This window comes from Pseudomonas sp. TH34 (genome assembly GCF_016650865.1).
Classification (GTDB): domain Bacteria; phylum Pseudomonadota; class Gammaproteobacteria; order Pseudomonadales; family Pseudomonadaceae; genus Aquipseudomonas; species Aquipseudomonas yamanorum.
On record NZ_JAEKFB010000005.1, the window covers coordinates 112,270 to 221,092 of the forward strand.

102 protein-coding genes and 5 pseudogenes (1 of these 107 cut by a window edge) are annotated in these 108,823 nt (G+C 61.9%); 54 read left to right on the forward strand and 53 right to left on the reverse strand.

The genetic code is table 11. The features are described 5' to 3' along the window. From nuoF to JFU58_RS03665, 11 genes and pseudogenes are all read left to right on the forward strand, one after another. Window positions 1-721 carry the 3' portion of an NADH-quinone oxidoreductase subunit NuoF gene (gene nuoF / locus JFU58_RS03620; RefSeq protein WP_063031425.1) on the forward strand. It extends 635 nt beyond the left edge of the window, so 721 of the gene's 1,356 nt are visible here — the last part of the coding sequence; the start codon falls outside the window, past its left edge; the stop codon is at window positions 719-721. A gap of 135 nt (window positions 722-856) precedes the next feature. Then, window positions 857-3,571, forward strand: a complete 2,715-nt coding sequence (gene nuoG / locus JFU58_RS03625; RefSeq protein ID WP_201139860.1) for an NADH-quinone oxidoreductase subunit NuoG — start codon at window positions 857-859, stop codon at window positions 3,569-3,571. Continuing rightward, window positions 3,568-4,575: an NADH-quinone oxidoreductase subunit NuoH gene (gene nuoH, locus JFU58_RS03630; RefSeq protein WP_003219563.1), complete on the forward strand. Its 1,008-nt coding sequence runs from the start codon at window positions 3,568-3,570 to the stop codon at window positions 4,573-4,575. The genes nuoG and nuoH overlap by 4 nt, the downstream gene beginning before the upstream one ends. A gap of 11 nt (window positions 4,576-4,586) precedes the next feature. After that, complete coding sequence (gene nuoI / locus JFU58_RS03635) at window positions 4,587-5,135, forward strand: NADH-quinone oxidoreductase subunit NuoI (protein ID WP_003174725.1); 549 nt, start codon at window positions 4,587-4,589, stop codon at window positions 5,133-5,135. Between the two features lie 9 nt (window positions 5,136-5,144). After that, on the forward strand, window positions 5,145-5,648 hold the full coding sequence (nuoJ, locus tag JFU58_RS03640) for an NADH-quinone oxidoreductase subunit J (protein WP_017476146.1): 504 nt from the start codon (window positions 5,145-5,147) through the stop codon (window positions 5,646-5,648). A gap of 2 nt (window positions 5,649-5,650) precedes the next feature. After that, the gene (nuoK, locus tag JFU58_RS03645; RefSeq protein WP_003219560.1) at window positions 5,651-5,959 is read left to right on the forward strand and encodes an NADH-quinone oxidoreductase subunit NuoK; all 309 of its coding nucleotides are present in this window, start codon (window positions 5,651-5,653) and stop codon (window positions 5,957-5,959) included. After that, window positions 5,956-7,809, forward strand: a complete 1,854-nt coding sequence (gene nuoL, locus JFU58_RS03650; RefSeq protein ID WP_177027527.1) for an NADH-quinone oxidoreductase subunit L — start codon at window positions 5,956-5,958, stop codon at window positions 7,807-7,809. The genes nuoK and nuoL overlap by 4 nt, the downstream gene beginning before the upstream one ends. Window positions 7,810-7,858: 49 nt before the next feature. After that, on the forward strand, window positions 7,859-9,391 hold the full coding sequence (nuoM, locus tag JFU58_RS03655; protein ID WP_017476147.1) for an NADH-quinone oxidoreductase subunit M: 1,533 nt from the start codon (window positions 7,859-7,861) through the stop codon (window positions 9,389-9,391). A 7-nt stretch (window positions 9,392-9,398) separates the two neighbouring features. Continuing rightward, a complete protein-coding gene (gene nuoN / locus JFU58_RS03660; protein ID WP_017476148.1) occupies window positions 9,399-10,862 on the forward strand; it encodes an NADH-quinone oxidoreductase subunit NuoN in 1,464 nt (487 codons plus the stop codon). An 80-nt stretch (window positions 10,863-10,942) separates the two neighbouring features. Then, window positions 10,943-11,035 (forward strand): annotated as a pseudogene (locus tag JFU58_RS32165) (outer membrane lipoprotein carrier protein LolA); the annotation flags it as partial. A gap of 90 nt (window positions 11,036-11,125) precedes the next feature. Next, window positions 11,126-11,440, forward strand: a complete 315-nt coding sequence (locus JFU58_RS03665) for a helix-turn-helix domain-containing protein (protein WP_017476150.1) — start codon at window positions 11,126-11,128, stop codon at window positions 11,438-11,440. Window positions 11,441-11,499: 59 nt separating this feature from the next. Here the strand turns inward: JFU58_RS03665 and JFU58_RS32515 are convergent, their stop codons facing one another. The 3 genes and pseudogenes from JFU58_RS32515 to JFU58_RS03675 all read right to left on the reverse strand — a co-directional run bounded on the left by JFU58_RS32515 (window position 11,500) and on the right by JFU58_RS03675 (window position 14,569). Continuing rightward, the gene (locus JFU58_RS32515; protein ID WP_373568912.1) at window positions 11,500-12,321 is read right to left on the reverse strand and encodes a methyl-accepting chemotaxis protein; all 822 of its coding nucleotides are present in this window, start codon (window positions 12,319-12,321) and stop codon (window positions 11,500-11,502) included. Window positions 12,322-12,357: 36 nt separating this feature from the next. Continuing rightward, window positions 12,358-13,179: pseudogene (locus tag JFU58_RS32520) on the reverse strand (cache domain-containing protein); the annotation flags it as partial. Window positions 13,180-13,249: 70 nt separating this feature from the next. Next, window positions 13,250-14,569 carry a Na+/H+ antiporter family protein gene (locus JFU58_RS03675; RefSeq protein ID WP_167410187.1) on the reverse strand — a complete coding sequence of 440 codons (1,320 nt, stop codon included), beginning with the start codon at window positions 14,567-14,569 and terminating at the stop codon, window positions 13,250-13,252. A 246-nt stretch (window positions 14,570-14,815) separates the two neighbouring features. On the opposite strand from JFU58_RS03675, the gene JFU58_RS03680 reads away from it, so the two are divergent. Then, entirely contained in the window at window positions 14,816-16,963 is a 2,148-nt protein-coding gene (locus JFU58_RS03680) for a methyl-accepting chemotaxis protein (RefSeq protein ID WP_201139862.1), read from the forward strand. A 135-nt stretch (window positions 16,964-17,098) separates the two neighbouring features. Here the strand turns inward: JFU58_RS03680 and JFU58_RS03685 are convergent, their stop codons facing one another. Genes JFU58_RS03685 through JFU58_RS03700 form a run of 4 tightly spaced genes read right to left on the reverse strand, consistent with a single transcriptional unit; the run spans window position 17,099 to window position 19,711 of the window. Next, on the reverse strand, window positions 17,099-18,415 hold the full coding sequence (locus JFU58_RS03685; RefSeq protein ID WP_063031435.1) for a sensor histidine kinase: 1,317 nt from the start codon (window positions 18,413-18,415) through the stop codon (window positions 17,099-17,101). Then, complete coding sequence (locus JFU58_RS03690) at window positions 18,412-19,080, reverse strand: response regulator transcription factor (protein WP_017476155.1); 669 nt, start codon at window positions 19,078-19,080, stop codon at window positions 18,412-18,414. Before JFU58_RS03690 ends, JFU58_RS03685 begins: the two co-directional genes overlap by 4 nt. Beyond that, complete coding sequence (locus JFU58_RS03695; protein WP_063031437.1) at window positions 19,080-19,403, reverse strand: PepSY domain-containing protein; 324 nt, start codon at window positions 19,401-19,403, stop codon at window positions 19,080-19,082. The genes JFU58_RS03690 and JFU58_RS03695 overlap by 1 nt, the downstream gene beginning before the upstream one ends. Further along, on the reverse strand, window positions 19,403-19,711 hold the full coding sequence (locus JFU58_RS03700) for a PepSY domain-containing protein (RefSeq protein WP_201139863.1): 309 nt from the start codon (window positions 19,709-19,711) through the stop codon (window positions 19,403-19,405). The genes JFU58_RS03695 and JFU58_RS03700 overlap by 1 nt, the downstream gene beginning before the upstream one ends. Window positions 19,712-19,870: 159 nt before the next feature. Here JFU58_RS03700 and JFU58_RS03705 point away from each other — a divergent pair, with 159 nt between their 5' ends. The 7 genes from JFU58_RS03705 to codA all read left to right on the forward strand — a co-directional run bounded on the left by JFU58_RS03705 (window position 19,871) and on the right by codA (window position 26,615). Next, window positions 19,871-20,950, forward strand: a complete 1,080-nt coding sequence (locus JFU58_RS03705) for a hypothetical protein (RefSeq protein WP_063031441.1) — start codon at window positions 19,871-19,873, stop codon at window positions 20,948-20,950. Between the two features lie 180 nt (window positions 20,951-21,130). Then, window positions 21,131-21,487: a 6-carboxytetrahydropterin synthase QueD gene (gene queD / locus JFU58_RS03710; RefSeq protein ID WP_003190259.1), complete on the forward strand. Its 357-nt coding sequence runs from the start codon at window positions 21,131-21,133 to the stop codon at window positions 21,485-21,487. Window positions 21,488-21,580: 93 nt separating this feature from the next. Continuing rightward, window positions 21,581-22,033: a GNAT family N-acetyltransferase gene (locus JFU58_RS03715; RefSeq protein WP_063031443.1), complete on the forward strand. Its 453-nt coding sequence runs from the start codon at window positions 21,581-21,583 to the stop codon at window positions 22,031-22,033. A 10-nt stretch (window positions 22,034-22,043) separates the two neighbouring features. Beyond that, window positions 22,044-22,667, forward strand: a complete 624-nt coding sequence (locus tag JFU58_RS03720; protein WP_093198753.1) for an NUDIX hydrolase — start codon at window positions 22,044-22,046, stop codon at window positions 22,665-22,667. Window positions 22,668-22,869: 202 nt separating this feature from the next. Next, window positions 22,870-24,138, forward strand: coding sequence for a cytosine permease (codB, locus tag JFU58_RS03725; protein ID WP_063031447.1), 1,269 nt, complete (start codon window positions 22,870-22,872; stop codon window positions 24,136-24,138). Next, window positions 24,135-25,352 carry a PucR family transcriptional regulator gene (locus tag JFU58_RS03730; protein WP_177070328.1) on the forward strand — a complete coding sequence of 406 codons (1,218 nt, stop codon included), beginning with the start codon at window positions 24,135-24,137 and terminating at the stop codon, window positions 25,350-25,352. Before codB ends, JFU58_RS03730 begins: the two co-directional genes overlap by 4 nt. Window positions 25,353-25,379: 27 nt before the next feature. Continuing rightward, window positions 25,380-26,615 (forward strand): cytosine deaminase, encoded by a 1,236-nt coding sequence (gene codA, locus JFU58_RS03735; RefSeq protein ID WP_093198764.1) that lies wholly within the window; start codon window positions 25,380-25,382, stop codon window positions 26,613-26,615. Window positions 26,616-26,617: 2 nt separating this feature from the next. Here codA and JFU58_RS03740 read toward each other — a convergent pair whose 3' ends face one another. From JFU58_RS03740 to JFU58_RS03765, 6 genes are all read right to left on the reverse strand, one after another. Then, a complete protein-coding gene (locus JFU58_RS03740) occupies window positions 26,618-28,768 on the reverse strand; it encodes a lipase family protein (protein WP_201139864.1) in 2,151 nt (716 codons plus the stop codon). 12 nt (window positions 28,769-28,780) lie between these two features. Continuing rightward, complete coding sequence (locus JFU58_RS03745) at window positions 28,781-29,575, reverse strand: hypothetical protein (RefSeq protein ID WP_201139865.1); 795 nt, start codon at window positions 29,573-29,575, stop codon at window positions 28,781-28,783. Further along, complete coding sequence (locus tag JFU58_RS03750; RefSeq protein ID WP_201139901.1) at window positions 29,568-30,410, reverse strand: DUF4123 domain-containing protein; 843 nt, start codon at window positions 30,408-30,410, stop codon at window positions 29,568-29,570. Before JFU58_RS03750 ends, JFU58_RS03745 begins: the two co-directional genes overlap by 8 nt. Next, window positions 30,410-32,452 (reverse strand): type VI secretion system tip protein TssI/VgrG, encoded by a 2,043-nt coding sequence (gene tssI / locus JFU58_RS03755; RefSeq protein WP_201139866.1) that lies wholly within the window; start codon window positions 32,450-32,452, stop codon window positions 30,410-30,412. The genes JFU58_RS03750 and tssI overlap by 1 nt, the downstream gene beginning before the upstream one ends. A 311-nt stretch (window positions 32,453-32,763) precedes the next feature. Beyond that, entirely contained in the window at window positions 32,764-33,753 is a 990-nt protein-coding gene (locus JFU58_RS03760) for a diaminopimelate epimerase (RefSeq protein ID WP_201139867.1), read from the reverse strand. After that, a complete protein-coding gene (locus JFU58_RS03765) occupies window positions 33,750-34,511 on the reverse strand; it encodes a FadR/GntR family transcriptional regulator (protein ID WP_017476170.1) in 762 nt (253 codons plus the stop codon). Before JFU58_RS03765 ends, JFU58_RS03760 begins: the two co-directional genes overlap by 4 nt. A gap of 234 nt (window positions 34,512-34,745) precedes the next feature. On the opposite strand from JFU58_RS03765, the gene JFU58_RS03770 reads away from it, so the two are divergent. The 7 genes from JFU58_RS03770 to JFU58_RS03800 are packed head-to-tail and all read left to right on the forward strand — an operon-like array spanning window position 34,746 to window position 40,943. Further along, window positions 34,746-35,486 (forward strand): SDR family oxidoreductase, encoded by a 741-nt coding sequence (locus tag JFU58_RS03770; RefSeq protein WP_063031463.1) that lies wholly within the window; start codon window positions 34,746-34,748, stop codon window positions 35,484-35,486. 28 nt (window positions 35,487-35,514) lie between these two features. Beyond that, on the forward strand, window positions 35,515-36,360 hold the full coding sequence (locus JFU58_RS03775; RefSeq protein WP_093198807.1) for an ureidoglycolate lyase: 846 nt from the start codon (window positions 35,515-35,517) through the stop codon (window positions 36,358-36,360). 20 nt (window positions 36,361-36,380) lie between these two features. Beyond that, window positions 36,381-37,658: an L-fuconate dehydratase gene (locus JFU58_RS03780; protein ID WP_201139868.1), complete on the forward strand. Its 1,278-nt coding sequence runs from the start codon at window positions 36,381-36,383 to the stop codon at window positions 37,656-37,658. 38 nt (window positions 37,659-37,696) lie between these two features. Next, window positions 37,697-38,542 (forward strand): amidohydrolase family protein, encoded by an 846-nt coding sequence (locus tag JFU58_RS03785; protein ID WP_093198816.1) that lies wholly within the window; start codon window positions 37,697-37,699, stop codon window positions 38,540-38,542. 11 nt (window positions 38,543-38,553) lie between these two features. Further along, window positions 38,554-39,327, forward strand: a complete 774-nt coding sequence (locus tag JFU58_RS03790) for an SDR family oxidoreductase (RefSeq protein WP_063031471.1) — start codon at window positions 38,554-38,556, stop codon at window positions 39,325-39,327. After that, window positions 39,324-39,671, forward strand: a complete 348-nt coding sequence (locus JFU58_RS03795) for an L-rhamnose mutarotase (RefSeq protein WP_063031473.1) — start codon at window positions 39,324-39,326, stop codon at window positions 39,669-39,671. Before JFU58_RS03790 ends, JFU58_RS03795 begins: the two co-directional genes overlap by 4 nt. 51 nt (window positions 39,672-39,722) lie before the next feature. Then, window positions 39,723-40,943 (forward strand): sugar MFS transporter, encoded by a 1,221-nt coding sequence (locus JFU58_RS03800; RefSeq protein WP_093198820.1) that lies wholly within the window; start codon window positions 39,723-39,725, stop codon window positions 40,941-40,943. Here the strand turns inward: JFU58_RS03800 and JFU58_RS03805 are convergent. Next, window positions 40,885-41,706 carry an AraC family transcriptional regulator gene (locus tag JFU58_RS03805; protein WP_093198823.1) on the reverse strand — a complete coding sequence of 274 codons (822 nt, stop codon included), beginning with the start codon at window positions 41,704-41,706 and terminating at the stop codon, window positions 40,885-40,887. The two genes, JFU58_RS03800 and JFU58_RS03805, sit on opposite strands and share 59 nt — an antisense overlap. A 92-nt stretch (window positions 41,707-41,798) precedes the next feature. Here JFU58_RS03805 and JFU58_RS03810 point away from each other — a divergent pair, with 92 nt between their 5' ends. Next, window positions 41,799-42,044 (forward strand): hypothetical protein, encoded by a 246-nt coding sequence (locus tag JFU58_RS03810; RefSeq protein WP_201139869.1) that lies wholly within the window; start codon window positions 41,799-41,801, stop codon window positions 42,042-42,044. A gap of 277 nt (window positions 42,045-42,321) precedes the next feature. Further along, a complete protein-coding gene (locus JFU58_RS03815) occupies window positions 42,322-43,473 on the forward strand; it encodes an MFS transporter (RefSeq protein WP_201139870.1) in 1,152 nt (383 codons plus the stop codon). Between the two features lie 44 nt (window positions 43,474-43,517). On the opposite strand, the gene JFU58_RS03820 is transcribed toward JFU58_RS03815, so the two are convergent. The 7 genes from JFU58_RS03820 to JFU58_RS03850 all read right to left on the reverse strand — a co-directional run bounded on the left by JFU58_RS03820 (window position 43,518) and on the right by JFU58_RS03850 (window position 50,221). Further along, complete coding sequence (locus JFU58_RS03820) at window positions 43,518-44,132, reverse strand: type III secretion effector protein (RefSeq protein WP_201139871.1); 615 nt, start codon at window positions 44,130-44,132, stop codon at window positions 43,518-43,520. Then, window positions 44,122-44,463: a hypothetical protein gene (locus JFU58_RS03825; RefSeq protein WP_201139872.1), complete on the reverse strand. Its 342-nt coding sequence runs from the start codon at window positions 44,461-44,463 to the stop codon at window positions 44,122-44,124. Before JFU58_RS03825 ends, JFU58_RS03820 begins: the two co-directional genes overlap by 11 nt. Before the next feature lie 160 nt (window positions 44,464-44,623). Further along, window positions 44,624-44,830, reverse strand: a complete 207-nt coding sequence (locus JFU58_RS03830; protein WP_063034008.1) for a hypothetical protein — start codon at window positions 44,828-44,830, stop codon at window positions 44,624-44,626. A 217-nt stretch (window positions 44,831-45,047) separates the two neighbouring features. After that, a complete protein-coding gene (locus JFU58_RS03835) occupies window positions 45,048-45,578 on the reverse strand; it encodes a hypothetical protein (protein ID WP_235616436.1) in 531 nt (176 codons plus the stop codon). A gap of 633 nt (window positions 45,579-46,211) precedes the next feature. Next, window positions 46,212-48,617: a TonB-dependent siderophore receptor gene (locus JFU58_RS03840; RefSeq protein WP_201139873.1), complete on the reverse strand. Its 2,406-nt coding sequence runs from the start codon at window positions 48,615-48,617 to the stop codon at window positions 46,212-46,214. A gap of 96 nt (window positions 48,618-48,713) precedes the next feature. Then, entirely contained in the window at window positions 48,714-49,688 is a 975-nt protein-coding gene (locus JFU58_RS03845) for a FecR family protein (RefSeq protein ID WP_201139902.1), read from the reverse strand. Between the two features lie 32 nt (window positions 49,689-49,720). Further along, on the reverse strand, window positions 49,721-50,221 hold the full coding sequence (locus tag JFU58_RS03850) for a sigma-70 family RNA polymerase sigma factor (protein ID WP_063031487.1): 501 nt from the start codon (window positions 50,219-50,221) through the stop codon (window positions 49,721-49,723). Window positions 50,222-50,367: 146 nt separating this feature from the next. Between JFU58_RS03850 and JFU58_RS03855 the strand changes: the two genes are divergently transcribed. Further along, window positions 50,368-50,925 carry a GNAT family N-acetyltransferase gene (locus tag JFU58_RS03855; protein ID WP_081253180.1) on the forward strand — a complete coding sequence of 186 codons (558 nt, stop codon included), beginning with the start codon at window positions 50,368-50,370 and terminating at the stop codon, window positions 50,923-50,925. Here JFU58_RS03855 and JFU58_RS03860 read toward each other — a convergent pair. Continuing rightward, window positions 50,903-51,787, reverse strand: coding sequence for an EamA family transporter (locus JFU58_RS03860; protein WP_201139874.1), 885 nt, complete (start codon window positions 51,785-51,787; stop codon window positions 50,903-50,905). The genes JFU58_RS03855 and JFU58_RS03860 overlap by 23 nt on opposite strands. Before the next feature lie 116 nt (window positions 51,788-51,903). Between JFU58_RS03860 and JFU58_RS03865 the strand changes: the two are divergent. After that, window positions 51,904-52,668 (forward strand): annotated as a pseudogene (locus tag JFU58_RS03865) (AraC family transcriptional regulator); the annotation flags it as partial. A gap of 888 nt (window positions 52,669-53,556) precedes the next feature. Here JFU58_RS03865 and JFU58_RS03870 read toward each other — a convergent pair. The 15 genes from JFU58_RS03870 to JFU58_RS03940 form a co-directional block, all read right to left on the reverse strand. Further along, a complete protein-coding gene (locus JFU58_RS03870; protein ID WP_063031493.1) occupies window positions 53,557-54,912 on the reverse strand; it encodes an MATE family efflux transporter in 1,356 nt (451 codons plus the stop codon). 22 nt (window positions 54,913-54,934) lie between these two features. After that, a complete protein-coding gene (locus tag JFU58_RS03875; RefSeq protein ID WP_063031495.1) occupies window positions 54,935-55,498 on the reverse strand; it encodes a DUF2239 family protein in 564 nt (187 codons plus the stop codon). Window positions 55,499-55,548: 50 nt separating this feature from the next. Continuing rightward, window positions 55,549-56,505: an AAA family ATPase gene (locus JFU58_RS03880; protein WP_201139875.1), complete on the reverse strand. Its 957-nt coding sequence runs from the start codon at window positions 56,503-56,505 to the stop codon at window positions 55,549-55,551. A gap of 3 nt (window positions 56,506-56,508) precedes the next feature. After that, a complete protein-coding gene (locus JFU58_RS03885; protein ID WP_093198844.1) occupies window positions 56,509-57,552 on the reverse strand; it encodes an aliphatic amidase in 1,044 nt (347 codons plus the stop codon). 15 nt (window positions 57,553-57,567) lie between these two features. Next, window positions 57,568-57,915 carry an FmdB family zinc ribbon protein gene (locus tag JFU58_RS03890; RefSeq protein ID WP_063031501.1) on the reverse strand — a complete coding sequence of 116 codons (348 nt, stop codon included), beginning with the start codon at window positions 57,913-57,915 and terminating at the stop codon, window positions 57,568-57,570. 2 nt (window positions 57,916-57,917) lie between these two features. Then, window positions 57,918-59,147 carry a formamidase gene (fmdA, locus tag JFU58_RS03895; protein ID WP_063031503.1) on the reverse strand — a complete coding sequence of 410 codons (1,230 nt, stop codon included), beginning with the start codon at window positions 59,145-59,147 and terminating at the stop codon, window positions 57,918-57,920. A gap of 933 nt (window positions 59,148-60,080) precedes the next feature. Further along, on the reverse strand, window positions 60,081-61,211 hold the full coding sequence (locus JFU58_RS03900) for an MFS transporter (protein ID WP_177072186.1): 1,131 nt from the start codon (window positions 61,209-61,211) through the stop codon (window positions 60,081-60,083). Window positions 61,212-61,286: 75 nt separating this feature from the next. Beyond that, a complete protein-coding gene (locus JFU58_RS03905) occupies window positions 61,287-62,651 on the reverse strand; it encodes an MFS transporter (RefSeq protein ID WP_177072187.1) in 1,365 nt (454 codons plus the stop codon). Between the two features lie 92 nt (window positions 62,652-62,743). After that, window positions 62,744-63,280 carry an alpha/beta fold hydrolase gene (locus JFU58_RS03910; RefSeq protein WP_201139876.1) on the reverse strand — a complete coding sequence of 179 codons (537 nt, stop codon included), beginning with the start codon at window positions 63,278-63,280 and terminating at the stop codon, window positions 62,744-62,746. Between the two features lie 3 nt (window positions 63,281-63,283). Next, window positions 63,284-64,060, reverse strand: a complete 777-nt coding sequence (locus tag JFU58_RS03915) for an HvfC/BufC N-terminal domain-containing protein (protein ID WP_177072189.1) — start codon at window positions 64,058-64,060, stop codon at window positions 63,284-63,286. Then, a complete protein-coding gene (gene bufB, locus JFU58_RS03920; protein ID WP_177027618.1) occupies window positions 64,057-64,908 on the reverse strand; it encodes an MNIO family bufferin maturase in 852 nt (283 codons plus the stop codon). The genes JFU58_RS03915 and bufB overlap by 4 nt, the downstream gene beginning before the upstream one ends. A 98-nt stretch (window positions 64,909-65,006) precedes the next feature. Beyond that, complete coding sequence (bufA2, locus tag JFU58_RS03925) at window positions 65,007-65,279, reverse strand: BufA2 family periplasmic bufferin-type metallophore (RefSeq protein ID WP_003211275.1); 273 nt, start codon at window positions 65,277-65,279, stop codon at window positions 65,007-65,009. 24 nt (window positions 65,280-65,303) lie between these two features. Then, a complete protein-coding gene (locus JFU58_RS03930) occupies window positions 65,304-66,071 on the reverse strand; it encodes an alpha/beta fold hydrolase (protein WP_201139877.1) in 768 nt (255 codons plus the stop codon). A 45-nt stretch (window positions 66,072-66,116) separates the two neighbouring features. Continuing rightward, a complete protein-coding gene (locus tag JFU58_RS03935) occupies window positions 66,117-66,545 on the reverse strand; it encodes a DoxX family protein (RefSeq protein WP_010175348.1) in 429 nt (142 codons plus the stop codon). Next, window positions 66,542-66,814: a BufA1 family periplasmic bufferin-type metallophore gene (locus JFU58_RS03940; protein WP_177072191.1), complete on the reverse strand. Its 273-nt coding sequence runs from the start codon at window positions 66,812-66,814 to the stop codon at window positions 66,542-66,544. Before JFU58_RS03940 ends, JFU58_RS03935 begins: the two co-directional genes overlap by 4 nt. 576 nt (window positions 66,815-67,390) lie before the next feature. On the opposite strand from JFU58_RS03940, the gene JFU58_RS03945 reads away from it, so the two are divergent. Together JFU58_RS03945 and JFU58_RS03950 are read left to right on the forward strand one after the other, a co-directional pair. After that, the gene (locus JFU58_RS03945) at window positions 67,391-70,216 is read left to right on the forward strand and encodes an ATP-binding protein (protein WP_093198866.1); all 2,826 of its coding nucleotides are present in this window, start codon (window positions 67,391-67,393) and stop codon (window positions 70,214-70,216) included. Between the two features lie 244 nt (window positions 70,217-70,460). Continuing rightward, window positions 70,461-71,768 carry an IS4 family transposase gene (locus JFU58_RS03950; RefSeq protein ID WP_201139778.1) on the forward strand — a complete coding sequence of 436 codons (1,308 nt, stop codon included), beginning with the start codon at window positions 70,461-70,463 and terminating at the stop codon, window positions 71,766-71,768. Window positions 71,769-72,583: 815 nt separating this feature from the next. On the opposite strand, the gene JFU58_RS03955 is transcribed toward JFU58_RS03950, so the two are convergent. Continuing rightward, the gene (locus JFU58_RS03955) at window positions 72,584-73,468 is read right to left on the reverse strand and encodes a LysR family transcriptional regulator (protein WP_201139878.1); all 885 of its coding nucleotides are present in this window, start codon (window positions 73,466-73,468) and stop codon (window positions 72,584-72,586) included. A 104-nt stretch (window positions 73,469-73,572) separates the two neighbouring features. Between JFU58_RS03955 and JFU58_RS03960 the strand changes: the two genes are divergently transcribed. From JFU58_RS03960 to JFU58_RS03985, 6 genes are all read left to right on the forward strand, one after another. Beyond that, the gene (locus JFU58_RS03960; protein WP_063031521.1) at window positions 73,573-74,229 is read left to right on the forward strand and encodes an RraA family protein; all 657 of its coding nucleotides are present in this window, start codon (window positions 73,573-73,575) and stop codon (window positions 74,227-74,229) included. Further along, on the forward strand, window positions 74,226-75,455 hold the full coding sequence (locus JFU58_RS03965) for a pyridoxal phosphate-dependent aminotransferase (protein ID WP_063031523.1): 1,230 nt from the start codon (window positions 74,226-74,228) through the stop codon (window positions 75,453-75,455). The genes JFU58_RS03960 and JFU58_RS03965 overlap by 4 nt, the downstream gene beginning before the upstream one ends. A 97-nt stretch (window positions 75,456-75,552) precedes the next feature. Next, window positions 75,553-76,890, forward strand: coding sequence for an MFS transporter (locus JFU58_RS03970; protein ID WP_242488206.1), 1,338 nt, complete (start codon window positions 75,553-75,555; stop codon window positions 76,888-76,890). 25 nt (window positions 76,891-76,915) lie between these two features. After that, window positions 76,916-77,578: an RraA family protein gene (locus tag JFU58_RS03975; RefSeq protein ID WP_093198880.1), complete on the forward strand. Its 663-nt coding sequence runs from the start codon at window positions 76,916-76,918 to the stop codon at window positions 77,576-77,578. A 97-nt stretch (window positions 77,579-77,675) separates the two neighbouring features. Beyond that, window positions 77,676-78,233, forward strand: coding sequence for a helix-turn-helix domain-containing protein (locus JFU58_RS03980; RefSeq protein WP_201139879.1), 558 nt, complete (start codon window positions 77,676-77,678; stop codon window positions 78,231-78,233). A gap of 87 nt (window positions 78,234-78,320) precedes the next feature. Then, window positions 78,321-78,896, forward strand: coding sequence for an HD domain-containing protein (locus JFU58_RS03985; RefSeq protein WP_201139880.1), 576 nt, complete (start codon window positions 78,321-78,323; stop codon window positions 78,894-78,896). Between the two features lie 6 nt (window positions 78,897-78,902). Here the strand turns inward: JFU58_RS03985 and gspD are convergent, their stop codons facing one another. The 13 genes and pseudogenes from gspD to hpaR (JFU58_RS04050) all read right to left on the reverse strand — a co-directional run bounded on the left by gspD (window position 78,903) and on the right by hpaR (JFU58_RS04050) (window position 91,993). Further along, a complete protein-coding gene (gspD, locus tag JFU58_RS03990) occupies window positions 78,903-81,116 on the reverse strand; it encodes a type II secretion system secretin GspD (protein WP_201139881.1) in 2,214 nt (737 codons plus the stop codon). Then, window positions 81,113-81,636 (reverse strand): annotated as a pseudogene (locus JFU58_RS03995) (hypothetical protein). The gene gspD and the pseudogene JFU58_RS03995 overlap by 4 nt, the downstream one beginning before the upstream one ends. Beyond that, a complete protein-coding gene (gene gspM, locus JFU58_RS04000; protein ID WP_201139882.1) occupies window positions 81,633-82,244 on the reverse strand; it encodes a type II secretion system protein GspM in 612 nt (203 codons plus the stop codon). The pseudogene JFU58_RS03995 and the gene gspM overlap by 4 nt, the downstream one beginning before the upstream one ends. Next, window positions 82,219-83,259 carry a PilN domain-containing protein gene (locus JFU58_RS04005; protein ID WP_201139883.1) on the reverse strand — a complete coding sequence of 347 codons (1,041 nt, stop codon included), beginning with the start codon at window positions 83,257-83,259 and terminating at the stop codon, window positions 82,219-82,221. The genes gspM and JFU58_RS04005 overlap by 26 nt, the downstream gene beginning before the upstream one ends. Further along, window positions 83,256-83,978, reverse strand: coding sequence for a general secretion pathway protein GspK (locus JFU58_RS04010; RefSeq protein WP_201139884.1), 723 nt, complete (start codon window positions 83,976-83,978; stop codon window positions 83,256-83,258). The genes JFU58_RS04005 and JFU58_RS04010 overlap by 4 nt, the downstream gene beginning before the upstream one ends. Next, the gene (locus JFU58_RS04015; RefSeq protein ID WP_201139885.1) at window positions 83,975-84,592 is read right to left on the reverse strand and encodes a prepilin-type N-terminal cleavage/methylation domain-containing protein; all 618 of its coding nucleotides are present in this window, start codon (window positions 84,590-84,592) and stop codon (window positions 83,975-83,977) included. The genes JFU58_RS04010 and JFU58_RS04015 overlap by 4 nt, the downstream gene beginning before the upstream one ends. Next, a complete protein-coding gene (locus tag JFU58_RS04020) occupies window positions 84,589-84,957 on the reverse strand; it encodes a prepilin-type N-terminal cleavage/methylation domain-containing protein (RefSeq protein WP_063031541.1) in 369 nt (122 codons plus the stop codon). The genes JFU58_RS04015 and JFU58_RS04020 overlap by 4 nt, the downstream gene beginning before the upstream one ends. After that, window positions 84,954-85,385, reverse strand: a complete 432-nt coding sequence (locus JFU58_RS04025) for a GspH/FimT family pseudopilin (RefSeq protein ID WP_063031542.1) — start codon at window positions 85,383-85,385, stop codon at window positions 84,954-84,956. Before JFU58_RS04025 ends, JFU58_RS04020 begins: the two co-directional genes overlap by 4 nt. Beyond that, complete coding sequence (gspG, locus tag JFU58_RS04030) at window positions 85,385-85,810, reverse strand: type II secretion system major pseudopilin GspG (protein ID WP_003209911.1); 426 nt, start codon at window positions 85,808-85,810, stop codon at window positions 85,385-85,387. The genes JFU58_RS04025 and gspG overlap by 1 nt, the downstream gene beginning before the upstream one ends. 20 nt (window positions 85,811-85,830) lie before the next feature. Continuing rightward, a complete protein-coding gene (gene gspF, locus JFU58_RS04035) occupies window positions 85,831-87,033 on the reverse strand; it encodes a type II secretion system inner membrane protein GspF (protein WP_201139886.1) in 1,203 nt (400 codons plus the stop codon). Then, window positions 87,030-88,766 (reverse strand): type II secretion system ATPase GspE, encoded by a 1,737-nt coding sequence (gene gspE, locus JFU58_RS04040; RefSeq protein ID WP_446739975.1) that lies wholly within the window; start codon window positions 88,764-88,766, stop codon window positions 87,030-87,032. Before gspE ends, gspF begins: the two co-directional genes overlap by 4 nt. 328 nt (window positions 88,767-89,094) lie before the next feature. Beyond that, window positions 89,095-91,485: a TonB-dependent receptor gene (locus tag JFU58_RS04045; protein WP_201139888.1), complete on the reverse strand. Its 2,391-nt coding sequence runs from the start codon at window positions 91,483-91,485 to the stop codon at window positions 89,095-89,097. Window positions 91,486-91,570: 85 nt separating this feature from the next. Beyond that, window positions 91,571-91,993: a homoprotocatechuate degradation operon regulator HpaR gene (gene hpaR / locus JFU58_RS04050; protein WP_010175430.1), complete on the reverse strand. Its 423-nt coding sequence runs from the start codon at window positions 91,991-91,993 to the stop codon at window positions 91,571-91,573. A 212-nt stretch (window positions 91,994-92,205) separates the two neighbouring features. On the opposite strand from hpaR (JFU58_RS04050), the gene JFU58_RS04055 reads away from it, so the two are divergent. Further along, window positions 92,206-93,462: an OprD family porin gene (locus tag JFU58_RS04055; protein ID WP_201139889.1), complete on the forward strand. Its 1,257-nt coding sequence runs from the start codon at window positions 92,206-92,208 to the stop codon at window positions 93,460-93,462. An 11-nt stretch (window positions 93,463-93,473) separates the two neighbouring features. Here JFU58_RS04055 and hpaA read toward each other — a convergent pair whose 3' ends face one another. Further along, a complete protein-coding gene (gene hpaA, locus JFU58_RS04060; protein WP_177070574.1) occupies window positions 93,474-94,376 on the reverse strand; it encodes a 4-hydroxyphenylacetate catabolism regulatory protein HpaA in 903 nt (300 codons plus the stop codon). Between the two features lie 143 nt (window positions 94,377-94,519). Here hpaA and JFU58_RS04065 point away from each other — a divergent pair, with 143 nt between their 5' ends. From JFU58_RS04065 to hpaI, 8 genes are all read left to right on the forward strand, one after another. After that, entirely contained in the window at window positions 94,520-95,185 is a 666-nt protein-coding gene (locus JFU58_RS04065) for a fumarylacetoacetate hydrolase family protein (RefSeq protein ID WP_063031552.1), read from the forward strand. After that, complete coding sequence (locus tag JFU58_RS04070; protein WP_201139890.1) at window positions 95,182-95,952, forward strand: fumarylacetoacetate hydrolase family protein; 771 nt, start codon at window positions 95,182-95,184, stop codon at window positions 95,950-95,952. Before JFU58_RS04065 ends, JFU58_RS04070 begins: the two co-directional genes overlap by 4 nt. Before the next feature lie 5 nt (window positions 95,953-95,957). Continuing rightward, window positions 95,958-97,418 (forward strand): 5-carboxymethyl-2-hydroxymuconate semialdehyde dehydrogenase, encoded by a 1,461-nt coding sequence (gene hpaE / locus JFU58_RS04075; RefSeq protein WP_201139891.1) that lies wholly within the window; start codon window positions 95,958-95,960, stop codon window positions 97,416-97,418. 170 nt (window positions 97,419-97,588) lie between these two features. Next, window positions 97,589-98,446 carry a 3,4-dihydroxyphenylacetate 2,3-dioxygenase gene (gene hpaD, locus JFU58_RS04080; RefSeq protein WP_201139892.1) on the forward strand — a complete coding sequence of 286 codons (858 nt, stop codon included), beginning with the start codon at window positions 97,589-97,591 and terminating at the stop codon, window positions 98,444-98,446. A 142-nt stretch (window positions 98,447-98,588) separates the two neighbouring features. After that, on the forward strand, window positions 98,589-98,981 hold the full coding sequence (locus JFU58_RS04085) for a 5-carboxymethyl-2-hydroxymuconate Delta-isomerase (RefSeq protein ID WP_201139893.1): 393 nt from the start codon (window positions 98,589-98,591) through the stop codon (window positions 98,979-98,981). A 51-nt stretch (window positions 98,982-99,032) separates the two neighbouring features. After that, on the forward strand, window positions 99,033-100,337 hold the full coding sequence (locus JFU58_RS04090) for an MFS transporter (RefSeq protein ID WP_063031555.1): 1,305 nt from the start codon (window positions 99,033-99,035) through the stop codon (window positions 100,335-100,337). Window positions 100,338-100,347: 10 nt separating this feature from the next. Next, on the forward strand, window positions 100,348-101,151 hold the full coding sequence (gene hpaH, locus JFU58_RS04095; RefSeq protein WP_063031557.1) for a 2-oxo-hept-4-ene-1,7-dioate hydratase: 804 nt from the start codon (window positions 100,348-100,350) through the stop codon (window positions 101,149-101,151). A gap of 18 nt (window positions 101,152-101,169) precedes the next feature. Further along, on the forward strand, window positions 101,170-101,970 hold the full coding sequence (gene hpaI, locus JFU58_RS04100; RefSeq protein WP_201139894.1) for a 4-hydroxy-2-oxoheptanedioate aldolase: 801 nt from the start codon (window positions 101,170-101,172) through the stop codon (window positions 101,968-101,970). 142 nt (window positions 101,971-102,112) lie between these two features. Here hpaI and hpaR (JFU58_RS04105) read toward each other — a convergent pair whose 3' ends face one another. Continuing rightward, a complete protein-coding gene (hpaR, locus tag JFU58_RS04105) occupies window positions 102,113-102,535 on the reverse strand; it encodes a homoprotocatechuate degradation operon regulator HpaR (RefSeq protein WP_003209875.1) in 423 nt (140 codons plus the stop codon). Window positions 102,536-102,730: 195 nt separating this feature from the next. Here hpaR (JFU58_RS04105) and JFU58_RS04110 point away from each other — a divergent pair, with 195 nt between their 5' ends. From JFU58_RS04110 to JFU58_RS04140, 7 genes and pseudogenes are all read left to right on the forward strand, one after another. Further along, window positions 102,731-104,029, forward strand: a complete 1,299-nt coding sequence (locus JFU58_RS04110) for an NAD(P)/FAD-dependent oxidoreductase (protein WP_063031561.1) — start codon at window positions 102,731-102,733, stop codon at window positions 104,027-104,029. Window positions 104,030-104,150: 121 nt separating this feature from the next. Next, the gene (locus tag JFU58_RS04115; RefSeq protein WP_003209872.1) at window positions 104,151-104,516 is read left to right on the forward strand and encodes a cupin domain-containing protein; all 366 of its coding nucleotides are present in this window, start codon (window positions 104,151-104,153) and stop codon (window positions 104,514-104,516) included. 51 nt (window positions 104,517-104,567) lie between these two features. Continuing rightward, window positions 104,568-105,227, forward strand: a complete 660-nt coding sequence (locus JFU58_RS04120) for a helix-turn-helix transcriptional regulator (RefSeq protein WP_201139895.1) — start codon at window positions 104,568-104,570, stop codon at window positions 105,225-105,227. An 86-nt stretch (window positions 105,228-105,313) separates the two neighbouring features. Next, entirely contained in the window at window positions 105,314-106,135 is an 822-nt protein-coding gene (locus tag JFU58_RS04125) for a molybdenum cofactor biosynthesis F family protein (protein ID WP_201139896.1), read from the forward strand. Next, complete coding sequence (locus JFU58_RS04130; RefSeq protein WP_201139897.1) at window positions 106,128-106,928, forward strand: SDR family NAD(P)-dependent oxidoreductase; 801 nt, start codon at window positions 106,128-106,130, stop codon at window positions 106,926-106,928. The genes JFU58_RS04125 and JFU58_RS04130 overlap by 8 nt, the downstream gene beginning before the upstream one ends. Then, on the forward strand, window positions 106,921-107,682 hold the full coding sequence (locus JFU58_RS04135) for an SDR family oxidoreductase (protein WP_201139898.1): 762 nt from the start codon (window positions 106,921-106,923) through the stop codon (window positions 107,680-107,682). The genes JFU58_RS04130 and JFU58_RS04135 overlap by 8 nt, the downstream gene beginning before the upstream one ends. A gap of 174 nt (window positions 107,683-107,856) precedes the next feature. Next, a pseudogene (locus tag JFU58_RS04140) lies at window positions 107,857-108,823 on the forward strand (type IV secretion protein Rhs); the annotation flags it as partial.

Here is a 108,823-nt window from a genome sequence, read left to right on the forward strand (position 1 = left end):
TGCCGCCGTGGGCGTGTGGGGCAAGCCGACTTGCGTGAACAACGTTGAAACCCTGTGCAACGTGCCGGCAATCATCGGCGACGGCGTGGAGTGGTACAAGTCGTTGGCCCGCGAAGGCAGCGAAGACATGGGCACCAAGCTCATGGGCTTCTCCGGCAAGGTCAAGAACCCGGGCCTGTGGGAACTGCCTTTCGGCGTGACCGCACGGGAGCTGTTCGAGGACTACGCCGGCGGCATGCGCGACGGCTACACCCTCAAGGCCTGGCAGCCAGGCGGCGCCGGTACCGGCTTCCTGCTGCCTGAGCACCTCGACGCACAAATGTACGCCGGCGGCATCGGCAAGGTGGGCACCCGTATGGGTACTGGCCTGGCCATGGCCGTGGACAACACCGTGAACATGGTGTCGTTGCTGCGCAACATGGAGCAGTTCTTCTCCCGTGAATCCTGTGGCTTCTGCACCCCGTGCCGCGACGGTTTGCCATGGAGCGTCAAGCTGTTGATGGCCCTGGAAAACGGCGAAGGCCGCGAGGGTGATATCGAGACCCTGCTGGGTCTGGTCGGTTTCCTCGGCCCAGGCAAGACCTTCTGTGCTCACGCACCGGGCGCCGTGGAGCCATTGGGCAGCGCGATCAAATACTTCCGCTCGGAGTTCGAAGCCGGCATCGCGCCTACCAGCGCCGCCGTCCCGCCTCTGGCAAGGCCGATTGTTGTCGGCGCGTAACGCTTAAAAAGGCGAAGGGTCCGTGCCCTTCGCCTTCTCATGTGCTGACGCCTTCAAGGCTGTGTTGATGCACATGAATAACAAGATTCCATTAGCCACGCCCGCTGACACCGGGCCAACGAAGAACTTTGAACCATGGCCACTATCCACGTAGACGGCAAAGAGCTCGAAGTCGATGGGGCAGACAACCTGTTACAGGCGTGTCTGTCGCTAGGCCTCGACATTCCATATTTCTGCTGGCACCCCGCCCTTGGCAGCGTTGGCGCTTGCCGCCAGTGCGCGGTCAAGCAGTACACCGACGAGAACGACACCCGTGGTCGTATCGTGATGTCCTGCATGACCCCTGCCACCGACGGCAGCTGGATCTCCATCGAAGACGAAGAAGCGAAAGTGTTTCGCGCCAGCGTCGTCGAATGGCTGATGACCAACCACCCGCACGACTGCCCTGTGTGTGAGGAAGGCGGCCACTGCCACCTGCAAGACATGACCGTGATGACCGGCCACAACGAGCGCCGGTATCGCTTCACCAAGCGTACCCACCAGAACCAGCAACTGGGCCCGTTCATTTCCCACGAGATGAACCGCTGCATCGCTTGCTACCGCTGCGTGCGCTTCTATAAGGACTACGCCGGCGGTACCGACCTCGGTGTGTTCGGCGCCCACGACAACGTGTACTTCGGTCGCGTTGAAGACGGCACCCTGGAAAGCGAGTTCTCCGGCAACCTCACCGAGGTCTGCCCGACCGGTGTGTTCACCGACAAGACTCACTCCGAGCGCTACAACCGTAAGTGGGACATGCAGTTCTCGCCGAGCATCTGCCATGGCTGCTCCAGCGGTTGCAACATCTCCCCGGGTGAGCGCTACGGCGAACTGCGTCGGATCGAAAACCGCTTCAACGGTTCGGTCAACCAGTACTTCCTGTGCGACCGTGGCCGTTTCGGCTATGGCTACGTCAACCGCGAAGACCGCCCACGTCAGCCACTGCTGGCCGGTGGCGCCAAGCTGAGCCTCGACGAAGCACTGGATAAAGCCGCTGACCTGCTGCGCGGTCGCAACATCGTCGGTATCGGTTCGCCCCGCGCCAGCCTCGAAAGCAACTACGCGTTGCGCGAGCTGGTAGGTGCCGAGCACTTCTACTCCGGTATCGAAGCCGGTGAGCTGGAGCGTATCCGCCTGGTACTGCAAGTCCTGAACGACAGCCCGCTGCCGGTTCCGAACATGCGCGACATCGAAGACCACGATGCGATCTTCGTCCTCGGTGAAGACCTGACCCAAACCGCTGCACGCGTGGCCCTGTCCCTGCGCCAGTCGGTAAAAGGCAAGGCCGAAGACATGGCCGACGCCATGCGCGTCCAGCCTTGGCTCGACGCTGCGGTGAAAAACATCGGCCAGCACGCGCTGAACCCGCTGTTTATCGCCAGCCTGGCTGAGACCAAGCTCGACGACATCGCTGAAGAATGCGTACACGCCGCGCCTGACGACCTGGCCCGCATCGGTTTCGCCGTGGCCCACGCCCTCGACGCCAGCGCGCCGGCCGTTGAAGGCCTGGACGCTGAAGCCGTTGAACTGGCCAAGCGTATTGCTGACGCCCTGCTGGCCGCCAAGCGTCCATTGATCATTGCCGGTACCTCGCTGGGTTCCAAGGCGCTGATCGAAGCCGCTGCCAACATTGCCAAAGCCTTGAAGCTGCGCGAGAAGAACGGTTCCATCAGCCTGATCGTGCCAGAGGCTAACAGCCTTGGCCTGGCCATGCTCGGTGGCGAGTCCCTGGACGCCGCCCTGCAAGCCGTGACCGACGGCAGCGCCGATGCGATCGTGGTACTGGAAAACGACCTGTACACCCGTACTGATTCGGCCAAGATCGACGCAGCGCTGAACGCGGCCAAAGTGGTGATCGTTGCCGACCACCAGAAAACCGCCACCAGCGACCGCGCCCACCTGGTACTGCCCGCCGCCAGCTTTGCTGAAGGCGACGGTACCCTGGTCAGCCAGGAAGGCCGCGCCCAGCGCTTCTTCCAGGTGTTCGATCCGAAGTACATGGACGCCAGCATCCTGGTTCACGAAGGCTGGCGCTGGCTGCATGCCCTGCGCGCTACCCTGCTGAACCAGCCGATCGACTGGACCCAGCTCGACCACGTGACTGCTGCCGCAGCCGCAGCAGCACCGCAACTGGCACGCATCGTCGACGCGGCACCGTCTGCCTCGTTCCGCATCAAGGGCATGAAGCTGGCCCGTGAACCGCTGCGTTACTCCGGCCGTACCGCCATGCGTGCTGACATCAGCGTGCATGAGCCACGTACGCCACAAGACAACGACACCGCGTTCGCCTTCTCCATGGAAGGTTACTCGGGTTCGGTCGAGCCACGTCAGCAGGTGCCTTTTGCCTGGTCGCCGGGCTGGAACTCGCCGCAAGCCTGGAACAAGTTCCAGGACGAAGTCGGTGGTCACATCCGTGCTGGCGACCCGGGCACCCGCCTGATCGAAAGCACCGGTGACTCGCTGAACTGGTTCGCCAGCGTTCCGCGTCCGTTCAATCCGGCCCAGGGCACCTGGCAGGTTGTGCCGTTCTTCCACCTGTTCGGCAGCGAAGAAACCTCTTCCAAAGCCGCGCCGGTACAAGAGCGCATCCCACAAGCCTACGTGTCTGTTGCCAAGTCCGAAGCCGACCGCCTGGGCGTCAACGACGGTGCCATGCTCAGCTTGAACGTCGCCGGCAAGACCCTGCGTCTGCCACTGCGCATCAACGAAGAGTTGGGTGCTGGCCTGGTTGCATTGCCAAAAGGCCTCGCGGGGATTCCTCCGGCGATCTTCGGCCTCACCGTTGACGGTCTGCAGGAGGCAGCTCAATGACCTGGTTCACCCCTGAAGTGATCGACGTGATCATCGCGGTGGTCAAGGCCATCGTGATCCTGTTGGCCGTGGTCGTGGCGGGCGCCTTGCTCAGCTTCGTCGAACGTCGCCTGCTGGGCTGGTGGCAGGACCGTTACGGTCCGAACCGCGTTGGCCCGTTTGGTATGTTCCAGATCGCCGCCGACATGCTGAAAATGTTCTTCAAGGAAGACTGGACCCCGCCGTTTGCCGACAAGGTGATCTTCACCCTGGCACCGGTCGTGGCCATGAGCGCCTTGCTGATTGCCTTCGCAATCATCCCGATCACCCCGACCTGGGGCGTGGCGGACCTGAACATCGGCTTGCTGTTCTTCTTCGCCATGGCCGGCCTGTCGGTCTACGCGGTGCTGTTCGCCGGTTGGTCGAGCAACAACAAGTTCGCCCTCCTGGGCAGCTTGCGGGCCTCGGCCCAGACCGTCTCCTACGAAGTGTTCATGGGCCTCGCGCTGATGGGCATCGTGGTGCAGGTGGGCTCGTTCAACATGCGCGACATCGTCGAGTACCAGGCGCAGAACCTGTGGTTCATCATTCCGCAGTTCTTTGGCTTCTGTACCTTCTTCATCGCTGGCGTCGCCGTGACTCACCGTCACCCGTTCGACCAGCCGGAAGCGGAACAGGAACTGGCCGACGGTTACCACATTGAATACGCCGGCATGAAATGGGGCATGTTCTTCGTAGGTGAATACATCGGCATCATCTTGATCTCGGCCCTGCTGGTCACGCTGTTCTTCGGCGGCTGGCACGGTCCGTTCGGCATCCTGCCGCAGCTGGCGTTCTTCTGGTTCTTCCTGAAGACCGCGTTCTTCATCATGTTGTTCATCCTGCTGCGCGCTTCCATCCCGCGTCCACGGTATGACCAGGTGATGGATTTCAGCTGGCGATTCTGCCTGCCGCTGACCCTGATCAATTTGCTGGTGACTGCTGCCGTTGTGTTGTTGAACACGCCAGCGGGCGCGGTTCAGTGAGGATTTGACCCATGTTCAAATATATTGGCGACATCGTTAAGGGTACCGGTACCCAGCTGCGAAGCCTGGTGATGGTGTTCGGTCACGGCTTTCGCAAACGCGACACCCTGCAATACCCGGAAGAGGCGGTGTACCTGCCGCCGCGTTATCGCGGCCGCATTGTCCTGACCCGCGACCCCGACGGCGAAGAGCGCTGCGTGGCCTGCAACCTGTGCGCCGTGGCGTGCCCGGTAGGTTGCATCTCGCTGCAGAAAGCTGAAACCGAAGACGGTCGCTGGTACCCGGACTTCTTCCGCATCAACTTCTCGCGCTGCATTTTCTGCGGCCTCTGCGAGGAAGCTTGCCCGACCACCGCAATCCAGCTGACACCGGATTTCGAGATGGCCGAGTTCAAACGTCAGGACCTGGTGTACGAGAAAGAAGATCTGCTGATCTCTGGTCCCGGTAAAAACCCTGATTACAACTTCTATCGTGTTGCAGGTATGGCCGTTGCCGGTAAGCCGAAAGGCGCCGCACAAAACGAAGCCGAGCCGATCAACGTGAAGAGCTTGCTGCCTTAAGGAAGAAAGATGGAATTCGCTTTCTATTTCGCATCGGGTATTGCAGTGGTGTCCACGCTTCGCGTGATCACCAACACTAACCCCGTGCACGCCCTGCTCTACCTGATCATTTCGCTGATCGCCGTGGCCATGACCTTCTTCAGCCTCGGCGCACCGTTCGCCGGTGTGCTGGAAGTGATCGCCTACGCCGGCGCCATCATGGTGCTGTTCGTGTTTGTGGTGATGATGCTCAACCTGGGGCCGGCCTCGGTCGCCCAGGAACGCGTCTGGCTCAAGCCCGGCATCTGGCTCGGCCCGGTGATCCTGGCAGCCCTGCTGCTGGCTGAACTGCTGTATGTGCTGTTCGCTCACCAGAGCGGCCAGGCCATCGGCCACACCACCGTAGACGCGAAAGCCGTGGGCATCAGCCTGTTCGGCCCGTACCTGCTGGTGGTCGAACTGGCTTCGATGCTGCTGCTCGCTGCGGCCATCACCGCCTTCCACTTGGGCCGCAACGAAGCCAAGGAGCAATGACGATGCCTGCTATCCCTTTGGAGCATGGTCTGGCGGTCGCCGGCATCCTGTTCTGCCTTGGCCTGGTCGGCCTGATGGTCCGCCGCAACATTCTGTTCGTGTTGATGAGCCTGGAAATCATGATGAACGCCGCGGCACTCGCGTTCATCGTGGCCGGTAGCCGTTGGGGCCAGCCGGATGGACAAGTGATGTTCATCCTGGTGATCAGCCTGGCAGCCGCCGAGGCCAGTATTGGCCTGGCGATCCTGCTGCAACTGTATCGTCGCTTCCACACGCTTGATATCGACGCTGCCAGTGAGATGCGCGGATGAACATGATCTTTCTGACTTTCGTATTTCCCCTGATTGGTTTCCTGCTGCTGTCGTTCTCCCGTGGACGCTGGTCGGAAAACCTCTCGGCCCTGGTGGGCGTGGGTTCCATCGGCCTGTCGGCGATTGTCGCCGCCTACGTCATCTGGCAATTCAACGTTGCGCCGCCTGAAGGCGGTCACTACACCCTGGTGCTGTGGCAGTGGATGTCGGTGGAGGGCTTCAAGCCCAACTTCGCCCTCTACGTCGACGGCCTGTCGATCACCATGCTCGGCGTGGTGGTGGGTGTGGGCTTCCTGATCCACATGTTCGCGTCCTGGTACATGCGTGGTGAAGCCGGTTACTCGCGCTTCTTCGCCTACACCAACCTGTTTATCGCCAGCATGCTGTTCCTGGTGCTGGGCGATAACCTGTTGTTCCTGTACTTCGGCTGGGAAGGCGTGGGCCTGTGCTCGTACCTGTTGATCGGTTTCTACTACAGCAACCGCAACAACGGTAACGCCGCACTCAAAGCCTTTATCGTGACCCGGATCGGCGACGTGTTCATGGCCATCGGCCTGTTCATCCTGTTCCAACAGGTGGGCACGCTGAACATCCAGGAACTGCTGGTGCTGGCACCGCAGAAATTCCAGGTTGGCGACTTCTGGATCACCCTGGCAACCCTGATGCTGCTGGGCGGCGCTGTCGGTAAATCCGCGCAACTGCCGTTGCAAACCTGGTTGGCGGATGCGATGGCCGGTCCTACCCCGGTTTCGGCACTGATCCACGCCGCAACCATGGTGACCGCCGGTGTCTACCTGATTGCCCGTACCCACGGCCTGTTCACCCTGGCGCCAGAGATTCTGCATCTGGTGGGCCTGGTGGGTGGCGTGACCCTGGTACTGGCAGGTTTTGCTGCCCTGGTCCAGACCGACATCAAGCGCATCCTCGCCTACTCGACCATGAGCCAGATCGGCTACATGTTCCTGGCCCTGGGCGTTGGTGCCTGGGACGGCGCGATCTTCCACCTGATGACCCACGCCTTCTTCAAGGCCCTGCTGTTCCTTGCTTCCGGTGCGGTGATAGTTGCCTGCCACCACGAGCAGAACATCTTCAAGATGGGCGGCCTGTGGAAGAAACTGCCGTTGGCCTACGCCAGCTTCATCGTCGGCGGTGCGGCCTTGTCGGCCCTGCCACTGGTGACCGCAGGTTTCTACTCGAAAGACGAAATCCTCTGGGAAGCCTTTGCCAGCGGTAACCACGGCCTGCTGTATGCCGGCCTGGTGGGTGCGTTCATGACCTCGCTGTACACCTTCCGCCTGATCTTCATCACCTTCCACGGTGAAGCCAAGACTGAAGCCCATGCAGGCCACGGCATTTCCCACTGGTTGCCACTGTCGGTGCTGATCATCCTGTCGACCTTCGTCGGCGCCATGATCACCCCGCCTCTGGCCGGTGTTCTGCCGGAAAGTGCCGGTCATGCCGGTGGTGCAGCCAAGCACAGCCTGGAAATCGCCTCGGGTGCCATCGCCATCGCCGGTATCCTGTTGGCCGCCCTGCTGTTCCTCGGCAAGCGCCGCTTCGTCACCGCCATCGCCAACAGTGGCATTGGCCGCTTCCTTTCGGCCTGGTGGTTCGCTGCCTGGGGCTTCGACTGGATCTACGACAAACTGTTCGTCAAGCCTTACCTTGCGATCAGCCACGTTCTGCGCAAAGACCCGCTCGACCAGACCATCGGTTTGATCCCGCGCGCCGCCAAGGCCGGTCACACCGCCCTGAGCCGCAGCGAGACTGGCCAATTGCGCTGGTATGCAGCTTCCATGGCGGCCGGTGCCGTCCTGGTGATCGGCGCCATCATCGTGGTCGCGGTCTGACTATGCACATTGCGAACTTTGCGAACTTGCGAAAGGAAACGAGCCCGTCATGATTCTGCCCTGGCTAATCCTGATCCCTTTTATCGGCGGCCTGCTCTGCTGGATGGGTGAACGCTTCGGCGCCACCCTCCCCCGCTGGATTGCGTTGCTGACCATGTCCCTGGAACTTGCTCTCGGCCTCTGGCTGTGGGCCCATGGTGACTATTCATTTGCTCCGGCACCGGGTGTCGATCCAACCTTCGCGCTTGAATTCAAGCACGTGTGGATCCAGCGCTTCGGCATCAACGTGCACCTGGCCCTCGACGGCCTGTCACTGTTGATGATCCTGCTGACCGGCCTGCTGGGTATCCTTTCGGTACTCTGCTCCTGGAAAGAGATCCAGCGTCACGTGGGCTTCTTCCACCTGAACCTGATGTGGATCCTGGGCGGTGTTGTCGGCGTGTTCCTCGCCCTCGACCTGTTCATGTTCTTCTTCTTCTGGGAAATGATGCTGGTGCCGATGTACTTCCTCATCGCGCTCTGGGGTCACAGTTCTTCGGACGGCAAGAAAACCCGGATCTACGCGGCGACCAAGTTCTTCATCTTCACCCAGGCTTCCGGCCTGATCATGTTGGTGGCGATCCTGGGTCTGGTACTGGTCAACTTCAACAGCACGGGCGTGATCACGTTCAACTACGCCGACCTGTTGAAAACCAAGATGTCCCTGACCACCGAGTACATCCTGATGCTGGGCTTCTTCATCGCGTTCGCGGTGAAGCTGCCGGTGGTGCCGTTCCACTCCTGGTTGCCTGATGCTCACGCCCAGGCGCCGACCGCAGGTTCTGTGGACCTGGCCGGTATCCTGTTGAAGACGGCGGCCTACGGCCTGCTGCGTTTCGCCCTGCCGCTGTTCCCGAATGCCTCGGCCGAGTTTGCGCCGATCGCCATGACCCTCGGTCTGATCGGGATCTTCTACGGTGCGTTCCTGGCCTTCGCCCAAACCGACATCAAGCGTCTGATTGCCTTCTCGTCCGTTTCCCACATGGGTTTCGTACTGATCGGCATCTACTCCGGCAGCCAACTGGCGCTGCAAGGTGCGGTGATCCAGATGCTGGCGCACGGTGTGTCGGCAGCGGCACTGTTTATCCTCAGTGGTCAGCTGTACGAGCGCCTGCACACCCGGGACATGCGTGAGATGGGTGGCGTGTGGTCGCGTATCGCCTACCTGCCGGCCATCAGCCTGTTCTTCGCCGCAGCGTCCCTGGGCTTGCCGGGTACCGGTAACTTCATCGGCGAGTTCCTGATCCTGATGGGTGCCTTCGTGCATACACCGTGGATCAGCGCAATCGCTACCTCCGGCCTGGTGTTCGGTTCGGTCTACTCGCTGATCATGATCCACCGCGCGTACTTCGGTCCGGCCAAGTCCGACACCGTGCTGCACGGCATGGACGGTCGCGAACTGATCATGGTGCTCGGCCTTGCGGTACTGCTGGTGTTCATCGGCGTGTACCCGCAACCGTTCCTGGATACCTCTGCCGCAACGATGCATGGCGTGCAGCAATGGTTCAGCACCGCCTTCACTCAACTCGCTTCGGCCCGGTAAGAGCGCTATGGAATTCACGATCCAACACTTTATCGCGCTTGCGCCGCTGCTGATTTCCAGCCTCACCGTTGTGGTGGTGATGCTGGCGATCGCATGGCGCCGCAACCACTCACAGACCTTCCTGATTTCCGTGGCAGGTTTGAACCTGGCCTTGCTGTCGATTATCCCGGCACTCAAGGTCGCACCGCTGGCGGTCACGCCGCTGTTGATGGTCGATGACTTCGCGCTGCTGTATATCGCGTTGATCCTCGTGGCCACCCTGGCCTGCGTCACCCTCGCCCACGCCTACCTCGGCGAAGGCGGCACGGGTTACCCGGGCAACCGCGAAGAGCTGTACCTGCTGATCCTGCTGGCTGCGACCGGCGGTATCGTGCTGGTCAGCGCGCAGCACCTGGCCGGCTTGTTCATCGGCCTGGAACTGCTGTCGATCCCGGTCTACGGCCTGGTGGCGTATGCCTTCTTCAACAAGCGTTCCCTGGAAGCCGGCATCAAGTACATGGTGCTGTCGGCCGCCGGTTCCGCGTTCCTGTTGTTCGGTATGGCCCTGCTCTACGCAGAAGCCGGCAGCCTGAGCTTCAGCGGTATCGGTCACGCCCTGGCAGCCTCCGGCAGCCCTGCGCCCATCGCCCAACTGGGCCTGGCCATGATGCTGATCGGCCTGGCGTTCAAACTGTCGCTGGTGCCATTCCACCTGTGGACCCCGGACGTGTACGAAGGCGCCCCGGCGCCGGTGGCTGCGTTCCTGGCTACTGCGTCGAAAGTCGCCGTGTTTGCGGTGATGGTGCGTCTGTTCCAGATCTCCCCTGCGGCCAACACCGGTGTACTCAGCAACGTGCTGACCATCATCGCCATCGCCTCGATCCTGTTCGGTAACCTGCTGGCGCTGACCCAGAACAACCTCAAGCGTCTGCTGGGTTATTCGTCCATCGCGCACTTCGGTTACCTGCTGATCGCCCTGGTGGCGAGCAAGGGCCTGGCGATGGAAGCCATCGGCGTGTACCTGGTCACCTACGTGATCACCAGCCTCGGTGCCTTCGGTGTGATCACCCTGATGTCCTCGCCTTACAAAGGCCGTGACGCAGACGCCCTGTACGAATACCGCGGCCTGTTCTGGCGCCGTCCGTACCTGACTGCCGTACTGACCGTGATGATGCTGTCCCTGGCCGGTATCCCGCTGACCGCTGGCTTCATCGGCAAGTTCTACATCGTGGCGACCGGTGTTGAAGCCCACGAATGGTGGTTGGTGGCCTCCCTGGTACTGGGCAGTGCCATCGGCGTTTTCTACTACCTGCGTGTGATGGTGACCTTGTACCTGATCGAGCCAAACCTGCGCCGTGTGGACGCCGAGTTGCACTGGGAACAGAAAGCAGGCGGCGTGATGCTGCTGGCAATCGCCCTGCTGGCGTTCTTCCTGGGTGTGTACCCACAACCGTTGCTCACCCTGGTGCAGCATGCGGTGATGGCGGGTTGATCGCTTAGTTAGATGCAGTAAACAAAACGGCGCCTTCGGGCGCCGTTTTGCTTTCCACTGTAGGAGCAAGCTTGCTCGCGATGGTCGTTAACGATGACGCGGGGTATCTGAAACAACGCAGCGCTTTTCAGTTTTTCGCGAGCAAGCTCGCTCCTACAGAAACGGCGGTGTTGTCTGACCCCACACACAATCTCTACTGATATCGCCCTCTCAAGTGCCACCGTAGAGTTGCCGGCCTATACGCAATCTACGTAGGCACACCCATGAAACGTGACATCTTTTCCGAACTGGTCGAAGGCCTCGACGCGCTGGCAGATGAACGAGAAGGCAAGGTAACGCTGCGCAGCCACAAGGTGCAGTTGAGCAAGCTGGCACCACTCACTGCCGACGAAGTAGTCGCTGTGCGTCAACAACTCAATCTGTCGCGCTCGGTGTTTGCGATGTACCTGCGCACCAACACCCGGACCCTGGAAAATTGGGAGCAAGGCCGGGCCACACCCAATGCTCAAGCGGCGACCTTAATTCGGCTGGTGGCGAAGTTTCCGGAGACGGTGGAACGTTTGGCGCTGTTGACCTGATCGATCAATCTAGCCGGCCCCATCGGCAACAGGACGTTGCCGATGGCTCAAGCCTGCAATCAAATCCTGAACTGCCCCACCAACTGCCCCAACCGCTGCCCCAGGTCCGCCAGGCTGCGGGAGGTCTGGGCACCCTGTTGGGTTTCATCGGCCACGCTGTCCACCGCCACCGCGATCTGATGCACGCTGCGGTTGATCTCTTCGGCCACGGCGGTTTGTTCTTCCGCCGCGCTGGCGATCTGCGCGTTCATTGAGTTGATGGTGCCAATCAGTTGCGACATGGTGTCCAGGGACGCACCGGCTTCGTTAGCCTTGGCCGAAGTCCCGTCGCCGGCGTCGCTGGAGCGGCGCATGGATTCCACGGCGGCTTCGGTGCCTTTTTGCAGGCGGTCGATCATGCCCTGGATTTCCTGGGTGCTCTGCTGGGTGCGGCTGGCCAGCGCCCGAACTTCGTCGGCGACCACGGCAAACCCACGGCCGGCCTCCCCTGCCCGCGCGGCTTCAATCGCGGCGTTGAGGGCGAGCAAGTTGGTCTGCTCGGCAATCGAGCGGATCACCCCCAGCACACTGACAATCGAGGAAACGTCCTGCTGCAAGCTGTCCAGAGATACGCCGCTGGTGCGGATGTCGTTCACCAGCGCGTGAATCTGCGCGATGCTGCCATCCACGACTTTTTTCGCGGCCTGGCCTTCGGCGTCAGTCTGCTGCGCCGCAACCGCCGCGCCTTGGGCACTGCGGGCTACTTCATGGGCCGCGGAGGACATTTCGTTGATCGCAGTCGCCACCTGGTCCGTCTCGTGACGCTGACGTTCCATGGCTTTTTCCGAGCGATTGGCTTGGTCGGCGACCTGGCTCACCAGGCCGGTAAGCTGGGAGGTCATTTCAGTGATCTGGCGCACCAAGCCGTGGATCTTGTCGACAAAGCGGTTGAACGAACCGGCCAGTTCCCCCAGTTCGTCCTGGCTGGTGATGGCCAGGCGGCGGGTCAGGTCACCCTCACCGGCCGCGATGTCGTCGAGGTTGATCTTCATCAAGTGCAGCGGTCGCAGGATGGTATTGGCCACCAGCATGCCCACGGCGGCGATCACCAACAGCACTACCACGGCAATCCCGATAATACTCAGCACCACGCCTTCCATGCGCTTCTCGACCTTGGCCTGAACCTCGGCGACCTGGGCGTCAATACCGTCCAGGTTCACCGACGTACCAATCACCATGTCCCACTTGGGCAGGTATTCGGTGTAGCCGAGCTTGGGCACCAGCTCGGTCTGGCCGGGCTGTGTCGAGCTGTATTGCAGGTAGTGGGTGCCGTCCTTGCCGACTTTCACCAGGTCACGGTTGACGTAGACGCCATTCGGGTCGCGGTTGTCCTTGAAGCTTTTGCCGACGCCGTCCGGGCTGTTGCCCTTGAACAGGCGAATGGTCTCGGAGTCGTAGCCGAAGAAGTAACCGTCCTTGCCGTAGCTGGTGTTGGACAGCAGCTTGACCACCTGTGCCCGCGCCGCCGTGTCGCCCTGGGCGGCAGCGTCGTACAGCGGCTTGATGGTGGTCATGGCCACCTCGACGTAACCGCGCAAGGTGGTCTTGGCGTCGTTGAGGAAGTTCTGACGGGTTTCTTCAACCTCGTTACGAGCCTGCTCCCGGAGGATCCAGACCGTGGTCAGGCTGATGATCACGGCAAACAACAACACGGGCAGGACAGCAAGGGACAGTACTTTGGCCTTTAGACTCAGACGCATGGCTCTTCTCTCTTAAGGGACAACTTAAGAGGTTAACGGCTAGTTACAATAAATCTGTAGGACAATCCCGTCAGAGCGTCATCGCGGCAAACCAGCCAAACGCCAGCAGCGGAATGTTGTAGTGCAGGAAGGTCGGCACCACGGTGTCCCAGATATGGTGATGCTGGCCGTCGATGTTCAAACCCGAAGTCGGGCCCAGGGTGGAGTCCGACGCCGGTGAGCCGGCATCACCCAATGCCCCGGCCGTGCCGACGATGCACACGATGGCCAGCGGGCTGAAGCCCAACTGCACGCACAACGGCACAAAGATCGCCGCGAGGATCGGCACCGTGGAAAACGACGAGCCGATACCCATGGTCACCAGCAACCCCACCAGCAGCATCAGCAGCGCGCCCACACCGCGGCTATGGCCGATAAACGCCGCCGAGGCTTGCACCAGTGTCTGCACTTCGCCGGTGGCCTTCAGCACTTCGGCAAAGCCGGACGAGGCGATCATGATGAAGCCGATCATCGCCATCATCTTCATGCCTTCGGTGAACAGGTCATCCGTGTCGCGCCAGCGCACGATGCCCGACACCGAAAAGATCAGGAACCCGGCCAGGGCGCCGATGATCATCGAGTCCAGCCACAGTTGGATAATGAACGCCGCCGCAATCGCCAGGCCGGCCACCAGCAGGGTCAGCGGGTTGTACTGCACCGCCACCTGCTCGACCCGCTCGATTTTCTCCAGGTCGTACACACGCTTTTTGCGGTAGCTGATAAACACCGCCACCAGCAGGCCGACCACCATGCCCAGCGCCGGGAGGCCCATGGCGTGGGTAACGTTGACGTGGCTGATGTCGACGCCGCTCTTGGCCACGTTGGCCAGCAGGATCTGATTCAGGAAGATATTGCCGAAGCCCACCGGCAGGAACATGTAGGGCGTGATCAGGCCGAAGGTCATGACACAGGCGATGAGGCGCCGATCCAGTTGCAACTTGGTCAGCACATATAAAAGCGGCGGTACCAGCAGCGGGATAAACGCGATGTGGATCGGCAGGATGTTCTGTGAGGCGATGGCCACCACCCAGAGCAGGCCGATCAACAACCATTTGACGTGACTGCCGCCCGTGGCTTCCTGGCGATCCACCAGCAGCAGGGCTTTGTCCGCCAGCGCATGGGCCAGGCCGGATTTGGCAATCGCCACGGCGAACGCGCCGAGCAGCGCGTAAGACAACGCCACCGTCGCACCGCCACCCAGCCCGCTGTTGAACGCCTTGAGCGTTGCATCGATACCCAGGCCGCCGGTCAGGCCACCCACCAGGGCGCCGACAATGATCGCGATCACCACATGCACGCGGGACAGGCTGAGCACCAGCATCGTGCCGACCGCGGCGATTACTGCATTAATCATCGTTACCTCAAGACAGAAAAACTAAAAAAGCACGCACCTGCCCGGGCTGCTGTCGGGAACGGCTGCCGCAAACCAGGTTTTAAAGGAGTTTTATTAGAGGGCGCGCACTTTGCAGCAGGTGGGCGGGCATGTCAAAGAACGGCGTCGCAAACGAGTTTAAATTGATCGTTTGAATAAAGAAAAATCCTGTGCGGCCGATACAGGCAGATCGTCTCTGTCGTATCGAAAGTTAAGGAAGGCTCCATGTCGCTCAGACAGCTGTCCATTCAATGGAAAATTACCCTGCTGGCCGGTCTTTGCCTGCTGGGCATCGTGACCTTGCTGGTAGGTCTCTCGCTGTACCGCATGGCGCAGAGCTCCGAACTGGTCAAGGCTTCCAGCATGGAAATGCTCGACGAAGCCGCCCAGGCCCGCATTGAAGCCCAGGGTGAAGTCCAGGCATTGGGCATTCGCCAGCAGTTCATGGACGCCTATCAATACGGCCACGGTTTTTCCCGGCAGGTGCTGTTCCTGCGCGAACAGGCCGAGAAACGCTTCCTGGATGCCTTCGACCTGCGCGAAGACCTCACCCGCCAGGTCAAAGCCGCACTGCAGGCCAATCCGGAACTGCTAGGCCTTTCCTTGGTGTTCGAGGACAACGCACTGGATGGCAAGGACGAGTTGTTCGCCAACCAGCAAGAGCTGGGCAGCAACGACAAAGGCCGTTTTGCGCTGTACTGGTCCCAGCCGACTGCGGGCAAACTGACTTCAATGTCGCTGCCCGAAAGCGACATGTCCGACACCAGCGTCGGACCCAGCGGCGAAAAAGCCAACGCCTGGTTCACGTGCCCGCGTACCACCCTCAAGCCGTGCGTGATCGAACCCTACTTCTACGTGATCGACGGACAAAAGGTGCTGATGACCAGCATCGTCTTCCCGCTGATGGTCAACGGCAAAGTCATCGCCTCGCTGTCGGTGGACATCAACCTCAACAGCCTGCAAGCCGTCAGCCAGGGCGCCAGCCAGAAACTCTATGACGGCCAGACCAGCGTCAGCATCATCAGCCCGGTGGGCCTGCTGGCCGGCTACAGCCCGGACGCCGGCAAACTCGCCCAGCGCCTGGACGCCGTCGACACGGCCAACGGCGCGCAGCTGATCAGTTCGCTTTCCACCAGCACCCAGACCCGCAGCGTGCGCACCGACCATCAACTCAAGGTGCTCGCGCCGTTCCAGCCGATCCCCGATGGCAAACCGTGGGGCGTTCTGCTGGATGTACCGGAAAAAGTCCTGGTCGCCCCGGCTGAGGCCCTCAAGTCCAAACTGGATGCCGACAACGCCAAAGGCACCCTGCTGGAACTGAGCCTGGGCCTGCTGGCAGCAATCGTCGGCCTGTTGCTGGTGTGGCTGATGGCCCGCAGCGTAACCCGGCCGATCCTCGGCGTGGCGCGCATGCTGGAAGACATTGCCAGTGGCGAAGGCGATCTGACCCGGCGCCTGGCCTACGACAAGCACGATGAACTCGGCGAGTTGGCTGGCTGGTTCAACCGCTTCCTCGACAAGCTGCAGCCGATCATTGCCCAGGTCAAACGCTCGGTGCAGGACGCCCGTGGCACCGCCGACCAGTCGGCGGCGATTGCCACTGAAACCAGTGCCGGCATGGAGCAGCAATACCGTCAGGTCGACCAGGTGGCCACCGCCTCCCACGAAATGAGCGCCACCGCCCAGGACGTTGCCCGCAGCGCAGCGCAAGCCGCCCAGGCCGCCCGCGATGCCGACCAGGCCACCCGTGAAGGCTTGACCGTGATCGACCGCACCACCACCAGCATCGGCCACTTGGCGGCGGACATGAGCACCGCGATGACCCAGGTTGAAGGGCTGGCCGCCAACAGCGAGAAGATCGGCTCGGTATTGGAAGTGATTCGTGCAATCGCCGAGCAAACCAACCTGCTGGCACTGAACGCCGCCATCGAAGCAGCCCGTGCGGGTGAAGCCGGTCGCGGTTTTGCGGTGGTCGCCGATGAAGTGCGCAACCTGGCGCGACGTACCCAGGAGTCGGTTGAAGAAACCCGCCTGGTGATCGAGCAACTGCAAAGCGGTACCCAGGAAGTGGTCGGTTCCATGAGCAACAGCCATCGGCAGGCCCAGGGCAGCGTCGAACAGGTGGGCCAGGCCGTGACCGCCTTGCGCCAGATCGGCGATGCGGTGACGGTGATCAGCGACATGAACCTGCAGATCGCCAGCGCCGCCGAAGAGCAAAGCGCGGTGGCCGAGGAGATCAACAACAACGTAGCGACGATTCGCGATGTGACGGAGTCGTTGTCCGAGCAAGCGAATGAGTCGGCGCGGGTCAGCCAGGCGTTGAACAGCTTGGCGAATCAGCAGCAGAGCCTGATGGACCAGTTCAGGGTTTGATGAGCTGCGGGATACTCCGGCAATCAGCCCGAGTATCCGTAGCAGCTGTCGAGCCTTGGCGAGGCTGCGTTGGCGGTATACCTGACACACCGCCAACGCAGCCTCGCTGGGGCTCGACAGCTGCTACGTTTGTTTTCAATGGCGCCGTGGCAGGTCGATAACGACCTTTAACCCGCCCAGCTCGCTCTCCTGCAACAGAAGCACCCCGCCCCACACCTCAACAATATCCCGCACGATCCCAAGCCCCAGACCATGCCCGTCAGTCTGCTCATCCAACCGAGTGCCTCGGCTGAACACCTGGTCGCGCTGATTCTCAGGGATCCCCGGCCCATCATCTTCCACCACCAGCAGAAAGCCTTCCGGGGTTTCACTGATGCTCAACACAATTTCCGCGTCCGCCCATTTGCAGGCGTTGTCCAGCAGGTTACCCAACAGTTCCAGCAAATCCTCGCGGTCCCACGGCAACTGTAAACCTGGCGGTACGCGGTAACTCAAATCCAGGTGTTCGCCATGGATCATGTTCAGAGTCGCCAGCAACCCCGGCAATTCACCATCGCAATCAAACAAGGCACCCGGCAGCGTCTCGCCGGCCAGGCGCGCACGATTGAGTTCGCGATTAAGCCGTTGTTGCACCTGCTCCAACTGTTCGCGCAGCAGCTTGCTCAGTTGTGGTTGGTCCTTGAGCTGCTCACTGGATGCCACACTCAGCAACACTGCCAATGGGGTCTTCAAGGCATGGCCGAGATTGCCCAGGGCATTGCGCGAGCGCTTGAGGCTGTCTTCGGTGTGGGCCAGCAAATGGTTGATCTGCGCCACCAGCGGCTCCAGTTCCACCGGCACCTGGGTGTCCAGTTGCGAGCGCTGGCCTTGTTGCAGTTGCGCGATCTGGTTGCGCGCGGTCTCCAGCGGGCGCAAGGCCCGGCGCACGGTGACCCGTTGCAGAATCAGGATCAGCAACAGCGCCGCCAGCCCCAGCACCAGTCCGATCTGGCGCATCAGGCGAAAGCTTTCCCTGACCGGGGTGTAGTCCTGGGCCACGCTGATGGAAATCGATTGGCCAAAGCGCTTGTAGTCCGAACGCAGTACCAGCAACTGCTGGCCTTCCGGCCCCAATTGCAGGTTGCCCTTGAGCCCGGCGTGAGGCAGTTGCGGCAATTCCTGGTCCCATAGCGAGCGGGAACGCCAATGGGTGTCGGCAAAATCAATACGGAAATAGTGCCCGGAAAACGGACGCTGGTACGCAGGAGACAACCGCTGTTCATCCAGTTGCACCCCAGCCGGCCCGCGCACCAATGCGACCAGAAGGTTTTCACTGTCGTTGCGCAAGCCCGATTCCAGGTAGCGTTGCAGGCCCATTTCGAACAGCCACAGGCTGGTTTGCGCCAGCACCAGGCCGACGATCACCATGACGCTGATCAGCCCCAGGCTCAGGCGCCGCTGGATCGACTTCATGCAGGGCTGGCGCCGAAACGGTAACCCTGTCCGCGCCGGGTCTCGATCACGCTGCGGCCCAATTTGCGGCGCAGGTGATTGACGTGGACCTCCAGCACATTGGAATCACGTTCGGTCTCGCCATCGTACAAGTGTTCAGCCAAGTGGCTTTTTGAAAGGATTTGCTCGGGGTGCAGCATGAAGTAACGCAACAGCCGAAATTCGGCGGCGGTCAGTTGGATCTCCTCGCCGTCACGCATCACGCACTGGCGGCCCTCATCCAGATGCAAGCCGGCGGCCTGCAAGGTCGGCTGATTGGCCTGGCCATGGGAACGGCGCAGCAAAGCCTGGATACGCAGGTGCAGTTCTTCGGGATGGAACGGTTTGCTCAGGTAATCGTCGGCGCCCGCCTTGAGCCCTTCGATGCGCTCGGCCCAGGAGTCGCGGGCAGTGAGGATCAGCACCGGCGTGGCCAGGCCGGCGGCACGCCACTGCGTCAACACTTCAAGCCCGGGCAAACCCGGCAGGCCGAGGTCAAGGATGATCAGGTCGTAGGGCTCGCTGCGCCCCTGATACACCGCATCACGCCCATCCGCCAGCCAGTCCACGGCATAGCCCTGACGGTTTAGCCCAGCCATCAGCTCATCGGCCAGGGGGACGTGGTCTTCCACCAGGAGCAGGCGCATCAGTCGTCTTCCTTGTCTTTGAGCAGTTCACCGGTGTTGGCATCAAGTTCGATCTCGCGCACCACGCCTTCCACCGTCAACAGTTCGATTTCATAGATGTAGCGCACAGGTCGATCCTTGTGCTCTTCAAGCTCGGCGTCCAGCAACTTGGCGCCCGGGTAGCGCTCGAAAGCCGGGCCCAGCAGATGCTCAAGCGGCGCAATGACGCCCTTCTGGCGCAGGCGCAGCGCTTCGTCCTGGCCCAGGTCCCGAGCGGCCAGGCCTGAGCAAAATGCCAGGAGCACCAGCGCCACCTGGACGCTGGTGCGTAGATTTACCTTCATTACGTATCCTGATGATCCTTGAGGACGGCGCCGGTGACAGCGTCCAATTCCAGGTCCCACTCAACGCCCTGGGCGTCGCGCAGTTCCACCTGATAAAGGTACTTGCCGTATTCCTCTTCAAGCTCGGTTTCATGCACGGTGGCGCCGGGATGTTTGGCCAGTGCGACGGCATTGAGCTTCTCGAAAGACACAATGGTACCAGCGTCGCGCAACTTCAGTGCTTCGTCCGGCCCCAGGTCGCGAGCCTGGGCGACGCCTGCGGTGAGGACGATGATACTGCTGGCGATCAAGGCTGTGAGGGATTTCATGGTGAGTCTCCGTTTCAGGATATTTTGCCTACGGGGCTCACGGTACTGGATCCAACTTAACTGAAACTGAATTGCCACCATGGCAATTCTGCGTAATACCTTTGCCTGCAACCGCGCAAGATTTCCTATACTGCCCCGCTCGCTGTCGATGAGACCGGTATGACTGCTATCCACATGAAGTTCCCCGCCCTGACCCTCAAGGCCGGTAAACGCGCCTTCACACGCATTCGTGAGCAGGGGCTTGCGCCTGCGGACGTCGGCATCCTTCCCGGCGCCGCCGGCGGCCCCAAGGCCCTCGGCATCCAGGGTCTGGACCTGGCGCTGTTCGGCGACTGGCTGCCCCGCGCGCCACGTGAACGTGCACTGATCGGCGCCTCGATTGGTTCCTGGCGGTTTGCCAGTGCGTGCCTGCCCGACCCGGTGCAAGGCCTGCTCGACCTGGGCCGGCTGTACAACGAACAGAGTTTTGCCAAAGGCGTGACCATGGCTGAAGTCAGCCAGAGTTGCGTGCGCATGCTCGATGACCTGCTGGCCGGCCGCGATGCCCGCGTGCTCGACAACCCGAACTACCGGCTGAACATCATGGTGGTCAAAAGCCATGGCCTGCTCGCCGACGATCATCGCGGTCGCCTCGGTTTGGGGCTGTCCTCGGTAATCGCCGACAACCTGCGGGGCCGCGCACGGTTGTCCCGGCACTTCGAACGGCTGATCGTCCACGACCCACGCCAGGCGCCACCACTGCATGCGCTGGAGGATTTCCCCTCGAGGTTCCTGAATCTGGAACTGGGCAACCTGCGCCAGGCGTTGCTGGCGTCAGGCTCGATCCCCATGGTGATGCAAGGCGTGCGCGACCTGCCGGGCGCCGGTGCTGGCACCTATCGCGATGGCGGCCTGCTGGACTATCACCTCGACCTGCCCTACCACGGCGATGACATTGTGCTGTACCCGCACTTCACCGACCGGGTCATTCCCGGCTGGTTCGACAAGGGCCTGCCGTGGCGCCGCGCCAATCAACAGGGACTGCAGGATGTATTACTGCTGGCACCGTCGAAGGAATACCTGGCCCGCCTGCCCCACGGCAAACTGCCGGACCGCAGTGACTTCAAGCGCTTCATGGGCGATGACCCGGGCCGCAACAAATATTGGCAAACCGCGATGAGCGAAAGCCAGCGGCTGGGGGACGAGTTTCTGCAACTGGCCGACAACGGGCAATTGGGCGAACGCCTGCTGGCCCTCTAGCGCCCTCTCCGTAGCAGCTGTCGAGCCCAAGCGAGGCTGCGTCGACAGCACCTCGGTTTGCAAGACAAACCGTCAACGCAGCCTCGCCAAGGCTCGACAGCTGCTACGCGGTATGCGCGCGGCTGCGACAAACTGTTAAACTCGCCGCCTGCCAGACACCTCACCGAGCTGAAAAACCCTGTGGAAATCTTCAAAGAGTTTACCTTCGAGTCCGCCCACCGCCTGCCCCACGTTCCGGAAGGCCACAAATGCGGGCGCCTGCATGGCCATTCGTTCAAGGTGGCGATCCACCTCAGCGGCGACCTCGACCCGCATACCGGCTGGATCCGTGACTTCTCGGAGATCAAGGCGATTTTCAAGCCGCTCTACGAACGCCTCGATCACAACTACCTCAATGACATTCCGGGCCTTGAAAACCCCACCAGCGAAGTGCTGGCCAAGTGGATCTGGAATGAGTTGAAACCGTTGTTGCCGGAACTCAGCGCGATTCGCATCCATGAGACCTGCACCAGCGGCTGCATCTATCGCGGCGAGTAAGCCGGCGATGTAAAAAACCACCCTTGCGGTGGTTTTTTTATGCCGGTAAGTCCCTTACAGTCAGGGCCTCTTGCACAGAAGGCGCACGCTGCGATGCCACCCCTTATCCGCCCCGCTACCGTTGACGATATCGCCGCCATCGAGGCCATCGTCTACGCCGCCTACTCCCCTTACATCGAACGAATCGGGCGCAAGCCAGGGCCGATGCTGGATGACTATGGCCACCAAGTTGCAGCCGGAGGGGTGCACGTGCTTGAGCGCGCGGGCCGGGTGCATGGCTTTGTCGTACTGATCCATCACGACGAGTACCTGCTGCTGGATAACCTGGCCGTCGACCCCGGCGCCCAGGGTTTAGGTTACGGGCGCCTGCTGCTGGAGTTCACCGAACGCCAGGCCAGGCAGGGTTCCATCCGCCTCTATACCAATGAAGCGATGACCGAAAATATCGCGTTGTACGCCCGCAAAGGGTATGTGGAAACCCATCGCGCCGAAGAAAACGGCCTGCGTCGGGTTTACATGCAAAAAGAGCTCACCGCCTCGCACTGAAGGAGTTCCCATGGAAAACACCTGGCTGGCCCAGGCCAAGCGCTTGCAAGCGTTGGCCTCCACGGGGCTGCACTTCTGTACCGATGACTTCGAGCGCGAGCGCCTCGAGGAAATCGCCCAGATTGCCCACAGCATGCTGGCGCAGTTGGGCGAGGTGCCGCTGGAGCGCATCACCGGGCTGGTGCCGGATTTTGCCAAGCGCTATTCAACGCCCATGATTGATGTGCGGGGCGCGGTGATTGAGGGCGACCGGATCCTGTTGGTGCGCGAGCTGACGGATGGCTGCTGGGCGTTGCCTGGTGGTTATGCGGATATTGGTTTGTCGGCTGCTGAAAACATCATCAAGGAGATCCGCGAAGAAGCCGGGCTGACGGTCACCGCCCGGGCGTTGTACAGCGTCACCCACAAGGCCAAAGGCTTGTACCGGCCGGATATCCGCGACTTCTACAAACTCTATTTTCTGTGCGAACGGGTTGATCAACTGGCACCAACAGCGGGGTTCGAAACCACGGAAGTCGGGTTCTTCAGCCTCGACGACCTGCCGCCGTTGTCCCGTGGCCGCACGATTGAAAGCGACCTTGAAGCGGCCTTTGCATTTCATCGCGGCGAGACCACTCACACCCTGTTCGATTGAATAACCGGTGATCCAATTTGTATCACCGCTGCACCGCTTTCGCGCCTGACTGGGCAGAAAGACCAATCCCTCCTGCCCGCTGCCCCTGTTTGGCTATAAATACTGTGCAACCTGCACAGTACTGACCGTGCGCCCGTCACTGCCTTGCACTTGGCACGACGGGTGCAATAGGCCTGCGTCACTCATTCAGGGAGAACGGCATATGACGCAGAACGAACCGGGCAATGACTACCCTCTCAGCGAGGTGCCCATGCATGCCCGCAAAGGCCTGGCCTCCACCGCCATGGTATTGCTGGGCTTTACCTTTTTTACCGCGACCATGTTCGCCGGCGGCAAGCTGGGGGTGGCCTTCAGCTTTACCCAGATGCTCGGCGTCGTGGCCCTGGGTAACCTGCTGTTGGGTATCTACGCCGCAGGCTTGGGTTACATCGCGTTCAAGAGCGGTTTGAACTCGGTGCTGATGGGGCGCTTCTGCTTCGGTGAAGTGGGCAGCAAGTTGAGCGACTTGATCCTCGGTTTCACCCAGATCGGCTGGTACGCCTGGGGCACCGCCACTGCTGCCGTGGTACTGGGCAAGTATTTCGAGTTGAGCCAGGGCAGCGTACTGGGGTTGATGGTGCTGTTTGGCATGGTGTTCTGCGCGACGGCCTATGTGGGCTATCGCGGGTTGGAGATTCTGTCCTACATCGCCGTGCCGGCCATGGGCATTTTGCTGTTTCTGTCGATGTGGGTCGCCACGGTAAAAGTCGGCGGATTGGACGGGCTGCTGGCCGTGGTACCTACCGGTGAACTGGATATGTCCACCGCCATCACGCTGGTGTTCGGCACCTTCGTCAGCGGCGCGACCCAGGCCACCAACTGGACGCGGTTCTCGCGCTCGGCCAAAGTCGCGGTGCTGGCCAGCCTGATCGGCTTCTTTATCGGCAATGGCTTGATGGTGTTGATCGGTGCCTACGGCGCCATCGTCTACCAGCAGCCCGACGTGGTCGAGGTGTTGCTGCTGCAAGGCTTTGCCATGGCGGCCATGGCAATGTTGTTGCTGAATATCTGGAGCACCCAGGACAACACCATCTACAACTTCGCCGTCGCCGGCTGCAACCTGCTGCGCACCAAGCGCCGCAAAACGGTGACCCTGGCCGGCGCGGTGATCGGCACCCTGCTGGCACTGCTGGGCATGTACGACATGCTGGTGCCCTACTTGATCCTGCTGGGCACGGTGATTCCACCGATTGGCGGCGTGATCATGGCGGACTTTTTCTATCGCTACCGTGGCCACTATCCACGCCTGGCCGATACGCGCCTGCCGGCTTTCAACTGGCCAGGACTGATCGCCTATGCCGTGGGCACGGTGCTGGCCTTTCATTCGCCGTGGGTTGCTCCACTGGTGGGGATTGTGGCGGCGTCGCTGACCTATATCGTGCTGACCAGTGTGCTACGGGTGCGGGCGCCCTTGGCTGACGTGCGGGCATGAGCCTGACGATAGCCGATGTGCTGGCCTTGCCCGGGCTGGAGTCGATGTGCCTGCGGGCCGGGGAAGCCGGCCTGGAGAATACGGTGCGCTGGCCCTATGTCGCGGAAAACAGCGGCATCGCAGAATGGGTGCTGGGGGGCGAACTGGTGTTTGTCACCGGCATCAACCACCCACGGGATGAGGCCAATCTGCTGGAGCTGCTGGACGAAGCCTGTCAGCGCCAGGTCGCCGGCCTGGTGATCCTCACGGGGCCGGACTATATCCACGCGATTCCCCGGCGTCTGCTGGAAGCGGCGCAAGAGGCGGGCATGCCGCTGATCGAACAGCCGTACTCGTTGAAGATGGTGCTGGTGACCCAGGCCATCGGGTCGGCGTTGATCCAGTCGCAACAGCTGGGGCGCTCGCGACATGATGTATTGGAACGCCTGCTGGCCGGTGATTACCAATCCCTGGATTTGCTGTTGCACCGCGCCGCGCAGCTGGACATGCCGTTGGCCGGACATTGGCAGCTCGTCCAGCTGCAACTGGACGGCAGCGAAGCACTGTTCGCCCAGGGTGAGGCGCCGGTGGTGGAGGCACAGCTTGCCCGTCAGCACGATGCCATTACCCGGCGTTTGCGCCAGTTTTCGGCGCAGCACCCTTCGCGTTTGCCCGTGCTGGGGCGTGCCGGACAATGGACGTTGCTGTTGCCGGCGATGGACGCCGGTGCGGCATTGGCCAACCGCCAGTTGTTGGCAGGCTGGTTGAAAGCACTGAACCTGCGCCTGACGCCGTTGAAACTGTTTATTGGCCTGAGTGCTGCCGCTCACCCACCCGCGCGCCTGGTCCAGGCCCTGGATGAGGCGCGCCAGGCGTTGGCCGCCGCGCGACGGTTCAGTGAGCGCGCCGGGCTGTGCGTCTACGATGAGTTGGGGGTACTCAAGTTGCTCAGCGGCGTGCGTGATCGCGCCCTGCTCGACCAGTTTCTCAACGAACGCCTGGGGCCGCTGCTGCGGCACGACGTGCACCACGGCCCAAGCCTGATGCCAACCCTGGAAGCCTGGTTCCACGAGAATGGTAACCTTGTGGCCGCCGCCCAGCGGCTGGCGGTTCACCGCAACACCCTGACGCACCGCGTCCAGCGCATCGAAGCCCTGTGCGGCCTGAGCCTGGACAATGCTTATGACCGACTGGACATCGGCATCGCGCTGATGATCTGGCGGCTGTCTGCCTGACTGTTTTTTGCCAAGAGGAACTTGCCCATGCACATCATCAACGCCCGCCTGCGCAACCGTGAAGGCCTGCATGATCTGCACCTGGAACACGGCCGGATCGCCAGCATCACCCAACAAGGCGCTGCTCCCATAGCCGGCCCCGACGATCTGGACGCCGCCGGCAACCTGGTGGTACCTCCCTTTGTCGAGCCGCACATCCACCTCGACGCCACCCTGACCGCTGGCGAGCCGCGCTGGAACATGAGCGGCACACTGTTTGAAGGCATCGAGTGCTGGGGCGAACGCAAGGCCACCATCACCCTGGAAGACACAAAGACCCGCGCAAAAAAAACCATCCAGACCCTGGCCGCCCATGGCATCCAGCATGTGCGCACCCATGTCGACGTCACCGACCCGGACCTCACCGCGCTCAAGGCCATGCTCGAAGTGCGCGAGGAAACCGGCCACCTGATCGACCTGCAAATCGTCGCCTTCCCCCAGGAGGGCATCGAGTCCTACCGCAATGGCCGCGAGTTGATGGAAGAGGCCATTCGCCTGGGTGCCGACGTGATCGGCGGCATCCCGCACTTTGAATACACCCGCGACCAGGGAGTGAGTTCGGTGAAGTTCCTGATGGACCTGGCCGAGCGCACCGGTTGCCTGGTAGACGTGCACTGCGACGAAACAGACGACCCGCACTCGCGCTTCCTCGAAGTGCTGGCAGAAGAAGCCCGCAGCCGCGACATGGGCGCTCGCGTGACCGCCAGCCACACCACGGCCATGGGCTCTTACGACAATGCCTACTGCGCCAAGCTCTTCCGCCTGCTGGGGCATTCGGGCATCAGCTTTGTCTCCTGCCCCACCGAAAGCATCCACCTGCAGGGCCGCTTCGACACCTTCCCCAAACGCCGCGGCGTGACCCGGGTCAACGAACTGCTGGAGGCCGGCATGAACGTCTGCTTCGGCCAGGATTCCATCGTCGACCCTTGGTATCCACTGGGTAACGGCAATATTTTGCGGGTGCTGGAAGCCGGGCTGCATATCTGCCACATGCTCGGCTACCGCAACCTGCAAAGCGCACTGGACCTGGTGACCGACAACAGCGCCAAGGCCATGGCCTTGGGGGATCGTTATGGCCTGGAACCGGGACGTCCAGCGAACCTGTTGATCCTGTCTGCGGACAGCGACTATGAAGTGATTCGCAGCCAGGGATTGCCGCTGTATTCGATTCGCGCAGGCAAAGTGCTGATGAAGCGCCAGCCGGCGCAGGTGGAGTTTTTGTAGGCTCATACGATTGAGTCGATATCGAGGGTTTGCGGCTTTCCCCAGCCGTCATCCGGTTGTGGCGGGATGCTCGCCACTTGGGTGAACTCACGGTTTTGCGGGTGGGCGAACCAGCGTTTCAGGCTGGATTGCAGGGTTGGGGATGAAGCGTGGCTGCCATAGACGTCGCGGGCCTGGAGGCGGCGCCAGCGGAGGGTTTCCAAACGATCGCGACTGTCTTTCAGCCGATCGACTTCCTGACTCAACGGCTCGTGGTGTTCGTAGCCACGCTGGTTGGCTGGACGGTGTAGGTCCAGTTTTTTTCGTTGTTCCCGTAACTGGTGCTGCATGGTGAACAGGGCTTTGTCGATCAGTTCAAATTCACGGGAGGTCACGAGGGTGCCATGGGTATCGAGGGTTTGCTGCCAACGGCGCAACGTGGCCCAGGCGGCGGGGATATAGCTGACGATCATGGAGTGATGGGCACTCTGAACAAGCTGTTTGATCAAGTTGGCGCGATCCGGCATGTCGCCATTGAGCCGCAATGCGCGTTTGCAAGCCGCGTCCTCGATGGATTCACAGCCAGGGGTCCACAAGATCGAGGACTCTGTACCGTCCGGTAGCAGGACCGGCATGAAGTGTTGCTGCGCGCCATGGTGTTGGTAAGGATTGCCGGTCAGCCGGACCAAGCCCAAGGCAAACAGCAGACCGCCGGGCGCAGGGTTGCTGAATAGCAACACGGCGCCAGGGATCCAGAGTTTGGCGGTGGTGTTCATCCAGGGCGCAGGCACACTCGGGACAGGGTCATTGTGATTGACGATGCGGTGGTGCACCAGAGCGGAGGCACCGTCGGTGAATTCGGAGTCGGCAGCTCGGGGGGCTCCGTAGGTATATAGGAGGATGTTGTAGTCACGATCGGGAGTTCGCCGCAGCCCCTCAGCCAACAACAGTGCTATGGCTCCGCCCAGGCTGTGGCCACAGATTAAGACGCGCTGCCCCACATAAAACTGATCGAGGTAAAGCAGAACAAAATCACGCATAGCTCTATAAGCCTTATAGAACCCTTCATGAGCCTTGCCAAAACCATCACCAAAAGCTACCTGGTGCGCGTTTGCATCCCGCAGTGCATCAGCGCCACTAGCCGTGCCCCGCACAGAAATCAGAATCACCTCATCGTGATGGCTGATAAATGCCTGAGTATCAGTGCCGTGCTTCTGATCATCGAAAAAATGCAGACGCGCCGGGTGTTCCTGAGCCTCCCCCTGTGCTGGGCGATTCTGCTCATACAACTCCGGATCAAAGGGCAAAACCTCAAACCGTTTTGAATAGGGCACGTCTTCGTACAGAGGATAAAAGCGTTGCACTTGCTCAGCGTCAACTTTCCAAGCCTCTTGGTAACCCGAAAGTTCTTCGGAAAAGAAGCGCCCCATACTGGGATCCAAGGGGAAGCAGACCTGATCTACTGGCTGCGTGCGTGGCTCCTGTCCAAAGTCGCAGTAACTCAAGGTAGCCATCAAGGCCAACTGATACAGATTCAAGGCACAGAACTGGTCGTCGATGGACAACATCGGCCGCAGCGCTCGCAACGACCGTATCTCCAGCACGGTATGTTGATAGGGAAACAACACAACTCCTGCCAAGGTCGACTGGGACGGCCCAAATCCAAGATCAGCCATCATTTTTAGCGCATGTCGCTGGGGACGAAATATCCTGGGCGCCAAGGGTGGTAAGTGAGCTGTATGCCTGACCAAATCACGCACTTCGACTTGATAAAACTTGCCGGCCCTTTGCTGAGCGGGGTTTCGCTCGGTACGCTCACCATCAGCTCGGACGAAGCGCGTTTGTTCCGCTCGAACTTGAAGTTCGGTGATGGGTAATGGATAACGGCTGCGTCTCTGTAACGTAGAGTAATAATCGTCACGCCTTCCATAAGCTACTTCAAAGATCAGCACCGCAGGACCGCGGTATTGATTCTCCAGCTTTGCAAATCCGTCGCCGTTCAAACGCCCCTTGTATTGCTGGCCTGCACTGTCGAAAACCTCATATGCAAGACCTCCATAGGCTTTACCATCGCCTGACTCATCCACGAGACAAAAACTCAACCAACATCCGCGTAATGCACAAACTGGCATTTTTTCGCTAAAAAAAGGTTGCTTCCACTCTTCAAGAGGCATGTCTGAATATCCTTATTCGGCACAAGTGGGATATATGTCGCATTCACGCCCATCAGGCATCTTGATGGATTTGAAATCGGTAGTATTCCCGCGACAGAACGCGTATTGATCCTCCAAGCTCTTGCCCATACAGCGTTTCCAACCTTGAGGGAATCGAACCCAGTTATCTCCCATGTAAGGCCGTTCCTCCGTCGTCACTTCCAGGACCATCCTCAACTTCTTATCTTTCAGTTCATCCCGTTGCACCGCTCCGCCGGCTCTTGCTTTTCGCAGATTCCCTACTGCATCCAGCGAGTTACAGTTGAGTACTTTGCTAATGGCCCGTTTGGGGCCGACTGTTCGGAATAACCACTGACACCGCCCCAGTAACTCCTGAACACCCGACTCAGGCATCCCGCCCCTACCTTCTTCCAACCGATCCAACACATTCACGAACGCAAAATCTCCCCCAACATCCGCCGACCGCTCTCCCCACTTCGCATACATATCAAACGTAATACTGCGCAACACCAACGGGCACCCATCCACCACCTCCGTCAGCGGTACTTCAAAGCTCACCCGATTGGCGACCGGCTTCCCAAGGGTGTCAAAAACCTTGTCCTCCGGCTGCTTGCCCCGGCGCTTGGGTAAGGTGCAGATCTCACCTGTTGCCGGTCGATAAGCCGCATCACTCTTGAAGCGAAAATTCGCCGGCAGGTCGACTTCCAGTGTGAAACTATCCACTGGTTTCATCGCACAACCGGAAGCCGTCAGCACGCTGCAAACGAATACCCCTCGCCACACGTTCAACATAAATCCTCTACGCATCCTGCTGCTCCCGCTCCACCCGACGCCACTCCCCAACCACCCGCTGAAAATGATCCTCAGCCACTTCCCCCCGCATCGGCTGCCATCGAATAAGCACCTCCCCAGTGGCTTCCACCAACCGCCGCACGACCAAAAACTCCAGCTGTTCCGGTCTCTCCCATTGCCAAGCCCGCGCTTGCTCCAGCACCTGTTCCAACCAGATTCTCGGGTTCTGAAATTCAGCCAGTTGACTGAGCGCCTCGCTGTACTCAGCCAGCAGATAACGCAGGATATTGGCCTGCAGAATCGCGCCCGCCTGTGGGTTCGGCACCTCCAGCCACGGCGCAGGATCGGGTACCGGATACGCCCCAGGAGCCGGGTTATCGACACAGCACCAACGCTCACCCTGCCAATAACACACGCTGATCAGCGGCCCGAGAAAAACAGGCCAGTCCCGAGCAGGCAGGTGAACCAAGGCCCGCGCCAAGGTGCGGTTATCGTGGAAGCGGTACAGCGCCTGACTGCCCGCCGACCCCACCACCAACCTGTCGCGCCAGTGCCTGGTAACACCCGATAAATCATCACCAGGCAGGCTGCCCAACCATCCCCAGTTACGCTGAGGGTTTTGCAACAAACCCACCAATCCGGGTTCGTTGACATGGTCGAGCAAAAGGAGCATCGGTCCATCCGCCGCCATTTCCGATGCGACGGTTTCACCATAGAGGCTGCGATACTCAGGGACCGTGCGTGTCGCCAGCAGTACCCCACGCGCATCGCTTTCACCCTGTAGAACCAGGCACAGCCGGCGCCCTGCCTGCTGCTGTTCAGCCATCCACTGGCCAGGCGCGTTCTCCATCAAGCCGCCCTCCCGGTGGATTCGCACAGGCCTTCACGGCAGCGCTCGCACACTGGACAGAAGTCCGCATCCAGTCTTCCGGCCAGCTCCATGACTGCGCCTTGGATAACCGAAACCTTCGGCCCATCCGCTGCAAATGCGGACGAAGCAGCCACGTCACCCGGTCCAACTGGGCTGGCAGTTCGAGTCCCGGCAGGCACACCGCCCAACGTGATCGGCCGACTGCTGAAAATCCCTCCGGCCTGAATCAGCAAATGCTCACCACCGGCCTTGAAGCTCAACTGCGCACCGGCATCGATAACCAGGTTGGCACCGGCCTTCAGATGGACCTGTTGCCCCGCTTCGATCACCAAGGTCTGGCCGACATGGGTCTGGCTGTTGCCCTGCACGTGCAAGTGATCATCAGCCCCAAGCCGAACCTTGCGGTCGCCGGCGATGCTGCGATGCTCCTCGTCTCCCAAGGTGGTCGTACTCAAGCCGTGGATGGTTTCCCGACGTTCGCCCACGACTTCCAGCCGACTGTCGCGGCCGACCTGCTGCTCCAGGTCGCGTTGGGCGCGCAGGTAGATGAGCTCCTGGCCGCTACGGTCCTCGAGGTGCAGCTCGTTGGCCCCCGCCCCGCCCGGCGAACTGCGGCTGCGCAGAACGCTACGGGTCTTGTGTTGCGGCAACGGATACGCAACCGGTTGCAACGTGTTAGGCAGGCAACCATTGATCACTGGCCGGTCCGGGTCGCCCTCCAGGAACGTCACCAAGACCTCCATGCCCACGCGCGGGATCATCACCGCGCCAAAGCTGTCGCCCGCCCAACCGGTTGCCACCCGCACCCAACAGCTGCTCTTGTCGTCGTTCTTGTCCAGGCGGTCCCAGTGAAAGCGAATTTTTACCCGCCCGTGTGCGTCGCAATGCACGTCCTCACCCACGGGGCCGGTGACCGTTGCGGTCTGACAGCCGCTGATACGCGGTTTGGGGTGCGTGATCGGTGGGCGGTAAGCGGCGCGCCAAGGCGTGGCGGTAAATCGATTGCGATAGCCTTGGAATGCCTCGACATCCACCACCCCCTCCTCCAGCACCTGCGGTTGATAGCCTTCGTGGCGCACGCTGGTGATCAACCACAAGTCATTGCAGGAGAGGTCCGGGTGGTCGCGCAGCTCCAGGAAATGCCCACTGCGCAAAGCTGGCTGATCACTGCGACCCAACGCCCGATGACGGTCCCGCTGATGACGTTCCAGGCTCCGTCGGGCCACCTGCGAACCTCGCAGGTGGCCCGTAAACCCCGCTGGATATTGATAGTCCTCAAGTGCAGGGGAAGATCCGGCTTGCTCCTGCAGACGCAATGACGGATGTTCAAAGTCATAGTCACGCCGGACAACCTGAGTGCTGCGCGTGGCCAGGCGCACATCAAAACGCTGGATCACCAATATTTCGGCAGCTGGGCCACCGGCCGCACAATAGTGCTGCGCCGGCAAACGACGAAACACCGTCTGATCATCACCAAACACTAGTACATGGCCGTCCGTACTGTGGCGAAAGTGGTAGTGGATGCCCTCTTCCTCGCACAGCCGTTGGATAAAATGCAGATCGGTTTCCGCGTATTGCACACAGAATGTACGTGGCGGGTACACCACCGGCCCCAATTCAAAGGCATAGGCATCGGCGAAAATACCGTGCTGCTCAAGCACCGCCGCGATGATCTGCGGCACGCTGCGCTGCTGGAAGATCCGCTGGTCGCAACGATGGGCCAGATAGGCCAGACGCGGAACAAGGGTCAGGTGGTAGCGGGTCAGCCGCCGGCCCGGGTCTTCCCGGCCAATGGCATAGATCTGCCCGTGAAGGCCTTCACCTGGTTCACCAAAATCCAGATAGGCCGGTTGATGAAGCAGCTTCTCCAGATCAAGGCCGGGGTTTTCACTGACCCACTGCACTTCAATGAAAAAAGGCTGATCGATACTTTCGTTGCCTTTAAACGCCAGTACCTCAAGTTCCTGTTTTATTCCTGCGACGATCAGTTTGAAGCGTGACGAAACAAGCGTGTTGAACATCCGTTGTTACCCGCCATTCATTGTCGAGCTGAAATGGCCCCTTCACAAAACGCAGAGAAAGCCACTCAATTCGAAGCCGATAAAAAGTGCCTGAACCCCAGGAATACTAGCGATTTCAGGCGAAATTCGGCCGCTTCAAAATAAAAAAGAAGATTCGTACATCGATATTGGAAGGGTCTTTTATCAATTACAGAAATGCAGTTAAACAGCCAGTACTCACTAACAGGAATACTCTTACGCCGCCACTCACCAAGGCCGCTTATTTATAGAGAAGCGGCTGACAAAGATAATTAAGCCAGCCACATCCTTTTTCAAACTTCCTGCAGCCGCGCAGTCCCGAACAGGCTAACGCTCAGCAACTCACCCGCCTCTGCTTGCAACCGCACGGGCGCCGTACCGCCCGGCATCACCACTGCCACCTCACCCGCCGTCACCCATCCTACAGACCAAGCGGCGCATGCCACGGCACTGGCGCTGGTCCCGGAGGACGGCGTCGGTCCCTCACCACGCTCAAACACCCGTGCGATCACGCGGTTGCCTGAATCCCGGGCGACCCATTGCAGATTGACCCCGGAAATACAAGGCCGGCCCGCCCCGGCAGGTGGTGCAAAAGCAATGGCCCTCAGCGGATCGAACAACACTGGTCGATGCATCTGCGCGTTGTCCGGCAACACTGACGCGTCCTGTACCAGCGTCACACAGTGAGGATTGCCCACACGCACAAACTGGCTGTGATTCCACTCAGGGTTGAGCGCAGCCAGTGGCAAAACCTGGCTCACCTCGGTTCCTTCAAGCGAGACGACTGCCACACCAACCGCCCCTACCGCCAAAGGCCCGAATTCGGGTCGCCCCAGCGCCAGCCAGAAGCCCTGCACCTGTTCATACTCCGCAGGCTCAACCCGCGTAACCACTGGAGACAGTGCATCCGTCTTGTCGTGATGCACCCGCAGGTCACAGCCCTGCGCCATCAATCCCTGATCGGTCAACGACTGCGCAAAAATCGTCAGGCCATTGCCACTGCGTTCCGCCAGGGAGCCATCCGTGTTGACGATCAACAGGTCAAAGGGCGGCGCTGCCTGAAACGGCCCCACCAACAAACCGTCACAACGATGCGCCTTGGCCTCTGCCGGGCGCGGCAACTCACCCCAACCGCACTCCGCAGCAATGGCCGCCAATGCCCAGACACCCCGAGTGCCAGCGGCCAAGTCGGCACGGTCCGGCACGCCGATACCCTTGCTGCGTAACTGCGCCGGGCTTACCACCCCGTAGATATTTCCGCGGGCGTCGTAGAACACGGTCATTGCGCAGTCCGCATAAAGATCCGTACCACCTCTTCCAGGTGCTTGCGCATGGCCTGTCGTGCACCTTCCGCGTCTCGTTGTTCCAGTGCATCAAGGATCTTGCGGTGCTCGTCTTCCGAGCGATGGGGCATGTCGTCCGAGGTGTAATGCGCCTGTAACCGCTGGAACATGCTGCCGTACCGATGCCCGAGCAGGTGCGCAATCATCAGCGCATAGGCCGGATTGCCCGAGGCCTGGGCGATGCGGATGTGAAACAGGCGATCGCCCGGGTGAGTATGGGAGCCTTCGCGGTTGTCCTGCACGTTGCGCTCGAACGCCTCGCGGATACCCGCGAGTTCCTCGTCAGTGGCGTGTTTGGCTGCCAGGGCGGCGGCCTCCGGCTCAATCAGGCGCCGGGCCTGGAGCAGGGAAAACGGCGGAATCTCAGCGTTGAAATCGACGTGCAGGTTGAGTTCCGGATCGAACTCTTTCCATTGATCCCGGGTAGCCTGGGCCATTACCGGTTCCTGGCTGACTTTCGGTTGCACCGGTTCACACACCAGCACGCCGTTACCCACTCGCACGTCCACCAGGCCGATCACCTCCAGGGCAATCATCGCTTCGCGAACGGAGGCGCGACTCACGCCCAGCAGTTTGGCCAGCTCGCGTTCAGCCGGCAGACGGCTGCCCGGCGGAAATTCTCCGCTGTCGATCAACGCCCGCAACTGGTCGGCAATCTGTCGATAAAGACGTTGGTTATCAATCACTTGAAATGGCATCTAGGCTCAGCTCGATTCATGCACGGCACGGTCCAGGTGATCAACCCGCGAAAAAGCCGCTTGTTGACCGGGAAGACCCATGCTAAAAATTGGATCAATGGCCTGACCATTGGATCGTTTCCAGTGTGCTGATCATAGCAAACCCACCACAGTTCGCTATGCCGCAGATGCAGGCGTTTTACGCCCTCAATGGCCTGACCATTGAGCCAATAATAACAATCAAGGGAGTCTGTCATGGACCTCACCGGTAAACGCGTGCTGATCACCGCTGCCGCCCAGGGCATTGGCCGCGCCAGCGTCGAAGCCTATCTGGCGGCCGGCGCCGAAGTGATTGCAGCCGACATCAATCAACGGGCGCTCGCTGACTTGTCAGGGGCGCAAACGGTCTTGCTCGACGTCACCGACGCCAGTGCTATTCAGCGCCTTGCTGCCGAGATCGGAACGCTCGACGTGCTGTTCAACTGCGCGGGCGTGGTGCACGCCGGCAATATTCTTGAATGCCCGGAAAGCGACTGGACGTTTGCCCTGGACCTGAACGTCACCGCCATGTATCGCATGATCCGCGCGTTTCTGCCGGGAATGCTGGCGGCGGGCGGCGGTTCGATCATCAATATGTCGTCGGTGGCCTCCAGCCTCAAGGGCGTGCCCAACCGCTTTGCCTACTGCGCCAGCAAGGCCGCCGTCATCGGCCTGACCAAATCCGTCGCGGCAGATTTTGTCACCCAACGCATTCGCTGCAACGCCATTTGCCCCGGCACCGTGGAGTCCCCTTCGCTGCAGCAACGCATCGTCGAACAAGCCCGTCGCGAAGGCCGCCAGCAGGATGAGGTGTACGCCGCCTTCACCGCCCGCCAGCCGATGGGACGCCTGGGCACGCCCCAGGAAATCGCCCAGTTGGCGTTGTACCTTGGCTCCGATGCCAGCGCGTTTACCACCGGCACCACCCAGATTATTGACGGCGGCTGGAGCAACTGACCGCCCACTTCTAATAAGAGGATTGCTCATGAAATTGCTGCGCTATGGTGAAAAGGGTCAGGAACGCCCGGCCTTGCTGGACGCTGATGGACGTCTGCGTGATTTGTCCGCTCACATCAGCGATGTCGCCGGTGACGCCCTGCTCCCGCAAAACCTCGCTCGCCTGCAAGAACTCGACCCCGCGAGCCTGCCTCTGGTGCCGGGCAATCCGCGTTTGGGCGCCTGTGTCGGCCAGGTAGGAAAATTCATCTGCATCGGCCTGAACTACGCCGACCACGCCGCTGAAACCGGCGCCCCCATCCCTGACGAACCAATCATCTTCAACAAATGGACCAGCGCCATCGTCGGCCCCAACGACAACGTCGAAATCCCCCGCCACTCCACCAAGACCGACTGGGAAGTCGAGTTGGGGGTGGTGATCGGCCAGGGCGGTCGTTACATCGACGAAAGCCAGGCCATGCAGCACGTGGCCGGTTACTGCGTGATCAACGACGTCTCCGAACGCGAATTCCAGCTGGAACGCGGCGGCACCTGGGACAAGGGCAAAGGCTGCGACACCTTCGGCCCGTTGGGCCCGTGGCTGGTCAGCCGCGATGAAATCGCCGACCCGCACCAACTGTCGATCTGGCTGGAAGTCGACGGTCATCGCTACCAGAACGGCAACACCCGCACGATGATTTTCCAGATTCCCAAATTGATCAGCTACCTCAGCCAATTCATGAGCCTGCAACCGGGGGATGTGATTTCCACCGGCACCCCGCCCGGTGTTGGCCTGGGGATCAAGCCCACGCCGGTCTACCTCAAGCCAGGGCAAAAGATTCGCCTGGGCATCGAAGGCCTTGGCGAACAGAACCAGACCACGGTCGACGCCTGACAAGAACCAAGGAGCCGTTCATGACCACCATTACCGCGATTCGCGTCGAAGATATCCGCTTTCCTACGTCCCAGTCCCTGGACGGTTCCGACGCCATGAACCCGGACCCGGACTACTCGGCCGCCTATGTGATTTTGCAGACCGACAACCCGGCCCTTGAAGGCCATGGCCTGACCTTCACCATCGGCCGTGGCAACGAGATTTGCTGTGCGGCGATCCAGGCCATGCAGCCGCTGTTGATAGGCTTGACACTGGAATGGATCGCCGAAGACATGGGCCGTTTCTGGCGGCATGTCACCAGCGACAGCCAGTTGCGCTGGATTGGCCCGGACAAGGGCGCCATTCACCTGGCCACCGGCGCGATCGTCAACGCCGCGTGGGATTTGTGGGCCAAGGCCGAAGGAAAACCCTTGTGGCGCCTGGTGGCCGACATGAGTCCGGAACAGTTGGTGCGGTGCATCGACTTCCGCTACATCACCGACTGCATCACCTCCAGCGAAGCCCTGGCCTTGCTGCGCCAACGCGCCGAAGGCAAGGCTGAACGCATGGGCGACCTGCAAGCCAATGGCTACCCCTGTTACACCACCTCGGCCGGCTGGCTCGGTTATGGCGACGAAAAGCTGCGCAGGCTGTGCCAGGAAGCGGTGGATGCAGGCTTCAACCACGTCAAGCTCAAGGTCGGCCATGACTTGCAGGACGACCTGCGCCGCGTGCGCATCGCCCGCGAAGTGCTGGGGCCGGACCGCCAACTGATGATCGACGCTAACCAGGTGTGGGAAGTCGACACCGCCATCGATTGGGTGCGCGAGTTGGCGTTTGCCAAGCCGTGGTTTATCGAGGAGCCCACCAGCCCCGACGATATCGAAGGCCATCGCAAGATTCGCCTGGGTGTGGCGCCGGTCAAGGTCGCCACCGGTGAGATGTGCCAGAACCGGATCATGTTCAAACAGTTGATCACGCGCGAAGCCATCGATGTGGTGCAGATTGACGCCTGCCGCCTGGGCGGGGTGAACGAGGTGCTGGCAGTGATGCTGATGGCGGCCAAATATGGCCTGCCGGTTTGCCCGCACGCTGGCGGCGTTGGGCTTTGCGAGTACGTGCAGCATTTGTCGATGATCGATTACCTGTGCATCGCCGGCACCCACGACGGCCGGGTGATCGAGTATGTCGACCACTTGCATGAGCATTTCGAGGAGCCTTGCGTGGTGCGCGGCGCGGCCTATATGCCGCCCAAGGCGCCAGGGTTCTCGATCCAGATGAAAGCCGCGTCCCGGGAGCAATATCGCCACCGGCCGTGACCTGAAGCACACCTTTGATTGGACGGAGCACAATAATAATGTCGTCCCCATCACCTCTGAGGCTCGATGCGCACCAGCATTTCTGGCGCTACCGGGCCGCTGATTATCCGTGGATCGGTGCGTCTGAGGCTGACCTGCGGCGGGACTTTCTCCCACAGGATTTGCGGCCGCTGCTCGACGCTGCCGGCCTGGATGGCTGCATTGCCGTGCAGGCCCGCGCGGGTGAGCAGGAAACCGACGCGTTGCTGGAAATGGCGCGCCAGCACCCGTGGATACTCGGCGTCGTCGGCTGGGTCGACCTGTGCGACCCAGCCCTGGAATATCACCTGGAACAGTGGCGCGACGCTCCGAGACTCAAGGGCTTTCGGCATCAGATTCAGGACGAACCCACGCCTGCCAGTTTCATGGCTGACCCGGGATTCTCCCGTGGCCTGCACCACCTGCAGCAACAAGGCTACGTCTATGAGGTGTTGATCCGCTGCGCCGACCTCGACGCCGCCACCGCCCTGTGCCAACGCCACGACCAGTATCATCTGGTGCTGGATCACCTGGGCAAGCCCGACATCGCCAACGGCCCGGCCGGTTGGGCAGAACACCTGGCGCCGCTCGCCGCCCTGCCCCACGTCAGTTGCAAGTTGTCGGGCCTGCTCACCGAAGCCGGGCCCGACCAGCGCAACGCTCGTGCCTTGCGCCCTTACATCGAACTGGCACTGGAACTGTTCGGCGCCGAGCGCTTGATGTTCGGCTCGGACTGGCCGGTGTGCCTGCTGGCTGGAGAATACCAGAGCACCTGCCAATTGCTGCAACAGACCCTCGGCCAGCTGTCGCCCAATGAACAGCAGGCCATCTGGGGCGGCACCGCTCAGCGGGTCTATCACCTTTAAGGAAACTGCCCATGAATCTGCATTTGCAGGACCGCGTGATCATCGTCACCGGCGGTGGCTCGGGGATCGGCGCCGCCATCTCCCTGGGACTGATTGCCGAAGGCGCGATCCCGGTGATTTTCGGTCATCAACCGTTGTCGCCAGCCTTCGCGGCCGAGCTGGAACAGCAAGGCCAAAGCCACTTCATCCGCGTCGAGTTGCGTGATGAAGACGCCTGCCGCGCGGCCGTCAACGAAGTGTTGCAACGCTTCGGGCGCATCGACGGCCTGGTGAACAATGCCGGGGTCAACGACGGTGTGGGGCTGGACGCCGGGCGTGCCGCCTTCGTCGAGTCCCTGGAAAAGAACCTGATTCACTACTACCTCATGACCCACCTGTGCCTCGACGCCCTCAAGGCCAGTCGCGGGGCGATCGTGAATATCAGCTCCAAGACGGCCCTCACCGGCCAGGGTGGCACCAGCGGTTATACCGCCGCCAAAGGTGCGCAGCTGTCGCTGACCCGGGAATGGGCGGCGTCCTTGCTGGAGTTCGGCATCCGGGTCAATGCGGTGGTGCCTGCCGAGGTGCTGACACCGTTGTACCAACGCTGGATCGATGGCTTCGACAACCCCGAAGCCAAGCTCGCCGCCATCGTCGAAAAAATCCCCTTGGGCAAACGGATGACCACCCCCGAGGAAATTGCCGACAGCGTGTTGTTCCTGCTCTCACCTCGCGCGTCTCACACCACTGGGCAATGGCTGGTGGTGGACGGTGGCTACACCCATTTGGACCGGGCGCTGACATGAGCGGCCAACGTTACTGCCTGGCGCTGGACCTGGTCGACGACGAGGCATTGATCGTCGAGTACCAGCAGTTGCATCAACGCATCTGGCCCGCCGTGGCCGAACATCTGCGCAGCCAGCACATCGTGGAGATGCAGATCTGGCGCCTGGGCACACGGCTGTTCATGGTCATGGACACTGCGGCCGGGTTCAGCTTCGACGGGTTGGACCACGCCGCACGCGCCAACCCTGAAGTGCAAGCCTGGGAAACCCTGATGTGGCGTTTCCAGGTGCCCACGCCGTGGACTGACCCTGGCGGCAAATGGCAGTCGCTGACGCAGATTTTCAGCCTCACCAATCAACCGTAGTACCCGCTGCATCGCACGCCTTGATCCCATAAAAACAACAGGAGAAGCGTCATGTTAAGCAAAGACACACACCTGGCAGGTACCCGCGCCGTGCCGACCTATCGCTGGGCGCTGATGCTGGTGACCAGTCTGTTCTTCCTCTGGGGCTTGTCCTACGGTTTGCTGGACGTCCTGAACAAGCATTTCCAGGAAGTCCTGCACGTCAGCAAGGCCCAGTCCGGGCTGTTGCAAGGTGCATATTTCGGCGCGTACTTCTTGATCGCCCTGCCGGCGGGGCTGCTGATGGACCGTCACGGCTACAAAGCCGGGATCCTGTTGGGCTTGTGCCTGTATGCAGCAGGCGCCTTGCTGTTCATGCCGGCGGCGGCTGCAGCAAGTTTTCCGTTTTTCCTGTTCGCGCTGTTCGTCATTGCCTGCGGCCTGGGCTGCCTGGAGACTGCCGCCAACCCTTATGCCACGGTGCTGGGCGAACCCCAGGGCGCCGAGCGGCGGTTGAACCTGGCGCAATCCTTCAACGGCCTTGGCCAGTTCTTCGGCCCGCTGATTGGCGGCGCGATGTTCTTCAGCACCGGCAGTACGCCGGTCTCGGACATGAGTTCGCTGCAAACCACCTATGTGGTGATCGCGGTTCTGGTGTTGCTGGTGGCGCTGTTGATCGCCCGCACACCGCTGCCGGATCTGCGCGCCCAGGAGCAAGCACTGCAACCGGTGGCCGGCAAGGGGCTGTGGCAGTATCCGGAGTTCGTTGGTGGGGTGATCACGCAGTTTTTCTACGTAGCGGCCCAGGTCGGAGTCGGCGCATTTTTCATCAACTACGTCACCGAGCATTGGGCACAGATGGGCAGCCAGCACGCAGCCTACCTGCTATCGATCGCGATGCTGGCTTTCATGTTCGGGCGCTTTTTCAGCACCTGGTTGATGGGACGGGTCAGCGCGCAAAAGCTGCTGCTGATCTATGCGCTGATCAATATCGCGTTGTGTGCGCTGGTGGTGATTGGCCTGGAAGGCATCTCGGTGATCGCGTTGATTGCAGTGTTCTTCTTCATGTCGATCATGTTCCCGACGCTGTTTGCCATGGGCGTGAAAAACCTCGGGCCGCACACCAAGCGCGGCAGTTCGTTCATGATCATGGCGATTGTCGGCGGCGCGTTGATGCCGTACTTGATGGGCAAGGTGGCGGATAACAGCACGGTGGCGCTGGCTTATTTGTTGCCTATGGGCTGTTTCGTGGTTGTGGCGGTGTATGCCCGTAGTCGGTTGCGCCATCCATGAAGTATCGCCCCGGCGTCGTCCCAAACGTGCGCCGGAACATGGCAATAAAGGCACTGACGTTTTCATAACCCAAGTCCAGCGCAACCCGGGTGACCGGTACGTGCGCCGCCAGTAACTCCAAGGCGCGCAACAACCGCGCACGCTGACGCCATTGGCTGAAGGTGAACCCGGTCTCGGCGACAAACCGCCGGGCCAGTGTACGCGGGGATACGCTGGCCCACTGTGCCCATTGCTCCAGCAGGCGGTTGTCGCTCGGGTCGTCAGCCAGCGCCTGGGCGATGCGCAACAGCCGCGGGTCCTGGGGCAGCGGCAAGCCAAATGGTTCCTGGGGCAAGCCGGCGATTTCATCAAGGATCACCTGGGCAATTCGCGCCTGTGGCGGCTCCAGCTGCGGCTCGGCCCAGGTTGCCGCGCGCCTGACAGCCTCCAGTAACAAGGCCGACGTGGCGATAACACACGTCTGTTGCGGCAGACCGGCACACGCCTGAGGGTCGACATACACACTCCATCCATCAAACGGCCCGTGGGAACGCAGGGAGTGGGAGCAATCAGGCACGATCCACACCGCGTGAGTGGCCGGCACCACCCAGTGCTGATGCGCCGCCTGTACCGAGAGCAAACCGCGCTGGGCCCCTAGCAGTTGGCCCCGGGCATGCTGATGGGGAGCAGTGGCGCGCTCGACGGGGCTGCTACGCAACGTTGCCACCAGCAAGGGACCGCCGATTGCATTGGCAAGTTGAGGTGAAACGAGGGTGGGCGACATATGGCAGCTTTACCGTATTGAATGACCCGAATAAGGCAGTGTAGCCACATGTACGCGCCTAGACTGTGGATTCATTCATTGAGGACACTGTCATGCGTGCAGAAGACTTGCTTCCCGATCATCTCGACCAAGGCCAATTCAATGGCGTGATCGTGCGCAAAGGCACGGTGGGGGCGTTCCTCGCCAACGCCAGAACCTGGTGCAACCCAGCCACCCCGGGCGAACAGCGACTGCTGGCCGAACAGGACATGCTGGAAGCCCTCCCCGCATTGCAAGCCCTGGGTTTGTTTGAGGTGTTGCAGGTGCGGGATGCCGAGTTGGCCCGGCTGCTGAAGTGAGAGGATCGGCCTGGAAGGTGGTAATCCACCGCAAGAATCCCGGGGTTCGCCAGTTCTCGCGGGGATTACGCACCTTCCAGACCACCTCGCACAGCAGACGATCACTCGTCCTACACGCTGATAGTGGTTGGAAAAGCCAATCGCGTTCCATGCTCCTGGAAAAATTGTTAGCGCTGTGTTCAGGCATGTCAAAGGAACCCGGCTCGCTCGATACGGCCTGATGTGCAAGGATGTTGCGCTGCACATCGTTCGTTGAACGCAAAACCAAGGATTTGTCATGACCGCCATCAGCACCCCAGCGCCCGTGGTACCCGGGCGGCTGGAACAAATGTCCACCCGCATCGCGTTTTTTATCGCCGGTTTCGGCATCGCCGCCTGGGCACCGCTGGTGCCTTATGCCAAGGCCCGCGCCCAACTCAATGAGGGCACCCTCGGCCTGTTGCTGCTGTGCCTCGGCGTAGGGTCGATGATCGCAATGCCGGTCGCAGGGGCCCTGGCCTCTCGCTTTGGCATCCGGCGAGTGGCCACCGGCGGGACCATCCTGATCTGCCTTGGCCTGCCGATGCTCGCCACCGTCACCTCGGTTCCGCTGCTGATGGCTGCGCTGTTTGTATTCGGCGCCGGCCTCGGCACGGTGGACTCCACGGTCAACCTGCAAGCGGTGATGGTCGAACGGGCCAGCGGCAAGACCATGATGTCGGGCTTTCACGGGCTGTTCAGCCTGGGCGGAATTGTCGGTGCGGCGGGGGTCAGCGGGTTGCTGGGTTTGGGGTTATCGCCGTTGCAGGCCACCCTCGCCGTGATCGTTGTCATCGCGGTGGCCTTGCTCAAGGCCGGGCCACACTTGCTGCCCTATGGCAGCGAAAGCTCCAGGCCCGCCTTTGCCGTTCCCCACGGGGTGGTGCTGTTTATCGGCTGCCTGTGCTGCATCGTGTTTCTCGCCGAAGGCGCCGTGCTGGACTGGAGCGCAGTATTCTTGAGCGCCGAGCGCGGCCTTGACGAAGCCTATGCAGGCCTTGGCTACGCAGCTTTTGCCTTGACGATGACCGTCGGGCGCCTTACCGGTGACAGGATTGTTCGCCGCCTGGGGGCAACCCGGGTGATCGTGTTCGGTGGTGCTCTTGCTGCGGCCGGTATGTTGCTGGCGACGCTGTTTCCTGCGTGGGAAACCGCCTTGCTGGGGTATGCCCTGGTAGGTGCCGGGTGTTCGAACATCGTACCGGTGCTGTACACCGCCGTCGGCAAGCAGACCGTCATGCCGGAACACATTGCCGTGCCCGCCATCACCACCCTGGGTTACACCGGCATTCTCGCCGGCCCTGCGGTGATTGGCTTTATCGCCCATGGCAGCAGCCTGAGCACGGCCTTTGTGCTGATTGCCGTGCTGCTGATCGGTGTGGCGATCAGTGGGAAAATATTGCGGGTTTGACGGGTAACCCCATAACGCCTCATTCGTTGAGGCGTTACCCGGGCTTATCGGGTTTTATTGTGCTCGAGCCAACGATCAAGGGTTTTGTTACTGAGCCAACCCTCTTGGTGATGGCTGCCAAAAATACGCCGACCCGTGCCGTGGGCGTTTTCCAGGGACTGCAATAGCCCGGGGCGATCCACAATATTCTTCGCCATATACACCTGCTGTTCATCGTATTTTTTTCGCGCCAGCCCCGTGATGGGGTCCAGGACGGGTTCACCCTGGCTGTCGAGTTCGTCCGGGTCCTTGCTCATGGCAACCAGCAACTCGATGTTGACGTAGCCGATGCATTCAAAGAAGCCCTTACGGTCCCGGGACCTGTCACGCAACTCGGTAAACATCACCTTGAATACCTCGACAAGCTCAGCGTTGCTCTTGGCGTGGAAAGGGTCTGGGCTGAAGGCACTGGGATCGCTGTTGCCGAACACCACACTTTCAGCCTTTGAAAGGCTTTCCCGGGTGATGTAGCCGTCCTGATCGGTAATCGCATCGATCAGGCGCGGGCGCTGGACCAGGGCCTTGGCCAGCAAAATCGCACTGTCGAATTTCTGGTTATCGCCGATTTTTTTGCCGGCGATTCGTTGCAGCGAAGACAGTGTCAGTCCGTCACTTTTCATGGAGTTCTTTCAGCGTGGGAAAACTGACTTTCAGCGCTTTCACCAACTCGCTGTCTGGCAACTGGAGGTTGGGATTCGGTGACCCGGCGCGTGAGGCAACACCGTTTTGAAGCGTACGATGATGCGGCACCACCTCATAGGGCCTGGCCGAGCGCAAAGGTGGCCTGTAACCGGAAGACCGAACAGCCGTAGCGCCAGGATGGGCTTGTCGGCCAGCATCACCAGGCTCAATTGAAGCCACCTGAGCGGTACGCCCTCCCTCACCCGCCGTCACATCAAATGGGCCTGTACCACCGGGCTGCAGGTAGCCTGATCCGCGATCAATTCTCATGATTCATCTCCACCAATTTTAGATCCACGCTTGCCTGGACATCACCCCGGTAACGGCCGTATCGCTCGCGCGATTAACAAGCCAAAGGTGTGTGGTGCCCTGCTGGCAATGGTTCCGCCGTAGCGAAGCGTTCCAATGACAACATGTAAAAAGCGAAAAATCAGTGGTCTTTTGGTTCGCTCGGCGAAGCCGGTTTCGTCTCCTGCCAAACGCCTTTGATCGCGCCGACCATCGATCCCATCGCTGCGCAAAACTGGCGTAACACAGAAGCTTCAGCGGCAGGCAACTGCCCGTTGGGCAGCATGCCCTTGATGAAGTCGTCGGCAGCCGGAGCCTGAAACTTGTGTTGCCCGGTGAAGTTCTTCACTCGCAGGGCCTCTGCACCCTGCTCGCGATTTATACCCTGCGGCAAAACATCATGACCCGCCGGCGGGTTGGAGGCTGGCGGGGGCCCGGGATGGCGTGACCCAAACGACGTTGACGTCATGTCTAAGCCCTCGCTGGGAATGTAAAAGCAGCGGATTGATCAGAACAGGTCATCACGCCACGAAGCATACGCAGCGCGATCAAGGCCGTGACGGGGGTTAGCGAGACAACCAGCGCAACGCGTCCTTGTGGATCTTGCCGTCGTGGGGACGACTGCCAGTGTTTTCCATTTGTTGGAGCAAATGGGAACGCTGAGTGACTTCCTTCGCCAGTTGAATGAGTGCATCCGTCCGCGGGCGACCGGTCAGAGGCTTCGCAGCAAGTTGGCGCAGCTCTTTGATTTCTATCGCGGGGTTCCAAAAGCCACTTTTCAAATCGCCAAACCGTTCAAGCATGGCTTGAGCAAGCTGCTTGTCGTCGTGATATTTGAAAGGGTTTGTCGAGTTGATGATCATGGTAATTTTCAACCTGTCGATCAACCCATCCAAGTGCCCCGTGGAACTGTGACGGTCAAGGGCTTCTACCAGTCCCGGCCGTTTCAGGATTTCCCTGGCTGCGCGGATGTTATGGTCGGTGGCGGCGTGACCGGTCAACGGTCTGCTCGCCATGCTTGCCAGGTTTTCCGGCGTGACGTATTGCGCCCCCCGTCCGCCAAAACTATCGAAATTATCCAGCAGATGCTTGGCCAACGCTTCGTTAGTCTTACCTGAATACAGTGGATCCGGCCTGCCGGAAACCGGACCGCAATACCCTGGATTCGGCTTCGGCGGCTTGCCGATACATGGCCGGCACGGCTCTGGATCCGGCATCGGTGGTTTGCCGATGCCTGGCCGGCATGCCCCTGGGTCCGGCTTTGGCGGTTTGCCGATACCGGGGCGGCACGGCTCCGGGTCCGGCATCGGTGGCTTGCCGATACCTGGCCGGCAGGCTCCTGGGTTCGGCTTTGGCGGTTTAACGATACCTGGGCGGCACGGCTCCGGGTCCGGCGTCGGTGGCTTGCCGATACCTGGCCGGCAAGCGCCTGGGTTCGGCTTTGGCGGTTTGACGATACAGGGGCGGCACGGGGGCGCAGTGTGGTTGTGAATTGAGGCAGTGGTCTGATTGGACGCGGATACCGACATAGGCATCTCCTGTTCGGCGGGTTTTCAGGGAGCGCCTCCTCCTCCAGAGCACCACGACGAAGTGATCGTCCAGGCACTGTATGAAAAGCGGGCAAACCTGTGTGGCCGAACTGTCGGATTCAGTTCCGGTGAAAGCCAGGAAAGGTCGCAGCCCGTGCCGACAATGCCGGCACAGGCTGCGACCTCTGAATCAACTGCGGGTCAAAACCCGACGCTGGCCTGCACAAAGAACGTGCGCGGCTGGCCCAGGTAGATCCCGGAGTTGTTGTCGCTGGAGCGGGTGTAGTGCTCCTGGTTGAAGACGTTTTTAACCCCGACGCCCAGCTTCAGGTTCGACAGCTGCGCGCCGAAGTCATAACCGCTGCGCACGTTCACCGAGACATAGCCGGGAATGTCCCCGTACTGGCCATCGGCGGTCGGCTGAGTGATGTAAGTCGTGCCGGTACCCGGCGCACGCTGGCCGGACTGCGCGTAGACGTCCAGGTTGTGAGTCCAGTGGTTGATGTCGTAACGCAGCCCCAGGGTGGCCACTTCACGGGAGTACAGCGGCAAGTCGCGCCCCTTGAAGGCAACGTCGCCTTCAGAGGTGGCCTTGGTGTAAGTGAAGCCGGCGTTGGCGGTCAGGCCGTCCAGGCGCGGGTCCAGGTTCGACAAGTCGTAATGGGCCGACGCTTCGATGCCTTCGTGCTTGGTGGCGCCGAGGTTGGTCCAGCCCACATCGTTGCTGACGTATTGCAACTCGTCCGAGAAGTCGATGTAGAACAACGTCACTTCACCGCCCCAGACGTTGTCGTTGTAACGGGTACCGATTTCGTAAGTCTTGGCTTTTTCCGGGTTCAGGCCGTTCGCGGTCTGATCACCGTTACCGCCCTGGCCCAGCTGAAAGTACTGCAGGCTGCCGAAGGACGTTTCGTAGTTGGCGAACAGCTTCCAGGCATCGGAGACGTGGTACATCACGCTCAGGGCCGGCAGCGGTTCGTTGTTGTGGATCTCGCGACGTTTCTCCTGGACCGTGGTGCCATTCAGGGCGACTACCGGACGGTCGTGCCATTCGGTGCGAATCTGCTCAAAGCGAACGCCCGGGGTAACGGTCCACTTGCCGATATCAATCTTGTTATCGATGTAGAACGAGTTGGCCTCGGTGCCGCCGGTCCGGTCCTGGTACACGTGGCCGTCATTCTGGCCTACCGGCGTCGGCACGTTGTTGACCAGCGCCAGGCTGGTGGCCTGCTCGTGCATGCCCTCCTTGAGGTAGCGATAGCCGACGCTGACTTCCTGGGTACTCGGTCCCAGGTCAAACACGTGGGACACCCGCGGCTCGATGCCGAAGGTGTAGTAGGTGCGCGGGTAGGAACCCAGGGTTTTCAGGTCGCGGTTGGCGATGTTGCTGCCGCGGAAACTGTCGGAGTAGTACGTCAGCACTTCAGCCTGGGTGCGGTCGTCGATCTGCCGGATGTACTTGAAGGACATATCCTTGCGCCGGCCATTGAAGTTGTCCCAGTCACGCACCGATTGATACGGGTTGGCATCGTACTGCTTCTGGGTCAGGCCGCCGGGCATGTCGGCGCTGGCGTCGTAGTAGTGGAAATTCAGCGAGAAATCGTCTTGATCAGTCGGCGCCCAATGGGTCTTGAAGATCACGTCGTCGATGTCGTTGGAGTTGTTGCGGTCGCGGTAACCATCGCCCTTGGTCCCGGAATACAACAACGCAGCGCCGATACCGTTGTCGGCGGTGCCGCCGATGAAAGCGTTTTCAATATGCTTCCAGCCGCCGTGGGCCGCCGTCTCCAGGGTGGTGCCGACTTCACCGGAAAATTTTTCCGGAATGGCGCGGGTCACAAAGTTGATCACGCCGCCGACGTTCTGTGGCCCATAACGCACGGAGCCCGCGCCGCGCACCACGTCGATGCTGTCCAGGTTGCCCGAGGAAATCGGCGCCATCGACAACTGCGGTTGACCGTAAGGGGCGAATGCTGCCGGAACGCCATCGATCAATACCGTGGAGCGTGGTGACAGGCGTGAGGTCAGGCCGCGCACGCCGACGTTAAGGGAAATATCGCTGCCACCGGTGCCGTTGGCTTCCTGCACCTGCACGCCGGGAATGCGCCGCAGCACATCACCGACGTTCATCGCGCCCTGCTCCACCATGGCCTCACGACGTACCACGGTGCGCGCGCCGGGGTGGTTCTGCACCACTTCGGCATTCGCATCGCCCAGCCAGTCGCCCACCACCTTGATGTCGGTGGCGCCCAGCTCCAGCGGCGAACCTACTTCGCCGGTGCCTTTACCCAGCGGGCGCAGGGTCACAGAGCCGGCGTCGATCTGATAATCCAGGCCGCTGCCTTGCAACAATTGGCGCAGGGCTTGTTCTGGCGACAGCTTGCCGTCGACGGCCGGGGCTTGTTTGCCGGCCACCATGTCGGGGCTGAAGAACACTTGCAGCGACGTCTGCTGGCCCAACTGGCTCAAGGCCGATCCCAGGGACTGGGCCTGAATATGAATCGCGTCGTCAGCATAGGCCGCCGGCAGTGCGGCGCTGACGGCCAGTGCCAGGGCGAGGGGTACCCAACGGGATGATTTATTGTTTTTCACGGCGAGTTTTTTCACGTCGAACGGAGTCCTGTGATCGCAAGAGAGTGCGGCTGTTAATGCAAACCAGTTGCAGTTGCACAAGAAGACGAAGAACTCGGAAAAAACCTGAATCTATCGTGAAATTATTTCCTGGCTACCGTCCGGCAAGGTGCGCAAGGCCACCGGAAGAATGTGCGGCAAGGCCTTGAGCAAGGCATCGGTGTCGGTGGATTTGAAAACGCTGGTCAAGCGCAGGTTGCTCACCGCAGGCGTACTGACCCGCAACGGTTGCTCGCGGTAACGCGAGACTTCCCGGGCCACTTCGCCGAGGGTGGCGTTGTTGAACACCAGCTTGCCGGTGCGCCAGGCCGTCAGTTCTTCTGGGTTGACGGCGTAGGCAGCCGCCACCTGGCCTTGGGTATCCACATGGGTGCCCCGGCCGGCCGTGAGCATCACGACGGCATCGGATGTGCGTCCTTGTACCTTGACCGTACCGGCCTCGACCACCACGCGGGTCTGGTCGTCATCGCGACGCACGTCGAAACGCGTACCGGTGACCGTCACCTGCCCTGCCCCCGCCGACACCACAAAGGGCCGGCTGGTGTCGTGTTCGACACTGAACATCGCCTCGCCCTGCTTGAGTTCGATGCCGCGCTGACCTTTTACGTAATGCACCGCCACCACGCTGCGGCTGTTCAAATCCATCAGCGAGCCGTCGGGCAGCGCCACCTGCCGGCGCTCCCCCAGCGCGGTGCTGAATTCGGCGTTGTACGTCGCCGGATGATCCAGGCCACTGAACAACCCAAGGCCCAGGGCCACCGCCAGCACACTCGCCGCCACCCCATAGCGCAGCACTGGCCGGCGCTTCGCACGGGGTTCTGGGGCATCGCACAACGCCTGCAAGCGTGCCTTTGGCACCAGGTCAGTGGCGCTCCACAAACCCTGCAGCACATCAAATTCGTACTGGTGCTCGGCATGCTCCGCACGCCAGGCATCAAAACGCTCGCGTTCTTCGACGCTCAACGGGCTGTCCTGTACACGCACAAACCACTGCGCTGCCTCATCGCGGGCCGTCGCACTGCCGCAGGCACACTCACGGGTATCCATCATGGAAGATCCTGTTTCAAAGCGGGCATTGGTCATGGGGCCATAGCGTCCAGGCGGTCACGTAGATGCCGCAGGGTGCGGATCATATACTTTTCCACCATGTTTTTAGACAGGCCCAGGCGCTCGGCGATTTCCTGCTGGGTCAGGCCTTCGATCTTTTGCCAGATGAAAATCTTGCGGCAATTAAGCGGCAACTCGGCCAAGGCTCGCTCGATGGAATCCGCCAGCTGGATCGCGTGCATGAAATGCTCCGGGTCGCCACTGTGGGGAGAACGCTGATCAAAGGCCTCCAGCGTCATCGCCTCCCGACGGTCTTCGCGACGATAGGCGTCAACTGCGATATTGCGCGCCGTTTGATGCAGATAGGCACGAGGTTGCTCAACTGCGCTGGATTTTGACTCAAGCACCCGCACAAAAGTGTCGTGGGCCAGGTCTTCGGCCTGCTGACGGTTTCTCAGGCGGCGCGTCCAGGTCCCGATCAACTCTTCATAGTGCTCGAAAAAGCCTGTTCTGCGGGGCGGCTGAGGCGTCATCTGGGTGCACTGGGGAGGCGGGGCGTGAATAGTAATGCTTCCTATTAAGTGGAGCAATTGCTTCCCGTCGTCCTCTTTCCTTGACCCTTGTGCAACCCGCCCAATCCCGGCAGCATTCGCCCGTGACTTTCACGGACGAGCACCTTATGACTCTGCCCTTTTTCGCCCCCTTTCTCCTCACCACTGAACGCCTGGGCCTGCGTCCTCCCCATCAGGATGATTGGCGCGCGCTGTTTGCCATCTGGTCCGATCCCGAGGCCATGCGCTACTTTTCCTTTCCCACCATGACCCGCGCCGAGCAGGCCGTTGAACGCTTCGGCCAACTGATGGAAGCCTCGATTGCCGGTGAAGACCTGGTGTGCATGGTGGAGTTGCTGGCCACCGGCGAGGTGATCGGCAGTTGCGACCTGTTCAATGTGGATGAGCAATGCGGTCGTGCCGAAATCGGCTTTACCCTGAACCGCCAGCATTGGGGCAAGGGCTACATGAGCGAGGCGGCCCGCGCCGTGATCGACCACGGCTTCAACACCGTCGGGCTGCGCCGCCTTGAAGCCGATATCGACCCACGCAACCTGGGCTCCGCAAGATTGCTCGAGCGCCTGGGTTTTGTGCGCGAAGGCCTGTTGCGCGAGCGCTGGGTGGTCGGCGATGAGATCTCGGACAGCGCGCTGTATGGCCTGCTCAAGCGTGACCGCCCTGCCTGACCCACAACGGGCGTCCCTTCTTCATTCCCACGATCAAGGCCAACAGAATCAAGCCCATGGCCTGCCACTGGGAAACCCCGGGGCGCTCCCCCAGAATCAGCATCGAGCTGACGATCCCAAACACCGGGATCAGCAGTGACAGGGGTGCCACCCGGGAAACCGGGTACTCGCGCAACAACAGGTTCCAGCCCCAATAGCAGAAGTGCGTCGCGCCATATACCTGGAACGCCAGCGAGAACAACGCCACGCCGTTCAACTGCCCCGGCAACGCGATAAAGGCTTGCGGGCCGTCCAGCAGCCACGTCAACAGCACCAGCGGCAACGGTGCAAACAGGCTGGCCCAGACCACGAAGGCAAAGATCTCCCGCACCCCGGAAACCTTGATGATGATATTGCCGATGCTCCAGGCCAACGCGCTGAACAGCACCAGGGCAAACCCCAGCATCGTCGCCGTCCCCTGCACACCCAACAGCATGCCCACCAAGCCCATGGCCGCCAGCGCCACGCTGATCAATTGCGGCAGGGACAGGCTTTCACGAAACAGCAGCACGCCCCAGCCCAGGGTGAAAAAGGCGCTGAACTGGATCAGCAGCGACGCGCTACCGGGCGGCACGCCCATGGCGATCCCGAGGTTGATCAAGGCCCACATCGCCACCCCGAAGATCAAGCCGTAGGCCGCCAGCCACTTCACCGCCACCTGGGGGCGTTTTACCAGAAACACCCAGGGCAATGCCGCCAGGGTGAAACGCAGGGCCGTCAGCAGCAATGGGTTGATCTCGGCCAGGCCCAGCTTGGTGATGGGGAAGTTGAATCCCCACATGGCCGTCACCAGGACGGCCAATAACAGGTGTTTGTGCTTCATGGTGACGGGGTCCATTTGCTGGTTGGCACGATAAGAGGCCGTGCATCCGGCAGATTTTTTCGCAAATCGTGATGGCCCGCCTGCGATTGTGGGTCAACAAAGGCTAGAATCAGGCCATGCCCGATATTCATCCCTACGAAAACACCCCTCGCGACGTGGTCGTGACCGCTATCGACTATGCCGACGGCCAGCTGTTCCCTGACCACGCGCACCCGCGCGGCCAGTTTGCGTATGCCAGCCGGGGTGTCATCACGGTCTACACCGCTACCGGTAACTGGGTCGTGCCGCCCCGCCGCGCGATCTGGGTGCCGCCGCATGTGTCCCACGCCATGCTGATGCGCGGGCCGGTGACGATGCTCAACACCTACATCCGCCCGCAGGCGGCGCGGCGGCTGGAGTTGCCGCAAGCGTGCCAGGTGTTGGACGTCTCGCCGCTGCTCGGGCAGTTACTGGAGAAGGCCGTGGAGGTGCCTGCGCGTTACGCGATGGGTGGCCGCGATAGCTATTTGATGGGCTTGCTGCTGCACGAGATCGCCCAGATGCCGGTGCTGCCGCTCAGTGCGCCGTTGCCTGCCGAGCCGCGCTTGGCGAAGGCTTGCGAGGGGTTTCTGGCCGGGCCTTCGTTGGAGGTCAGCATTGATGCCATGGCGCTCGGCGCAGGGATGAGCCGCCGGACGTTTACCCGGCAGTTTCGTCAGGCCACGGGTATCAGTTATCTGCAGTGGCGCCAGCAAGCCTGCCTGCTGGCGGGGATTGTGCGGCTGGGCAATGGGGAACCGGTGACCAGGGTGGCGCTGGATTTGGGGTATAGCAGCCCGAGTGCGTTTGCGACGGTGTTCAAGCGTGTGTTGGGTGAGGTGCCGAGTCGGTATTTCACCAGGGAGTTGCGGGGGTGGGTCGGGGTAAATATCCGTTGTTTAGGTAACGGCCGCTTATGGTTCCGCTCTTACAGCGGCTCACTTTTGAACAGCGCAAAAGTAAGCAAAACGCTCTTGCCCCACCACTCGGCACCTCGCCTAGGCTCGGTGTGCCCACTCCGGCTTTGGACCGTGGGCCGCCGTCATGGGCCATCCTTGGCCCAGGACGGCTAACCTGGCGTCCTGCCAGGTTACCCACGCTCCAAAGCCTGCGTTCGGCCAGCGTGGTTTAACGGGGCGCCTAAGATCAAAATCAAGATCAAAAGCAGATCAACAGCACAGCGGCCTACCGGCCGGCTTGAGTGTGGTAAAGCAACAGCAAGAGCAACAGCAAATCAGAATCGGGCACGGTCAAATGTGGGAGCTGGCTTGCCTGCGATAGCATCAACTGGGTATACCTGATGCACCGAGGTGTCTGCATCGCAGGCAAGCCAGCTCCCACAGAAAAGCAGATCTTTTTTCACTCTGGCTTTTGATCTGGCTTCTAACACTCCCACTCAAGCCGGCCGGTAGGCCGCTGTGCTGTTGCTGTTGCTGTTGCTGTTGCTTTTGATCTTGATCTGACTGCCCCGATAAGCCCGAGGCCGAACGCAGGTATTGCGGAGCGGGTAAACCGGCAGGACGCCGGTTTACCCGCTCCGGGCCATGGATGGCCCATCGCGGCGGCCCGCGGAGCAGTGCCGGAGTGAGGGAACACCGAGCCTAAGCGAGGTGCAGACAGGCGGGCAGAGCCCTTTGCTTACTTTGGGCTGGGCCGGCATTCCGGCTTTTCCAAAAGTGAGCCGCTGTAAGAGCGGAACCATAAGTAGCCGTGACCGAAGAAGCGGATATGTACTCCCTCCCCAAAAAACCTCACACCAACCGCTTAATCTGCTTATGCCGCCAAACCAACCGGTAATACGCCGTCTGCAACCCCAGCATCGCCAGATACGTCACCGGAAACGCCATCCAAACCCCTTCCAACCCAAACCGCGCATTCAGCAGATAAGCCACCGGCAACTCCACCCCCAACACGCAAACGATCGAAATCCCCACTGGCACCAGCACCACGCCGCTGGCCCGCATGATCCCGCCCACCACCGCCTGGAAGCCAAACACCAAAATGCTCCAGAGCATGATATGCAGCAGGTGCTCAGCCTTGACCCGCGCATCCACGTCGGTAATGAACAACCCCAACAACCAGTGCGACAACCCATACCCCAACACAATCAACCCACCCGTCAGGCACAGGTTGATCAAAATTCCCGTACGCAGGATCGGCCCAATCCGCTCCAGCCGCCCTGCCCCGATCGCCTGCGCCCCCAGAATCGACGCGGTGATGGCAATCGACAACGCCGGAAACTGCACATAGTTGACGATCTGCGTCACCGCCCCATACGCCGCCGTCGCCTGGGAACCATGGCTGTTGACCAGCGCCAGAATCACCAGCTCCGACAACGACAACACCACCATCTGCAACCCAGTCGGCAGACCAATACGCAGCACCTTGCCCAAAATCACCCGGTCCAGTCGCAACGCCGCCATCAACTCGCGATCCGGCGCCATCACGTGGTTTTTATGGCGCAGGCGCAGCACCAGAAACGTCATCGCCAGGGCGTTACCCACCAGCCCTGCCAGTACCGCGCTCTGAATGCCCATCGGCGGCAAACCCAGCCAGCCCTTGATCAGCGCCGGGGTCAGCACCAGGCCCACGGCGGTCGAGACCATCAGCGCCAGCAACGGCGACACCGTGTCACTCACGCCTCGCAGCAGTTGGGTGAACAGGATGAACACCAGCAACAGCGGCATGATCAGCATCATCATCTGCGCGTAACCCACCGCGTCATCCAGCACATCCACCGGTGTGCCCAGGGCCTGCATCGCCGGCCGTGCAAACACGCTGCCCAGCACCGCCGCGATCACCCCGATCAGGGCGCCGAGGGTCAGGGTGGCGCCGGTGATCGACTTGACCATCGAGGTTTCCTGAGCGCCCCACGCCTGGCCAATCAGCACCGAAGCGCCCGCCCCCAGGCCGATCACCAGGGCGATAAAGAAAAACACGATGGGGAACATCCCCGACACCGCCGCCAACGCCTGGGTACCGAGCATCTGCCCGACGTAGATACCGTTCAGCGTGCCGGAAAAGCTCTGGAGGAAATTGGACAGCACCATGGGTGCCAGAAAGATCAGGTAGATCTGCCACAACGGTCGTTGCTGGGTGACTTCCATGAAGGTTCGGATCTCAATGCAATTAGGCAGGGAAAGCGTTGCGTGATAACCAGGCCAGGTACAACTTCACATCCACTGGCCAGTGCGCAATCTTGTTGGAAAATTCGGCGCCGTCCTGGGCAAACAACGCCCGCGAGGCTTCTTCGAAACCCGGCAGGTCGCCGCCGAGAGCGCTCATGAAACGATAGCTGGATTCCTTGGCCTGGCGTCGCTCATCGTGCTCGGCATGGGCGTTGCGTGCTTCATCCACCAGCCGGCGCAAGGCCGCCGAGGCGCCACCGCGTTGTTGCCCCAGCCACTCCCAATGCCGTGGCAGCAGGGTCACTTCACGGGCGACCACGCCCAGCTTCGGTCGGCCTACGGTAGGTGACGCAGGCACTTCGGCCTCGGTCACCGTAGCTGCCGGTTGCTGGGGCGAATAACCCGCGGGCCAGGGATAGTCGACTTGAACGCCGCTGGTGTCATCGAACACCAGCAAGCTGCCGGTCGACAGGTCGAGACTTTTCAGTTTTTTAGCGACGTCGGCATAAGAGCCGGCGGCCACGCGTTGGTGGCCAAGGAAGGCGGTGCAGTGTGATGCGCTCATGACTTTTACCCGGAATATATTGTTTTACCCGGGTCATATTAGCCTGAAATTTATTTGTTGCAAGTCGCTTGTCGCGAAACCACCAAATGATTGCCGATGGCGGTCGCGCCCATGGCGCCCACGCCCGGATCACCCAACAGGCACTCGGCAATCGCCGGCTCAAGTTCCACCCGCAACCGGCGACCCAAGGCGCGAGCACCAAACCGTACGTCATGGTCGCGGCACAGCCATGCCCGTGCCGATTCATCCAGCACCAGTGACCGCTGCTGCGTCGCCAGGCGTTGATTGAGTTTGCCGAGTTCCACCTCAAGTAACGCTTCAAGCCACTGATGGTCGATGGGCTCGAACACCAGGACACGGTCGATACGATTGAGAAACTCCGGCTCGAAGTGACTGTGCAAGGCGTCCTCCAACACCGCCGCCTCCCCGCGCACCAACCAGCGCAACGGAGCAAAACGCTGTCGATGGCGGCGCGCCTGTTGCGCGCCGATATTGCTGGTCATGAAGATCAGGCTGTTGCGAAAGTCCAGCGTGCGAGCGCCACCCGCCAACGTCAGTTGGCCGTTTTCAAGGATGCCCAGCAGGCTGCGCACCACTTCCTGGCTGGCCTTTTCCAACTCGTCGAACAACACGATGCCGGGGCGACTGTAGCTGCCCTGGATCAGCTCGCTGTTGAACAGGCTGATGCCTTCCTTGCTGCCGACGTAACCCGGTGGTGCACCGGTCAGGGCGGCGGCGTAATGCTCCTGGGCCAGGGTGTGCATGTCGATACGGCAGAACCCGTCGGTGCGCCCGTGCAAGGCCAGGGCCAGCAGCCGGACAATTTCTGTCTTGCCGACCCCGGTCGGCCCCATGAACAGGTTGACGCTCAACGGCCGCTCGCGCTCGCCGATATCGGCCTTGACCACCTTGAGCACGCCTTCCACCTGGGCCAGGGCCGCGTCCTGGCCAACGATGCGGCTGCGCAGCAAGGCCATGACCTGAGCCGGTTCAAAGGTAAACCGCATGCCTCAACCCGCCGTCTTTTCTTTACCGCCATGGGGCAACTGCCCCACCGGGCACTCGGCGACACCGACGGTGTTGCGGGTAAATGCCTCGACATTCTCCCGGGCTTTTTGCGCGTCCAGCACCCAGGTGCGATAGAACTCGAACGGACAATCCGCCACGCCCTTGTCCCCGTCGCCCGAAGCATGCATGCCGGTGTAGCCACGGTGCAGCAGCTTGAACAGATGGTTCTGCGACTGATCATTGGCCCGCGCATCGCGGATCTGCGACACCGACAGCTGAGCGTACTGAATGCCCATTTCTTCCTCGCCGCACTCCCCCAGGGTACGACCATCGAAACCAATGATCGCCGAGTGCCCGAAGTACGAATACACCCCGTCGAACCCCGCCGCATTCGCCACCGCCACGTAGCAGTTATTGGCCCAGGCCATGCTCTTGGACATCTGCACCTGCTGCTCCTTGGCCGGGTACATATAGCCCTGGCAACGCACGATCAGCTCGGCGCCTTTCATCGCACAGTCGCGCCAGATTTCCGGATAGTTGCCGTCGTCGCAGATGATCAGGCTGATCTTCATGCCCTTGGGCCCGTCGCACACGTAGGTGCGGTCGCCGGGATACCAGCCCTCGATCGGGCACCACGGAATGCACTTGCGGTAACGCTGGACGATCTCCCCCAGGTTATTGATCAGCACCAGCGTGTTGTACGGCGCCTTGTGGGGATGTTCTTCATGGCGCTCACCGGTCAGGGAAAACACGCCCCAGGTATTGGCCTGGCGACAGGCCGCCGAGAAAATCGCCGTCTCTTCGCCGGGAATACTCGCGGCGGTGGCCATCATCTCATCGTGGTCGTACATGATCCCCATGGTGCTGTATTCGGGGAACACCACCAGGTCCATGCCGGGCAAACCCTGCTTCATGCCGACAATGATTTCGGCAATCTTCTTCGCGTTATCGATGACCTCGGCCTTGCTGTGCAGGCGCGGCATCTTGTAGTTCACGACAGCAACACCGACCGTGTCCGGGCTGCTGGATATGTCGCCATGGCGCATTGCAAATCTCCTCGGTCAGTGACTGATCATCCAGGGCCGTGGCCCGGTCTTGGTCTTGAGCCCCAGCGGGTTGGCCTTACTTGGCACCACCGGCTTGCGGGTGCCACAGCAACTGCAGCCCGCCGGGTGCTTGCGCGCCTCCTGATACTCGCCGACGGTTTGCGGCGCATGGGCGCTGCGCTCGTTGCCGGCAATCGCCTTGCGCTGGCTGGCCGACAGCGTGGTCAGCGCCGGTGCCGACAGCAGCAACTGCCCGCCCGGGCCGTCGCAATATGGGCACTGGCTGGGTTCGTGACGCTGGGCCATGGGCCGCAGCATCGTGAAGGTGCCGCAGGACTCACAGGCATATTCATAGGTCGGCATGGCTACAGGTCCGGTGCGATGGGCAGGTCGATGCTGCCGTCGAGGAATTGGGTCGGGCCGTTGGCGTTGGGGTTGATGTCGAACTCGAAGATTTCAGTCGGCAGCCACAACGTCGCGCAGGCGTTGGGGATGTCCACCACGCCGCTGATATGCCCCTGCACCGGCGCCGAGCCGAGCAACGCATAACCCTGGGCCGGCGAGTAGCCGAACTTGGTCAGGTAGTTGATCGCATTCAGGCAGGCCTGGCGGTAAGCGACATTGACGTCCAGGTAGTGCTGCTGCCCCTGTTCGTCGACGGAGATGCCTTCGAAGATCAGGTAGTTCTTGTAGTTCGGGGTGATCGGGCTTGGCTTGAACACCGGGTTCTTGATCCCGTACTTGGCCATGCCGCCCTTGATCAGCTCGACCTTCATGTGCACCCAGCCGGCCATTTCGATGGCGCCGCAAAAAGTGATTTCGCCGTCGCCCTGGCTGAAGTGCAAGTCCCCCACCGACAGGCCGGCGCCGTTGACGTAGACCGGGAAATAGATCTTCGAGCCGCGGGACAGATCCTTGATATCGCAGTTGCCGCCATGCTCACGGGGCGGCACGGTGCGGGCACCGGTGGCGGCGGCGTCGTCACGGGCCGCGCCCTTGAGTTTGCCCATGTGTGCGGTGGCGGCCAGCGGGGCGTTGGCCAGGGGTGGGACGCGGGTTGGGTTGGTGTCGATCAGTTCCTGCTCGCGGCGGTTCCAGTCGGCGAGCATCACCGGGTCGGGCAGGCAGCCGATCAGGCCGGGGTGGATCAGGCCGGCGAAGTTCACGCCCGGGATGTGTCGAGAGCTGGTGAACATGCCCTTGAAATCCCAGATGGCTTTTTGCGCGCTGGGGAAGTGATCGGTGAGGAAGCCGCCGCCGTTCTGGCGGGAGAAGAAACCGTTGAAACCCCACTGGGAGTCGGCTTTGGCGCCGATGTCGAGCAGGTCGACCACCAGCAGATCGCCGGGTTCGGCGCCGTGTACGCCCACTGGGCCGGAAAGGTAATGCACGGTGGAGAGGTCGACGTCGCGCACGTCGCTGGCGTCGTCGTTGTTCTTGATGGCGCCGGCGGTCCAGTCGTAGGTTTCGAGGATGAAGTCATCGCCGGGTTTGACCCAGCAGGCCATCGGGATGTCCGGGTGCCAACGGTTGTGGATTTGCTCGTTTTCGGTGACGGGTTGGTTGAGGTCGACTTTGATCAGGGTGTCGGTCATCGAGGTGCTCCCGGAGGTGGCTTGGCTGTCGGGGGCAGTCTCACGGGGATGGGGTTGGGCGGGGAATACGTTGGATGACGTATGCGGCTTTGGGGTTGGGGGGCATATCCGTTATTTTTGTAACGGCCGCCTATGGTTCCGCTCTTACAGCGGCTCACTTTTGAACAGCGCAAAAGTAAGCAAAACGCTCTTGCCCCACCACTCGGCACCTCGCCCAGGCTCGGTGTGCCCTCACTCCGGCTTTGGACCGTGGGCCGCCGCGATGGGCCATCCTTGGCCCAGCGCGGCTAACCCGGCGTCCTGCCGGGTTACCCACGCTCCAAAGCCTGCGTTCGGCCAGCGTGGTTTAACGGGGCGCCTAAGATCAAGATCAACAGCAAGAGCACAGCGGCCTACCGGCCGGCTTGAGTGTGGTGAAGCAAAAGCCAAATCAAAAGCTAAAGCGGGCACGGTCAAATGTGGGAGCTGGCTTGCCTGCGATGGCATCAACTGGGTGTACCTGATGCACCGAGGTGTCTGCATCGCAGGCAAGCCAGCTCCCACAGAAAAGCAGCTCTGCTTTCGCTCTGGCCTTTGATCTGGCTTCTAACACTCAAGCCGGCCGGTAGGCCGCTGTGCTCTGGCTTTTGATCTGCTTTTGATCTTGATCTGGGGGCCCCGTCAACCACGATGGCCGCAAGTAGGCACGGTGGAGCGGGTAAATCGGCAAGGATGCCGATTTAGCCGCGCCGGGCCATGGATGGCCCGTCGCGGCGACCCGCGGAATCGGGCCGGAGTGCGGGCATGCCGAGCCTAAGCGAGGCACCGAGTGGTGGGGCAAAGACCTTTGGTTACTTTTGGGGCGTTTGCCAAAAGTGACCCGCTGTAAGAGCGGAACCATAAGTCGCCGTTACCTAAATAACGGATATGTACCCCGCTCCCGCTCTCCCCATCTCATGCTAAAACCCTGGCCCGCCAGCAAAACACCGCACTGACCGCAATCGCCGCCCCCGCCACACCAAACACCCAAGGCGCCGACGCCACCGGCAACAACAACCCCGCCAGCAAAGGCCCAAGCCCCGCGCCCACATCCCGCCACACCGCATTCGACGCCAACGCCGAAACCCGCATCGCCCCCGGATTACGCTCCGCCACCAACGTCGTCACCAGCGGCAACTGCAACGCCCGCAACACCAACACCGCCGCCGCACCGACAATCACCCAGTGACTGCCAAACGCCCCCAACGCCAACGCACTGAGAAACGAAAACAGCAGCAACATCGAAGTAGCACCAAACTGCTGCGCCGCGCGTCCCCCTAACGGACTCAGAAGCAACTCCGAAACATATCGCAGCGCCATCAACCCACCGGCAATCAATACCGCATTCCCACCCAGCATCTTCTGCGCCTGAATCGACAGACCAAAGATAAACAGCCCATCCAGCGCCACCCCTTCGATAAACGACCAGGTCGCCACACTGTCAGGCAACTTGAACCGCCGCCCCGGCGTGCCATGCAAATTGTGACCCACAGTCGGCAACCCCCGCGCCATCCACAACCCCACCAGGCAACACACCGCCAGAATCCAGAAGATCGGCCGCGGCCCCACCTGTAACGTCAGCCACCCACCCAGCGGCAAGGCCAGCATCGGCCCCAGGGCAATCAACGCCCGCGAACGCCCCGCCCGCCGCGCTGCACCCAGCGGTTCAGAAGTGGCCAATACCTGAGTGGAAAGGTTCAACGCCGCAAAACACAGGCCCCAGATCAACCGCAGGCCAAGCAAGGCAGCAAACCCGGACAACATCGAGTTGCCGAGTGCACACACCGCCGCCGCGCCGGCGGCGATGGAGCACGTCAGCCGATCACCGTTGCGGGCGTAGAAATTCAGTACATGCTTGTAGCCGAAGATCCGCACCAGGCGGTTGGCCGCCAGCAGCACCCCGGCCTGGGCCAAGGTGATTCCGAACGCCTGGGACTCCATCGGCAGTACCAGGTACAGCAACACGTCACTGGGCAGGCACAGGCCAAGGGTCAGCGCGGCACGGCGGGAGTGGGAATCAGCACTGCGTTGGGCCAGATCAGACATAAAGGCTGAAACATTCAGAATTATTTAGACGGCCACGGTAGCCGTCTCCCTCAATGTTTTACAAGGCCCAAATAATTAAACCTTGGCGCCGTCCTGCATCAGGCGCAACCCGCTGGCCACCGCGCCCACCAAAGCAAACCCGCACCCCAGCCACAACGCGTACTGCGGGCCGCTGCTCAAGGACAGGTGGAAACACAACGCCACCAGCGAAGCGCCGAGCGTCTGCCCCATCAATCGCGACGTGGCAACGATCCCGCTGGCCCCCCCGCTGCGGGCGATGGGCGCGCTGGTCATGATCGCCTTGAGATTGGGCGACTGGAAGAAACCGAACCCGGCGCCGCACAGGGCCATGCGCCAGCCGATGTCGAAGGTCGAAGCGTCGTTGCCCAGGGTTGCCAACGAGGCCATGCCCGTACTCAACATCACCAGGCCGATGCCACACAGCAACGCCAGGGAGATACGGTCGGCCAGGCGCCCGGCAATCAGCGCCATCACCGCCACCACCGCCGGCCACGGCGTCATCAGAAAGCCGGTGGCTACCTGGCTGTGACCCAGCACCGTTTGCAACAGGAATGGCAGCGACACAAACGCCAGGCCCTGGGCGCTGAACGCGCAAATCGCGGTGAGGGCCGACAAGGTGAACAGCGGGCGTTTGAACAGGTCCACCGCGAGCATCGGCGCCGGGTGCCCGGCCTGACGGCGGATCAGCAACAGCCCGCACAGCAGCGCCACGGCAATCAGCCCCAGGGTCAACACCGCTTGCGCACCGTGCACCGCCGAGCCCAGGCCCAGCACCAGCAGGGCGAACAACCCGGCACAAAGAATCGCCGCGAGCCGGTCGAAGGCATGGCCGGTGATCGGGATCACCGGAATTGCACGCACCCCGAGCCACAAGGCCAATGCCCCCAGGGGCAGGTTGATCAGGTACAACCAGTGCCAGGTGGCCACCGACAGAATCGCCGACGCCGCCGTGGGCCCCAGGGTAAAGGCCAGCCCCACCACCAGCGAGTTATACCCCAGCCCCCGGCCCAATATTTTTGCCGGGTAGATATGCCGCAACAGCGCAATGTTCACGCTCATGATCGCCGCCGCGCCCAGGCCCTGCACCACCCGGGCGGCGGTCAGCGTCGGCAGCGACCAGGCCAGCCCGCAGAACAGCGACGCCACTACAAATACCAGCAAGCCACCGAGGAACACCCGGCGGTGGCCGACCACGTCACTCAGGGAAGCAAAGGGCAGCACGGCGGCGATGGTCGCCAGTTGGTAGGCGTTGACCACCCAGATCACCGAAGCGGAGTCGGTACCAATGCCTTCGGCCAGTGTGGGCAACGCGGTGTTGACGATGGCCGTGTCGAGGGTCGCCATGCCGATCCCCAGGGAAATGGCGACAACCGCCGCAAGACGTTTATCACTGGGCAACCCATCAGCTACTGAAGACATGGACAATCCGCACATGTGGCAAAGGCCTCTAGATTACGGGCAGCGGTCTTTTTTTTCAGCGGGCAAATGCGCGGCTGTCCAAATATTCATGTTCAGGTGCGCCATTTGCCCATCCGGGCCATCTGCACCAGCACCTCGGCGAGGGCGGGCTGCGGCGCGCTGTTGACGGTGACCAGCGCCACGCAACGGCTTGGCCGCAAGGTGGCCGCTGCCGTGACGGCACGACCGCCGAGATCGAACCCACCCAGCACAGCCTCAGGGATGTGCAAGGCATTCATCAGGTCCAGCACGTCCTGGCCGAGAACGACTTCCTGGGTAACAGCGGGTGCGGTCTTGTCCAGCTGCGTGGTGCTGCCATGACCTCGCAGGTACGGGATGACCACCCGAAAGCCCTGGGACACCAGATGCGGCGCAACCTCGGCGAAACGCTCAAGGTCGCCGTCAGCACCATGCAGCAAAATGATCGGCCGGCCGCCTTCCGGGCCGGCTTCGTAGTAGCCGATATCCAGCAGGTCGGTGCTGACCTGGCGGATCGTCCAGGGCGTAGGCGCCGCCCATACCGGCAGTGACAGCGCGACTGAAGCAATGGCGCTGGAAATCAGAAAGCGACGGCGATTGAAAAAAGACATGGGTTATAGCTCCAAAAAATTCGACATTGGAAGGTCGTCAACGACCCCCACAATCAACTCACTGCCGATCCAGCCGGCCAGCCACTCACCGGCTTTTGCCACGCCCTCCTCTTCCCCCAGGCGCTCCACCAAAAACTCGCACAGCCCGGCAAAACTGCCGTCGCCTTGCAGGTGCACCAACGCCTGGAACTCCAAAGCCTCGACTTGCCGCAAGCGCGAGGTGAACTGCCGACGCCACACCAGCAATCCACCGGCCTCGGCCAGCATCACCGCCTCGGGCGCCGGGGTTTGCTGCCACAACGCCGACCAGATCGCCTCGGCGTTGGTGGTCAGCCCGTGGCAGCGCAGCGATGGCGTGAATTGCAGGCTCGCGGTGTCCCAATCCACCGCCGCGAGAGCGTCCATGGGCAACGGGCTGGCATCGGCGGCGACAAATGCCTCGTTGAGCGACGACTCGATCCAGGCCAGTTCATGCACGTCGGGATTGTTGGGGAACAGTTCACCCAGGGTCAGGTGAAAGCCCTCGGGATAGACGTCCAGGGTCCAGGCATGGGGCGGATACCGGTCGATATGGCTGACGCACGCGGCCAGAAACGCCTCATCCCCCAGCCAGCGCCGCAGGTTGGGAAACGCCTGCTCCAGGCAACCCACCAACTGCGCACGGTAGTTGTTCTGGTAAACCGCCAGGCCTGCGGCCTTGTTACCCAACAACTGGGCCGACTCGTCCGAGGCACTCACCAGCCAGGTGTGAAACGCCTGCTGCCATTGAGCGAGATTCATGAGCGCACCTGCGCTCGCTTGTAGGCCTCGGAAGCCCCCAGCATGCGGGCGATGGACAGTTCCTCCAGCAGCTCTGCCAAGGGCGGAATCTCGTCATCGCGCTCGATCATCGTGGCAACCGGGCCGAGCAACGCAACGGCCTTGGCATACAAATCCCAGACACCGTCACATACCGGGCTGTCATGGCTGTCGATCAGCAAATCGCGGCCCTGGCTGTGGCCGGCCAGGTGAATCTGCCGCACCCGCTCGGCCGGAATCCCGTCGAGAAACGCCAGGGCGTCGAAGCCATGGTTGCTGGCGCTGACAAACACATTGTTGACGTCCAGCAACAGCTCGCAGCCGGTGCGCCGGGACATGGCGGCGATGAATTCCCACTCGCTCATGGATGCGCCATCAAAGGCCAGGTAGCTGGACGGGTTTTCAAACAGCATCGCGCGGCCCAGCACGTCCTGGGCCATGTCGATATTGGCGCAGACCCGGTCCAGTGCCTCATCGGTATAAGGCACTGGCAGCAAGTCATGGGAGTTGAAGCCTCCACTGCGGGACCAGCTCAGGTGGTCGGACACAAACAGCGGTTCGATCTCGTCCACCAGCGACTTGAGGCGCTTCAGATAGTCGAGATCCAGCCCCTCGGCGGTGCCGATCGACATCGACACCCCATGCAGCGCCACCGGGTACCGCTCACGAATCTGGCGCAGGATATGCCGGGGCTGGCCGCCCGCGACCATGAAATTCTCGGAGATCACTTCAACGAAATCCACCGCCACCGGGGTCTCCAGGAACTCGCTGTAGTGCTCCTTGCGCAGCCCCAGGCCGTAGCCCGGGAAACGCGGATTGGGTGTCGGCATCACATGGTCTCCGTTAAAAAACTGTAGGAGCGAGCTTGCTCGCGAAAAACCCGAGAACAACGCGAGGTGCCAGGCACCCCGCGCTATCGTTAACGGTCTTACTTCGGCTCAGTCGTGGTGCCGCCCAGCTTCAAGCATTCGGACGGAGTCTTGACGACAACGCCCTGGCCCTTGCAGCTGTTGAGGCCCTTGCAATCGTTCTTGGCCGTAGCGCACAGGCTTTCGCCCTTGCAGTTGTTCACGCCGTAGCAACGACCCGGCTGTTCCGGCTGGTCGGCGGCGCTGGCGGCAGCCGCGAAAGAGGCGGACGCCATGGCGATCAGGGCGGCAGCAGTAGCAAGGCTCAAGCGGGATTTAATGGACGTGCTCATGGGTGTTACTCCTCAGGGTGGGGTTTATTTGATGACGGATGCAGCGTCTTCGATGACCTTCGCCACAGCCTCGGGCTGGGAGATGTACACCGAGTGGCTGGCCTTGATTTCAGTGACTTTTGAGCCGGCGCGCTTGTACATCCAGCGCTGCAGATCGGGGCTCAGGGCACGGTCTTCGGTGGACACCACGGCGTAGGTCGGCTTCTTGTGCCAGGCCGCGGCCCACACGGTGCCGCCGAACAAAGCGGTGGTGGCCGGTACCTGAGAGGCGGCCATGAAGTCGGTGCGGTTGGTGGTCAGGTCGGCAGCAAAGTCGGCGTTGAACTTGGTGCGGTCAAAGAACAGATGCCCGTCGCGGGTCTGCATCACGTCATTGCTGGGAGCCGGCATCGAAGACAGCAGTTGGCTCATGTTTTCGCCGACTTCCGGTTGCAGGGCCGAGACATAGACCATCGACTTGACCTTGTCGCGGTCACCGGCAATCGAGATCACCCCACCGCCGGAGCTGTGCCCCACCAGCACCACCGGGCCGACTTGCTGCTCCAGCACTTCGCGGGCCTCGGCCACGTCGGCGGCGAGGCTTTCATGGCCCTGATGCACCACGGTGACCTTGTAGCCCTTGTGAATCAGGATGTCGTGCACCACTCGCCAGCCGGAGCCGTCGACGAAGGAACCGGGCACGATCACCACGCTTTTACCAGTGCCCTGCTGGGGCTTGGCTGCATCGGCGGCCGAGGCCACTAACGGTGCAGCGAGTGCCATGGCGATCGCCAGGGAAGAAAGAATACGCATGCGACTCTCCACAGGCCTTGGGGCCTGATCATTGTTGTGAAAGGGTTAACGGCGTTGGCCGGACAACACGCGGTCCAGTGACCAGGCCCCGCCGCCATACGCCAGCAGCGGCAACAACAGCCCGGCCCAGGTCAGGTGGGTCGGCCAGGCATCGGGGTACACGAACACCTCGATCACCAGGGTCATGCCCAACAGCGCGGCGGCCGCCGGGCGGGTCAGCAGGCCCAGCACCAGCAACAGCGGGAACAGATGCTCGGCGTAGGTCGCCAGGTGTGCCGCCCAGTCCGGCGGCACCAGCGGCAAGGCGTATTCCGAGCGAAACAAGGTGTAGGTCGACGGCTTGAGTTGCAGAAAACCGGTCACCTTGGTGCGGCCCGAGAGGAAAAACACCGAAGCGATACCGACACGAGCCACCAGCAACAGCAGCGCCTCAGGCAGCACGCGCTTGAGCACCGCAGGGGCCAGGGCAATCATGGTTGTTCCGTCAGGCTGCCGAAGCCTTTGGGGGTTTTGATCTGGGTGCACGTGCCTTTGTCCACCAGCACCCAGGCGTTGCCCTGGTAATCCGCCTTGGCGGTACCGGCGCAGGAAGTACCGGCACCGGCGGCGCAATCATTGGCACCGGCGAGGGACACGCCGAAGCATTTTTCCTGAGGCTTGGCATCCTCGGCATGGGCGGTGGCGGCGAAGGCACCGAGGGACAGTGCGAAGGTGGCGGCAAGGGCCGCGTAGTGGCGCTTCATGGTTGAATCTCCTGGCTTGACTGAATGTGGCCAGGGCGCTTGTGCGGTGCGTGACCACTTGCGCCATCTGGTAGACAGATTTAAAGCCAGGCGTGTATCCCGTCTGTGTCGCGTTTCCTCCTGCTAATCATGCCGCTGTATCAGATGGGTGCTGATACACAGTCTGATACACAGCCAAAAAAACCGCGCCAAACCACCGCCATTTTATTCGGCATCCCGAACGACACAATTAGAAATATTCGCCTTTCCGAACACTCTTCTTTCACCGCCTCCGACGACCTCAAAAATCACCATAAATTTCATACGGTTGTTGTCATCTTTGTTACATGCCAACTGGCATACATTCTGCTACATCAGGTTTTCTAGTAATAAAATGTTTCTAAATTGAAACAGTCTCATCGCCTGAACCCCAACGGGCCCGCGCCTTATAACAACGTCCATGCCCCAAAGGAGGGCGGCAACTCTCACCTTTTTGATCGACTTCAACTCTCCAAGCCTGCTGCCGCACGTAAGCACCCAAAAGGGCGAATGGCCTGATCGCCAATAACAAGCCCGACTACAAAAAAGGACAAATTGATGAGTTCGAGCAAATACCCCGCAGTGTCCTTCACGGACCTTGTCCCCCAGGCCCCGGACCACACCGAGAATGCTATCGGTTTTGGCCCCTTTCTCTTGTTGGCGCGCCAGCATGTATTGCTGCGCAACGGCGAGCCGGTGACCCTCGGCAGCCGCGCCTTGTACTTGCTGATCGCCCTCGCCAGCCGGGCTGGCGAGTTGCTGGAAAAATCCGAACTGATCTCCTTCGCCTGGCCCAAGGTGGTGGTGGAGGAATGCAACCTGCGCGCTCAGATCGTTGCCCTGCGCCGGGCGTTGGGGGATGACGGCAACTTCAGCTACATCGTCACCGTGCCGGGCCGGGGTTACCGGTTTGTCGCGCCGGTGACAATGCAGGCGGTGAGTGACGGCGCAATGACCCAGGCCCTGCTGCCCGCCCCAACCGTGGAGGCACCGAACCTGCAACCGCCGCCAGGCACGGTGATTGGCCGTGAACAGCTGATCCTGAGCCTCGCTGACCAACTCCTGAGCCAGCGCTTCCTGACCATCACCGGCCCCGGCGGCATCGGCAAGACCACGGTCGCTCTGGCCGTGGCGCAACTGCTGCAGGGCCGCTTTCACCAGGGCATGTGCTTCGTCGACCTGGCCCCCGCCACCAGCGGCCAGTGGGTGGCCGGCATGCTCGCCAACGCCCTGGGCATCCAAAGCGTGAGTGACGACCCCTTGCAAAGCGTGGCCTCGATGCTCGCCAACAGCCCGCTGCTGCTGGTGCTCGACAACTGCGAACACGTGCTGCAAGCCACCGCCGACGCCGTCGAAGTGCTGCTGCGCTGCGCGCCCCAGTGTTGCGTGCTGACCACCAGCCGCGAGCCGCTGCGGGCCGAAGGCGAACGGGTGCACGACCTGGCACCGCTGCTGGTGCCGGACGAAGACTTAAGCTTGAGTGCCGAGCAAGCCATGGCCTGGTCGGGCATCGCGTTGTTCATCGAACGGGTCAAGGCCCTCGATCCTGGCTTCGTGTTCAAGGACACCGACGTCGCCGCCGCCAGCGCCATCTGCCGCAAGCTCGACAGCAATGCCCTGGCCATCGAAATTGCCGCGGCGCGGGTGCGCACCTTCGGCATCCAGGACCTGGTGGGTTTGCTCGACGGCAGTTTCCGCCTGCAAATGACTGGCCGGCGCACCGCCCTCGCCCGCCATCGTTCACTGAGCGCGACCCTGGACTGGACCTACTCGATGCTCACCGGCGACGAACAGGCCATGTTGCGCCAACTGGCAGTGTTCACCGGTTCGTTCACCCTGGATGCAGTCAAAGCCATGACCGCCAGCAGCGCCCTCGATGCCCGCAACGCCCTGCCCCTGCTGGAAAGCCTGATGGACAAGTCGCTGCTGATCGCTGGTGAATCCCAGTTGCTCAAGCGCTACCGCCTGCTGGAAACCACCCGCGCCTACGCCCTGGAGAAACTCAACGAACACGGCGAAGCCGATGCTACCCGCCAGCGTCATGCACGGTATGCCCTCGAGGTTTTGCAGGAGGCCGGGCAGACCCTCGACAGTCTTTCCCCGGAGATTTGGGTCGGCCTCTACGGCCCGGAAATCAACACCATCCGCGCCGCACTGGAGTGGGCTTTTTCAGCCTCGGGCGACCTGCCCACCGGCATCGAACTGACCCTCGGCGGCGTGCCGTTGTGGCTGCGCCTGTCGCTGGTCAGCGAGTGCCGTACCTGGGTCGACAAAGGCCTGGCCAGCGCCGACACCACCCCGCTGCCGCTGCGCCAGCGCATGCTGTTGCAAACGGCCTTGGCCAGCGTGCTGATGCTCACCTACGGCACCGGCGGGCCGATGCGCGAAGCCTGGCGCCAGGTGCGTGAAGACGCCCGCGACCTGGGCGATGCCGAGCACAAACTGCGGGCGTTGTGGGGCCTGTGGAGTGACCGCTGCGGCTGCAACCAGTACGCCGAAGCGCTGGAACTGGCCGAGCGCTACATCAGCCTGAGCCACAGCGGCAACCAGCAACTGCTGGGTAAACGCATGCGTGCGGTGGCGTTGTTTCACATGGGCGACCTGGCTGGCGCCCGGCAGAATATCGACGAGGCACTGGGGTCACCGTCGGCGCCGCGCTCGCACATTATCGACGTGCATTTCGACCAGCGCATCGCCGCCCGCTGCCTCAAGGCGAAGGTTCAGTTGCTGGAAGGCGATGTTGACCCGGCGCTGCGCCTGATCGGCAGTTGCGTCGATGAAGCCATCACCCTCGATCACCCCGCGACCCTCTGGTACACCCTGTGCCTGGGGGCGATTCCCCTGGCGCTGTTGGCGTCCAACCTGCCCAAGGTGCGTTATTACCTGGGCTTGCTGCAGGGCAGCACCACGCAACAAGACCTGCATATCTGGCGCCAGTTTCGGTTGTGTTTCGAGAGCATCCTGCTGATTCGCCAGGGCTCGCCTGAGGAAGGTGTGCCGCTGTTGGGTGAGGCGTTGCATCACTTGAGTGGGCAGGGAGACAGCCAGCTGTATAGCTTGCTGCGCTGTGAATACGCCTTGGGCCTGGCGCGGCTGGGGCTGGAGAAGCTGGCGCTGGAGGTGTTGGAAGACACCTTGCAATTGGCGCTGGGGCGGCATGAGCATTGGTTCGTGCCGCAGATGTTGCGGATCAAGGCACAGCTGATTTTGCGCCAGGCCCAGTATGGGTCGGTGGACAAGGCCAAGGTGTTGCTGCGCCAGGCGTGGGTGGATGCGCAATTGGCCGGGGCGCACTTTTGGCGGGCGCAGATTGCCAGTGACCTGGCCAGGTTGCAGGAGCCGAAGATGCGGATTGCTTCGTTGCCCCGGTTTCAGCATCGGTAGGTGATCGCTATTCGGTACGCACTTGCGTGTTCTCGGGTGTGGGCAATGTTATGGGGCAGGATTTCTGATCGGGTCGGGTCGGGTACATATCCGTTTCTTCGGTAACGGCCGCTATTGGTTCCGCTCTTACAGCCATCCCTTTCAAGGTCTTGGTTTAAAATCCCCTAACCAATCCAGTCAGGACGACGAAACTATGTGGGAAAAGGTTTTAGAACGGTTTGAAAAACAGGCTCCGGCCAGCGTCATGACCAAGTTGATATTAGAGCAGGCAGTAGATGCCGCTTGGGTTGACAAGGTGTTCGATGATCACCGCCAACGGCAGTACTCACGTGAGCTTTTGTTTTCAACCGTTGTTGAGCTGATGTCCCTTGTTTCATTGGGCTTGAGGCCGTCGTTGCACGCGGCGGCGCGCAAGATGGAGGGCCTTTCGGTCAGTGTTTCGGCACTCTATGACAAGATCAAGCGAACCGAACCCGAGCTGCTTCGCGCCCTCATTTCGGGCAGTGCCGAGCGTTTGATACCAACCGTCGAAACGCTCGGCCATTCATCGATCCTGCCCGGCTGGCAGTTGCGTATTGTGGATGGCAACCACTTGCCGGCCACTGAAAAACGTCTAGGCGCTCTGCGCAATGAGCGCGGCGCAGCGCGCCCAGGATTTTCAGTAGTTGCCTACGATCCGGATCTGGATTTAGTCGTTGATCTTCAGCCGTGGGAAGATGCCTACGCCAGTGAGCGAGTCAGTGTTTTACCGCTGCTGGCCCGCGCATGCGCGGGCCAGTTGTGGATGGCTGACCGGCTCTATTGCACGCTGCCCATCCTGCAAGCCTGCGAGGATACGGGGGCTTCGTTCATCGTTCGCCAACCCAGCAAGCATCCACGCCTGGTCCAGGAAAGTGAGTGGCAAGACTCAGGGACGGTCGATAGCGGAACCGTTCGCGAACAAATCATCGAAATGAAGGGTGGCCGCCGCTGGCGACGTGTTGAGTTGAGCCTGCAAACGGCGAATGACTCAGGTGATTTGGTGATGTGGTTCTGGAGCAATTTGCCCGACACCATCGGTGCCCGGCAGATAGCCGATTTATACCGTCATCGCTGGAGTATCGAGGGAATGTTTCAGCGCCTTGAGTCGGTACTGGACAGTGAAATTACAGGCCTTGGCAGCCCGAAAGCCGCGCTATTGGGCTTTGCCTCGGCGGTCCTGGCTTACAACGTTTTGTCGGTTCTCAAGCGTAGCGTTGAGCAGGCGCACCGCGAAACGCAGCCAGAGGGTTGGCAGGTTTCGATTTTCCATTTGGCGGTGCATGTTCGCAGTGATTATCAAGGCTTGCAGATCGCATTGCCTGCGGAAAATTTCCCTCTTGAAAAGACTCCGCAAGGGCTGGCAGAGCGATTGCTGGCCCTGGCAAGGATGATCAAACCTAAGTCCGTAGCAAAAAGCCCTCGTGGCCCCAAAGTAGCCAAGCCCAAGGAGTGGCTGGAAGGTAAGGCAGCACGGGCGCATGTCTCAACAGCTAGGGTGCTTAAGGCGGCCAAGTCGGATAAACGTACTTAAACATGGCCTTAAACGGACTTTTAAACGCAGACCTTGAAAGGGATGGCTCTTACAGCGGCTCACTTTTGAAAAGCGCAAAAGTAAGCAAAACGCTCTTGCCCCACCACTCGGCACCTCGCCTAGGCTCGGTGTGCCCTCACTCCGGCTTTGGACCGTGGGCCGCCGTCATGGGCCATCCCTGGCCCAGGACGGCTAACCTGGCGTCCTGCCAGGTTACCCACGCTCCAAAGCCTGCGTTCGGCCAGCGTGGTTTAACGGGGCGCCTAAGATCAAAATCAAGATCAACAGCAAGAGCACAGCGGCCTACCGGCCGGCTTGAGTGTTTAGAAGCAAAATCAAAAGCTAAAGCGGGCACGGTCAAATGTGGGAGCTGGCTTGCCTGCGATGGCATCAACTGGGTCTGCCTGATACACCGAGTTGTCTGCATCGCAGGCAAGCCAGCTCCCACAGAAAAGCAGAGCTGCTTTCGCTTTGGTCTTTGCCTTTGCTTTTAACACTCAAGCCGGCCGGTAGGCCGCTGTGCTTTTGCTGTTGCTTTTGATCTTGATCTGACTGCCCCAATAAGCCCGAGGCCGAACGCAGGCAGTGCGGAGCGGGTAAACCGGCAGGACGCCGGTTTAGCCGCGCCGGGCCATGGATGGCCCGTCGCGGCGGCCCGCGGAGCAGTGCCGGAGTGAGGGAACACCGAGCCCCAGCGAGGTGCCGACAGGCGGGGCAGAGCCCTTTGCTTACTTTGGGGCTTTTCCAAAGTGAGCCGCTGTAAGAGCGGAACCATAGGTGGCCGTTACCTAAATAACGGATATGTACTCAACCCCCTAGCGAAACCGCGCAATCACCGCCTCCACCACCGGATTCGGCCGCTGGGTATTCCACGCGACAGCCGTAGTCACCACATTGAGTTTCTGACTCAACGCCCGAAACACCACATTGGCCGGGGCCAGTTTTTTCAGCGAAGCCGGCACCAACGCAATCCCCTGCCCATAACTGACAAACGCGATCTGCGAAGCCACCGACCGCACCTCATGCAGCACCCGCGGAGAAAACCCGCTGGCACGGCAAGTAGCGATCAGATTGTCGAAATACACCGGACTGACGTTGCGCGAAAACATCACCAACGGCTCATTCGCCAGACTCGACAAACTGATGCGCGTGCGGCTCGCCAGCAGGTGATCCGCCGGCAACGCCACCACCAGCCGGTCCTCCGTCAATGGCAATGACTGCACCGAAGCCCCAAGGTCACCATCCAACCGGGCAAACGCCAGGTCGATATCCCCAGCCTCCAGCGCCGGCAACGCCTCGACGCTGTCGATTTCCCGCACCGACACCGTGAGCTGCGGATAATCAAGCTTCAGTTGCTCGATCAACCCCGGCAGCACATCGAACATCGCCGTGGAGATCGCACCAATGGTCAACATCCCCGACTGCCCCGCCACCGCTTCCTCCACCGCGAGTTCCAGGCGCTCCAACTGCTCGGCGAACTTGCGCACCGCCGGCAGGATCGCCGCGCCCACCGGGGTAAGTTGTGCGCCGCGTCGGGAGCGGTCGAACAGCTTGACCTTGAGCGCCTGCTCCAGCACCTGGATCTGCTCGCTCAGCGGTGGCTGGGACATGCCAAGGCGCTTCGCCGCACGGCCGAAGTTCTGCTCCTCAGCCACCGCAAGGAACAACCAGAGGTGACGAATCAGGCGAAAGTTGATCATGGTCTTATCCATAGGTTAAGCGTATGCAAGGCTTCTGTACTTCGTAATATACCTATCATAGCCACTGACTGACACTGGCCGCCTCCGTCACCCGAGGCTTGCCCATGACCCCTGACCGTTTGCTCGACCGCCTGGCCGCGCTGGACACCAACACCGTGTCCGACGCTCTCGACTTCCTCGGCCTGCCCGGCGCCACCGTGGGCCTGCGCCCGCTGTGGAACTGCCCGAAGATCGTTGGCCGCGCCAGTACCGTAATGCTCGGCCCCAAGTCCGACATCGCTCCGACCGTGCACTTGATCACCCCGGTGATCGAACAGGTCGCGACAGACGACCGGGTGCTGGTGATTGCCGGCGGTATCGAGGGCATTTCCTGCTGGGGTGACATCATCGCCAACGCGGCGTCGCGCAAACACATACGCGGCACGGTGATTGATGGTTTCAGCCGCGATATCGACGGCAGCGAGGCCATCGGCTATCCGGTGTACGGACGCGGCGTGACCATGATCAGCGCGCGCAACCGCGTGGTGCAGGTCGACGCCGGCGTGACGCTCAACGTCGCTGGCGTGAGCGTCAGCGAGGACGACTACGTGATCGCCGATACCTGCGGCTCGGTGTTCGTGCCCCAGGCGGTGATCGAAAAGGTCCTGGACCTGGGCGAGCGCATCGCCCGCCGCCAGGACGGCATGGTGCAGGCGGTGCGCAGCGGGCGTTCGGTGGTCGAGGTGATGCACGACGCACAGTTTGAGGCGATCACCCGATGAGCGCCGATATCCAGCGGCTGAACCCGCGCCTGGCCAGCGCACAACCGTCCGCCACCTATCGCATCATGGACCGCGTCGCCGAACGCCGGGCACAAGGCGCGCAGGTTATTTCGTTGTGTGCCGGCGAGCCGGATTTCGACACTCCGGTGCATATCCGCGAGGCTGCGATCCAGGCCATCGAAACCGGGCATACCCGCTACACCCAGGTGGCCGGTGCGCGGGCCCTGCGGGAGGCGGTGGCGGCGAAGTTCCGGCGCGAAAACGGCCTGGACGTGTCCTGGCAGGACACCCTTGTGTGCAACGGCGGCAAGCAGGTGATCTACAACGCCCTGGCGGCCACCCTCAATGAAGGCGACGAAGTGATCGTGCCCGCGCCGTACTGGGTCAGTTACCCGGAGATGGTGCAACTGTGCGGCGGCGAAGCGCGCATCGTCACTTGCGATGCCGACAGTGGGTTCAAGCTGACACCCGAGGCCCTGGCCGCTGCAATCACCCCGCAGACCCGCTGGCTGATCCTCAATTCACCGTCCAATCCCACTGGCGCGGTGTACAGCGAGGGCGAGCTACGGGCGCTGGCCGAAGTGCTGTTGGCCCACCCGCAGGTGCTGATCCTGGCCGACGACATCTACGAGCACCTGATCTTTGACGGCCAGGTGTTCCATACCCTGGCCCAGGTTGAGCCGCGTTTGGCACCACGCACATTGACCATGAACGGCGTGTCCAAGGCCTACGCCATGACCGGCTGGCGCATCGGTTTCGCCACCGGCCCACGTTGGTTGCTGGAGGCCATGGAAAAGCTGCAAGGCCAGCAAACCTCTGGCGCCTGCTCGGTCTCGCAGCAAGCGGCCCTCGCCGCACTGGAAGGCCCCAAGGATTTTATCCGCGACAGCCGCGTGGTGTTCCAGGCGCGCCGGGACTTGATGGTGAAGTTGCTGAATGACACGCCAGGCCTGACGTGCATCAGCCCCGCCGGTGCGTTCTATGCGTTCGCCTCCTGCGCGGCGCTGATCGGGCGTACCTCGGCGGGCGGCCGGGTACTGCACAGCGATGAAGATGTCGCCCTGGCGCTGCTGGATGAGGCCAATGTGGCCGTGGTTCACGGCAGCGCCTTTGGCCTGGGACCGTACATTCGCATCGCCTATGCCCTGGATGATGCCTCGTTGCGCCAAGCGTGCGAGGCGATCCGCGGCTTCTGCAGTCGCCTGCTGGCCGAAGAAAAAAAGTGATGAGTTCCCATAGATAAATATCGCTAATGGTGGCGTTCGGCCCTTCTTAAGATTGGGGCCGAACAGGACAACACTCACAACAACAAGGTCCGCCCTCATGTCGATGCCTGAAGTCATAAAACCCGCTGTGCGCAGCCAATACCGCTGGGTGGTTGCGGCGCTGATTTTCCTGATCTACACCGTGGCCGCCGCCGACCGGGCCAACCTCGGTGTGGCGCTGCCGTTTATTCGCCACGAATTTGAAATGAGCAATGCCCAGGCCGGCGGCCTGGTCAGCCTGTTCCTGCTGGCTTACGCCCTGGCACAACTGCCGTCGGGCTTTGCCTTCGGGCGCTTTGGCGTCAGCCGGATCCTGCCGGGGGCCATGGTGCTGACCTCCCTGTTGACCGGGCTGGTGGGCACCGCCAGCTCACTGCTGGCGCTGAAACTCTATCGCCTGGGCCTGGGCATCGCTGAAGGCCCGCTGCCCATCAGCATGACCACCACCATCAACAACTGGTTTCCGGCACGGGAAAAAGGCACGGCGTCGGGGATCTTCCTCTCAGCGGTGAAGTTCGGACCGGTGATCGTGCCGCCGCTGTGTGCCGTGATCATTTCGGTGTGGGGCTGGCGCGAGATTTTCTACTTCTTTGCGATCCCGGGCATCGTGCTGGCGGTGGTCTGGTACTTCCTGGTCACTGACCATCCGTCCCGCAGCCGCTTCGTCAACCCTGCCGAACTTCAGTACATCGTCGAGGACACGGCAATCAGCCGGACCGCCCGCGTGCACAAGACACCGGCCTGGGTTGAGAAGCTCGACCGAGTCATCCGCACCCGCGATGAAAAACCCCTGGACACCAACCGTCAGGTGTTCAAGTCCTGGAACATCTGGGGTTGCGCCACCAGCTACTGCTTCCAGCTCGGCGTCTCCAGCGTGCTGCTGGCGTGGATTCCCACCTACCTGATGACCGTCAAGCAGTTCTCGATCATGAACATGGGCCTGGTCTCGGCAGCGCCCTGGGTGGGCGCGGTGCTGGGCAACCTGCTGGGTGGTTTCTGCTCCGATCGCCTGATGGGCGGGCGCCGCAAGCCGGGCATGCTCCTGTCGGCCGTCGGCACCTCATTGATGATGTACCTGCTGATCAATTCACCGGCCGAGCCCCTGCCCTACGGCTTGCTGCTGATGTTGACCGGCATGGTGCTGAGCCTCGGCTTCTCCTCCTACATGGTCTACCCGATGGGCCTGACCACCAAGAAGACCTTCCCGATCTCCAACGCCATCGTGAACATGATCGGCCAGTTGGGCGCCGCCGCCACGCCCTTCATCACCGGGCTGCTGCTGGACAACTACGGCTGGAACTACGTGTTCGCCTGGCTGGCGATCGGCTCGTTCATCAGCTTCATCATTTTGCTGACCATTGCCGAGCCCCGCCCGGCCTCCTGCCAACCGACCTGATTTGTCACCCCACGAGGAGTTACCCATGTCGCCCCAAGACCAAGAATTGGTTGCCCTGTTTGCAGGCCTGGACACCCCGGGCGTGTCCGATGCTCTGGACAAACTCGGCTTGCCCGGCCAGTGCCTGGGAATCATGCCCCTGGACAACTATCGCCAGGTGGTGGTCGGTCCGGCCTTCACGGTGCGCTACGTCAGCGCCAGCACCCCGCCGGGCACCGTTGGCGACTTTATCGACGACGTGGCCGAAGGCGATGTGGTGGTGATCGACAATGACGGACGCACCGACTGCACGGTATGGGGTGACATCATGACCCAGTACGCCGGCAGCCAGCGGATCGCCGCGACGGTGATTGATGGCGTGTGCCGCGACGTCAGCAAGGCCCTGGGCGACGGCTACCCGCTGTTCACCAAAGGCCGGTTCATGCGCACGGGCAAGGACCGGGTTGAAGTGGAAGCAGTAAACCAGCCGGTGTCCATCGGCCAGGCCCGGGTGTGCGCCCGGGACATCGTAGTCGCCGATGCCAATGGCGTGGTGATCGTGCCGCGTGAGCGGGCCCATGAAGTGGCGGCGTGTGCGCGCTCGATTGAAGCGGTGGAAGCACGTATCCGGGGATTGCTCGATGAAGGCAAATCATTGAGGGAAGCACGGGCAGTGCTGGGTTATCACACCCTGCAACGCAAGGGCTGACACGCACCGGGCCGCTCCGCTGATCCAGCAGATTTGCGCAGCGGCCCCTGCATTCCTCACACTACCCACCGTCACCGCCTTCCCCGGAATGTGAAAAATGTCCGACCTGTTGCTCAAGCCTGCCCTGCCCGGTATTGCGCTGAGACGATGGCGTCTGCTGCACCGCGTCAAACAGGCTCACGCCGCCGAGTTGTTCCACGTCACCCAGTCGACCATTTCCCGCTGGGAAAGTGGTGTGCAGGCCATGGAGCCTGCAGCGCACCAACACCTTGAACAGTTGCTGGCCGCACGTCTGGAGGCCGCCGCCGATCAAGCCCTCGCGCGACTGGTCAAGGAAAGCCCGCGGCCCATGCACCTGGTGTGTGACCTGACCCACCGTTTGTTGGCTTGCTCGGCCTCCCGTGCTGCCGAGTTCAGCAGCCCGTTGACCGACCTGCTGGGGCATTCACTGTGGCGCTTCGTGACGCCGGAAATCCTGCGCATGGAATCCGCGCTGGATGACTCGGGCTGGCGCGACAGCCTCGCCCCGCCGGCCCTGGAGTTCATCACCGGCACCAACGATTCCACGGTTGTACCGATCCGCCAGAGCCTGTGCCGCTGGACCCGCATCCCGCTGAGCGATGGCACCGCCGCGCGCCTGGTCGAAACCCTCTAACCGCCCGGCGCATATTTTATGCGTGGACGCTTCGCACCACCGCGCCTAGTCTTTAATCCTTAACCGCGACCCTGCCGGGGCAGATTCATGGACATCGAAAAACTCAAGGGCCGCCTCGACTTCCTGCGCGAAGCGGAAAAACTCAAGGACGTGCTCAGAAGCGCGCATACCTCTTCCGGTCGCACCGAGAGCACCGCGGAACACAGCTGGCGCCTGTGCCTGATGGCAATTACCTTCGGGGATGAACTGGCCGGCCTCGACCTGCTGAAAATTCTCAAGATGTGCGTAATCCACGACCTGGGAGAGGCCATCCACGGCGACATCCCGGCGGTCAACCAGGCGCAGTTCCCCAACAAGAGCCAGCAAGAACACGACGATCTGTTGTTACTGACCCGAGCACTGGATGAACCGTTGCGAGCCGAAATCCTGGCCCTGTGGGACGACTACGAAAACGCCCGCTCTGCCGAGGCCAAGGCAGTCAAAGCCCTGGACAAGCTGGAGACCCTGCTGCAACACAACCAGGGCCTGAACCCGCCCGACTTCGACTACGCCTTCAATCTGGCCTATGGCAAGAAACACACCAGCGCCGAGCCGATTTTTCAGACGCTGCGCGAGATCATCGACCAGGATACAGAAGCAAAAATCCAGACTCCCAACCGGTAGCGCGAACTAGTTCGCCGGCCGCAACAGCTGCATCTGCTGGCGATAGTCATCCGTCACCTGCCGCGCCTGGCCGCTGCTGGTAATCACCCGGGGGGTGATCAGCACGATCAGTTCGGTGCGGTCCTTGGACTTGCTGGTGTTGCCAAACAACCAGCGCAGCCCGGGGATTTTCCCCAGGTACGGCACCGCACTGACGCTCTCGGCGTTGTCCTGCTTGATCAGCCCGCCGAGCAACACGGTCTGGCCACTTTGCACCGCCACCTGGGTGGACACCGAACGCGTGGAGATGCGCGGGTTGTTGGGCGTGTCACTGCTGTTGGTGGTTTGGTTCTCGGCGTCGCTGACCTGTTGCTGGATGTCCATGTACACCAGGCCGCCTGGGTTGATGCGCGGCACCACGTCGAGGATCACCCCGGTCTGCACGTATTCGACGCTGCTCAAGGTGCTGTCGGCGTTGCCGGTGTTGACCGTGGTCTGGCTGATGGGGATGTTGTCGCCCACCTGGATCTGCGCCGGCTGGTTGTTCATCACCACCAGCGACGGCGCCGACAGCACCTGGGTGCGGCCGTTGGTTTCCAGGGCGTGCAAGGCCACTTGCAGGTTGGAGCTGACGAAGGAATAGAACAGCGAATCCGCGCCCAATCCCGCACCGCCACCGCCCAGGGCGCCCTGGCTGCCTGGGGTATTGGCCACCGTGGTGCTGGTGGAATTGCCCGCCAGGCGGCCCAGGTACCATTGCACCCCGAGGTCCAGTTCGCCGGTGAGTTTGACTTCGAGAATGCGCGTCTCGATCTGCACCTGCAGCGGCGGGTTGTCGAGGCGTTTGATCGCCGATTCGATCTCCTTCCACTGTACCGGGCGGGTGCGTACCAGCAACTGGTTACTGCTTTTTTGCGCGGTGATCCGGGTGCCGGCGTCGAGGCTTTTGCCGGTCGTGCCTTCGGCAACGCCTTGCTCCGTGTTTTCACTGTCTTCGCTGGCGGCCGGGGCCTGGTCTTCGTCGTCGCTGACGGGCGGGTTATTGCCGCTGTTGTTCAGGCCACCCGAGGTGCCGCCGCTGGTGTTGAGTGAGGACAAGGTCGCCGTGCGCAGACCCGGCGCCACCTTGGCCGGCGTATCGTCCTTGATCGCGCCGGTGCCGTAGATCTGCCGCAGGTATTTGGCGAGGTCCGTGGCCTTCATGTTGCGCACGTCGTAGACGTACATCTGCGGCTCGTTGCCGCCACCTTCGTCGATGGTGTGAATCCAGTCGCCGACTTCGCTGAGGTACTGCGGCTGGGACGAGATCGCCACCACCGAATTGGTCCGCTCAATGGGCAGGAAGCGCACCATGCCCGCCAAAGGCATGCCGCTGTCGGGGCCGAACATCTTTTGCAGCTCGGGCATCAACTCCGCGACCGAAGCCCGTTGCAAACCGAATACGCCCACCGACATGCCCTTGAGCCAGTCGACATCAAAGGTGTCGATGGTGTCCTGGTAATTGGCCAGCTCATCGGGCGTACCGGCCAGGCTCAGCACGTTGCGCGCCGGGTCCACCAGCAGGAACGCATTTTCCCGGGCGAACGGCTTGAGCAGTTTCTGCATTTCCGTGGCCGAGATATAGCGCAGCGGAAACAGCCTTGCGGAGAGCCCGCTGGAGGGTTGCGACACGCTCATTTCCGGCACCAGCTTGCCCGCCACCGCCTGGTTGGCGGGCAGGATCACGTAGCGCTGGCCCTGGCGGATCATCGCGTTATCGGTCCAGGACAGCAGGGTCTCGAGGATCGACAGCGCCTGTTTCTTGTTCACCGGCTTTGAGGTGGAGAAGCTTACGTTGCCTTTCACGCCTTGGGCGATGCTGTAGTTCTCGTGCAACAAGTCACCCATGACGCTGTTGATCACCGCTTCAATCGGCTGGTCGGCGAAGTTGAACACGATGTCGCCGCTGGCTTCATCCTTGACCGCAGGCGCCGGTGCGGGCTGGCGCACAAACTGCTGATTACCGCGAATCAACTGGCGCTGGGGCGGCGTGGGCGTCTGGGGTTGGCGACTGTCGGCAGCAGGCGACTCGCTGGCCGGGTCCTCGGGCGGGCGTTGCGAACCGGTGCCCTGCATCGCCTCGTGAAGCAAGGCATCGTCCGGGTCGAGGTGATCGGGGAATGACCCACAGCCGCCCAGGGCGACGGCGGTGGCCAGGCAAAACACGGTGGTGCGCAAGGCGCGAGGGGAAGTATCGATCAAGGGGCGGGCTCGTGAGGAAGGGAAATCGGGGGGTGGTGGACGGCGGCGGCAAACGCGGAACGCTGAGGCTCAGGGTTTGCGTGCGGCCCTCCAGTACAAAACGGGCGTGCAGCGGTGTCAGGTGTTCCAGGCGCCAGCCGTTGGGCAGGGTCTGGCCTTGGTGGACCTTGAGCGGCGGACCGTCCGCAGGCTTGAGCAACGCGACGCGCAGGTCGCCGTCGAGCAGCACGCCGGTCAGCTTCAGGCTCGACAGGCTGGAAATCTCGGCCTGACCCACGGCGGCATCGGGGCTGCGGTCGGGGCTGAACAGCGGCGCCTGCCAGGTGCCGGCGAGGCTTTCCAGGGTCGCACTCGGGGCCACGTGAACCTTGGCTGACGCATTGGCGCGCGCGGCGGAGGCAGGCTCGTCCAGCCACTGCGGCGCATCGCCGATGCTGCTCAAGATGCCCACCACCAGCAGGCCCAGCAGCCCGGCCACACCGAGCAATCCCCACTCGAGGGGGCGCAATGAATTGATCATCGGCGGGCCTGCGTGACGGCTGCCGGTTGCAGATAACCGCGCACCAACAGGTGCACCACCAGCTTTCCGGCACCGCCGCTGGCGGGGGCATTCGGACCGCGACGGACGCTCATTTCATCCACGAACAGGAACGGTCGCTGGTACTCCAGCTCGTGCAGGATCGCAGTCAGGGGTTCGATGGCGCAGTTGAGGGTCAGGCTGACTTTGACCTGGCGATAGGGCTCGGTGTCGTCCTGCTCCGGGGTGATGGGCATGCGCTGGGTCAGGCTGCAGCCGCCGCCGAGGCCGGCGCGGCTGTTGATCAGGTCGGCGATGCGCTGCATCAGGTCCGCCGCCACGGCGCTGGGGTCATCTCCCGGCAACAGGCTGGTGCTGCTGGCCGGGTCCTGGCGGGCTTGTTCCAGTTGCTCACGCAGAGCGGCGCCCTGGTGCAGCAGGCCCGCATAGCGTTGCTGTTGTTCGCGCAGCTGTTCGGCCTGCTCGCCCATGGCGCGCAACGGCCCGGCGAACCAGCTGTCGATCAGCAGCCAGTAACCGCCGCCCAGCACCAGCACCAGGACCAGCAAGGCGGCGCCGCGACGTTCACGGGGTGTCAGTGGTCGGCGCATCGGCGGCCTCCTGGTGCAAGTGGGCGCGCAAGGAAAACTGATCCTTGCCGGTTTGCGCATCGGGTTGGATCACCCCTTCGAACTGGGGGTTTTCCAGGCTGTGGCAGGCCTTGATCCGGGTGATCAGGGCACTCGCCTTGGCGCTCTGCCCGGAGAAGGACACGTCGGCGCCGTCGTTGACCTCCAACTGGTCGATCCAGGTGTCGGCGGGCAGGCAGGCGGTCAGTTCGTTGAGCAGCGCCGCCAACGGCGGTTGTGCCGACTTGCGGCGAATCAGGTACTGCGCAGCGCCACGGGTATTGAGCAATTGCTGGCGCAGGCTCTGGACCTCGGCGACCTGGGCTTTTTGCTGCTGCACCTGCTCACGCATGACGTCGAGCACCCGCTGGCGGTCGTTGAGCCACAGCAGCATCGCGGCGATCAGCAAGGCACCGCACAGCCATGGCAGGCTGCGTTGCAAACCCTTCCCCGCCGGGCGTTGGCGTGGGCGCAACGGCGCCGGCAGCAAATCGATGCCCATAGGACCATCTACATCCACCGCGTGGGGTTGCAAACCGAGGGCAGCGCAGTCCACCAGAATTTGATCCAGCCGCTCCCGCAGAATCGCCACCAGGGTCACTTGCACATGCGTGGCGCTGCGCCGCTCCTGACGGGCCACGAAGTACAACTGTTCAGCCTCGAACGGGGTAAAGCGGTCCAGTTCATAACCCACCACCGTCGACAGGTTGCGCGCGGCCGCCAAAGGCAGTGGCAGGGTTTGCAGCAGCACTGCCGAGGGCGCGAGCACCAGCACCTGGCGCACTTCGCCGGCAGGTTTTGCCACCGGCTCGGTCAACGGCCAGTGGTAGCGGTGCTCGGGGATGTCACGGACCGACAGCCACGCCGGCAGGCAGCCACGCAGCTCCTTGAGCCACAGGCGCCAGCCCACTTGCAGCAGGCTGCCGCGCCAGCGCCGGGTGAGCGGTTCGGCCAGCTGTTGAAGGCGCGCCACTGACGCCGAAAGGTATGGATTCATTCTTGCCAACGCAGCACCCGATAAGGTTGTGCGCTTCCCTCCGATGGGCTCAATAAAACCGTGGTTCGTAACCGGGCGTGGTAACCGCCGGGGCGTTGTGCGCGGCTGTCGATCACCAGCACGTCACCGGGGTCGGCCCCTACCGCGCTCTGCCGGGGCAGGTTCAAAGCGTGGCGCATCAAGGGGCTGGCGAAGGCGGGATCAGGCCGGTCCAGGCCACTCCACAAACTGATTTCCGGGGCCATCCGGCTGTACAGCGCCTGGGTCATGCCGGGCAATTGCCGCACTTCCTCCACCACGCGGAACGGCGCCAGGCCTGCGTTGCGCCGCACTTCCAGGTCCCTGGCGAGCCGGCTGGCCTGGGCCTGGGTGGCGCCGCAGACCAGGGCCAGGCGGGCAAAGTCGGCCGTCTCGGCGCTGTTCAAATACAGTTTGCCGCGCTCGCTGTGCAGGCTTACGTGGAGCTGTGCGTCATCAAATACCAGCGGCATTTCGCGGCCGTCGGCGATCCATTGCTTGCGTTGCAGCGGGTCGGCCAGGGCCTGCATGGCCAACGCCACACCCGCCTCCGCCGCCAGCAACGCCTGGGTATGCTGGCGATGCCACAGGGCCTGGCGACTTTCCAGCTGTACCCACCCGGCCAGGCCGCCCAGCAGCAGGCTGAGCAACGCCAGCACCCACAGCACCAGCAGCAGTGCAACGCCGCGCTGACGCTTCATTCGCCTGATTCTCCGCCGGAGAGGTTCAGCCGCAGGGCAACCACTTGGGTGACCCACGGCACCGGTCCGTTGACCTGTGCTGCAATGCGTACCGCATAAGGCAGGCGTTTGGTCCACGGCCAGTCACTGATCCAACCGGTGGCCTGGCCCTTGGGCGACAGGCCGCGATAGCTGAATTGCAGGTCGTCGACGTTCTTCAACAACACCTGCGGCTCGCTGCGGGTGGCCGGCACGCTGGCTTGGGCGCCGGACTCAAACCGGGCGAACGCCACTTGCAACTCGCCCTCGCGCAACTGCAAGGTGAAACGCTGGATGCCGCCGCCGAGCACGCCCGGCAAGGTCGCGACGAATTGCAGGCGCTGGGGAGCGCCGACAAAAAAACCGTTGGTCTGGCTGTCGTCCTCGGTCACGTCCAGGGGCAGCGCCTCGCTGATGGACGTGCGCAGGAACTGTTGCGCGGCGCGACTTTCATCCAGGCTGACGGTGTAGCGCTGCGCTTTGAGTACTGCACGATTGGCTCCCAGGAGCGCGCCGCCCACCAGGGCCAACAACACGCCCAGCAGGCTGAGCACGATCATGATTTCGAGCAACGTGAAGCCCCGCTGCTGCTTCACTGGAGGCTCCCGTCGCGGCTGGCGCGCAGTTTCAAGGTACTGAAATGGGCGTGGCGCGGACCTTCGCTGACGCTGAGATCGAGGCGAAACAAATGTGGCTGACCGATGCGGGTGGGCTGCTGGGCGACGCGCAATTGCCAGGCAATGCCGTCGAGCTCGCCCTGGCGCACGCCACTGGCCAGGGGCCCCGACGCCTCCTGATCCATCACGCTCAAGGCGGCATGGGTCAGGCGGTCGCTGTGGGCCACCTGCAACAGCGAGCGCGCGCTTTGGCCGAACGCGACCAGCAACACTGTGCTGCAGATCGCCATAAGGGTCAGCGCTGCGAGCATCTCCAGCAAGGTGAAACCCGACTGACGCTTCATGGCAATGCCTTGGACTGCACGCTGCCGGTCAGCCAGCCGACGTCGATGCGCCAGCGCCGCGTGCCATTGGCCAACAACAGGTTGCCGCCGGTGGAGCTGCCGTCGGGGTAAAACTCCACCGCAGCGCCGGCGTGTTCGGCGGTGTGCAGGGTGACTTGCAGGTCGGCCGGCCAGTGCTTGATGGGTTGCCCCGGCGCCTGAAAGCTCAGCCGGTCCAAGTCGAAAACGGTCTTGGCCGATGTGCCGCTGACAATCGCCCGCGCCCGGGTGCTGCGCAGGGCATCCACCATCTGCCCGACCACCTGGCGCTCTTTCGCTACCCGCAGGCCTTGTTGCAGGCCAAATCCCACCAACCCGGCCGCGATGCTGATCAACACGATCACTACCAGCATCTCCAGCAGGGTAAAGCCGCGTTGGAGGGCCGGCATTATTCCCAGTTGCCCAGGTCGGCGCTGTAGCCTTCGCCGCCGGGCTGGCCGTCCTGACCGTAGAAGATCAGGTCGAAGGCGCCATGTTCACCCGGGAAGCGATAGCCGAAGGCATGGCCGAACGGGTCCTTGAGGTCTGAGGGCTTGGCGTACGGCCCGGCCCAGCCGGCAGTGTTGCCGGGCTTGTCGACCAATTGCTGGAGGGTTTTGGGGGGCGAACCGACGTCCAGGCCGTAGCTCTCGATCTTCATGCTCAGGCTGGCCAGTTGCGCCTTGCCTGCGCCGTATTTGCCCTTGTCGACGTTGCCACCTACCTGGCGCACTACGATGGTGGCGACGATGCCCAGCAACACGATCACCGCGAGCATTTCCAGCAAGGTGAAACCGCCTTGGCGGCGGGCGGGTTTGAAACGGGTATGGCGCATCGGCTTGCTTCCTCGGATTTTCATATATTGCTGGTCAGGCTCATCAGCGGCAGCATGATCGCCAGCATGATCACCGCCACCAGCACCGCCATGACCACGGTCAGGGACGGCACCAGGGCGGCGAGCAGGCGGTCGATGCCACGCTTGGCTTCGACGTCAAACACGTCGGCGACCTTGAGCAGCATGCTGTCCAGTTCACCGGCCTGTTCGCCGACTTCAATCATTTGCAGGGCCAGGTCCGGCAGCAGCGGTTGGCTGCCAAACGCACTGGTCAGGGTGCCGCCGCCTTTCACCGACTCGGCGGCCTGAGCCACTTGTGCCTGCAAGGCACGGTTGGTGCAGACCTGGCGGGCGATCACCAGCGCTTGCAGCAGCGCCACGCCGTTGCTCAGCAAGGTGCCGAGGGTGCGTGCCAGGCGCGCGGCTTCGACCCGCTGCAACAGCGGGCCGATAACGCGGATACCCAGCACGCGCCGGTCGTACTGTTCGCGGTGTCGTGGGTTGCGCAGGCGTGCCGCCAGGGCCCAGACCGTCACGATCAACCCGGCGAGCACCGCCAGGCCATAGGCGCCGAGGAACTGGCCAAGGCCCAGAATCACTTCGGTGATCAACGGGATCGGCACACCCAGATCGTTGAAGATCGGCACGAACTGCGGCACTACGTAAGCCAGCAACAGCGCCAGGGAGCCGAGCACGCCCACCACCAGGAAGGCGGGATAGATCAACGCGTTGATCACCTCGCCTCTTAACAACTGGCTGCGTTCCAGGTAGTCACTGAGTTGGCGCAGGGTGTTCTCCAGCGCGCCGCCCGCCTCACCGGCACGCACCATGCTCAGATACAGCGGCGAAAACTGGCTGCCCTCCTCTTCCAGCGCTGCCGACAATGGCTTGCCCGCTTTGACGTGCTCGCGAATACGCTCGATCAGCGCACGGGTCTGCGGTTGGCCGGGTTGCTTGAGCAGGATGCCCAGGGAGCGTTCCAGCGGTTGGCCGGCTCCCAGCAGCGTGGCCAGTTGCTGGGTAAAGCTGACCAGCGCCGCGCCATTCAACTGGCCACGCCCGAAGGTATTGCGCAGCCCTTGGGCACCGGCGGCATCGATGTGCAACAGCAGCAGGCCACGCTTGTGCAGTGCGGCGACGGCGGCGGCCTGGTCCCTGGCTTCGAGGGTGCCGTTCTGCACGACGCCCTGGCTGTCCAGGGCGCGGTATTTGAACAGGCTCACGCGCCCTCTCCACGGGTGACGCGCAGCACTTCTTCAAGGGACGTGACACCGGCCACCGCCTGGCGCAGGCCTTCTTCATGCAGGGTGCGCAAGCCACCACGGCGGGCGGCTTGTTCGAGGGTCGCGGCGTCGGCCTGGCGCATCAACAAGCTGCGCAGTTCGTCATTCATCACCAGCAATTCGGTGATTGCACTGCGGCCGTGGTAACCGCCGCCGGGGGCGTTGGCGCGAGGCCGGTAAAGCAGGACCGGGCGCTGGTCGGTGAAGCGGTCGAGGCAGTGTTCCTCGATCAACTCCGGCGGCGCTTCGAACGCCTCACGTGTCGCCGGGTCGAGGCGGCGCACCAGGCGCTGGGCGAGGATGCCATTGACGGTCGAAGCGATCAGGTAGCTCTCCACCCCCATGTCCAGCAGGCGCGTGATACTCGCTGCGGCACTGTTGGTGTGCAGGGTCGAGAGCACCAGGTGGCCGGTCAGGGAGGACTGGATGGCGATGCGGCAGGTTTCGAGGTCGCGGATTTCACCGATCATGATCACGTCCGGGTCCTGGCGCACGATGGATCGCAGCGCGCCGGCGAAGTCCAGCCCGATGGCCGGCTTGACCTGGATCTGGTTGATGCCTTCCAGTTGGTATTCCACCGGGTCTTCGACGGTGATGATCTTGCGCTCGGCGGTATTGAGCCGCGAAAGCGCGGTATAGAGCGTGGTGGTTTTACCCGAGCCGGTGGGCCCGGTGACCAGCAGGATGCCGTGGGGTCGCTCGAGCACTTCAAGAAAGGTTTCCAGGCGCTGGCCATCAAAACCCAGGCTCTGGAAATCGAACTGCACGGTCTGGCGGTCCAGCAGGCGCATCACCACCGACTCGCCAAAACTGGTGGGCACCGTGGACACCCGCAGGTCCAGTTCCTTGCCCTGAATGCGCAACATGATCCGACCGTCCTGCGGCAGGCGGCGCTCGGCAATGTCGAGGCGCGCCATGATCTTGACCCGGGAAATCACCGCCGCCGAAGAACTCGACGGCGGCGCTTCGGCTTCATGCAGCACACCGTCGATGCGGTAGCGCACCTTGAGCTGGTTTTCGAAGGGTTCGATATGGATGTCCGAAGCGCGGTGCTCCACGGCCCGTTGCAGGATCAGGTTGACCAGGCGAATCACCGGCGCCTCGGAGGCCATGTCCTTGAGGTGTTCGATGTCTTCCAGGGCGCCGCCTTGTTCATCGAGGTTTTCGATCAGGGTGCCCATGGCCGAACGGCCCTGGCCGTAGTAGCGCTCGATCAGGGTTTCGACTTCATTGCGCGGCCCGACCGCCAGCCACACCGGCACGCCGCACGCATACGCCAGGGCCTGGAACGGATACAGCAACGCCGGGTTGGCCGCCAACACTCGCAGCCCGCCGTGGCTCCAGCCCACCGGCACCACCTGGTAATGGCGCATGAAGCGTTCGGTCAGCGCCGGCAGTGGGTCGAGCACGGGCGGTGCGGCGTCCGCCAGCAGCAACGGTGCGCCGAGCAAATCGGCCCAGGCCCGCGCCAGTTCCACTTCGGAAACCAGCCCCAGGCGCGTCAGCAGGCCGAGCAATCCGTTGTCGTCGGACTCCAGGGACAACCGCCGGGCGCGTTCCAGGTCGACGGTTTTCAAACCGGCCTGTTGCATCAGCCACGCGCACACCTGTTCGGTATCCGGAATCTGCATTCGGCATGCATCGATGGGCGTTGACGGTATCGGTTGAGACATCTGCACCATTCTGGACAACTAGTTTAAGAGGCTGTTTCAAGGGTGCAGAAACAACAACTAGTCCCAGCGGCGCCTTGAACAAGATCAAGACCCTGCACACAAGCGATGTGCAGGACAACCGTAGCAAATCATGGCCTTTTAGAACTACTGACCAAGGCCATTAGTTCGCCATAATTCATAAAATCTTGTTAAACACATCGACTAAAATATTTACACTTAGTTCACGATCGCAAATAGCCAGCCCTTTGTAACATCACTAATCATTGAACTTTCCGTCGTTTAATTTTGAACTACGCAAGAGTGCCACTTCCCTGTGGCGCGATGGCGGCTAGAAGTCGACGGTCGCCGACAGCAGATACGTGCGCGGCGTCGACAAGGTCAAACCCGGCTCGCTGTCATCCGAGGCACCGGCCGAACTCCAGTAGCGCCGGTTGGCCACGTTTTCGACATTGGCCCGCAGGGTGATGTGCTTGTCGTCGACCTTGAAGGCGTAGCGTGCGCCAACATCAAGACGGGTCCAGGCGTCGATTTCCTTGACGTTGGACTGGTCCAGGTACTGCGAGCTGGAATAGATCCCGCGGCTGGTCAGGGTCAGGCCTTCAACGGTGGGCACATCCCACTCGGCGCCGAGGTTGACGTTGTACTTGGGCGTGGCCGGCGCGCGGTTGCCGTCGAAGGTGCCGTTGGTGGTGTTGGTCAATTCGCTGTCGATGTACATCACCCCGCCCAGCAGGCGGAAGCCCTTGAGCGGTTCGCCGAACACGCTGAGTTCGACGCCGTCGTTCTGGCGCTTGCCGTTGGGGCCGAAGACCCGCGTGGTGGCGTTGGTCTCGTAGGCTGGCTGCTTGATCCGGAACACCGCAGCGGTGACCGCGAACGCCCCCGCGTCGTACTTGGCCCCGACTTCAACCTGGCGGCTGATGAAGGGCGGGAAGATTTCATCCTCGTTGATCGAGGTCGACGGCGCGATCTTGCCTTGGCTCAGACCTTCCATGTAGTTGGCATACAGCGAGAACTTGTCGGTGGCCTTGAACAGGATGCCGCCCGACGGTGAGATTTTTTCCTCGTCGTAGGCGGTGTCGCCTTTGACGTTGTCGGTCCAGTCATCCACCTTGACCCGCTGCCAGCGCGCACCAAGGGTCAGCAGCAGCCGGTCATCGAAGAAGCCCAGGGTGTCGGACAACGCGACGCCGCTGAAGCGGTTTTCGGTGTAGACCTTCGAGTCAAATCGCGTTGGCCGGCTTGGCGTAGGTGTTTCCACCGGGTTGTAGAGATTGCTCGGGGCTGCGGCATAGCGCGCGCCACCGTTTTCGAAGTCCATGTAGAAGTAGCTGGCTGCCAGGTTGACTTCATGGCTCACCGGGCCGGTATGGAACCAGTTGCGCACGCCCGCCGTGGCAGTGCGCACGTTTTCGTCGCGGGTGAAGTCGCGGGGCTGCACGCTGAAGTCACCGGCATTGTTGGTCACCGACACGGCATGGCGCAGGAAGTCGTGGTTACTTTTACGCGCGCCGACGCCGCCGTAGAGCATCACGTTGTCGCTGAGGTCGAACTCCCCGTTGACCGTGCCGAAGGTGTCATTGGTACTCGCCTTGCTCCAGGGTTGCGCGTAGTTGTGGCGCACGTCGTTGGCACTCGGCACCTTGGCATTGGGCCCAACTTGCACACGCTCTTGCGGGGCGTCGGTGTCGCGCTCGGTGCGGCCGATGTCGGTGGAGAGGCGCAGGCGTTCACCGCGAAAATCCAGGCCCAGCACGGCCATTTCGCGGTCGACATTCTGGTCGTCCCAGGCGGTGTCGCCGGACTGCTTCACGCCGTTGAAACGCAGGCCGAATTTGTTGTCTTCACCAAAACGCCGGCCTATGTCCACGGCCCCGCCCGCCTGGCTGTCGGAGGCCCAACTGCCGGTAAACGAGGTGATGGGCTTGTCGGTAGCGCGCTTGGGCACCACGTTGATCCCGCCGCCGACGCTGCCCCGTGGCGAGATGCCGTTGATCAACTGGCTGGGACCTTTGATGATGTCGACGCGCTCGGCCATCTCCATGTCGATGGTGTAGGTCGGCAGCACGCCGTAGAGACCGTTGTAGGCGACATCACTGTTAAACAGGCTGAAGCCGCGAATGGTGAATTGCTCATAGCGCCCGCCCGCCGGGTTGGTGGCGCGCACCGAGGGGTCGCTGGCGATCAGGTCGCCGAGGGTGCGCGCCTGCTGGTTCTTGACTGCCTCGCTGGTGTAGGTGGTCATGCTGAACGGGGTTTCCATGAAATCCCGTGAGCCCAGCAGGCCCTGGGAGCCACGGCGTGCCACCTGGCCACCGGCGAAGGACTCGCTGCCGGCATCGCCGACGGTGCCAAGAATCGAGGTGGGCGCCAATTGCAGGCTGCCGCCTTCCGGAATCGGGGTCAGCATGTAGGCCTGCTCACCCATGGGTTGCAGTTGCAGGCCCGAGCCTTGCAGCAAGCGGGCAAACCCTTCTTCGACGCCGTATTCGCCGGACAACCCGCTGCTGTTACGGCCGCTGACCAGCGCCGGGTCTACCGAGAGGTTGACCCCGGCCAGGCCGGCGAAACGGGTCAGCGCGGCGCTCAGGCTGCCGGCCGGCACCTGGTAGCTGCGCCGGGACGCGCCGTCTTCGGCGTAGCTGATGGGGACGAACAACGGGCTGGCACTCAGGCTCAGCATCAGGCTGAAATTCAGCAGCGGGCGTATTGCGGGCATTGGCAGAAGCTCTCGATTTTGTTCACTTACCTGGAATGACCAGCCACGTGAAAAAAGGGACAGGCTTCAGCCAATTTTTTGAATATTACGGTTTGATGCCTTTCAGCTTTTGGAGCAACTCCATCAATTGCTCCAGGGATTCCTCGCCGAACTGCTCCTGAATCTTCTGATAGTTGCTTTCCATCCCGGCGCTCATGTCGACGAAACACTGCTGGCCCTGTTCGGTCAGGGCGACGAACACCCGGCGCTGGTCTTCGGCGGATTTGCGCCGGCGCACGATACCGTCACGCTCCAGCCGCCCCAGCACGCCGGTCATGCTCGGCTTGAGGATGCACGCGAGGTGCGCCAGTTGGTGGCTTTCGAGTTCACCCTGCTGGCGCAGGATGCGGATCACCCGCCATTGCTGTTCGGTCAGGTCATGTTCATTGAGCAGTGGCCGGAAGAACGCCATGGTCGCTTCGCGGGCCTGGAGCAAGGTGAGCGTAAGGGACGGTCTAGGGGTGGGCATGGTTCACGCGCAGTAGAGGTCGAAGCGTCGAAGCTTAGGGTCGGTACCGTGTGCATGCAACCCGAGGCAGGGAACAAATCATTAATCTGTAAACGATTTTTAAAAAACCTGCCAATCCCGCTATTCAGACTATAGATAACATGTTAACAATATGCCGCCCCTGACCTAGCAGAGGGCGCATACCAACAAAAACAACAAAAGGAACGCCCCTCATGCATTCGTGCCTCTTTCGCACGGCGGCAAGCGCTGGCCTGTGCGCCGCGTTTACCCCTCTGGTCGCCCACGCCGATTTCATCCAGGACAGCAAAGCCAGCCTGGACCTGCGCAATTTCTACATGAACCGCGACTTTCGCCAGACCAACGCGCCGCAGAACAAAGCGGACGAATGGGCGCAAGGTTTTGTGCTGCGCCTGGAATCAGGCTACACCGAAGGCGTGGTCGGTTTTGGCGTGGATGCCTTGGGTGAAATGGGCTTGAAACTCGATTCCAGCCGCGACCGCCGTGGCACCGGGTTATTGCCGTTTGGCGCCAGCGGCGAGCCGGCCGACAGCTACAGCGAACTGGGCCTGACCGCCAAATTGCGCCTGTCGAAAACCGTGCTCAAGCTCGGCACCCTGCAACCGGTTTTACCGGTGGCCGCCTACAACGACACCCGGCTGCTGCCGTCGACCTACAACGGTGAACTGGTGACCTCCCAGGACATCGACGGCCTGACGTTGAACGTCGGCCGCCTGGAAAAGCAGAACCTGCGGGACTCCTCCAACAAAGAATCCATGAGCTACGGCGGCGTCACCAGCAGCCACCTGGACCTGGCCGGCGGCACCTACGCAATCAATCCGCACCTGGCGGCGACTTATTACTACGCGCAAATGCAGGACATCTACCGCCAGAATTTCATCGGCCTGGTGCATGACCTGCCGCTGGCCCAAGGCGTGAACCTGCGCACCGACCTGCGCTACTTCGACACCCGCGAGCAAGGCAGCGCACTGCTGCGCAGCCCTACCCGCGTGGACGGCGGCCGGATCGACAACCGCTTTTTCAACGGCATGTTCAGCCTGTCGGTGGGCGCACACAAATTCGGCCTGGGCTTTCAGAGCCTTTCCGGTGACGGCGACTTTGCCTTCCCGGGGCAAGACCCGTACTCGGTCAACCTGGTGACCATCAATATCTTCACCAAGGCCAACACCGACGCGTGGCAGGCGCGCTACGACTACAACTTCGCCGCCCTCGGCCTACCGGGCCTGACCTTCATGACCCGCTACGTCGACGGCAGCCACGCGCAAACCGCCACGGTGCGCAACGGCCGGGAATGGGAGCGCGACACCGACCTGGTCTACACCGTGCAAAGCGGCCCGCTGAAGAACGTCAACGTGCGGCTGCGCAACGCCACCCTGCGCTCAAGCAACGGCCTGACCAGCGACATCGACGAAAGCCGGGTGATCATCGGCTACACCGTGGCCCTGTGGTAACGCCGGGCGCCTCAACGCAACCCCGATTGACGCTGGCGGTATTCCCCCGGCGTCATTTGCGCGTAGCGCTGGAAGAACCGGCTGAAATACGCCGGGTCCTTGAACCCCAGCTGGTAGCAGATTTCATTCGCCGAGTTGCCGGTGAACAGCAACAGGCGCCGGGCTTCCTGCATCAGCCGTTCGAGGATCAAGCGTTTCGAGGGCAGGTCGGCGATCCGCCGACACACCTCGTTGAGCCGCGCTTCAGTGACGCCGATACCGTCGGCATAACGCGACAGCGGCCAGTGTTGCAGGTAGTGGTCTTCGATCAGTTCGTTGAAGCGGTGGAAGATTCGCAGGTCTTCGTGACGTGCCGGCCGAGCCTCCAGGGAATTGGCGCAGAGCCGCAGCAGGCTGATCATGATCAGGCGCGTCAGGCTGTCCAGCGCCGAACTGCGCCCGCTGGCCTGGGCGTTGATCTCGCTGCACAGCTCATCGAACAGGAATTCCAGGCGGCGCACTTCGGGCTGAAACTCCGGTGCCAGCCGCGCCAACGCCACACAGGCCGCCGGCAATTGCGCGCCGGGGGCCAGGCCCGGGTCGGCGTCAATCAAGGCCCACACCAGTTGCTGGCGCACGGTCAGCACATGGCCGTCGGCGTCGGCTTCGGTGACGAAGGAATGCGCCACCGTCGGCGGCGTGAGGAAAAACATCGGCCCGGATTCGAGGTACTGCTGGTCGTCCAGATAGACCCGCACCGCGCCAGTCTTGACGTAATGCACCTGGAAAAACCGGTCGTGACGATGCACCGGCATGTTCCGCCCAAAAAATCCCGCCAGGTTGCCGAGCCGGTCGTAGTGCACCTCGGCATCGCTGTAACGCTGGTCGTAGACCTGCCCGATGTTGATGTTGGGGATCGGCTGACGATCGCTCATCACTGCATTCTCTTTGTTGTTTTGAGTGCCCTGAAATATTGCCACGCTTGACGATAGTTAACATCTTAATTATAACGTTAACAGGTTAACGAATATCCCACGGAGCAGGCCCGAATCTGCCCCGCCACTGCCAGGAGAAAAGCATGAGCCGTGCCCTGCATGATGTTGCGAACGGCACCCTGTTCGGCGTTGCGCTGAACTACCAGGGGTTGCTGAATCAACGTCTCGCCGAATTCGAACAAGCGCCTTACCAGAAACCGCCGGTGAAGCCGGTGCTGTTCATCAAGACGCCCAACACCCGCAACGGCCACGACGGCGTGGTGCTGCACCCTCAAGGTGAACGCCTGCAACCGGGCCCGGCACTCGGCGTGGTGATTGGCAAGACCGCCAGCCGTGTCAGCGTCGAAAACGCCCTGGAGCATGTGGCCGGCTACACCATCATCAACGAGTTCAGCCTGCCGGAAGACAGCTACTACCGCCCTGCGGTGAAAGCCAAATGCCGGGACGGTTTCTGCGCATTGGGCCCGGAACTGGTGGCCCGCGACCAGGTTGCCAACCCGCACCAACTGAGCGTGAAGCTGTTCGTCAACGGTGAACTGCGCCAGCAAAACTCCACCGCCAACTTCGTGCGCAGCCTCCCGCAGTTGATCGCCGAGATCAGCGAGTTCATGACCCTGCACGAGGGCGATGTGCTGATCACCGGCACTCCCGAAGGCCGTGTGGATGTGCAACCCGGCGACACGGTTGAAGTCGAGATCAGCGGCCTGGGCCGCCTGGTCAACCACATCAAGGCAGAGGAGCTGTCATGAAACACGCGCGTATTCGCTTTGAAGGTGAAGTTCATTCGGTACAGGTCGACGCTGAGAACGCCGTACGCTTGGCCGACGGTCGCCTGCTGGCTGAAGACCAGGTCGAATGGCTGCCACCAGCCACCGGCAGCATGTTCGCCCTGGGCCTGAACTACGCCGACCACGCCGCCGAACTGGCCTTCAAACCGCCGACCGAACCGCTGGCGTTCATCAAGTCCCCCGGCACCTACACCGGCCACAACCAGGTGACCTGGCGCCCGGACAACGTCGCCTACATGCACTACGAGTGCGAGCTGGTGGCGGTCATCGGCAAACCGGCGCGCAACGTCAAGCGCGAGAACGCCCTGGAGTATCTGGCCGGCTACACGGTGTGCAACGACTACGCGATCCGTGACTACCTGGAAAACTACTACCGCCCCAACCTGCGGGTAAAAAACCGCGACGCCACCACGCCTGTGGGTCCATGGATAGTCGACGTCGCCGACGTGCCAGACCCAAGCAACCTGAAGCTGCGCACCTGGATCAACGATGAACTGCGCCAGGAAGGCAGCACGAAAGACATGATTTTCGACATCCCGTATTTGATCGAATACCTGTCCAGCTTCATGACCCTGCAGCCCGGCGACATGATCGCCACCGGCACCCCGGAAGGCCTGGCGGATGTGGTGCCGGGGGATGAAGTGATCGTGGAAGTGGAAGGCGTAGGCCGCCTGGTCAATCGAATTGTCAGCGAGGCGGAATTCTTCTCCGCCCGGAAAGAGGCTTGAGCAACATGATCAAACACTGGATCAACGGCCGTGAGGTCGAAAGCAAAGACACCTTCATCAACTACAACCCGGCCACCGGCGAAGCCATCGGTGAAGTGGCCAGCGGCGGCGCCGAGGAAGTGGCGCAGGCCGTTGCGGCAGCCAAGGAAGCCTTTCCGAAGTGGGCAGGCACACCGGCCAAGGAACGTGCCCGCTTGATGCGCAAGCTCGGTGAACTGATCGAACAGAACGTGCCGCACCTGGCCGAGCTGGAAACCCTCGACACCGGCCTGCCGATCCACCAGACCAGAAACGTGCTTATTCCACGCGCCTCCCACAACTTCGATTTCTTCGCCGAAGTCTGTACCCGCATGGACGGCCACAGTTACCCGGTGGACGACCAGATGCTCAACTACACGCTTTACCAGCCGGTGGGTGTGTGTGCGTTGGTGTCGCCATGGAACGTGCCGTTCATGACCGCCACCTGGAAGACTGCGCCGTGCCTGGCGCTGGGCAATACCGCGGTGCTGAAAATGTCCGAGCTGTCGCCGCTGACGGCCAATGAACTGGGACGCCTGGCGGTCGAAGCCGGGATCCCCAACGGCGTGCTGAACGTAATCCAGGGCTACGGCGCCACCGCCGGTGATGCACTGGTGCGCCACCCGGACGTGCGAGCGATTTCCTTCACCGGGGGCACCGCTACCGGCAAGAAAATCATGCAGACCGCCGGGTTGAAAAAGTACTCAATGGAACTGGGCGGCAAGTCGCCGGTGCTGATCTTTGAAGATGCCGACCTCGAACGCGCCCTCGACGCGGCACTGTTCACTATCTTCTCGCTCAACGGTGAACGCTGCACCGCCGGCAGCCGGATCTTCATTCAGGAGAGCGTGTACCCGCAGTTCGTCGCCGAATTTGCCGCCCGCGCCAAGCGCCTGATCGTCGGCGACCCACAGGACCCGAAGACCCAGGTCGGCTCGATGATCACCCAGGCCCACTACGACAAGGTCACCGGCTACATCAAGATTGGCCTCGAGGAAGGCGCCACCCTGCTGGCCGGCGGCCTGGAACGCCCGGCCAACCTGCCGGCGCACTTGAGCCGCGGGCAGTTTATCCAGCCCACGGTGTTTGCCGATGTGAACAACCAGATGCGCATCGCCCAGGAAGAGATCTTTGGCCCGGTGGTGTGCCTGATTCCGTTCAAGGACGAAGCCGAAGCGCTGCAACTGGCCAACGACACCGAGTACGGCCTCGCGTCGTACATCTGGACCCAGGATATCGGCAAGGCGCATCGTCTGGCCTACGGCATCGAAGCCGGCATGGTATTCATCAACAGCCAGAACGTGCGGGACTTGCGCCAGCCGTTTGGTGGGGTAAAAGGTTCCGGCACCGGCCGTGAAGGCGGCCAATACAGCTTCGAAGTGTTCGCCGAGATCAAGAACGTGTGCATTTCCATGGGCAGCCACCACATCCCGCGCTGGGGTGTTTGAGCGATCCCTGTAGGAGCTGTCGAGCTCCAGCGAGGCTGCGATGCAGGCGCTACGGTCTGCCAGATACAGCGCGGTGATCCCATCGCTGCCTCGCTGGGGCTCGACAGCTCCCACATTTGATCTTTGACAACACGCTTCCAAGACAAAAACAATTATTCAGGAGAATCATCATGGGCGAAGTCGTCCTGGCCGCGAAGATCTGCCACGTTCCCTCAATGTACCTGTCGGAACTGCCCGGCAAGCACCAAGGTTGCCGCGAAGCAGCCATCGCCGGGCACAAGGAAATCGGGCGGCGCGCCCGTGAACTGGGGGCCGACACCGCCGTGGTGTTCGACGTGCACTGGCTGGTCAACAGCGGCTATCACGTCAACTGCGGCGAGCATTTCAAGGGCACCTACACCAGCAACGAGCTGCCGCACTTCATCAAGAACATGGAGTACGAGTACCCGGGCTGCCCGGAGCTGGGCGAGTTGATCGCCGCCGAGGCCAGCCTGGCCGGCGTGCGCACCATGGCCCACAACATCCCGAGCCTGGAGCTGGAATACGGCACCCTGGTGCCGATGCGCTACATGCACATGGGCGTGCCGGACGCGCAGAAGTTCGACGTGATCTCCATCGCCGCCTGGTGCGCCTGGCACCGGCTGGAAGACAGCTTCGCGTTCGGCGCCGCCGTGCGCCGGGCGATCGAGAAAAGCGACCGCAAAGTCCTGGTGCTGGCCTCGGGTTCCCTCTCCCACCGTTTCTCGGACGACCGCGAAGCCGAAGCCAATATCCACAACTGGACCCGTGAATTCGACAAGCAGATGGACCTGCACGTGGTGGAGATGTGGAAGCAAGGCCGCTTCAAGGAGTTCTGCGCGATGCTGCCGGACTACGCCGAGCACTGCTTCGGCGAAGGCAAGATGCACGACACCGCGATGCTCCTGGGGCTGCTGGGCGGGCCGGACTACAACCAGCCGGCCGAGATCATCACCCAGCCGTTCGGCAGCTCGGGCACCGGCCAGATCAATGCCATTTTCCCTTTATGAGCCTTGGTGAAGATCACCTGTAGGAGCTGGCTTGCCTGCGATGCAGGCACCTCGGTGTATCTGTCTCACCGAGTTGATGCCATCGCAGGCAAGCCAGCTCCCACAAGGAACTCGCTGCACCTCACCCTAAGAGGAGATACACATGCCGCACTTCATCGCCGAATACACCGACAACCTCGAGCAGCAAGCCAACCTGCCGGCCCTGTTCGAGCAGGTACACGCCGTGCTGGGGGACAGCGGCGTGTTTCCCCTGGGGGGCATTCGCAGTCGCGGGGTGCGCCTGGACACCTGGCGCATGGCCGACGGCAAGCATGACTACGCCTTCGTCCACATGACCCTCAAGGTCGGCCACGGGCGCGACCTGGAAACCCGAAAAACGGTGGCCGAAGCCCTGTTCAAGGTCATCACCGAACACTTCGCCGCGCTGCAATCCCAGCGGTTGCTGGCGTTGTCGTTCGAGATGATCGAGCTGCACCCCGAGCTGAATTTCAAGCAGAACAACGTGCACGCATTCCTGAAGAACCAGGCGGGCTGACCACAGCCCACCTTTCCGCCCATGGCCACTCAAACAAAAAAGAACAACATCATGAGCACAGCCAATACCGCCGACAGCACCACCCTGATCGAACATCAGCGCACCCACAGCATCGTCACCTGGCGACTGATGCCGTTGCTGCTGATCTGCTACCTGTTTGCCCACCTGGACCGGATCAACATCGGCTTCGCCAAGATGCAGATGAGTACCGACCTGCACTTCAGCGACACGGTGTACGGCCTCGGTGCCGGCCTGTTTTTCATCGCCTACGCGCTGTTCGGCGTGCCGAGCAACATGGCCCTGGACCGGGTCGGGCCACGGCGTTGGATCGCCTGCCTGATGGTGGTGTGGGGCGTGCTGTCCACCAGCATGCTGTGGATCGAAAGCTCCACCGGCTTCTACGTGCTGCGCTTTCTGCTGGGGGTGGCCGAAGCCGGCTTCTTCCCGGGGATCCTGGTGTTTCTCAACCGCTGGTACCCGGCCCGGCGCCGGGCGCAAGTCACCGCGCTGTTTGCGATTGCCGTGCCCATGGCCGGTGTGGTCGGCGGCCCGTTGTCCGGTGCGATCCTGGAGCACTTCCATGATTTCGGCGGACTGCGTGGCTGGCAGTGGATGTTCCTGATCGAAGGCGCCCCGGTGGTGCTGCTCGGTCTGGTGGTTCTGAAATACCTGCCCGACAGCTTCGAAACCGTGAAGTGGCTGGAACCGGCGCAAAAGCAACAGCTGCGCGAGCAATTGAGCAGTGAAGAACAGCGCAAATCCATCACCTCCTTCGGCGGCATCCTGCGTGACCCGCAGGTATGGCTGCTGGTGGCGGTGTACTTCGCGGTGATGCTGGCGGTGAACACCCTGGCGTTCTGGATGCCCACCCTGATCCACGGCGCCGGCATCGGCCGCGACAGCCAGGTGGGCCTGCTGAGCGCCGTGCCGTACCTGGCCGGGTGCTTCTTCATGATCGGCTGCGGGCGCTCATCCGACCGCAACCGCGAGCGCCGCTGGCACCTGTGCGTGCCGTTGTTGATGTCGGCCATCGGCATCGCAGTGGCCGGGCTCTCGCCCACCAATCCGACCCTGGTGCTGGGCGGTCTGATCCTGGCCGGCATGGGCGCCAGCGCTGCGCTGCCGATGTTCTGGCAACTGCCGCCGGCGTTCCTGTCCAACAGCACCCAGGCGGCCGGCATCGCGCTGATCAGCTCGTTCGGCAGTATCGCCTCGTTCCTCGCGCCGTACCTGATCGGTTGGATGCGCGACACCACCCAAAGCGCGAGCCTGGCCCTGTATGTGCTGGCGCTGCTCATCGCCCTCGGCGGCCTGCTGGTGCTGCGCACCCACGCTGCCATCGTCAATCCCCAGTAGAGAGTTTGTCATGCTTGATCAAGCCCACATCCAGCAAGCCGCCGCCCGCCTCGACCAGGCTGAGCGTTCCCGTGAACAGGTGCGCCAGTTTTCCCTGGAACACCCGAACATCACGATTGACGATGCCTATGCCATCCAGCGCGCCTGGGTGGCCCAGAAAATCAAGGACGGGCGCAAGCTGGTCGGGCACAAGATCGGCCTCACCTCCCGGGCGATGCAGGTGTCGTCGAACATCACCGAGCCGGATTACGGCGCCCTGCTCGATGACATGTTCTTCGAAGAAGGCACCGACATCCCGTTCGAGCGCTTCATCGTGCCAAGGGTGGAAGTGGAGCTGGCGTTCATCCTCGGCAAGCCGCTCAAGGGGCCGAACTGCACGATCTTCGACGTGTTGGACGCCACTGAATGGGTGATCCCGGCCCTGGAAATCATCGACGCGCGTATCCAACAGATCGATCCGCACACCAACGCCACGCGCAAGGTGTTCGACACCATTTCCGACAACGCCGCCAATGCCGGCGTGGTGATGGGCGGCCGCGCCGTACGCCCCACCGAGATCGACCTGCGCAAGGTGCCCGCTGTGCTGTACCGCAACGGGGTGATCGAGGAGTCCGGGGTGTCGGCTGCCGTGCTCAACCACCCGGCCAAGGGCGTGGCGTGGCTGGCGAACAAACTGGCGCCGTACGACGTGACCTTGCAACCCGGCCAGATCATCCTCGGCGGCTCCTTTACCCGCCCGGTGGCGGCGAATCCGGGCGACACCTTCCATGTCGACTACGACATGCTCGGTTCCATCTCCTGCCGCTTTGTCTGACTACTGGAGGACTGTTTCATGGACATGCCCATCAACCGCTTCAAGCAGCGCCTGCAACGTGGCGAAACCCAGATCGGCCTGTGGCTCGGTTTGGCTGACACCTATTGCGCCGAACTGGCGGCGAATGCCGGGTTCGACTGGCTGCTGATCGACGGCGAGCACGCACCCAATGACCTGCGCGGCATGCTCGGCCAGTTGCAGGCCGTCGCGGCTTATGACAGCCAACCGGTTATTCGCCCAGTGATCGGCGATACGGCGTTGATCAAGCAGGTGCTGGATATCGGCGTGCAGACGCTGTTGGTGCCGATGGTGGAGACGGCTGAACAGGCTCAGCAGTTAGTGCGGGCCGTGCGTTATCCGCCCTTTGGCGTACGGGGCGTTGGCAGTGCGCTGGCACGGGCTTCGCGCTGGAACAGCATTCCGGGTTATCTGGATGAAGCGGATGCGCAGATGTGCCTGCTGGTGCAGATCGAGAACCGTGAAGGCCTGGACAACCTGGACGCGATTGCGGCGGTTGAAGGGGTGGACGGGGTGTTTATCGGGCCGGCGGATTTGAGTGCGGCCATGGGGCATCGGGGGAATCCCGGGCATCCCGAGGTGCAGGCGGCGATTGAGGACGCCATCGTCAGGATTCAACAGGCTGGCAAGGCGGCGGGGATCTTGAGTGCGGATGAGAAACTGGCGCGGCGGTATATCGAGTTGGGGGCGGTGTTTGTGGCGGTGGGGGTGGATACGACGGTGTTGATGCGCGGGTTGCAGGGGTTGGCTGCGAAGTTCAAAGACAATGCGGCACCAGCCACTACCGGCGGCGTGTACTAACCCCGTCAAACAACAGAGATCAACTGTGGGAGCTGGCTTGCCTGCGATAGCATCACCTCGGTGTACCTGACACCCCCAGGCGCCTGCATCGCAGGCAAGCCAGCTCCCACATTTTGATCACCTGTTACTCATCTACCGTGATTCAACGCTTGATGGTTTTCAACTCATCCAGCAACCCCAGCAACACCTGCAACTTCTCCTCCCCAAACTGCTCCTGCAACCGCTGGTAATTCTCCTCCATACACTGGCTCATCGACTCGAAACTGGCCTTGCCCTTCTCCGCCAGCGTCACCAGCACCCGCCGCTGATCCTGCTCGGCCTTGCGCCGGTGCACCATGCCCGCCGCCTCCATGCGCACCAGCACGCCGGTCATGCTCGGTTTGAGAATGCATGCCAGTTCCGCCAGTTGGTAAATCTCCAGCTCGTCATGCTGGCTGAGAATTCGAATAACCCGCCATTGCTGTTCGGTCAGCCCATGTTCATTCAGCGACGGCCGAAAAAAACTCATGGCCGCTTCACGGGCCTGCAACAGGGTCAAGGTCAGGGATTGTCTGGGTTTCAACATAGGCTCAGCGTCACGATAGATTTAGTTAATGTTTTAACGAAACTCTAACACTCTCCTCCCCGCCGCACGCTATAACTTGTGAAGCCGGCGAAAGCTCTGGCGCGCAGGATCAAAAAGCCCGGCACACAGAATCAAGACATCCAGCGCGCCAACGGCCTTAATACACTCATTAGCTCTTCACTGTCAGGCAGCGCAATGATCAATATCGAAACGCCGACCTATTACACGGCGACCAAGAAATACAACCTCAGCTTTCCCACCCTGGAACAGGACGTGGAAGCCGACGTGGTGATCATCGGTGGCGGCTTTTCCGGGATCAACACCGCCCTGGAACTCGCCGAGAAAGGCATCACCAACATCGTCGTGCTGGAAGCGCGTTACCTGGGTTTTGGCGGCACCGGGCGCAACGGTGGGCAGATCATGGCCGGCATCGGCCACGACCTGGAAAAGATCAAAAAGGACGTGGGTGAAGACGGCCTGCGCCAGATCTTCGAGATCAGCGACCTGGGCGCCGACATCATCAAGAATCGCATCGCCAAGTACGACATCGATGCCGATTTCTGCCACGGCTACGGCTACATGGGCTTCAACGCCCGCCAGGAAAAGACCCTGCGCGCCTGGGAAAAAGACTTCAAGTCCATCAACACCCAACATGAGATCCGCTTCCTTGGCGGGTCCGACGTGAAGCAGATCATCGGCTCCGACGCCTACAGCAGCGCCCTGCTGCACATGGGCGGCGGGCATGTGCACTCGTTGAACCTGCTGCTGGGCGAAGCCAAGGCCCTGGCCGGCCACGGCGTGCAGATTTTCGAGAACAGCCCGGCGCTGGAAGTCAGCTACGGCGAACGCATCACCGTGCGCACCGGCCGCGGTTCGGTCAAGGCCAGCAAGCTGCTGTGGGCCTGCGACAGTTTCCTCAACAAGCTGGAACCGGAACTGCACCGTTCGACCATCAACACCTACGCGTTCCAGATGATGACCGAGCCGTTGTCCGAAGAACTGATCAACCGTATCAGCCCGATTCGCGGGGCCTACAGCGACATTCGCCCGGTGATCGACTACTACCGCGTCACCCACGAAAACCGCCTGCTGTTCGGCGCCGCCACACCGTTGGTGGAGCACATTCCCGGCGATTTGAAAGCCTGGAACCGCAACCTGATGCTGAAGATCTTCCCGTACCTCAAGGACGTGAAGATCGACCTGGCCTGGGGCGGCCCGATGGCCTGCAGCCCGAACCTGTTCCCGCAGATCGGCACCTTGCCCGGGCGCAGCAACGCGTTCTATGTGCAGGGCTATTCAGGCTTCGGCGTGACGCCGAGCCACATCATCTGCAAGGTGCTGGCCGAAGGCATGAGCGAAGGCTCGGCGCGGTATGACCTGGTCAGCTCGATCCACCGCCCGACCATCATCGGCAAAGACGCGATCCGCCCGCTGCTGCTCACCGCCGGCAAGTCCTGGCACCAGCTCTCCGGTTATTGGAACGGCCGCCGCTAAAACCCCACACCTGACACCTGTAGGAGCGAGCTTGCTCGCGAAAAACCCAAAGGCGCCGCGTTCATCCAGGACGCCAGCGCCCCCATTCCCCTCCTATTTTTCATCATCAGGAGCAACTGCCATGACCCTCGTTACCCTCAAGAAAGACATCCAGCTATCCGAACTCGACGCCTGGGGCACCGTCGCCGACCTCGGTTCGACCATCCTCGAAGGCGAAGTCCGGGCCTTCGGCAAAATGACCTTTGGTGCCCCCACCGACCCGGTCAGCAGCGCCTATTTCGGCACCACCCAGGGCAAGTTCCGCATGGTCTACCCGTTTGCCGAACAAGCCACCGTGGTCACCGGCGAAGTGGTGCTCACCGACGAATCCACCGGCCAGAGCACCCGCTACAAGGCCGGTGACAGCTGGTTCGTGACCAAGGGCACCCCGGTGCTGTGGGAAGTGGTCAGCGAAAGTTTCGTCAAACACTACTTCGCCGTGGTGTGATGGCCCCGGCTGCCGGCCCCCGTCGGTAGCCTTTTAGCGCAGGTGCCCCCCATGCACGCTCTCCCCGCCCACGAAGTCGCCGGCCAGTGCCTGCGGGCTTTCACCCGCTTGATTCCGGTCAGCCAGGCCGCGTTCTATTGCGTCGACCGCCAGCTGCAAGCCCGGGATTTCCAGTTGCACGGCATGAGCGGCGAAATGCACCGCGACTACCTCGACAACTATCGCCAATTCGACCCGTTGCAACCGCGCAACTGCCTGTCCAGTGGCCTGGCAGTGGTGCCGCTGGGCTTTGCCATGGCCCGCCAGCCGGCGCGGGATACCCGGCGCTATGGGGATTTTCTGCGGCGCTATGGCGTGGTGGATGTGGTGGAGATCCTCGCCCAGCGTGACGGCCAACCCCAGGCGGCGATTTCGTTGTTGCGCACCGCCGATCAAGGCGCCTTTACCGGCGAGCAACTGGCTCAGTTGAACGCCCTGCAAACCTTGTTGCAGCTGGCCGTGGCCAATATGCAGCCCGCTGAAGATGCATTGGCCAACCTCACGCCCAAGGAGCGCCAGATCGCCCTGTTGTTGCGCCAGGGTGCCAGCAACAAACAGCTGGCCCGGGAGCTGGACGTCGGCCTGCCCACCATCAAGACCCACCTGATCAACCTGTTTCGCAAGACCGGCGTCAGCAGCCGCACCGAACTGGTGGGCAGCCTGTTCCTGTAGCACGCCTCAACCATCCGGTTGATGGTCGGCCATGCTCCCGGGCGCGATGATCCGAGGTGTTCATCCACCCAACCGGAGCATCGCAAATGACCACACCTTCTGACTGGATCACCGTGGGCGCCCTGGCCGACGGCTTCGCCCCCGAGGCGTTCATCCTGCCAAACCTGGCGGACCTGAGCGGCAAGACCTTTACGCTGTACTTCGCCAATGGCTGGCAGATCGAGCATCGCTTCGAGCGCAACAGCCTGTCCTGGGTCGCGGCCGACGGTCACTCCAGCGGCAGCGCAACCTACCGCGCGACCTCGGTGCGCCCCGGCTTGTACCTGGTGGATTTCATCAAACGCGAAGGTGCCCAAGCCTGGTCGGTCAGCCTGGTGCTCGACACCGCGAGCGCCTCGTTCACCGCCGTGCTCGGGCGCCTGCCCACCCAGGAACAAACCCGCGAAGGCCTCTACAGCCGCGCCCTGGCCGGCAAGCCGCTGACGTCGGTGGAAGTGGAATTCCTCCACGGCAGCCTCGACCGCCCCTGGCAAGCCGGCCACTGCCCCCACGCGCCCACCACCGAACTGATCGGCCTGCGCAACCAGTACCGCTACAGCCCGAGCGAGGTCTACGAGCACATCTACCTCAACCACCAGTTCTACGCCTGGCAATGCCTCAAGGGCGTCGAGCAAGGCCTGTGCGACACCGACCGCTGCCACTACTACAAGATCGCCGACCAGCTGTACCTGTTCGTCTGGCGCGAAAAAATCATCCCCACCCTCGGCCTGGTGCTGATCGACCTGCAACAGCACCGCAGCGACGGCAAGATCTTTGGCTATGCCGGGGCGTCGTTCGATGAGCTGTCGAACTTCCCCATCAGCTCCTACTGCCAGGTGCTCAATCGCACGGAGCATCCCGATGACTGAGCCGCGCACGATTGTGATCACCGGGGCCGGCACGGGCATCGGTGCCGCGTGCGCCCGGCTGTACGCCGCCGAGGGTGCGCATGTGGTGCTGATCGGCCGTCGTCGCGAGCCGCTGGAGCAGGTCGCGGGGGAAACCGGGGGGTTGGTGCTGGTGGGTGATGCAGCCTGCCCTGTCACGTGGGCGGGCTTTGTGGAGCAGATTCGCCAGCGCTTCGGCCGGATCGATGTGCTGCTGGCCTGTGCGGGCGGCCATGGCCTGGGCAGCGCCACCGACACCAGCCCGCAGACCTGGGAAGCGGCGCTGCGCAGCAACCTCGACAGCGCGTTTTATAGCGCGCGGGCGTGTCTGCCGCTGCTGCTGGAAAGTGGCGGGAACATTGTGCTGATGGGTTCAATTGCCTCACTGGCTGCCGGGCCCGAAGTGTGCGGCTACACCACGGCCAAACATGCGTTGCTCGGGCTCAACCGTTCGCTGGCCCGGGATTACGGCCCGCGCGGAGTGCGGGTAAATGCGGTATGCCCGGGCTGGGTGCGCACGCCGATGGCGGATGAGGAGATGCGACCGTTGATGGATTTTTACGGTGAGACGCTGCAACACGCCTATGACCGTGTGTGCGCCGATGTGCCGTTGCGCCGGCCCGCCAGTGCTGAAGAAATCGCCAGGGTGTGCCGCTTCCTGGCCTCCAGTGAAGCGTCGATCATTACCGGGGCCACGCTGGTGGCGGACGGGGGGTCGAGCATCGTCGATGTGCCGACGTTGGCCTATTCGCATCTGGAGCAACGTGATGAATGAAGACCTGGACTTCACTGGCCGCAACGTATTGGTCACAGGTGGTGCCCAGGGCATTGGCCGGGCCATCGTCGAAGCCTTTGCCCTGCGGGGTGCGCGGGTGATGATCGCCGATCTTCAACTGGCAGAGGCGCTCGCGCTGGAGCTGTGCGAACGCGGCTTCCAGGTGGAAGCGGTGACGGTGGATCTGGCGGATGCGGCTGCGGTTTTCGCGCTGATTGCCGGGGTGGAACAAAGTTGGGGGCGGCTGGATATTCTGGTGCATAACGCCGGGTATTTTCCGCTGACGCGCTTTGCCGAAATCACCCCGTCGATGCTCGACCGCACCTTGGCGGTCAATCTCTCGGCGTTGTTCTGGCTGACCCAGGCGGCGTTACCGATGTTCCGCCGCCAGAGCCGGGGCTGCGTGCTGGTCACATCGTCAGTCACAGGGCCGAGGGTGGCATTTCCGGGCCTGAGTCACTATGCGGCGTCGAAGGCCGGGGTTAACGGGTTCATTCGCAACGCCGCGCTGGAGCTGGCCGGATTGAATGTGCGAGTCAACGGGGTGGAGCCCGGCATGATCGCCACCCCGGCCATGGGCAACCTGGGGGATGACCAGATGAACGCACAAATCGCCAGCCGGGTGCCGCTGGGACGGTTGGGTGCCCCAGCGGATATTGCCGGGGCGATGCTCTTTCTGGCATCGGACCTGGCGGGTTACATCACCGGGCAAACGCTGGTGGTGGACGGCGGCTCGACCTTGCCGGAGGTTTAACGAAACGTCCTACCGAACGGCCGGATAACCTCTACTCCCCCGCCTTGAGAACCGCTGCAAAGTCCCTCGCCTGATCACACAGTGCGAGGGAACGCCGATGTCATTTTCGATTAACACCCAGCCCGAAGGGGCTGCCTCTTGATTCCCGCCATAGGCTTTCTGGTCGTGGCGGCGATGGACCCGAAGACACGCGACGTCGATGGGGTTCTCAACGACTTCACACACTGCCTGAACACCTACGACGCCTGGGCCGAGAGCTTCTGGAGCTTCTCGGCACTGGACGTCGAGCAGGTGTTCAAGGTGGGGGATGAGGTTTCGCTGGTCGCACCCATCACCCGTTCCCTGTATCCCAGCAGCACCGTCGCGACCTGCAAGGCCAACGCGCCATTGACCCTGGTACATATGTTCCAGAGCACGCGGTTCGTGCCCATCGGCAATACGCCGGTAATGCTGCAGGAAGTCGCGCAAGACGGTGGCCCCCTCGGCGACCCCATCCATAAGACCATCGGCCCCAGCGGCATTCTCGAAGTCACAGAGTGCACCGTAGACCGGCAGTACCGGGTCAGCTTTTACCCCAACGTTTCCAGGGACCACATCAAGGCGCTGTATGCCTCCTATCAGTCCGAGATCAGCTCGCTGGAAGGCCGCTTGCGTGGCGAATGGACGAGCACGTTCAAGCCGATATGGGAGAGCTATTCCAAGGCCGGCTTTGTCGATCGCTACACCTCGCTGCAACAGGCGTACGCGCAAGGATTTGGCAACGTGCTTTACGGTCTGTGGGACGGTATTGCGCAGCTCTACCAGTGGCTGGCAGATATCAGGCCCAACAGCGAAAAGCTGCTGCAGTACCTCTCCCAGGCCGAGCTTGAAGCGCTGCTGAAGCTCAGTAATGAGGCGATTGCCAAAGGGTTGTTGATCCTCAGCGATGAGCCACTGCTGTTCATCTACCTGTCCGCAATGGTCAGTTGGATGCGCATGCTGCCACCGCATTACATGCTTGAGTTGCTCGGGGAAATCACCACCGAGGTGCTGCTCAACCTGCTGTTGCTATGGGCTACCGGTGGCATGGGTGTGGCGGTGCGCTTGGGTGCGCAGGTGCTGGGCAAGGTCAAGTCCGGGCAGGCACGGGAGTGGTTGGAGA

Coding starts and splice junctions, on each gene's coding strand:
- JFU58_RS03695 (WP_063031437.1), bottom strand. CDS start 19,403: ATGAAGGTAAATCTACGCACCAGCGTCCAGGTGGCGCTGGTGCTCCTG.
- JFU58_RS03780 (WP_201139868.1), top strand. CDS start 36,381: ATGACCACCATTACCGCGATTCGCGTCGAAGATATCCGCTTTCCTACG.
- gspG (WP_003209911.1), bottom strand. CDS start 85,810: ATGCGCCATACCCGTTTCAAACCCGCCCGCCGCCAAGGCGGTTTCACC.
- JFU58_RS03850 (WP_063031487.1), bottom strand. CDS start 50,221: ATGACGCCTCAGCCGCCCCGCAGAACAGGCTTTTTCGAGCACTATGAA.
- JFU58_RS03685 (WP_063031435.1), bottom strand. CDS start 18,415: ATGAAGTCGATCCAGCGGCGCCTGAGCCTGGGGCTGATCAGCGTCATG.
- JFU58_RS03860 (WP_201139874.1), bottom strand. CDS start 51,787: ATGAAGCACAAACACCTGTTATTGGCCGTCCTGGTGACGGCCATGTGG.
- JFU58_RS03955 (WP_201139878.1), bottom strand. CDS start 73,468: ATGATCAACTTTCGCCTGATTCGTCACCTCTGGTTGTTCCTTGCGGTG.
- JFU58_RS04020 (WP_063031541.1), bottom strand. CDS start 84,957: ATGAAGCGTCAGTCGGGTTTCACCTTGCTGGAGATGCTCGCAGCGCTG.
- JFU58_RS03940 (WP_177072191.1), bottom strand. CDS start 66,814: ATGAAGCGCCACTACGCGGCCCTTGCCGCCACCTTCGCACTGTCCCTC.
- bufA2 (WP_003211275.1), bottom strand. CDS start 65,279: ATGAGCACGTCCATTAAATCCCGCTTGAGCCTTGCTACTGCTGCCGCC.
- JFU58_RS03775 (WP_093198807.1), top strand. CDS start 35,515: ATGAAATTGCTGCGCTATGGTGAAAAGGGTCAGGAACGCCCGGCCTTG.
- tssI (WP_201139866.1), bottom strand. CDS start 32,452: ATGTTCAACACGCTTGTTTCGTCACGCTTCAAACTGATCGTCGCAGGA.
- JFU58_RS04110 (WP_063031561.1), top strand. CDS start 102,731: ATGATCAATATCGAAACGCCGACCTATTACACGGCGACCAAGAAATAC.
- JFU58_RS32515 (WP_373568912.1), bottom strand. CDS start 12,321: ATGACCTCCCAGCTTACCGGCCTGGTGAGCCAGGTCGCCGACCAAGCC.
- JFU58_RS03805 (WP_093198823.1), bottom strand. CDS start 41,706: ATGTCGCCCACCCTCGTTTCACCTCAACTTGCCAATGCAATCGGCGGT.
- JFU58_RS03985 (WP_201139880.1), top strand. CDS start 78,321: ATGGACATCGAAAAACTCAAGGGCCGCCTCGACTTCCTGCGCGAAGCG.
- JFU58_RS03745 (WP_201139865.1), bottom strand. CDS start 29,575: ATGCGTAGAGGATTTATGTTGAACGTGTGGCGAGGGGTATTCGTTTGC.
- gspE (WP_446739975.1), bottom strand. CDS start 88,766: ATGTCTCAACCGATACCGTCAACGCCCATCGATGCATGCCGAATGCAG.
- JFU58_RS03970 (WP_242488206.1), top strand. CDS start 75,553: ATGTCGATGCCTGAAGTCATAAAACCCGCTGTGCGCAGCCAATACCGC.
- JFU58_RS03700 (WP_201139863.1), bottom strand. CDS start 19,711: ATGAAATCCCTCACAGCCTTGATCGCCAGCAGTATCATCGTCCTCACC.
- bufB (WP_177027618.1), bottom strand. CDS start 64,908: ATGCCGACACCCAATCCGCGTTTCCCGGGCTACGGCCTGGGGCTGCGC.
- JFU58_RS03765 (WP_017476170.1), bottom strand. CDS start 34,511: ATGCCATTTCAAGTGATTGATAACCAACGTCTTTATCGACAGATTGCC.
- fmdA (WP_063031503.1), bottom strand. CDS start 59,147: ATGACCGACACCCTGATCAAAGTCGACCTCAACCAACCCGTCACCGAA.
- JFU58_RS04085 (WP_201139893.1), top strand. CDS start 98,589: ATGCCGCACTTCATCGCCGAATACACCGACAACCTCGAGCAGCAAGCC.
- JFU58_RS04025 (WP_063031542.1), bottom strand. CDS start 85,385: ATGCCGGCCCTCCAACGCGGCTTTACCCTGCTGGAGATGCTGGTAGTG.
- nuoK (WP_003219560.1), top strand. CDS start 5,651: ATGCCTGCTATCCCTTTGGAGCATGGTCTGGCGGTCGCCGGCATCCTG.
- JFU58_RS03870 (WP_063031493.1), bottom strand. CDS start 54,912: ATGGAAGTCACCCAGCAACGACCGTTGTGGCAGATCTACCTGATCTTT.
- hpaR (WP_010175430.1), bottom strand. CDS start 91,993: ATGCCCACCCCTAGACCGTCCCTTACGCTCACCTTGCTCCAGGCCCGC.
- nuoM (WP_017476147.1), top strand. CDS start 7,859: ATGATTCTGCCCTGGCTAATCCTGATCCCTTTTATCGGCGGCCTGCTC.
- JFU58_RS03680 (WP_201139862.1), top strand. CDS start 14,816: ATGTCGCTCAGACAGCTGTCCATTCAATGGAAAATTACCCTGCTGGCC.
- nuoI (WP_003174725.1), top strand. CDS start 4,587: ATGTTCAAATATATTGGCGACATCGTTAAGGGTACCGGTACCCAGCTG.
- JFU58_RS04005 (WP_201139883.1), bottom strand. CDS start 83,259: ATGAATCCATACCTTTCGGCGTCAGTGGCGCGCCTTCAACAGCTGGCC.
- hpaI (WP_201139894.1), top strand. CDS start 101,170: ATGGACATGCCCATCAACCGCTTCAAGCAGCGCCTGCAACGTGGCGAA.
- JFU58_RS03740 (WP_201139864.1), bottom strand. CDS start 28,768: ATGCCTCTTGAAGAGTGGAAGCAACCTTTTTTTAGCGAAAAAATGCCA.
- JFU58_RS03885 (WP_093198844.1), bottom strand. CDS start 57,552: ATGCGCCATGGCGACATATCCAGCAGCCCGGACACGGTCGGTGTTGCT.
- JFU58_RS03950 (WP_201139778.1), top strand. CDS start 70,461: ATGACCAAGTTGATATTAGAGCAGGCAGTAGATGCCGCTTGGGTTGAC.
- nuoJ (WP_017476146.1), top strand. CDS start 5,145: ATGGAATTCGCTTTCTATTTCGCATCGGGTATTGCAGTGGTGTCCACG.
- JFU58_RS03810 (WP_201139869.1), top strand. CDS start 41,799: ATGCGTGCAGAAGACTTGCTTCCCGATCATCTCGACCAAGGCCAATTC.
- hpaD (WP_201139892.1), top strand. CDS start 97,589: ATGGGCGAAGTCGTCCTGGCCGCGAAGATCTGCCACGTTCCCTCAATG.
- nuoG (WP_201139860.1), top strand. CDS start 857: ATGGCCACTATCCACGTAGACGGCAAAGAGCTCGAAGTCGATGGGGCA.
- hpaR (WP_003209875.1), bottom strand. CDS start 102,535: ATGTTGAAACCCAGACAATCCCTGACCTTGACCCTGTTGCAGGCCCGT.
- JFU58_RS03880 (WP_201139875.1), bottom strand. CDS start 56,505: ATGCGGTTTACCTTTGAACCGGCTCAGGTCATGGCCTTGCTGCGCAGC.
- JFU58_RS04135 (WP_201139898.1), top strand. CDS start 106,921: ATGAATGAAGACCTGGACTTCACTGGCCGCAACGTATTGGTCACAGGT.
- JFU58_RS03845 (WP_201139902.1), bottom strand. CDS start 49,688: ATGGATACCCGTGAGTGTGCCTGCGGCAGTGCGACGGCCCGCGATGAG.
- JFU58_RS03930 (WP_201139877.1), bottom strand. CDS start 66,071: ATGCGTATTCTTTCTTCCCTGGCGATCGCCATGGCACTCGCTGCACCG.
- JFU58_RS03770 (WP_063031463.1), top strand. CDS start 34,746: ATGGACCTCACCGGTAAACGCGTGCTGATCACCGCTGCCGCCCAGGGC.
- JFU58_RS03730 (WP_177070328.1), top strand. CDS start 24,135: ATGAGCCTGACGATAGCCGATGTGCTGGCCTTGCCCGGGCTGGAGTCG.
- JFU58_RS03705 (WP_063031441.1), top strand. CDS start 19,871: ATGACTGCTATCCACATGAAGTTCCCCGCCCTGACCCTCAAGGCCGGT.
- JFU58_RS03980 (WP_201139879.1), top strand. CDS start 77,676: ATGTCCGACCTGTTGCTCAAGCCTGCCCTGCCCGGTATTGCGCTGAGA.
- codB (WP_063031447.1), top strand. CDS start 22,870: ATGACGCAGAACGAACCGGGCAATGACTACCCTCTCAGCGAGGTGCCC.
- JFU58_RS03935 (WP_010175348.1), bottom strand. CDS start 66,545: ATGATTGCCCTGGCCCCTGCGGTGCTCAAGCGCGTGCTGCCTGAGGCG.
- JFU58_RS03815 (WP_201139870.1), top strand. CDS start 42,322: ATGACCGCCATCAGCACCCCAGCGCCCGTGGTACCCGGGCGGCTGGAA.
- JFU58_RS03905 (WP_177072187.1), bottom strand. CDS start 62,651: ATGTCTTCAGTAGCTGATGGGTTGCCCAGTGATAAACGTCTTGCGGCG.
- codA (WP_093198764.1), top strand. CDS start 25,380: ATGCACATCATCAACGCCCGCCTGCGCAACCGTGAAGGCCTGCATGAT.
- JFU58_RS03785 (WP_093198816.1), top strand. CDS start 37,697: ATGTCGTCCCCATCACCTCTGAGGCTCGATGCGCACCAGCATTTCTGG.
- JFU58_RS03715 (WP_063031443.1), top strand. CDS start 21,581: ATGCCACCCCTTATCCGCCCCGCTACCGTTGACGATATCGCCGCCATC.
- JFU58_RS03790 (WP_063031471.1), top strand. CDS start 38,554: ATGAATCTGCATTTGCAGGACCGCGTGATCATCGTCACCGGCGGTGGC.
- JFU58_RS03820 (WP_201139871.1), bottom strand. CDS start 44,132: ATGAAAAGTGACGGACTGACACTGTCTTCGCTGCAACGAATCGCCGGC.
- JFU58_RS04090 (WP_063031555.1), top strand. CDS start 99,033: ATGAGCACAGCCAATACCGCCGACAGCACCACCCTGATCGAACATCAG.
- JFU58_RS03875 (WP_063031495.1), bottom strand. CDS start 55,498: ATGAGCGCATCACACTGCACCGCCTTCCTTGGCCACCAACGCGTGGCC.
- hpaE (WP_201139891.1), top strand. CDS start 95,958: ATGATCAAACACTGGATCAACGGCCGTGAGGTCGAAAGCAAAGACACC.
- nuoL (WP_177027527.1), top strand. CDS start 5,956: ATGAACATGATCTTTCTGACTTTCGTATTTCCCCTGATTGGTTTCCTG.
- JFU58_RS04115 (WP_003209872.1), top strand. CDS start 104,151: ATGACCCTCGTTACCCTCAAGAAAGACATCCAGCTATCCGAACTCGAC.
- JFU58_RS03760 (WP_201139867.1), bottom strand. CDS start 33,753: ATGACCGTGTTCTACGACGCCCGCGGAAATATCTACGGGGTGGTAAGC.
- JFU58_RS03890 (WP_063031501.1), bottom strand. CDS start 57,915: ATGCCGACCTATGAATATGCCTGTGAGTCCTGCGGCACCTTCACGATG.
- JFU58_RS03750 (WP_201139901.1), bottom strand. CDS start 30,410: ATGGAGAACGCGCCTGGCCAGTGGATGGCTGAACAGCAGCAGGCAGGG.
- JFU58_RS04010 (WP_201139884.1), bottom strand. CDS start 83,978: ATGAAGCGTCAGCGCGGCGTTGCACTGCTGCTGGTGCTGTGGGTGCTG.
- JFU58_RS03975 (WP_093198880.1), top strand. CDS start 76,916: ATGTCGCCCCAAGACCAAGAATTGGTTGCCCTGTTTGCAGGCCTGGAC.
- JFU58_RS03915 (WP_177072189.1), bottom strand. CDS start 64,060: ATGAATCTCGCTCAATGGCAGCAGGCGTTTCACACCTGGCTGGTGAGT.
- JFU58_RS04045 (WP_201139888.1), bottom strand. CDS start 91,485: ATGCCCGCAATACGCCCGCTGCTGAATTTCAGCCTGATGCTGAGCCTG.
- gspM (WP_201139882.1), bottom strand. CDS start 82,244: ATGCGCCGACCACTGACACCCCGTGAACGTCGCGGCGCCGCCTTGCTG.
- JFU58_RS03690 (WP_017476155.1), bottom strand. CDS start 19,080: ATGCGCCTGCTCCTGGTGGAAGACCACGTCCCCCTGGCCGATGAGCTG.
- JFU58_RS03800 (WP_093198820.1), top strand. CDS start 39,723: ATGTTAAGCAAAGACACACACCTGGCAGGTACCCGCGCCGTGCCGACC.
- JFU58_RS04055 (WP_201139889.1), top strand. CDS start 92,206: ATGCATTCGTGCCTCTTTCGCACGGCGGCAAGCGCTGGCCTGTGCGCC.
- nuoH (WP_003219563.1), top strand. CDS start 3,568: ATGACCTGGTTCACCCCTGAAGTGATCGACGTGATCATCGCGGTGGTC.
- JFU58_RS03965 (WP_063031523.1), top strand. CDS start 74,226: ATGAGCGCCGATATCCAGCGGCTGAACCCGCGCCTGGCCAGCGCACAA.
- JFU58_RS04120 (WP_201139895.1), top strand. CDS start 104,568: ATGCACGCTCTCCCCGCCCACGAAGTCGCCGGCCAGTGCCTGCGGGCT.
- JFU58_RS03910 (WP_201139876.1), bottom strand. CDS start 63,280: ATGTCTTTTTTCAATCGCCGTCGCTTTCTGATTTCCAGCGCCATTGCT.
- JFU58_RS03795 (WP_063031473.1), top strand. CDS start 39,324: ATGAGCGGCCAACGTTACTGCCTGGCGCTGGACCTGGTCGACGACGAG.
- JFU58_RS03945 (WP_093198866.1), top strand. CDS start 67,391: ATGAGTTCGAGCAAATACCCCGCAGTGTCCTTCACGGACCTTGTCCCC.
- hpaA (WP_177070574.1), bottom strand. CDS start 94,376: ATGAGCGATCGTCAGCCGATCCCCAACATCAACATCGGGCAGGTCTAC.
- JFU58_RS04130 (WP_201139897.1), top strand. CDS start 106,128: ATGACTGAGCCGCGCACGATTGTGATCACCGGGGCCGGCACGGGCATC.
- JFU58_RS04070 (WP_201139890.1), top strand. CDS start 95,182: ATGAAACACGCGCGTATTCGCTTTGAAGGTGAAGTTCATTCGGTACAG.
- JFU58_RS04125 (WP_201139896.1), top strand. CDS start 105,314: ATGACCACACCTTCTGACTGGATCACCGTGGGCGCCCTGGCCGACGGC.
- JFU58_RS03855 (WP_081253180.1), top strand. CDS start 50,368: ATGACTCTGCCCTTTTTCGCCCCCTTTCTCCTCACCACTGAACGCCTG.
- nuoN (WP_017476148.1), top strand. CDS start 9,399: ATGGAATTCACGATCCAACACTTTATCGCGCTTGCGCCGCTGCTGATT.
- hpaH (WP_063031557.1), top strand. CDS start 100,348: ATGCTTGATCAAGCCCACATCCAGCAAGCCGCCGCCCGCCTCGACCAG.
- JFU58_RS03720 (WP_093198753.1), top strand. CDS start 22,044: ATGGAAAACACCTGGCTGGCCCAGGCCAAGCGCTTGCAAGCGTTGGCC.
- JFU58_RS03665 (WP_017476150.1), top strand. CDS start 11,126: ATGAAACGTGACATCTTTTCCGAACTGGTCGAAGGCCTCGACGCGCTG.
- JFU58_RS04065 (WP_063031552.1), top strand. CDS start 94,520: ATGAGCCGTGCCCTGCATGATGTTGCGAACGGCACCCTGTTCGGCGTT.
- JFU58_RS03960 (WP_063031521.1), top strand. CDS start 73,573: ATGACCCCTGACCGTTTGCTCGACCGCCTGGCCGCGCTGGACACCAAC.
- JFU58_RS03825 (WP_201139872.1), bottom strand. CDS start 44,463: ATGAGAATTGATCGCGGATCAGGCTACCTGCAGCCCGGTGGTACAGGC.
- JFU58_RS03900 (WP_177072186.1), bottom strand. CDS start 61,211: ATGTCTGATCTGGCCCAACGCAGTGCTGATTCCCACTCCCGCCGTGCC.